The sequence below is a fragment of the Bacillus ectoiniformans genome (assembly GCF_016908875.1).
GTDB classification, from domain to species: domain Bacteria; phylum Bacillota; class Bacilli; order Bacillales; family Domibacillaceae; genus Bacillus_BX; species Bacillus_BX ectoiniformans.
Genome location: NZ_JAFBES010000002.1, coordinates 287,991 through 399,092, shown reverse-complemented (window position 1 = coordinate 399,092; position 111,102 = coordinate 287,991). Strand labels below are relative to the sequence as shown.

The 111,102-nt window shown below is 41.9% G+C and carries 118 protein-coding genes, 2 pseudogenes, 1 riboswitch and 1 other annotated feature (1 of these 122 cut by a window edge); of the genes and pseudogenes, 91 read left to right on the top strand and 29 right to left on the bottom strand.

What is annotated here, in order from left to right:
- The first annotated feature begins 264 nt into the window (after nt 1-264).
- From ahrC to JOC78_RS05200, 5 genes are all read left to right on the top strand, one after another.
- Nucleotides 265-714: a transcriptional regulator AhrC/ArgR gene (gene ahrC / locus JOC78_RS05220; protein WP_204553424.1), complete on the top strand. Its 450-nt coding sequence runs from the start codon at nt 265-267 to the stop codon at nt 712-714.
- Between the two features lie 17 nt (nt 715-731).
- Nucleotides 732-2,435, top strand: coding sequence for a DNA repair protein RecN (gene recN / locus JOC78_RS05215; RefSeq protein WP_204553423.1), 1,704 nt, complete (start codon nt 732-734; stop codon nt 2,433-2,435).
- Between the two features lie 51 nt (nt 2,436-2,486).
- Nucleotides 2,487-3,764, top strand: a complete 1,278-nt coding sequence (gene spoIVB, locus JOC78_RS05210; protein ID WP_204553422.1) for a SpoIVB peptidase — start codon at nt 2,487-2,489, stop codon at nt 3,762-3,764.
- Nucleotides 3,765-3,946: 182 nt separating this feature from the next.
- Complete coding sequence (gene spo0A / locus JOC78_RS05205) at nt 3,947-4,735, top strand: sporulation transcription factor Spo0A (protein WP_204553421.1); 789 nt, start codon at nt 3,947-3,949, stop codon at nt 4,733-4,735.
- A 188-nt stretch (nt 4,736-4,923) separates the two neighbouring features.
- The gene (locus JOC78_RS05200; protein ID WP_204553420.1) at nt 4,924-5,658 is read left to right on the top strand and encodes a glycerophosphodiester phosphodiesterase; all 735 of its coding nucleotides are present in this window, start codon (nt 4,924-4,926) and stop codon (nt 5,656-5,658) included.
- Between the two features lie 36 nt (nt 5,659-5,694).
- Here JOC78_RS05200 and JOC78_RS05195 read toward each other — a convergent pair whose 3' ends face one another.
- Complete coding sequence (locus JOC78_RS05195; protein WP_204553419.1) at nt 5,695-5,931, bottom strand: DUF2627 domain-containing protein; 237 nt, start codon at nt 5,929-5,931, stop codon at nt 5,695-5,697.
- A 129-nt stretch (nt 5,932-6,060) separates the two neighbouring features.
- Between JOC78_RS05195 and JOC78_RS05190 the strand changes: the two genes are divergently transcribed.
- The 8 genes and pseudogenes from JOC78_RS05190 to JOC78_RS05160 all read left to right on the top strand — a co-directional run.
- Nucleotides 6,061-8,121 carry a sigma-54 interaction domain-containing protein gene (locus JOC78_RS05190; protein ID WP_204553418.1) on the top strand — a complete coding sequence of 687 codons (2,061 nt, stop codon included), beginning with the start codon at nt 6,061-6,063 and terminating at the stop codon, nt 8,119-8,121.
- Nucleotides 8,122-8,265: 144 nt separating this feature from the next.
- On the top strand, nt 8,266-9,363 hold the full coding sequence (gene bcd, locus JOC78_RS05185; RefSeq protein WP_204553417.1) for a branched-chain amino acid dehydrogenase: 1,098 nt from the start codon (nt 8,266-8,268) through the stop codon (nt 9,361-9,363).
- Nucleotides 9,364-9,419: 56 nt separating this feature from the next.
- Complete coding sequence (locus JOC78_RS05180; RefSeq protein ID WP_204553416.1) at nt 9,420-9,872, top strand: hypothetical protein; 453 nt, start codon at nt 9,420-9,422, stop codon at nt 9,870-9,872.
- A gap of 47 nt (nt 9,873-9,919) precedes the next feature.
- Entirely contained in the window at nt 9,920-11,344 is a 1,425-nt protein-coding gene (lpdA, locus tag JOC78_RS05175; protein ID WP_204553415.1) for a dihydrolipoyl dehydrogenase, read from the top strand.
- A 22-nt stretch (nt 11,345-11,366) separates the two neighbouring features.
- On the top strand, nt 11,367-12,365 hold the full coding sequence (locus tag JOC78_RS05170; protein ID WP_204553414.1) for a thiamine pyrophosphate-dependent dehydrogenase E1 component subunit alpha: 999 nt from the start codon (nt 11,367-11,369) through the stop codon (nt 12,363-12,365).
- A gap of 12 nt (nt 12,366-12,377) precedes the next feature.
- The gene (locus JOC78_RS05165; protein ID WP_204553413.1) at nt 12,378-13,361 is read left to right on the top strand and encodes an alpha-ketoacid dehydrogenase subunit beta; all 984 of its coding nucleotides are present in this window, start codon (nt 12,378-12,380) and stop codon (nt 13,359-13,361) included.
- A 52-nt stretch (nt 13,362-13,413) separates the two neighbouring features.
- A pseudogene (locus tag JOC78_RS17810) lies at nt 13,414-13,560 on the top strand (biotin/lipoyl-containing protein); the annotation flags it as partial.
- A gap of 171 nt (nt 13,561-13,731) precedes the next feature.
- Nucleotides 13,732-14,706: pseudogene (locus JOC78_RS05160) on the top strand (dihydrolipoamide acetyltransferase family protein); the annotation flags it as partial.
- 45 nt (nt 14,707-14,751) lie between these two features.
- Here the strand turns inward: JOC78_RS05160 and JOC78_RS05155 are convergent.
- Entirely contained in the window at nt 14,752-15,612 is an 861-nt protein-coding gene (locus JOC78_RS05155) for a DUF1002 domain-containing protein (protein ID WP_204553411.1), read from the bottom strand.
- A 237-nt stretch (nt 15,613-15,849) separates the two neighbouring features.
- Between JOC78_RS05155 and JOC78_RS05150 the strand changes: the two genes are divergently transcribed.
- From JOC78_RS05150 to JOC78_RS05130, 5 genes are all read left to right on the top strand, one after another.
- On the top strand, nt 15,850-17,802 hold the full coding sequence (locus JOC78_RS05150) for a methylmalonyl-CoA mutase family protein (RefSeq protein ID WP_204553410.1): 1,953 nt from the start codon (nt 15,850-15,852) through the stop codon (nt 17,800-17,802).
- Complete coding sequence (gene scpA, locus JOC78_RS05145) at nt 17,795-19,999, top strand: methylmalonyl-CoA mutase (protein WP_204553409.1); 2,205 nt, start codon at nt 17,795-17,797, stop codon at nt 19,997-19,999. The genes JOC78_RS05150 and scpA overlap by 8 nt, the downstream gene beginning before the upstream one ends.
- Nucleotides 19,999-21,105, top strand: coding sequence for a methylmalonyl Co-A mutase-associated GTPase MeaB (gene meaB, locus JOC78_RS05140; RefSeq protein WP_204553408.1), 1,107 nt, complete (start codon nt 19,999-20,001; stop codon nt 21,103-21,105). The genes scpA and meaB overlap by 1 nt, the downstream gene beginning before the upstream one ends.
- A 279-nt stretch (nt 21,106-21,384) precedes the next feature.
- Nucleotides 21,385-21,822, top strand: a complete 438-nt coding sequence (locus JOC78_RS05135; protein ID WP_204553407.1) for a BrxA/BrxB family bacilliredoxin — start codon at nt 21,385-21,387, stop codon at nt 21,820-21,822.
- Between the two features lie 93 nt (nt 21,823-21,915).
- A complete protein-coding gene (locus JOC78_RS05130) occupies nt 21,916-22,899 on the top strand; it encodes an aromatic acid exporter family protein (protein ID WP_204553406.1) in 984 nt (327 codons plus the stop codon).
- Between the two features lie 25 nt (nt 22,900-22,924).
- Here JOC78_RS05130 and prli42 read toward each other — a convergent pair whose 3' ends face one another.
- Nucleotides 22,925-23,020, bottom strand: coding sequence for a stressosome-associated protein Prli42 (prli42, locus tag JOC78_RS05125; protein WP_204553405.1), 96 nt, complete (start codon nt 23,018-23,020; stop codon nt 22,925-22,927).
- A gap of 188 nt (nt 23,021-23,208) precedes the next feature.
- Between prli42 and mce the strand changes: the two genes are divergently transcribed.
- The 5 genes from mce (at nt 23,209) to JOC78_RS05100 (ending at nt 27,399) form a co-directional block, all read left to right on the top strand.
- Nucleotides 23,209-23,625 (top strand): methylmalonyl-CoA epimerase, encoded by a 417-nt coding sequence (gene mce / locus JOC78_RS05120; protein WP_204553404.1) that lies wholly within the window; start codon nt 23,209-23,211, stop codon nt 23,623-23,625.
- Between the two features lie 8 nt (nt 23,626-23,633).
- On the top strand, nt 23,634-25,190 hold the full coding sequence (locus JOC78_RS05115) for an acyl-CoA carboxylase subunit beta (protein ID WP_204553403.1): 1,557 nt from the start codon (nt 23,634-23,636) through the stop codon (nt 25,188-25,190).
- 130 nt (nt 25,191-25,320) lie between these two features.
- Nucleotides 25,321-26,445, top strand: a complete 1,125-nt coding sequence (locus tag JOC78_RS05110; protein ID WP_204553402.1) for a M20/M25/M40 family metallo-hydrolase — start codon at nt 25,321-25,323, stop codon at nt 26,443-26,445.
- Between the two features lie 118 nt (nt 26,446-26,563).
- Nucleotides 26,564-27,037, top strand: a complete 474-nt coding sequence (locus tag JOC78_RS05105) for a chemotaxis protein CheW (RefSeq protein WP_204553401.1) — start codon at nt 26,564-26,566, stop codon at nt 27,035-27,037.
- Nucleotides 27,038-27,087: 50 nt separating this feature from the next.
- Entirely contained in the window at nt 27,088-27,399 is a 312-nt protein-coding gene (locus tag JOC78_RS05100) for a DUF3870 domain-containing protein (RefSeq protein WP_204553400.1), read from the top strand.
- 54 nt (nt 27,400-27,453) lie between these two features.
- Here JOC78_RS05100 and JOC78_RS05095 read toward each other — a convergent pair whose 3' ends face one another.
- From JOC78_RS05095 to JOC78_RS05085, 3 genes are all read right to left on the bottom strand, one after another.
- A complete protein-coding gene (locus JOC78_RS05095) occupies nt 27,454-28,794 on the bottom strand; it encodes an aminotransferase family protein (RefSeq protein WP_204553399.1) in 1,341 nt (446 codons plus the stop codon).
- Between the two features lie 147 nt (nt 28,795-28,941).
- Nucleotides 28,942-30,153, bottom strand: coding sequence for an acyl-CoA dehydrogenase family protein (locus JOC78_RS05090; protein ID WP_204553398.1), 1,212 nt, complete (start codon nt 30,151-30,153; stop codon nt 28,942-28,944).
- A 14-nt stretch (nt 30,154-30,167) separates the two neighbouring features.
- Nucleotides 30,168-31,355: a CaiB/BaiF CoA transferase family protein gene (locus JOC78_RS05085; RefSeq protein ID WP_204553397.1), complete on the bottom strand. Its 1,188-nt coding sequence runs from the start codon at nt 31,353-31,355 to the stop codon at nt 30,168-30,170.
- A gap of 321 nt (nt 31,356-31,676) precedes the next feature.
- On the opposite strand from JOC78_RS05085, the gene JOC78_RS05080 reads away from it, so the two are divergent.
- Together JOC78_RS05080 and gndA are read left to right on the top strand one after the other, a co-directional pair.
- On the top strand, nt 31,677-32,954 hold the full coding sequence (locus tag JOC78_RS05080; RefSeq protein WP_204553396.1) for a DNA polymerase IV: 1,278 nt from the start codon (nt 31,677-31,679) through the stop codon (nt 32,952-32,954).
- Nucleotides 32,955-33,134: 180 nt separating this feature from the next.
- Nucleotides 33,135-34,544 (top strand): NADP-dependent phosphogluconate dehydrogenase, encoded by a 1,410-nt coding sequence (gene gndA / locus JOC78_RS05075; protein ID WP_204553395.1) that lies wholly within the window; start codon nt 33,135-33,137, stop codon nt 34,542-34,544.
- A gap of 33 nt (nt 34,545-34,577) precedes the next feature.
- Here the strand turns inward: gndA and JOC78_RS05070 are convergent, their stop codons facing one another.
- A complete protein-coding gene (locus tag JOC78_RS05070) occupies nt 34,578-35,036 on the bottom strand; it encodes a YueI family protein (RefSeq protein WP_338023168.1) in 459 nt (152 codons plus the stop codon).
- A gap of 295 nt (nt 35,037-35,331) precedes the next feature.
- On the opposite strand from JOC78_RS05070, the gene JOC78_RS05065 reads away from it, so the two are divergent.
- Nucleotides 35,332-35,715: a MerR family transcriptional regulator gene (locus tag JOC78_RS05065; RefSeq protein WP_204553393.1), complete on the top strand. Its 384-nt coding sequence runs from the start codon at nt 35,332-35,334 to the stop codon at nt 35,713-35,715.
- Nucleotides 35,712-37,388 carry an acyl-CoA dehydrogenase family protein gene (locus tag JOC78_RS05060; protein WP_204553392.1) on the top strand — a complete coding sequence of 559 codons (1,677 nt, stop codon included), beginning with the start codon at nt 35,712-35,714 and terminating at the stop codon, nt 37,386-37,388. Before JOC78_RS05065 ends, JOC78_RS05060 begins: the two co-directional genes overlap by 4 nt.
- Before the next feature lie 54 nt (nt 37,389-37,442).
- Here the strand turns inward: JOC78_RS05060 and JOC78_RS05055 are convergent, their stop codons facing one another.
- Both JOC78_RS05055 and zwf read right to left on the bottom strand, forming a co-directional pair.
- Entirely contained in the window at nt 37,443-38,063 is a 621-nt protein-coding gene (locus JOC78_RS05055) for a cyclase family protein (protein WP_204553391.1), read from the bottom strand.
- Nucleotides 38,064-38,078: 15 nt separating this feature from the next.
- A complete protein-coding gene (gene zwf / locus JOC78_RS05050; RefSeq protein WP_204553390.1) occupies nt 38,079-39,581 on the bottom strand; it encodes a glucose-6-phosphate dehydrogenase in 1,503 nt (500 codons plus the stop codon).
- Between the two features lie 187 nt (nt 39,582-39,768).
- Here zwf and rnz point away from each other — a divergent pair, with 187 nt between their 5' ends.
- The gene (gene rnz / locus JOC78_RS05045; RefSeq protein WP_204553389.1) at nt 39,769-40,701 is read left to right on the top strand and encodes a ribonuclease Z; all 933 of its coding nucleotides are present in this window, start codon (nt 39,769-39,771) and stop codon (nt 40,699-40,701) included.
- A 43-nt stretch (nt 40,702-40,744) separates the two neighbouring features.
- Here rnz and namA read toward each other — a convergent pair whose 3' ends face one another.
- Nucleotides 40,745-41,761 (bottom strand): NADPH dehydrogenase NamA, encoded by a 1,017-nt coding sequence (gene namA / locus JOC78_RS05040; protein WP_204553388.1) that lies wholly within the window; start codon nt 41,759-41,761, stop codon nt 40,745-40,747.
- Between the two features lie 81 nt (nt 41,762-41,842).
- Nucleotides 41,843-42,682: a pyrroline-5-carboxylate reductase gene (gene proC, locus JOC78_RS05035; protein WP_204553387.1), complete on the bottom strand. Its 840-nt coding sequence runs from the start codon at nt 42,680-42,682 to the stop codon at nt 41,843-41,845.
- Between the two features lie 58 nt (nt 42,683-42,740).
- Nucleotides 42,741-42,957, bottom strand: a binding site (T-box leader).
- 215 nt (nt 42,958-43,172) lie between these two features.
- On the opposite strand from proC, the gene JOC78_RS05030 reads away from it, so the two are divergent.
- The 10 genes from JOC78_RS05030 (at nt 43,173) to JOC78_RS04995 (ending at nt 49,878) form a co-directional block, all read left to right on the top strand.
- On the top strand, nt 43,173-44,144 hold the full coding sequence (locus JOC78_RS05030) for an MBL fold metallo-hydrolase (RefSeq protein WP_204553386.1): 972 nt from the start codon (nt 43,173-43,175) through the stop codon (nt 44,142-44,144).
- 12 nt (nt 44,145-44,156) lie between these two features.
- A complete protein-coding gene (locus JOC78_RS05025; RefSeq protein WP_204553385.1) occupies nt 44,157-44,951 on the top strand; it encodes an SDR family NAD(P)-dependent oxidoreductase in 795 nt (264 codons plus the stop codon).
- Between the two features lie 35 nt (nt 44,952-44,986).
- Nucleotides 44,987-45,109, top strand: a complete 123-nt coding sequence (locus tag JOC78_RS17600) for a hypothetical protein (protein ID WP_275581997.1) — start codon at nt 44,987-44,989, stop codon at nt 45,107-45,109.
- 125 nt (nt 45,110-45,234) lie between these two features.
- Complete coding sequence (locus tag JOC78_RS05020) at nt 45,235-45,471, top strand: RHS repeat-associated core domain-containing protein (protein WP_338023172.1); 237 nt, start codon at nt 45,235-45,237, stop codon at nt 45,469-45,471.
- 317 nt (nt 45,472-45,788) lie between these two features.
- Nucleotides 45,789-46,406 carry a hypothetical protein gene (locus tag JOC78_RS05015; RefSeq protein ID WP_204553384.1) on the top strand — a complete coding sequence of 206 codons (618 nt, stop codon included), beginning with the start codon at nt 45,789-45,791 and terminating at the stop codon, nt 46,404-46,406.
- A gap of 108 nt (nt 46,407-46,514) precedes the next feature.
- Nucleotides 46,515-47,474, top strand: a complete 960-nt coding sequence (locus tag JOC78_RS17440) for an SMI1/KNR4 family protein (protein WP_239586991.1) — start codon at nt 46,515-46,517, stop codon at nt 47,472-47,474.
- A 162-nt stretch (nt 47,475-47,636) separates the two neighbouring features.
- Nucleotides 47,637-48,047 (top strand): DUF4262 domain-containing protein, encoded by a 411-nt coding sequence (locus JOC78_RS05005; protein ID WP_204553383.1) that lies wholly within the window; start codon nt 47,637-47,639, stop codon nt 48,045-48,047.
- Between the two features lie 298 nt (nt 48,048-48,345).
- Complete coding sequence (locus JOC78_RS05000) at nt 48,346-48,945, top strand: hypothetical protein (protein ID WP_204553382.1); 600 nt, start codon at nt 48,346-48,348, stop codon at nt 48,943-48,945.
- A 132-nt stretch (nt 48,946-49,077) separates the two neighbouring features.
- Nucleotides 49,078-49,212 (top strand): hypothetical protein, encoded by a 135-nt coding sequence (locus tag JOC78_RS17595; RefSeq protein ID WP_275581996.1) that lies wholly within the window; start codon nt 49,078-49,080, stop codon nt 49,210-49,212.
- Between the two features lie 189 nt (nt 49,213-49,401).
- Nucleotides 49,402-49,878 carry a hypothetical protein gene (locus JOC78_RS04995; protein WP_204553381.1) on the top strand — a complete coding sequence of 159 codons (477 nt, stop codon included), beginning with the start codon at nt 49,402-49,404 and terminating at the stop codon, nt 49,876-49,878.
- Nucleotides 49,879-50,110: 232 nt separating this feature from the next.
- On the opposite strand, the gene JOC78_RS04990 is transcribed toward JOC78_RS04995, so the two are convergent.
- Complete coding sequence (locus JOC78_RS04990; RefSeq protein ID WP_204553380.1) at nt 50,111-50,656, bottom strand: hypothetical protein; 546 nt, start codon at nt 50,654-50,656, stop codon at nt 50,111-50,113.
- A gap of 111 nt (nt 50,657-50,767) precedes the next feature.
- Here JOC78_RS04990 and JOC78_RS04985 point away from each other — a divergent pair, with 111 nt between their 5' ends.
- Nucleotides 50,768-51,187, top strand: coding sequence for a hypothetical protein (locus JOC78_RS04985; protein WP_204553379.1), 420 nt, complete (start codon nt 50,768-50,770; stop codon nt 51,185-51,187).
- Nucleotides 51,188-51,289: 102 nt separating this feature from the next.
- Here JOC78_RS04985 and JOC78_RS04980 read toward each other — a convergent pair whose 3' ends face one another.
- From JOC78_RS04980 to JOC78_RS04965, 4 genes are all read right to left on the bottom strand, one after another.
- A complete protein-coding gene (locus JOC78_RS04980) occupies nt 51,290-51,706 on the bottom strand; it encodes a DUF3888 domain-containing protein (protein WP_204553378.1) in 417 nt (138 codons plus the stop codon).
- 873 nt (nt 51,707-52,579) lie between these two features.
- A complete protein-coding gene (locus JOC78_RS04975; RefSeq protein ID WP_204553377.1) occupies nt 52,580-53,191 on the bottom strand; it encodes a PIN domain-containing protein in 612 nt (203 codons plus the stop codon).
- Nucleotides 53,172-53,810, bottom strand: coding sequence for a helix-turn-helix domain-containing protein (locus JOC78_RS17710; protein ID WP_204553376.1), 639 nt, complete (start codon nt 53,808-53,810; stop codon nt 53,172-53,174). The genes JOC78_RS04975 and JOC78_RS17710 overlap by 20 nt, the downstream gene beginning before the upstream one ends.
- A 300-nt stretch (nt 53,811-54,110) precedes the next feature.
- A complete protein-coding gene (locus JOC78_RS04965) occupies nt 54,111-54,296 on the bottom strand; it encodes a YqzH family protein (protein WP_204553375.1) in 186 nt (61 codons plus the stop codon).
- 210 nt (nt 54,297-54,506) lie between these two features.
- Between JOC78_RS04965 and JOC78_RS04960 the strand changes: the two genes are divergently transcribed.
- Both JOC78_RS04960 and JOC78_RS04955 read left to right on the top strand, forming a co-directional pair.
- Nucleotides 54,507-55,718: a Y-family DNA polymerase gene (locus JOC78_RS04960; protein WP_204553454.1), complete on the top strand. Its 1,212-nt coding sequence runs from the start codon at nt 54,507-54,509 to the stop codon at nt 55,716-55,718.
- A gap of 17 nt (nt 55,719-55,735) precedes the next feature.
- Nucleotides 55,736-56,071, top strand: coding sequence for a YolD-like family protein (locus tag JOC78_RS04955; protein ID WP_204553374.1), 336 nt, complete (start codon nt 55,736-55,738; stop codon nt 56,069-56,071).
- Between the two features lie 26 nt (nt 56,072-56,097).
- Here JOC78_RS04955 and JOC78_RS04950 read toward each other — a convergent pair whose 3' ends face one another.
- The 5 genes from JOC78_RS04950 to JOC78_RS04930 form a co-directional block, all read right to left on the bottom strand.
- Nucleotides 56,098-56,313: a CDGSH iron-sulfur domain-containing protein gene (locus tag JOC78_RS04950; RefSeq protein ID WP_204553373.1), complete on the bottom strand. Its 216-nt coding sequence runs from the start codon at nt 56,311-56,313 to the stop codon at nt 56,098-56,100.
- A 152-nt stretch (nt 56,314-56,465) separates the two neighbouring features.
- Nucleotides 56,466-57,323: an AraC family transcriptional regulator gene (locus JOC78_RS04945; RefSeq protein ID WP_204553372.1), complete on the bottom strand. Its 858-nt coding sequence runs from the start codon at nt 57,321-57,323 to the stop codon at nt 56,466-56,468.
- Nucleotides 57,324-57,647: 324 nt separating this feature from the next.
- Nucleotides 57,648-58,874, bottom strand: a complete 1,227-nt coding sequence (locus JOC78_RS04940; RefSeq protein ID WP_204553371.1) for an oligosaccharide repeat unit polymerase — start codon at nt 58,872-58,874, stop codon at nt 57,648-57,650.
- Nucleotides 58,875-59,266: 392 nt separating this feature from the next.
- Nucleotides 59,267-59,443 carry a hypothetical protein gene (locus tag JOC78_RS04935; protein ID WP_204553370.1) on the bottom strand — a complete coding sequence of 59 codons (177 nt, stop codon included), beginning with the start codon at nt 59,441-59,443 and terminating at the stop codon, nt 59,267-59,269.
- Between the two features lie 22 nt (nt 59,444-59,465).
- Entirely contained in the window at nt 59,466-59,603 is a 138-nt protein-coding gene (locus JOC78_RS04930; protein ID WP_204553369.1) for a small, acid-soluble spore protein L, read from the bottom strand.
- A 154-nt stretch (nt 59,604-59,757) separates the two neighbouring features.
- Here JOC78_RS04930 and JOC78_RS04925 point away from each other — a divergent pair, with 154 nt between their 5' ends.
- Both JOC78_RS04925 and JOC78_RS04920 read left to right on the top strand, forming a co-directional pair.
- A complete protein-coding gene (locus JOC78_RS04925; protein WP_204553368.1) occupies nt 59,758-60,021 on the top strand; it encodes a YtzC family protein in 264 nt (87 codons plus the stop codon).
- Nucleotides 60,022-60,214: 193 nt separating this feature from the next.
- Nucleotides 60,215-60,532, top strand: coding sequence for an iron-sulfur cluster biosynthesis family protein (locus JOC78_RS04920; RefSeq protein WP_204553367.1), 318 nt, complete (start codon nt 60,215-60,217; stop codon nt 60,530-60,532).
- Nucleotides 60,533-60,570: 38 nt separating this feature from the next.
- Here the strand turns inward: JOC78_RS04920 and JOC78_RS04915 are convergent, their stop codons facing one another.
- Complete coding sequence (locus JOC78_RS04915) at nt 60,571-61,482, bottom strand: alpha/beta hydrolase (protein ID WP_204553366.1); 912 nt, start codon at nt 61,480-61,482, stop codon at nt 60,571-60,573.
- A 178-nt stretch (nt 61,483-61,660) separates the two neighbouring features.
- Between JOC78_RS04915 and JOC78_RS04910 the strand changes: the two genes are divergently transcribed.
- The gene (locus JOC78_RS04910; RefSeq protein ID WP_204553365.1) at nt 61,661-61,921 is read left to right on the top strand and encodes a YqkE family protein; all 261 of its coding nucleotides are present in this window, start codon (nt 61,661-61,663) and stop codon (nt 61,919-61,921) included.
- A gap of 32 nt (nt 61,922-61,953) precedes the next feature.
- On the opposite strand, the gene JOC78_RS04905 is transcribed toward JOC78_RS04910, so the two are convergent.
- Nucleotides 61,954-62,874, bottom strand: a complete 921-nt coding sequence (locus JOC78_RS04905) for an aldo/keto reductase (protein ID WP_204553364.1) — start codon at nt 62,872-62,874, stop codon at nt 61,954-61,956.
- Nucleotides 62,875-63,026: 152 nt separating this feature from the next.
- Between JOC78_RS04905 and JOC78_RS04900 the strand changes: the two genes are divergently transcribed.
- The 17 genes from JOC78_RS04900 to JOC78_RS04820 all read left to right on the top strand — a co-directional run bounded on the left by JOC78_RS04900 (nt 63,027) and on the right by JOC78_RS04820 (nt 77,482).
- The gene (locus tag JOC78_RS04900; RefSeq protein ID WP_204553363.1) at nt 63,027-63,584 is read left to right on the top strand and encodes an NUDIX hydrolase; all 558 of its coding nucleotides are present in this window, start codon (nt 63,027-63,029) and stop codon (nt 63,582-63,584) included.
- Between the two features lie 94 nt (nt 63,585-63,678).
- Complete coding sequence (gene spoIIM / locus JOC78_RS04895; RefSeq protein WP_204553362.1) at nt 63,679-64,314, top strand: stage II sporulation protein M; 636 nt, start codon at nt 63,679-63,681, stop codon at nt 64,312-64,314.
- Between the two features lie 95 nt (nt 64,315-64,409).
- The gene (fur, locus tag JOC78_RS04890; protein ID WP_204553361.1) at nt 64,410-64,886 is read left to right on the top strand and encodes a ferric iron uptake transcriptional regulator; all 477 of its coding nucleotides are present in this window, start codon (nt 64,410-64,412) and stop codon (nt 64,884-64,886) included.
- 204 nt (nt 64,887-65,090) lie between these two features.
- The gene (locus JOC78_RS04885) at nt 65,091-65,315 is read left to right on the top strand and encodes a YqzK family protein (protein WP_338023166.1); all 225 of its coding nucleotides are present in this window, start codon (nt 65,091-65,093) and stop codon (nt 65,313-65,315) included.
- Between the two features lie 6 nt (nt 65,316-65,321).
- Complete coding sequence (gene xerD / locus JOC78_RS04880; protein ID WP_204553359.1) at nt 65,322-66,215, top strand: site-specific tyrosine recombinase XerD; 894 nt, start codon at nt 65,322-65,324, stop codon at nt 66,213-66,215.
- A 213-nt stretch (nt 66,216-66,428) separates the two neighbouring features.
- A complete protein-coding gene (deoB, locus tag JOC78_RS04875; RefSeq protein WP_204553358.1) occupies nt 66,429-67,622 on the top strand; it encodes a phosphopentomutase in 1,194 nt (397 codons plus the stop codon).
- Between the two features lie 4 nt (nt 67,623-67,626).
- A complete protein-coding gene (locus tag JOC78_RS04870; RefSeq protein WP_204553357.1) occupies nt 67,627-68,442 on the top strand; it encodes a purine-nucleoside phosphorylase in 816 nt (271 codons plus the stop codon).
- A gap of 15 nt (nt 68,443-68,457) precedes the next feature.
- Nucleotides 68,458-69,762 (top strand): pyrimidine-nucleoside phosphorylase, encoded by a 1,305-nt coding sequence (locus tag JOC78_RS04865; RefSeq protein WP_204553356.1) that lies wholly within the window; start codon nt 68,458-68,460, stop codon nt 69,760-69,762.
- 140 nt (nt 69,763-69,902) lie between these two features.
- Nucleotides 69,903-71,075 (top strand): D-alanyl-D-alanine carboxypeptidase family protein, encoded by a 1,173-nt coding sequence (locus tag JOC78_RS04860; protein ID WP_204553355.1) that lies wholly within the window; start codon nt 69,903-69,905, stop codon nt 71,073-71,075.
- 113 nt (nt 71,076-71,188) lie between these two features.
- Entirely contained in the window at nt 71,189-71,545 is a 357-nt protein-coding gene (gene spoIIAA / locus JOC78_RS04855) for an anti-sigma F factor antagonist (RefSeq protein ID WP_204553354.1), read from the top strand.
- Nucleotides 71,542-71,982: an anti-sigma F factor gene (gene spoIIAB / locus JOC78_RS04850; RefSeq protein ID WP_204553353.1), complete on the top strand. Its 441-nt coding sequence runs from the start codon at nt 71,542-71,544 to the stop codon at nt 71,980-71,982. The genes spoIIAA and spoIIAB overlap by 4 nt, the downstream gene beginning before the upstream one ends.
- An 11-nt stretch (nt 71,983-71,993) precedes the next feature.
- Complete coding sequence (gene sigF / locus JOC78_RS04845; protein WP_204553352.1) at nt 71,994-72,752, top strand: RNA polymerase sporulation sigma factor SigF; 759 nt, start codon at nt 71,994-71,996, stop codon at nt 72,750-72,752.
- 136 nt (nt 72,753-72,888) lie between these two features.
- On the top strand, nt 72,889-73,512 hold the full coding sequence (locus JOC78_RS04840; RefSeq protein WP_204553351.1) for a stage V sporulation protein AA: 624 nt from the start codon (nt 72,889-72,891) through the stop codon (nt 73,510-73,512).
- Entirely contained in the window at nt 73,496-73,921 is a 426-nt protein-coding gene (locus JOC78_RS04835) for a stage V sporulation protein AB (protein WP_204553453.1), read from the top strand. Before JOC78_RS04840 ends, JOC78_RS04835 begins: the two co-directional genes overlap by 17 nt.
- Nucleotides 73,922-73,954: 33 nt before the next feature.
- Complete coding sequence (locus JOC78_RS04830) at nt 73,955-75,427, top strand: spore germination protein (protein ID WP_204553350.1); 1,473 nt, start codon at nt 73,955-73,957, stop codon at nt 75,425-75,427.
- 151 nt (nt 75,428-75,578) lie between these two features.
- Nucleotides 75,579-76,898, top strand: a complete 1,320-nt coding sequence (gene lysA, locus JOC78_RS04825; protein ID WP_204553349.1) for a diaminopimelate decarboxylase — start codon at nt 75,579-75,581, stop codon at nt 76,896-76,898.
- A 233-nt stretch (nt 76,899-77,131) separates the two neighbouring features.
- Nucleotides 77,132-77,482, top strand: coding sequence for a GNAT family N-acetyltransferase (locus JOC78_RS04820; protein WP_204553348.1), 351 nt, complete (start codon nt 77,132-77,134; stop codon nt 77,480-77,482).
- A 50-nt stretch (nt 77,483-77,532) separates the two neighbouring features.
- Here JOC78_RS04820 and JOC78_RS04815 read toward each other — a convergent pair whose 3' ends face one another.
- A complete protein-coding gene (locus JOC78_RS04815) occupies nt 77,533-78,069 on the bottom strand; it encodes a DUF309 domain-containing protein (protein ID WP_204553347.1) in 537 nt (178 codons plus the stop codon).
- A 152-nt stretch (nt 78,070-78,221) separates the two neighbouring features.
- Between JOC78_RS04815 and JOC78_RS04810 the strand changes: the two genes are divergently transcribed.
- From JOC78_RS04810 to JOC78_RS04745, 14 genes are all read left to right on the top strand, one after another.
- Nucleotides 78,222-78,968, top strand: coding sequence for a segregation/condensation protein A (locus tag JOC78_RS04810; protein WP_204553346.1), 747 nt, complete (start codon nt 78,222-78,224; stop codon nt 78,966-78,968).
- The gene (scpB, locus tag JOC78_RS04805; protein WP_204553345.1) at nt 78,965-79,549 is read left to right on the top strand and encodes an SMC-Scp complex subunit ScpB; all 585 of its coding nucleotides are present in this window, start codon (nt 78,965-78,967) and stop codon (nt 79,547-79,549) included. The genes JOC78_RS04810 and scpB overlap by 4 nt, the downstream gene beginning before the upstream one ends.
- Nucleotides 79,550-79,757: 208 nt before the next feature.
- Nucleotides 79,758-80,876: a D-alanyl-D-alanine carboxypeptidase family protein gene (locus JOC78_RS04800; protein ID WP_204553344.1), complete on the top strand. Its 1,119-nt coding sequence runs from the start codon at nt 79,758-79,760 to the stop codon at nt 80,874-80,876.
- An 18-nt stretch (nt 80,877-80,894) separates the two neighbouring features.
- Nucleotides 80,895-81,488, top strand: coding sequence for a nucleoside recognition domain-containing protein (locus JOC78_RS04795; protein WP_204553343.1), 594 nt, complete (start codon nt 80,895-80,897; stop codon nt 81,486-81,488).
- Nucleotides 81,489-82,019, top strand: coding sequence for a spore maturation protein (locus JOC78_RS04790; RefSeq protein WP_204553342.1), 531 nt, complete (start codon nt 81,489-81,491; stop codon nt 82,017-82,019). It begins immediately after the preceding gene.
- Nucleotides 82,020-82,425: 406 nt separating this feature from the next.
- On the top strand, nt 82,426-83,157 hold the full coding sequence (locus tag JOC78_RS04785) for a pseudouridine synthase (protein ID WP_204553341.1): 732 nt from the start codon (nt 82,426-82,428) through the stop codon (nt 83,155-83,157).
- 158 nt (nt 83,158-83,315) lie between these two features.
- On the top strand, nt 83,316-83,849 hold the full coding sequence (resA, locus tag JOC78_RS04780) for a thiol-disulfide oxidoreductase ResA (RefSeq protein WP_204553340.1): 534 nt from the start codon (nt 83,316-83,318) through the stop codon (nt 83,847-83,849).
- 18 nt (nt 83,850-83,867) lie between these two features.
- Nucleotides 83,868-85,478 carry a cytochrome c biogenesis protein ResB gene (resB, locus tag JOC78_RS04775; RefSeq protein ID WP_204553339.1) on the top strand — a complete coding sequence of 537 codons (1,611 nt, stop codon included), beginning with the start codon at nt 83,868-83,870 and terminating at the stop codon, nt 85,476-85,478.
- Between the two features lie 21 nt (nt 85,479-85,499).
- Nucleotides 85,500-86,690 (top strand): c-type cytochrome biogenesis protein CcsB, encoded by a 1,191-nt coding sequence (ccsB, locus tag JOC78_RS04770; RefSeq protein WP_204553338.1) that lies wholly within the window; start codon nt 85,500-85,502, stop codon nt 86,688-86,690.
- A gap of 149 nt (nt 86,691-86,839) precedes the next feature.
- Complete coding sequence (locus tag JOC78_RS04765) at nt 86,840-87,556, top strand: response regulator transcription factor (RefSeq protein WP_204553337.1); 717 nt, start codon at nt 86,840-86,842, stop codon at nt 87,554-87,556.
- Complete coding sequence (locus JOC78_RS04760) at nt 87,553-89,325, top strand: ATP-binding protein (protein WP_204553336.1); 1,773 nt, start codon at nt 87,553-87,555, stop codon at nt 89,323-89,325. The genes JOC78_RS04765 and JOC78_RS04760 overlap by 4 nt, the downstream gene beginning before the upstream one ends.
- Before the next feature lie 69 nt (nt 89,326-89,394).
- Nucleotides 89,395-89,556 (top strand): hypothetical protein, encoded by a 162-nt coding sequence (locus JOC78_RS04755; RefSeq protein WP_204553335.1) that lies wholly within the window; start codon nt 89,395-89,397, stop codon nt 89,554-89,556.
- Between the two features lie 269 nt (nt 89,557-89,825).
- A riboswitch (FMN riboswitch) is annotated at nt 89,826-89,958 on the top strand.
- A gap of 149 nt (nt 89,959-90,107) precedes the next feature.
- A complete protein-coding gene (locus tag JOC78_RS04750) occupies nt 90,108-90,689 on the top strand; it encodes an ECF transporter S component (RefSeq protein WP_275581994.1) in 582 nt (193 codons plus the stop codon).
- A gap of 205 nt (nt 90,690-90,894) precedes the next feature.
- Nucleotides 90,895-93,936 carry an efflux RND transporter permease subunit gene (locus tag JOC78_RS04745; protein ID WP_204553334.1) on the top strand — a complete coding sequence of 1,014 codons (3,042 nt, stop codon included), beginning with the start codon at nt 90,895-90,897 and terminating at the stop codon, nt 93,934-93,936.
- A 124-nt stretch (nt 93,937-94,060) separates the two neighbouring features.
- Here JOC78_RS04745 and JOC78_RS04740 read toward each other — a convergent pair whose 3' ends face one another.
- A complete protein-coding gene (locus tag JOC78_RS04740) occupies nt 94,061-94,423 on the bottom strand; it encodes a nuclear transport factor 2 family protein (protein WP_204553333.1) in 363 nt (120 codons plus the stop codon).
- A 164-nt stretch (nt 94,424-94,587) separates the two neighbouring features.
- On the bottom strand, nt 94,588-94,836 hold the full coding sequence (locus tag JOC78_RS04735) for a ferredoxin (protein ID WP_204553332.1): 249 nt from the start codon (nt 94,834-94,836) through the stop codon (nt 94,588-94,590).
- A gap of 269 nt (nt 94,837-95,105) precedes the next feature.
- Here JOC78_RS04735 and JOC78_RS04730 point away from each other — a divergent pair, with 269 nt between their 5' ends.
- From JOC78_RS04730 to JOC78_RS04715, 4 genes are read left to right on the top strand one after another with little or no spacing between them, the layout of a single operon-like run.
- Entirely contained in the window at nt 95,106-96,152 is a 1,047-nt protein-coding gene (locus JOC78_RS04730; protein WP_204553331.1) for a YpbB family protein, read from the top strand.
- Between the two features lie 5 nt (nt 96,153-96,157).
- On the top strand, nt 96,158-97,621 hold the full coding sequence (locus JOC78_RS04725) for a RecQ family ATP-dependent DNA helicase (protein WP_204553330.1): 1,464 nt from the start codon (nt 96,158-96,160) through the stop codon (nt 97,619-97,621).
- A gap of 12 nt (nt 97,622-97,633) precedes the next feature.
- Nucleotides 97,634-98,266, top strand: coding sequence for a CPBP family intramembrane glutamic endopeptidase (locus tag JOC78_RS04720; RefSeq protein ID WP_204553329.1), 633 nt, complete (start codon nt 97,634-97,636; stop codon nt 98,264-98,266).
- Complete coding sequence (locus JOC78_RS04715) at nt 98,244-98,912, top strand: LysM peptidoglycan-binding domain-containing protein (RefSeq protein ID WP_204553328.1); 669 nt, start codon at nt 98,244-98,246, stop codon at nt 98,910-98,912. Before JOC78_RS04720 ends, JOC78_RS04715 begins: the two co-directional genes overlap by 23 nt.
- A gap of 56 nt (nt 98,913-98,968) precedes the next feature.
- Here JOC78_RS04715 and JOC78_RS04710 read toward each other — a convergent pair whose 3' ends face one another.
- From JOC78_RS04710 to JOC78_RS04700, 3 genes are read right to left on the bottom strand one after another with little or no spacing between them, the layout of a single operon-like run.
- Nucleotides 98,969-99,538, bottom strand: a complete 570-nt coding sequence (locus JOC78_RS04710) for a manganese catalase family protein (protein WP_204553327.1) — start codon at nt 99,536-99,538, stop codon at nt 98,969-98,971.
- A gap of 31 nt (nt 99,539-99,569) precedes the next feature.
- On the bottom strand, nt 99,570-99,830 hold the full coding sequence (locus JOC78_RS04705) for a spore coat protein CotJB (protein ID WP_204553326.1): 261 nt from the start codon (nt 99,828-99,830) through the stop codon (nt 99,570-99,572).
- Complete coding sequence (locus JOC78_RS04700) at nt 99,811-100,059, bottom strand: spore coat associated protein CotJA (RefSeq protein WP_204553325.1); 249 nt, start codon at nt 100,057-100,059, stop codon at nt 99,811-99,813. Before JOC78_RS04700 ends, JOC78_RS04705 begins: the two co-directional genes overlap by 20 nt.
- A 135-nt stretch (nt 100,060-100,194) precedes the next feature.
- On the opposite strand from JOC78_RS04700, the gene JOC78_RS04695 reads away from it, so the two are divergent.
- From JOC78_RS04695 to rpsA, 12 genes are all read left to right on the top strand, one after another.
- Nucleotides 100,195-100,944, top strand: a complete 750-nt coding sequence (locus JOC78_RS04695; RefSeq protein WP_204553324.1) for a metallophosphoesterase — start codon at nt 100,195-100,197, stop codon at nt 100,942-100,944.
- A gap of 108 nt (nt 100,945-101,052) precedes the next feature.
- Nucleotides 101,053-101,949 (top strand): MerR family transcriptional regulator, encoded by an 897-nt coding sequence (locus JOC78_RS04690; RefSeq protein ID WP_204553323.1) that lies wholly within the window; start codon nt 101,053-101,055, stop codon nt 101,947-101,949.
- Between the two features lie 87 nt (nt 101,950-102,036).
- Nucleotides 102,037-102,621, top strand: coding sequence for an adaptor protein MecA (locus JOC78_RS04685; protein WP_204553322.1), 585 nt, complete (start codon nt 102,037-102,039; stop codon nt 102,619-102,621).
- Between the two features lie 100 nt (nt 102,622-102,721).
- Nucleotides 102,722-103,696 (top strand): YpdA family putative bacillithiol disulfide reductase, encoded by a 975-nt coding sequence (locus JOC78_RS04680; RefSeq protein WP_204553321.1) that lies wholly within the window; start codon nt 102,722-102,724, stop codon nt 103,694-103,696.
- Between the two features lie 78 nt (nt 103,697-103,774).
- Nucleotides 103,775-104,731 carry an asparaginase gene (locus JOC78_RS04675; protein ID WP_204553320.1) on the top strand — a complete coding sequence of 319 codons (957 nt, stop codon included), beginning with the start codon at nt 103,775-103,777 and terminating at the stop codon, nt 104,729-104,731.
- Between the two features lie 126 nt (nt 104,732-104,857).
- Nucleotides 104,858-105,547 carry a glutamic-type intramembrane protease PrsW gene (gene prsW / locus JOC78_RS04670; protein ID WP_204553319.1) on the top strand — a complete coding sequence of 230 codons (690 nt, stop codon included), beginning with the start codon at nt 104,858-104,860 and terminating at the stop codon, nt 105,545-105,547.
- A 163-nt stretch (nt 105,548-105,710) separates the two neighbouring features.
- Complete coding sequence (gene sleB / locus JOC78_RS04665) at nt 105,711-106,463, top strand: spore cortex-lytic enzyme (RefSeq protein WP_239587004.1); 753 nt, start codon at nt 105,711-105,713, stop codon at nt 106,461-106,463.
- Between the two features lie 15 nt (nt 106,464-106,478).
- Nucleotides 106,479-107,828: a germination protein YpeB gene (ypeB, locus tag JOC78_RS04660; protein ID WP_204553318.1), complete on the top strand. Its 1,350-nt coding sequence runs from the start codon at nt 106,479-106,481 to the stop codon at nt 107,826-107,828.
- Nucleotides 107,829-107,981: 153 nt separating this feature from the next.
- Complete coding sequence (locus JOC78_RS04655; protein ID WP_204553317.1) at nt 107,982-108,641, top strand: flagellar brake protein; 660 nt, start codon at nt 107,982-107,984, stop codon at nt 108,639-108,641.
- A gap of 193 nt (nt 108,642-108,834) precedes the next feature.
- Complete coding sequence (cmk, locus tag JOC78_RS04650; protein ID WP_204553316.1) at nt 108,835-109,515, top strand: (d)CMP kinase; 681 nt, start codon at nt 108,835-108,837, stop codon at nt 109,513-109,515.
- Nucleotides 109,512-110,093, top strand: a complete 582-nt coding sequence (locus JOC78_RS04645) for a lysophospholipid acyltransferase family protein (protein ID WP_204553315.1) — start codon at nt 109,512-109,514, stop codon at nt 110,091-110,093. Before cmk ends, JOC78_RS04645 begins: the two co-directional genes overlap by 4 nt.
- A 99-nt stretch (nt 110,094-110,192) precedes the next feature.
- On the top strand, nt 110,193-111,102 hold the 5' portion of the coding sequence (gene rpsA, locus JOC78_RS04640) for a 30S ribosomal protein S1 (protein ID WP_204553314.1). 230 nt of this gene lie beyond the right edge of the window; the window shows 910 of its 1,140 coding nt (coding positions 1-910); its start codon is at nt 110,193-110,195; the stop codon falls past the right edge of the window.

Here is a 111,102-nt window from a genome sequence, read left to right as displayed (position 1 = left end):
GGCGAAAGCAAAAGCTGAAAAGCTTATTAGATCGATACAATGATTTACGTCATACTTAAATGAACCGCCGTATACCGATCGGTACGTACGGTGGTGTGAGAGGTCGGGGGTTAGTCACCCCCTCCTACTCGATTTTGGAAAGAGCAGTTTTTCTAAAAATGCAGAGCATTTTTGCAAAGTGTGTCGTCTGTTACTATACATTAAAGTAGAAATAAGTTATCATAATGTATAATTCGTATATTTATACATTAATGAGGTGGAACAATGAATAAAGGCCAACGCCATATTAAAATTAGAGAATTAATTGCCAACAATGAGATTGAAACGCAGGATGATTTAGTCGATCGTTTGAAGAGTGCAGGCTATAATGTGACACAAGCGACGGTATCTCGTGATATTAAAGAGCTCCACTTAGTGAAAGTCCCGCTCATGGACGGCCGTTATAAATACAGCCTGCCTGCGGATCAAAGGTTTAATCCGCTCCAAAAATTAAAACGCACGCTGGTTGATTCGTTTGTCAGTATTGATTCAGCTGGTCACTTTGTGGTGATGAAAACGCTTCCCGGGAATGCTCAAGCAGTAGGTGCTTTAATTGACAACTTAGACTGGGAAGAAATTATGGGCACAATTTGCGGAGATGATACATGCTTGCTTATTTGCCGCGCGCCAGAGAATACTTCAATTATTTCAGAACGCTTTTTAGAAATGCTGTAATTTGAGGTGAGGAGAAATTGCTACAGGAACTATCCATTAGAAATTTTGCCATAATCGAAGAACTTAGCCTATCGCTCGAAAAAGGGTTAACGGTGTTAACTGGAGAGACAGGAGCCGGCAAATCCATTATTATTGATGCGGTACACTTGCTGGTGGGAGGCAGAGGTTCATCCGAATTTGTCCGCCATGGGGAGAAGAAGGCGGAAATCGAAGGAATGTTTGTCTTTGAGAATGATCAGCACCCCTGTTATGCCAAGGCAAAAGAATTCGGTATTGATATTGAAGATGAAATGATTATTATTCGCCGTGAGATCTCCCATAGCGGAAAAAGCGTGTGCCGGATCAATGGAAAGCTGGTAACGATTGCGACGTTAAGGGAAGTCGGTTCATCGCTAATTGATATTCATGGCCAGCATGAACATCAAGAATTAATGGATGACGTACAGCATCTTCGGCTCTTAGATCAATACGGCGGAACGGAAATACTACAAGCGAAAAAAAACTATATGGACATTTACCATCGTTATGAACAGACCCTTAAAGGCATAAAGCAATTGAGTGAAAACGAACAGCAAATGGCTCACAGGCTTGATTTAATTCAGTTTCAGCTGAATGAAATTCAAAAAGCGGAGCTGAAATTAAATGAAGATGAAGAACTGTTTGATGAAAAGAAAAAGCTGTCTAACTTTGAAAAGCTGTATGAGTCCATGCAAACCGGCGTGAACTCTCTAAGTGGAGAAGGTAAGGGCCTAGACTGGGTAGCGCTTGCGATGAACCAGCTTGAAACAGCCGCAGAATTAGATGATCAGTACCGCCCGATCTATGAAGCGGTCTCTAACAGCTTTTATATGCTAGAAGATGCAGCCAGACAAACAAGTTCAGAACTCGGCAATTTGGAGTTCGAGCCCAACCGGTTAAATGAAATTGAGAACCGGCTGAATGAAATCAATCAGCTGAAGAGAAAATATGGACAAACCGTTGAAGAGATCATTGAATATGGCGCAAAAATTGAAGAGGAAATTGAAACGCTCACAAACAGAGAAACCCATATCGAAAAGCTTCAAAAAGAACTGGCTTCTTATCAAAAAGATTTATTATTAGAAGGTAAGCAATTAAGCCATTTACGCTTGAAATGGGCGGAGAAATTAATAAAAGCGATTCATGGAGAATTAAAGCAATTATACATGGATAAAACGGTATTCGATATTCATTTTCACTTATCAGGAGAGAAAATGACAGAAAATGATTATCGGTTTAAAAAAGATGGAATGGATGAAGTTGAATTCTACATTTCCACCAACCCAGGCGAACCGTTAAAACCGCTTGCGAAGGTGGCATCCGGCGGAGAGCTTTCGCGGGTGATGCTCGCGATGAAGACGATTTTCTCCAAGCACCAGGGCATCACTTCCATCATTTTTGACGAAGTGGATACGGGCGTCAGCGGAAGAGTCGCACAGGCGATCGGCGAGAAAATTTATCAAGTTGCACTGCATTCACAAGTGCTTTGTATCTCTCACTTGCCGCAAGTGGCTGCGATGGCAGATACACATTTGTACATCTCTAAAGAAATGAAAGAAGGCCGTACGAAAACATTAGTCGAACCACTGGCGAATGATGAAAAGGTGAAAGAAATCGGCCGTATGATTTCAGGTGTGGAAATGACTGACTTAACAAAGCAGCATGCCAAAGAGCTGCTTCAGTTAGCTGCTTCGATGAAATAAACATGAAAAGCTATCCAATGAGGGTAGCTTTTTTCCGTAATAAATGACGGCATGAAAGGAGAAAGTATAAGTACGGCCAATACAAGTCGGGCTGGAATTGAAGCGAGGAGAGTGAATGGTTTGAGAAAGCTTTGTACACGCATAACCACTGGTGGAATTCTCCTTGTTTCAATTGCCGTTTTATGTTTGAGCTGGCACTTGATTGCAGCAGAAGCAGCTGCAAACAGCCAGCAGACGAGAATGCAGGAAAGTACGGCAGCGATCGGCGGATCTAATCTCTTCAAAAACGAAGAGCTGTTATATTTAGCTGGTTTTCCAGCCGAAAAAGAAATGTCTCCCCGCAATCACTCAATCAGGGTCATTCCAGGGGGCCAGTCAATAGGGATTAAGTTAAACTCACGCGGCGTGTTAGTGGTAGGGCATCATTTAGTGGAAACGCCTTCAGGGAAAAAATCTCCAGGCGAAACCGCAGGAATTCAAGTTGGAGATATGATTACTGAAATTAATGGGAAGAAGATCGAACAAATGCAGGAAATCGGTTCTTTTGTGGAAGCGGCAGGAGAACGCAATCAAGCGATGGATGTAGTAGTTGTCAGAGATAAAAAAACGATCCAAACAAAGCTTTTGCCTTTAAAAGATAAAAATGAACATATTTATAAGCTTGGTCTGTATATTCGTGACTCGGCAGCAGGAATCGGCACTCTCACGTTTTACGAGCCGCAATCCAAAAAGTATGGGGCGCTTGGGCATGTAATAGCTGATATGGATACGAAAAAACCAATTGTTGTGCAGGATGGAGAAATCGTGCATTCAACAGTGACATCCATTGAAAAAGGCAAGAACGGAAACCCGGGTGAAAAGTTAGCTCAGTTTAATGAAGGGCAAAAAGAAATCGGCGATATTAAAAGAAATAGCCATTATGGCATTTTTGGTCAGCTGAATGAGCAGATCTCAAATGGGATCAGTGATAAGTCTTACCCTGTCGCTTTGTCTCATGAAGTGAAAGAGGGACCAGCTAAAATTCTGACAGTTGTTCAAGGAGAAAAAGTGGAATGGTACGATATAGAAATTGTCAGCTCGATTCCGCAAAAAAGTCCGGCGACTAAAGGGATGATACTGAAGATTACCGACCCGAAACTGCTTGACCGAACGGGCGGGATTGTACAAGGAATGAGCGGAAGCCCGATTATCCAAAATGGAAAAGTGATCGGAGCTGTAACGCACGTCTTCGTTAATGATCCTACATCAGGGTATGGCGTGCATATTGAGTGGATGCTGAATGAAGCAGGCATTCCCCTTTCTCAAAACGAACATCAAAAGGCAAGTTAGCAAGCGGGTTGATTCCGCTTGTTTTTTTTAGTGGGTGAAACAAGTCGAATGAAAAAGAAAAAGAGCGAAAAATATATATATTCCAAAAAAACCTAAAAAATAAAAGGATTTCATTTCGCTTTGTCGAAAAATCCTTTAGAATAGTACTATAAGTGAGACAAGGGACGAGGAGGAACTTTATAGTGAGTCAAATAAAAGTAGCAATCGTGGATGACAATCGGGAATTAGTAAGGATGCTTGAGGAATATTTATCTTCACAAGAAGATATGAAGGTTGTCGCAACGGCTAATAACGGTCAAGAATGCTTAGAAATGCTTCCGGAAGCGAATCCAGATGTTTTGGTATTAGATATCATTATGCCCCATGTAGACGGATTAGCTGTGCTTGAGAAAATGAGAAGCACGGAGATGAAACAGAACCCCAATGTGATTATGTTAACAGCTTTTGGTCAAGAGGATGTAACGAAAAAAGCGGTTGAGCTAGGCGCTTCTTATTTTATGCTAAAGCCCTTTGATATGGACAGCCTCGTGAGTCACATCCGCCAGGTAAGCGGAAATGATCAGCCAGTTCTTCAACGGTCCTCACAATCATATTTTAACGCCTCACCTAAAAAACCGAAAAACTTGGATGCCAGTATTACAAGCATTATTCATGAAATTGGTGTTCCTGCCCATATTAAAGGCTATTTATATTTAAGGGAAGCGATTTCAATGGTTTATAACGACATTGAACTGCTTGGGTCGATTACGAAAGTGTTATACCCAGACATCGCTAAAAAATATAACACAACTGCGAGCCGCGTAGAGCGGGCGATTCGTCACGCCATTGAAGTCGCTTGGTCGAGAGGGAACATTGAGTCAATTTCGACTTTATTCGGCTACACAGTCTCTATGACAAAGGCGAAGCCGACGAATTCCGAATTTATCGCCATTGTTGCGGATAAATTGCGTTTAGAGCATAAGGCTTCTTGAAAGGAAGACTAAAATAACTAATATAAAAACACTTTTCGCTTACGGGGAAAGTGTTTTTATTTTGTTTAAATGGGACGAGTGCGTGTATATTGTGTTTAAAAGGAATAAACTTATAGTAGCAATGGAAGAAGCAGCGCAGTTTTCGATGGTAAATGTGTGATACATATTTCATGAGAGGGTGTGTAGGGATGACATTAATATTTGGACATAGAGGGTATTCGCTCATTGCCCCAGAAAATACGATGACCGCATTTATAAAGGCTGAACAAGCAGGAGCAGAAGGAATCGAACTGGACGTGCAGCTGACGAAAGATGGAGAGCTTGCGGTGATTCATGACGAAAAAGTCGATCGGACGACGAATGGCAAAGGCTATGTGAAAGATTATCTGGCACAAGATCTGCAAAAGCTAGATGCAAGCTATACGTTTAAAGGGCTAGAAGAAACGCCTCGCATCCCGCTTCTTCGAGAAGTATTTGAATGGATGAAGAACAATGAAATTATCTGTAATATAGAGCTTAAGAATAATGAATTGCCTTATGAAGGGATGGAGGAAAAAGTCATTCAGCTTATTCGTGAGTATCACTATGAGCAAAGGGTGATTATTTCTTCATTTAATCATTATTCTTTAACGCACTTTTATCAGCTCGCGCCAGATATAGAGACAGCGCCGCTGTATTCGTCAAATTTGTATATGCCCTGGACATACGCTCAGGCAATTCGAGCGAAAGCCATTCATCCAAACATCCGGACGCTCAATAACCATATTATTCAATCTTCTCTAGAAAGCGGAGTGAGCGTACGTCCTTATACAGTAAATAAGGAAAAACAAATGCGCTGGCTGATCGAACAGAAGTGTTCAGCCTTTTTCACAGATGATCCGAAAAAGGCCCTTGCTGTCAGGAAAGAGATAGTAGGAAGGTAAACAAAAAGAGTAAAGCGAGTGCCTTTGGCCGCCGCTTTACTCTTTTTTGAATTTTGTCTGAACTTTATTATTTTTGCGGTCTCGGCGAAAGATAAACCCGGCAACAAATCCTAAACCTCCAAGAAACAAGAGAAGTCCAACTACAAACTGCAGCCACAGATACGGAAAGGGAGACTGCAGCACACCAAAGAGCATATCCCTCATTAATTTTATGCCTAGACCTGCTAAAAAGCCGGGAATCACCAATACTGATAAGGCTAAGAATCGAATCATTTTATTCTCCTTCACAATCCATCATCATCAAAAATCATATCTTACTTGTTAAATTTGTCAAGTCTTGAACGCTTCTTTAAAATAGAACTATGAAGAAAATTGCAGACTGAAGGAAAGCAAGGTGGAGAAATGCAGACTGTACTTATAGTAGGGGGCGGCCAAGGGGGACTTGCTGTACTTAAGATTTTGAAAAACAGCAAAATTTTAAAAATTATTGGGTTAGCAGATGTCAACGAACAGGCGCCGGGTTTCTTATATGCAAAAGAAAAAGGCATTCCGACAGCAAATAACTGGAAGGTATTTGCTCCGCAGAAACCAGATATCATCGTTGAAGTATCGACCGATGTTACGATGTTCCAGCAATTGCGTGAACAAGCAGGAAACGCGACGATAATTCCAGGAAGTGTGGCTTATTTGCTGGCTCAGCTTCTTGAACAAAAGGAACAGTTAATTACGAAGCTTCGGCATCAATCTTATCAATATGATTTAATATTTGAATCCACCGATGAAGGCATGATCGTGATTGACCGTTCAGAACAAGTGATTCTCTTTAATAAAAGTGCCGAACGAATCACGGGTTTTCGAAAAGATGATGCAGTAGGTAAACACATCAATGAAATTATTCCAAGCAGCCGGCTGCCGGTTATTATGAATGAGAAGCGAATGGAAATCAACCAGGAACATATGCTGAGTACGGGTTTAAAAATTATTACCTCCCGTATTCCAATGATTACTAGTGAAGGGGAAGTCATTGGCGCTTTCTCCGTGTTTAAAGACATTACCGAAGTAGTAAATTTAGCCGCTGAGGTCACCAATTTAAAGGAAATCCAAACGATGCTAGAAGCGATTATCCATTCGAGTGACGATGCCATTTCTGTTGTCGATGAAGCAGGCAGAGGGATTTTGATTAACCCTGCTTACACAAGACTGACTGGGCTTAAGCAAGCTGAGGTCATTGGAAAGCCTGCCACAGCCGATATTTCTGAAGGGGAAAGCGTCCATTTACAGGTGCTTGAGACAAAACGTCCGGTCCGTGGAGTCAGAATGAGTGTTGGCCCAAAAAAGAAAGAAGTAGTGGTGAATGTCGCTCCGATTGTAGTAGATGGCCATTTAAAAGGCAGTGTTGGCGTCATTCATGATATGACAGAGATTCAATCATTAACGAAACAGCTTCATCGAGCCCGGCAGATCATTCGGACACTCGAAGCGAAATATACGTTTGAGGATATCATTGGCCGTTCAGAAGAAATGAAGCTTGCCGTTGAACAGGCAAAACTTGGGGCGAACACACCAGCGAATATATTGCTAAGGGGAGAATCTGGCACCGGCAAAGAATTATTTGCTCACGCCATCCATAATGCCAGTGACCGAAAGTTTAACCGTTTTGTCAGAGTGAATTGCGCCGCGCTTTCTGAATCTTTATTAGAAAGCGAACTGTTTGGCTATGAAGAAGGAGCTTTTTCAGGCGCTCGCCGCGGGGGGAAAAGAGGCTTATTTGAAGAAGCGAATAATGGAAGTATTCTTTTGGATGAGATTGGAGAATTAAGCGCCAATACACAAGCGAAGCTACTCAGAGTGTTGCAGGAAAATGAAATTGTCCGAGTGGGCGGGACGAAGCCGATCGCCATCAATGTCCGAGTGATTGCTGCAACGAATGTTAATTTAGAAAAGGGAATTGCAGACGGGAGTTTTCGGGAGGATTTATATTACCGGCTTAACAGGATGCCAATCCATATTCCTCCTTTAAGAAAACGGAAAGATGACATTCCTCTCTTATGTGAGCGGTTAATTGTAAAAATCAATCAGGACTATGGAAGAAATGTTGAAGGATTAACGGAAGAAGCCCTAAGAAAACTTCAAGCCTATCAGTGGCCAGGAAATGTGCGGGAGCTAGAAAATATTTTAGGGAGAGCTATGATTTTTCTCAATTACAGCGACAGAAAGATCAGTGCGGATACCCTTTTGCTTCCGGCTGAAGTGTCAGTACAAGAAACAGAAGCAAACATTTGGCAAGGAACCTCAACGGAGTTAAATGGTAAAAGCCTTCAAGAAATGATGGAAAGTCATGAAAAACAAGTGATTAAATTCGCACTAGAAGGGAACAATGGGAATAAAACTACTACTGCGAAGCAATTAGGCGTGTCTGTAAGAAATTTGTATTACAAGCTGGAAAAATATAATTTGCAATAATTTGCATGCAACATTTTGCTTACCGTGCAAAATGTTGCATTTTTAATGAGCGGAAATAAAGCGTTTTCATTGGTTTTGGTATTGGCACGCTTCTTGCAATTAGTTAAGTAAGTTCAAACTTTACGTGAACAAGGGGGATTTATAGTGGAAATTTTTAAATATATGGAAAGATATGATTATGAACAGCTGGTATTTTGCCAGGATCAAACATCGGGGTTAAAAGCTATCGTAGCAATTCATGATACAACACTTGGGCCGGCACTTGGCGGAACAAGAATGTGGACGTACGCATCAGAAGAAGAGGCCATTGAGGACGCTCTTCGTCTGGCAAAGGGAATGACATATAAAAACGCAGCTGCGGGATTAAATTTAGGCGGAGGAAAGACGGTCATAATCGGTGATCCTCGAAAAGATAAAAATGAAGAAATGTTCCGTGCGTTTGGCCGGTTTATCCAAGGGTTAAATGGGCGCTATATTACAGCAGAAGATGTGGGAACGACTGTGGAGGATATGGATTTAATTCATGAAGAAACAGATTATGTAACTGGAATTTCACCAGCGTTCGGATCTTCCGGCAACCCTTCACCAGTCACGGCATATGGCTGTTTCGTAGGGATGAAAGCTGCGGCTAAAGAAGCTTTTGGAACGGATTCTTTAGAAGGGCTGACAGTATCCGTTCAAGGAGTCGGAAATGTCGCCTATCACCTGTGCCGTCACTTGCATGAAGAAGGAGCCAACCTGATCGTCACAGATATCAATAAAGAATCGGTGCAGCGAGCAGTGGATGACTTTGGTGCGAAAGCAGTGAATCCTGATGAAATCTATGGAGTGCAAGCGGACATCTTTGCCCCGTGTGCACTTGGTGCAGTCATTAACAATACAACGATTCCTCAATTAAAAGCGAAAGTGATTGCTGGATCTGCGAACAATCAGCTGAAGGACACACAGCACGGAGATATGATTCATGAATTAGGAATAGTCTATGCTCCTGATTACGTGATTAATGCCGGCGGTGTAATTAATGTAGCTGATGAACTGCATGGCTATAACCGTGATCGTGCAATGAGAAAAGTCGAGCAAATATATAACAATATTGAAAAGGTAATTGAAATCTCTAAACGAGATCAGATTCCAACATATATGGCAGCTGACCGCATGGCAGAAGAAAGAATTGAAAAAATGCGCGGAGCACGAAGCCAGTTCCTATTAAACGGCATGCATACCTTAAGCCGTCGAAAGTAAAGAGAACAGCGGCAGTTTAAGCCGATAATGAGGGGAAGGAATCGGGAGGTGCGGAGTTGGAAACGAAAGAATATCGCTTGCTGGTGCTTTATATCAGTGAAAATGTATTAAAAGCAGGTGTGTTTGATAACCAAAAATCCGTATGTGAAAAAACATTTCCTGCAGAAATAGCGCCGGCATTTCAACCGGGGCGGTTTCATGAAGCTTCCCTTAAACTATTGGCTTCTCTGGATGAAGAAGGCATTAATATTTCTAAGCTGAATGCAGTTTGTACAGTGAATGGGCAAGGCGAAGGGATGAATGCTGAAGAAAAGTGTGTATCATTCGATCGCAAGTCTATTGAAAATGGAAAGGAACTAGCCAGGAATATAGCTGAAGGACTAAATGTTTCCTCTTTTTTTATACCCGTTCAACATCTGGAGCAAGAAAGAGCGCCGGAGGAAAACTATTTAGACGATCCTATTTTGCGATGTATGGCGGGGCAAGTTCTCAAGAAACTGAAAGACTAATACAGTATGAAAATGTAAACGGATTGTAAGTAAGGGGAGGAATCGTAATGGCTGAAGAATATGATGTAGTGGTGCTTGGAGGCGGAACGGGCGGTTATGTAGCTGCGATCCGGGCAGCACAGCTAGGTTTAAAAACAGCAATTGTAGAAAAAGGAAAGCTTGGAGGCACTTGCCTTCACAAAGGATGCATTCCAAGCAAAGCTCTATTAAGAAGCGCGGAAGTCTATTCTACAGCAAAAAACAGTGAGGAATTTGGTGTTTCAACAGAAGGTGTTTCCTTAAACTTCATGAAAGTGCAAGAGCGCAAACAAAAGATTATCGATGGCCTACACAGCGGTGTGCAGCAGCTCATGAAAAAAGGCAAGATCGATGTATTTGAAGGCTTAGGACGAATCTTAGGCCCATCCATTTTCTCTCCGATGCCCGGAACGATATCTGTGGAGATGAATAATGGAACAGATAATGAAATGCTGATTCCAAAAAATGTTGTAGTGGCTACAGGCTCACGACCAAGAACGCTCCCTGGACTGGACATTGACGGTGAATATGTCCTTTCATCCGACGAAGCGTTAGAACTAACTGAAGTGCCAAAATCGATTATTATCGTGGGCGGCGGAGTGATTGGCATTGAATGGGCTTCGATGCTTTGTGACTTCGGTTCTAAAGTGACAGTGATTGAATACGCTGACCGCATTATTCCGACTGAAGACAAAGAAGTATCGAAAGAGATGGAGCGTCTTTTGAAGAAACGCGGTGTTGAATTTGTCACTAAGGCGAAAGTGCTGGCAGAAACTGTTCAGAAAGCCGATGGAGAAGTGAGCATCAAAGCTGAAGCGGGCGGAAGCGAGCAAACATTTACAGCAGAAAAAATTCTTGTCTCTGTCGGCCGTCAGGCTAATGTAGAAGGAATTGGCCTTGAGAATACAGATATTCAAATAGAGAAAGGCTTTATTGATGTAAACGAGTTTTACCAAACAAAAGAATCTCATATATATGCCATCGGGGATGTCATTGGGGGATTGCAGCTGGCACATGTAGCTTCTCACGAAGGGATTACAGCGATAGAACATATATTTGGAGAGAACGTAGATCCGATCGATTACAACACGGTATCCAAATGCATTTACTCAAGCCCTGAAGCAGCAAGTGTCGGTTTAACAGAACAACAGGCAGTGGACCAAGGCTTTGAAGTGAAAACGGGGAAATTTTCATTCCGTGCGATTGGCAAGGCACTCGTGTACGGAGAAAGCGACGGGTTCGTCAAAATTGTCGCAGATAAACAAACAGATGATGTTCTTGGTGTCCATATGATCGGACCTCATGTGACGGATATGATTTCAGAAGCCGGTCTTGCAAAAGTATTAGATGCGGCAGCTTGGGAAATCGGGCATACGATTCACCCGCACCCGACACTAAGTGAGGCAATCGGAGAAGCGGCTTTGGCTGTTGATGGGAAAGCAATACATTCATAAGAATTGATGGGAGGAATTGAATATGGCAGAAAATCGCCACGCTGAATTAGGATTAAGCGATGAAAAAGTACTGGAAATGTATGAAACAATGCTGCTTGCCCGGCGTTTGGATGAACGGATGTGGCTTTTAAACCGCTCTGGGAAAATTCCATTTGTTATTTCATGTCAAGGCCAAGAAGCTGCGCAAGTGGGAGCTGCATTTGCCCTTGATAAGGAAAAAGATTATGTCTTCCCTTATTACCGAGACATGGGAGTGGTCTTAACATTTGGCATGACAGCGACTGACTTAATGCTGTCTGGCTTTGCGAAAGCTGAAGATCCTAACTCTGGCGGCCGTCAAATGCCCGGTCACTTTGGTCAGAAGAAAAACCGGATTGTCACAGGTTCTTCTCCGGTAACGACACAGGTTCCTCATGCGGTAGGAGTAGCATTGGGTGGGAAAATGGAGAAAAAAGATCTCGTCACGTTCGTTACGTTTGGTGAAGGCTCTTCCAATCAGGGAGATTTCCATGAAGGAGCCAACTTTGCCGGTGTGCATAAATTACCAGTCATCTTTATGTGTGAAAACAATAAATATGCCATTTCAGTTCCGGTCGAAAAGCAATTGGCTTGTGAAAATGTTTCGGATCGTGCCATCGGTTACGGTATGCCAGGATTCACAGTAGACGGCAACGACCCGATTGAAGTATATAAAGCGGTTAAAGAAGCAGCGGAGCGAGGCCGCCGCGGCGAAGGACCAACTTTAATTGAAACGGTTTCTTACAGGCTGACACCGCATTCATCGGATGATGACGATCGCAGCTACCGTTCACCGGATGAAGTGGCAAAAGCGAAATCTAATGATCCAATTATTACATTCGGAGCTTATTTAAAAGAAACGGGCTGTATGGATGACGAACTGGAAAAGACAATTAATGACCGAGTGATGAAGCTTGTGAATGAAGCGACAGATTATGCAGAAAATGCGCCGTATGCCGACGCAGAAGAAGCATTAAAATACGTGTACGCCGAAAAGCAATAAGGGGGGAAAACGATGCCAGTTATTTCATATATTGATGCGGTCACAATGGCGATTCGTGAAGAAATGGAACGGGATTCAAAAGTTTTTGTACTAGGGGAAGATGTAGGAAAAAAGGGTGGCGTGTTCAAAGCGACTCAAGGGCTGTATGATCAATTCGGAGAAGAGCGGGTCATCGATACGCCGCTTGCTGAATCTGCCATTGCCGGCGTGGGCATTGGTGCTGCGATGTATGGGATGCGTCCAATCGCTGAAATGCAATTTGCTGATTTCATCATGCCGGCAGTCAATCAGATTATCTCAGAAGCTGCACGTATCCGTTATCGTTCAAACAACGACTGGAACTGTCCGATGGTTATTCGCGCACCATATGGCGGAGGCGTACATGGTGCTCTGTATCACTCTCAATCCGTGGAAGCAGTATTCGCCAACCAGCCGGGGCTGAAAATTGTGATGCCTTCCACACCTTATGATGTCAAAGGCTTATTAAAGGCTGCCATTCGAGATGAAGATCCAGTGTTATTCTTTGAGCATAAGCGCGCCTACCGATTAATCAAGGGAGAAGTGCCGGCGGACGATTATACGCTGCCAATCGGAAAAGCAGATATTAAACGTAAAGGTGAAGACCTGACTGTTATTACGTATGGCTTATGCGTTCATTTTGCTATGCAGGCAGCTGAGAAACTGTCTAAAGACGGAATTGAAGCAGAAGTCTTGGATTTGCGTACGGTTTACCCGCTTGATAAAGAAGCGATCATGGAAGCGGCCAGCAAAACAGGCAAAGTGCTGCTTTTGACAGAGGATAATAAAGAAGGAAGCATTATGAGTGAAGTAGCAGCTATCATTGCAGAAAACTGCCTGTTTGACCTAGATGCGCCAATTATGCGTTTAGCAGGACCAGATATCCCGGCTATGCCATATGCGCCGACGATGGAGAAATACTTTATGGTGAATCCGGATAAAGTCGAAAAAGCGATGAGAGAATTAGCTGAATATTAATTGAACAAAGAGCAGGAAGGAGGAATTTTTTGTGGCTGTTGAAAAAGTAACCATGCCTCAGCTAGGGGAGAGTGTCACAGAAGGAACAATCAGCAAGTGGCTTGTGTCCGCAGGAGATCATGTCAATAAATATGATCCAATTGCAGAAGTCATGACGGATAAAGTGAATGCGGAGGTGCCGTCTTCCTTTACAGGCACCATTAAAGAATTGTCTGCGGCGGAAGGCGATACGCTAGAGGTGGGAGAAATCATTTGCCTAATGGAAGTGGATGGCGGAGCAGGAAGTGCTGAATCAGCCGAAGCTAAAAGTCCGGCAGAGTCTGCTGCAAAGACAGAAACAGACAATCAAGAGACACAGCAGCAAGGGAATAAAACACGCTACTCTCCAGCCGTTCTTAAACTGTCTCAAGAGCACAATATTGATTTAACTCAATTGAGCGGAACAGGCAAAGGCGGACGGATTACGCGTAAAGATATTCAGAAAGTGATAGATTCAGGAGAAATGCCGCAAGCGTCACAAGCGCCACAGGCTGAAACACAAAAAGCCCCGGCTATTGATCAGCAAGCGCCGATTCAAGCACCGGACTATAAGCAGCCATCAGCTCCGAAAGCAAGTGCAGCTCCAGCAGTAAAATCAATGCCTGGAGATACGAGCATTCCAGTGAGCGGTGTCAGAAAAGCCATTGCCGCAAATATGGTGCGGGCGAAGCAGGAAGTGCCGCATGCCTGGACGATGATCGAAGTGGACGTGACCAATCTAGTCGCGTACCGTGATTCATTAAAGCAGGAATTTAAGCAGCGTGAAGGCTTTAACTTAACGTATTTTGCGTTCTTCGTGAAAGCGGTAGCTCAAGCGTTAAAAGAGTTCCCTGAAATGAACTCCATGTGGGCAGGAGATCAAATCATTCAGAAGAAAGACATCAATCTTTCCATTGCCGTTGCCACAGACGATGCTTTGTTCGTTCCAGTTATCAAACAAGCGGACGAAAAAACAATTAAAGGCATCGGCCGTGAAGTCAATGAATTAGCAGGAAAAGTCCGCTCCGGTTCATTGAAAGCGGATGAAATGCAAGGTGGAACATTTACTGTAAACAACACGGGTTCTTTCGGTTCGGTTCAATCTATGGGCATTATTAATTACCCGCAAGCAGCAATTCTCCAAGTCGAATCCATTGTGAAACGTCCAGTTGTGATGAACAACGGAATGATCGCTGTTCGTGATATGGTGAATCTATGTCTGTCCCTTGACCACCGTGTGCTTGACGGTTTAGTGTGCGGCCGTTTCTTAAAGCGCGTGAAAGAAATTCTAGAGAATGTAACGAAAGAGAATACATCCGTCTATTAATAGAAAAAAGGCAGAGCTGAATCGTTCAGCATCTGCCTTTTTTCATTATTTAAACAGTCCGGCAATTCCATCCACGATGGATTGCAGAAAGTCGATAAGGGATTGAAGAATGCCTTTGCCTTCTTCTGAATTCTTGAACGTATCCCATTTTTCTTTTGCTTTATCAAGCTGATTGTTCACTTGGTCCCAATTGATATTTAAGTTTTGCATTTTATCAAATAGTGCAGCTAACTGATCAATCTGATCCTGCGTCAGCTGGATGTTTAATTCATTTGAGATATTATTGATAATCACTTGAATATCTTGAACGGTTTGCGGATTTTGAGCCGCTACTTCTTCTTTAATGCGCTGGATTAATTCAGTTGCTTCTTTTTCTCCGATTTGATCTCCGAGCTTAGCCGTTGTAACCATTTCTTCGTTAGCGACTTGTTTTTGTTCTTCAGGAATTTTTTCGCCTGTGGATGTTTCGTAAGCTTTAATTAATCCTGTTAGTGCAGCTGTGCCGGATACATCAAATGGTGCAGTGATATAAATATCCGCATCTTTCACTCCAGCAGTGGATAGAGCGTTCGTATACATTTCCTTTGATACCCAGGTGATTTTTTTCGTTTCTACATTAATGCCGTAGCCGGATTCTTTCATCGTAATTTTACTTGATGAGAGCGCTTTTGAACCAATTTGCGCTTTTGGAATATACTCGCCTAAATATTTATGTTCTTCTGCGTTCGAGACGGTGACCGTGGTGACATCACTAGGGACTCCCATTTCTTCAAGCACCTGTTCTTTTTGTGCAGGTGTCAAGTTTTCGCCAAGTGTGACAATCACATCTCCAGGCGCGCTGTCCGCGTGAGCTATTGTTCCAAAACTGAAAATCAATAACCCGATCCATGCGAAAATTCTTTTCATAATTTTCTCCCCTAAATAGTTTTTCCTCTTTTCAGAGTTAGTTTTAGCATAGCATGCCTGTAAAAATTTTTCACGAAATGAGCCAAAAATGTACAATTTTCTAACAGGCAAGGCATGCTTTTCCAAATGCAATCATTGATTGATAGAGAGTAATATAATAATATATAAATAGGTGAAATATTTTGAATGTTTGAACCTGTTATTTTGTAATCGATTACAATGAAGGAGGGATACCCTATGAAAGTTGAAGAAATGAAATCTCAAAGCTTTGCTGATGTAAGCTTCGATCAATGGAAAGAAACAGCTGAAGCTTCTTTAAAAGGCAAGCCGCTGTCTCGCTTGCATACTCAAACATATGAAAATATCACGCTTAAGCCGCTTTATCTGCCAGAAGACGTGGAGTCAAATGAGGTAGATCAGCATCCGGGTGAATTATATTTTACACGAGGATTCCATAAAGGCGGTTATTTGCAAAAGCCGTGGCGTATGGCAAACGCAGCTGTGTCGTCATCAGCTAGTGAGTTAAAAGAGAAGCTGAAAAAAGCATTGGATGCTGGTCAAGATACGCTGGCCTTTTCGGCAGATGATTTGGCTGAAGGCACTTATTCTGAAGTAGCTGACATCTTAACTAACTTAAATAATGAACAATACCCGCTATACATAAAAACGAAGGATCATTTTCTTGCAGCAGCTGCTTTCTTGCAAAAAGCAGGCCTGTCTAATGAAACAATCGGAGTGCTAGGTTCTGATGTCGTATCGAACTATGCTTCAAAAGGGATCGTGTTAAATGAAAAAGGATTAAACCTTCAATTAGAAGCGCTTGAAGAATTGAAACGGACTTACCCAAATGTAAAAACTCTTCTTGTTGATACAACTCCTTATCATTCAGCGGGCGGAAATGCCGTTCAAGAAATCGCACTGGCTTTATCAGAAGCGGTATTTTATTTAGAATGGCTGACTGATAAAGGCTGGACGGCTGATGAAGTGTCTAGTAAGCTCGTATTTCATTTTGCTGTCGGTTCGCAATTCTTTATTGAAACGGCGAAGATTAGAGCTTTCCGCAAAATTTGGACTACTCTCTGTCAAGCTTATGGCATTAGTGAAGAGGCGATGAAGGTAACAATTAGTGCAGAAACTTCTGAATTCACTCTTTCTCAGCTAGATCGTCATGTAAATATCCTTCGTACGGGCAGTCAGGCATTTTCCGCTGTTCTTGGAGGAGTCGAGTATTTACAAGTGACTCCATTTGACCGACCGACGGGAAGTGAGAGTGTGCTAGGTGCGCGAATCGCCAGAAATATTCCTATGCTTTTAAGAAGCGAATCCCATCTAGAGAAGGTTGTTGATCCTGCCGGCGGTTCATACTTCGTTGAATCGATCACTGAAGAAATCGGCAAGAATGCGTGGAGTTATTTCCTTTCTATTGAAGATAAAGGCGGCATCCTTTCTGCTTTGAAAGATGGCACGCTTCAAAATGAGTTTGCTGACATGATGAAGAAGCGAATGAACGACTTAGCCACGCGCAAAAAGTCCATGATCGGTACAAACGTGTATGCTGACCTCGGAGAAACTCTTCCTGAAGCAGATCAAGTGAATGCCGTTTCACTGGCGAATAAAGAGATCGATTCTTTTGCCAGCCTTGTCAATCAAATCACTGACGAGACAACCATTGCAAGCCTCCATGTAAAAGAAAGCGGCGAGGCGATTTCTCCGCTGCAAACGAGCCGTCTGTCTGAACCATTTGAACAGCTTCGAAAAGAGGCTAAGCGAATAGAAGCAAAAGGCGGGACATTGAAGGCCGGCTTAATTGGTTTAGGTAAATTAAAAGAATATAAACCGAGAGCGGATTTCGTAGCTGGCGTTCTTTCAACGGGAGGCATTTCTGTTGAATCAAGCGGGGACTGTCAAACTGTTGAAGAAGCGGTTCAATTCGTAAAGGAAAGCGGATTATCTTATTTCTGCATTTGTGGAAAAGATGAGGCTTATGCAGAATTTGGCCCAGAGCTGGTTGCAGAACTTAAACAGGCTTCTAAACCGATTAAAGTTGATTTAGCGGGCAGGCTTGGTGAAGAATCCGATGGCAAATGGCACGAAGCAGGACTGGATGGCCATCTATTTGCAGGACAGAATCTTTTAGAGAAGCTGTCTTCTCTGCAATCCATCTGGAAAGGAGAGGAATCTAATGAGTAAATCAGTGAGCAAACCTAATTTTCATGATCTTAAGCCATTTGCGAAGACAAGTGATCAATCTTTAGAGAAGTGGAAACAAGAGCTAGAACAAGAAGTGAAACAATCATTTGATGAATTATCTTCTGAAACAAACGAATTTATTTCTCTTAAGCCTCTATATACAAAAGAAGATACGAAAGAATTAAAACATTTAAATGATATGCCGGGTGTGGCTCCGTTTACTCGAGGACCTTATCCAACTATGTACGTAAACCGTCCGTGGACAGTCCGACAATATGCCGGATTCTCAACTGCAGAGGAAAGCAATGCCTTTTACCGCCGCAATTTGGCCATGGGTCAAAAAGGGTTATCAGTGGCCTTTGACTTGCCGACTCACCGAGGGTATGATTCTGACCATGAACGCGTAGTGGGCGATGTGGGAAAAGCGGGCGTAGCCATTGACTCGGTGGAAGACACGAAAATTTTATTTGACGGAATCCCGTTGGATCAGATGTCGGTTTCTATGACAATGAATGGGGCTGTCCTGCCGATCATGGCATTTTATATCGTGACAGCTGAAGAACAAGGCGTCCCTCAAGAAAAGCTGTCTGGGACGATTCAGAATGATATTTTAAAAGAATATATGGTTCGTAACACATATATTTATCCGCCTGAACAATCAATGAAAATCATCGCAGATATTTTTGAATATACGTCTAAATACATGCCGAAATTTAACAGCATCAGTATCTCAGGCTACCATATGCAAGAAGCTGGAGCGCCTGCTGATATCGAGCTAGCCTATACCCTGGCAGACGGGCTGGAATATGTCCGTACGGGTTTAAAAGCGGGAATTGAAGTGGATTCATTTGCTCCGCGCCTGTCCTTCTTCTGGGCGATTGGCATGAACTACTTTATGGAAGTGGCAAAAATGCGGGCGGCTCGCCGGATCTGGGCTCAGCTGATGCAGCCGTTTAACCCGAAGAATACGAAATCAATGGCGCTTAGAACACATTCGCAAACATCAGGCTGGAGCCTGACAGAGCAAGATCCATTTAACAATGTGACGCGTACGCTGATCGAAGCGCATGCGGCAGCAATGGGCCATACACAATCGCTTCACACGAATGCACTAGATGAAGCGATTGCTTTGCCGACTGACTTCTCTGCTAGAATTGCTCGTAATACACAGCTGTATTTACAAGAAGAGACAGGGATTACGAAAGTGATTGACCCATGGGCTGGTTCTTACTATGTGGAAACATTGACGAACGAACTGATGGAGCGTGCATGGGAGCATATTAAAGAGATTGAAGACCTTGGCGGGATGACGAAAGCGATTGAAACGGGGCTGCCAAAAATGCGGATCGAAGAAGCAGCTGCCAGAAGACAAGCGCAAATCGATTCTGGAAAAGAAACGATTATCGGTGTGAACCGTTACCGCCTTGACCAGGAAGACCCGATTGATATCTTGGATATTGATAATACTGCTGTTCGTTTAAAGCAGATTGAACGACTGAATCAAGTGAAAGAAACTCGCGATGAAGCACAAGTTCAAGCTGCACTCAAAGCTATTGCCGAAGCCGCAAAATCCGGAGAAGGCAATCTTTTAGAATTGGCTGTAATAGCCGCAAGAGCGCGTGCCACATTAGGTGAGATTTCTGATGCAGTCGAAGAAGCTGGAGGGAGACATAAAGCCGTGATTCGATCCATTAGCGGAGTATACAGCTCTAATTTCTCTGATGCCGAACAGATTGAAGAAGTGAAGCGCATGACAGAAGAATTCAGTGAACAGGAAGGCCGCCGTCCACGGATTCTAGTGGCGAAAATGGGGCAAGACGGACATGATCGCGGAGCGAAAGTCATTGCGACAGCCTATGCCGACTTAGGGTTTGATGTCGATATCGGACCTTTATTCCAGACGCCTGAAGAAACGGCCTTGCAAGCGGTAGAGAATGATGTGCATGCCATCGGCTTCAGTTCGCTTGCTGCCGGTCATAAGACCCTGCTTCCTGCATTGGTAGAAGAACTGAAAAAGCTTGGGCGCGAAGATATCGTCGTATTCATAGGCGGTGTCATTCCAGCACAAGATTACGAATTCCTCCGCCAAAATGGAGCCGCAGCTATTTTCGGGCCAGGTACAGTCATTCCAGTTTCCGCACAGAAGATTATTGAAGAAATCTATAAGAGCCTCGGTTACGAGGAAGTGAGCTCTTAATGGATGAAAAAAAAGATTCCAATCATGAAGAGGGCCGCCAGTCGGCTCTTCATGTAATGAAAGGAATTTCTTCTATGCATGACGGATTTGTTTCATCAAAAAAGAAGCGATTTCAAAAGAAAGAAACGGCGCTTCCGGATATGGCAGCTTTATCTGAAGGGGTAATGGCCGGAAAAAGAGGTGATTTAGCGAAAGCAATTACGTTTATTGAAAGCAATTCGCTAAATCATTACAAATACGGTCAGGAGTTATTGCAGACACTTCTTCCGCGTACTGGGAACTCGGTTCGCATAGGAATTACCGGTGTGCCGGGGGCAGGTAAGAGCACGTTCATCGAAGCGTTTGGCAAAATGCTCTGTGATGAAGGCTATAAAGTAGCTGTGCTGGCGATCGATCCGAGCTCTTCCATCAGCGGAGGAAGCATACTGGGTGATAAAACCCGGATGGAGCTATTAGCGAAGCACCCGAATGCGTTTATTCGTCCTTCACCTTCTAGCGGAACACTCGGAGGCGTTCATCGAAAAACGCGGGAAACGATGCTCCTTTGTGAAGCAGCCGGTTTTGACGTGATTCTGATCGAAACAGTGGGAGTCGGACAAAGTGAGTTTATTGTCCGCGGAATGGTTGATTTCTTTATGTTGCTCGTATTAACGGGTGCAGGTGATGAGCTGCAGGGCATGAAAAAAGGGATTATGGAGCTCGCGGATGCCATTGTGGTCAATAAAGCAGATGGAGAGAATAAGCGTTTAGCTGAAAGGACAAGAGCAGAATACAGCCAATTCCTGCATTTGCTTCAGCCATCTACAAAGGGATGGCAATCACAAGCTTATACCTGTTCTGCATTGAAAAATGAGAAAATCAGCGATCTATGGAAAGTGATTATGGAGTTTGAAACGACAACGAAAGAAACGGGCGTATTTGAAGAGCGGCGCCGGCTGCAAACGAAGGAATGGCTCCATACGCTGATTATGGAACAGCTGAAAACAAACTTTTATCAGCACCCGTATGTTCAAGCGGAGCTGAAAAATATGGAGCAGCAAGCGATGGACGGAGAAATGACTCCATCTCAAGCAGCTGAAGATTTATTTACTCAAGTGTACAAATAGATAAAAGCATATGAAAAAACGCAGCCGGCTGTGATTAGCCGGGCTGCGTTTTAGTATCTAAGGGCATAAAAAAACGGCTGATGTTCATCATCAGCCAAACGTTAGGGAGTTTAGGGGGTATGGATCTAGTTGCATTATTACTATTACCCAGAACTCTTCCTTTCAAACAAAAAATATGAAAAAAGAGCAAGAAGTTATGGTTTTAAGCAATGATTCATTTGAAAACAGCAAGCAATTATTCTATCATAGGTATACATGGTGGAAAAAGGAGAGAATTACATGAACATGGATTTTAATTTCTTAATGAACGATGTTGTTCGCCAGGCACGTGAGGAAATCACTGCGGCAGGATATACACAGCTTCAAACCGTCGAAGACGTAGAAGCGGCTTTTGCTAAACAAGGCACGACGCTTGTGATGATTAACTCAGTGTGCGGCTGTGCTGGAGGAATTGCCCGTCCGGCAGCTGCGCATGCGGTGCATTACGATCACCGTCCGGATCACTTGGTTACTGTATTTGCAGGACAGGATAAAGAAGCGACAGCTAAAGCTCGCAGCTATTTCACTGGCTATCCGCCATCCTCTCCATCTTTTGCTCTATTAAAAGACGGCAAATTATGCACGATGGTTGAGCGTCACGAAATTGAAGGGCATGACCCAATGTCTGTTGTTCAAAACCTTCAAAGCGCGTTTGATCAATACTGCGAAGAAGTTTAATACAAGAAACCTTGCCATAATCATGGCAAGGTTTTTATTAAAGATGGAAACGAAGCGGCTATATAGCCAATAACATCACGCAGGGAGTCGGTTATGTACAAGATTGGATATCGAACAATCAAAACCGCAATTGGCACTGCGCTAGCCATTATGCTGGCACAGTGGGCTGGTCTTGATAATTATGCATCAGCAGGTATTATAGCGATTCTATGTATTCAAAATACAAAGAAGAAGTCTCTAGAAGCGTCTTGGAGCCGCTTCTTTGCCTGCATCGTAGCCATGGGATTCTCAGCTGTGTTTTTTGAAGGACTTGGCTATTATCCGATTGTGATTGGGCTGCTGCTGTTATTTTTTATCCCGACCATGGTTTCTTTTAAGGCTACAGAAGGAATTGTCACGAGCAGTGTCATTATCTTACATATTTTTTCCGCAGAAGCGGTTAGTTTCGCACTGATACTTAACGAGCTTGGCATTATAACGATCGGGATTGGCATTGCCTTAATAATGAATTTATATATGCCAAGTGTGGAAAGGGACCTGTTCCGCCTTCAAGAAGACATAGAAACGAACTTTTATAAGATATTTCAAGAAGTGATTCTATTTTTGCGGGAAGGGGATCACCTGTGGGACGGCAAAGAAATTACAGAAACGTCCCGGCTGATTAAAGAAGGCAAGTCTTTGGCTTACAAAGATGTAGAGAATCATTTTCTGCGTGATGAAAGCTTGTTTTATCATTACTTCAGCATGAGAGAAAAACAATTTGAAATTATTGAACGTCTGTTAACAGTTGTGACGTCGATTTCTCATCAGGTAGAACAGGCGCACATTATCGCTGATTTCATGGAGGACTTAAGCAAGCATATTCATCCTGGAAATACTGCGATGCTGTTTTTAAAAAAATTGTACGATATGAAAGTGGATATAGAAAATATGGAATTGCCGACTTCACGAGAAGAGTTTGAAGCGCGTGCGGCTTTATTTCAATTTGTTCAGGAGATGGAAAGGTACTTGCAGATCAAGAGTTCCTTTAGAGGATTACAGAAAGAAGAATTAGAAGTCAAACAAAAAGCCAACTAATCAATAGTCAGTTGGCTTTTTTAGATTATAAAAACATAGACAGTCCAAAAAAGACCGTAGAAATTAACATCGTAAACAGCATAATATAGACGACGGTTTTTTGAATATGTTTATTTCTCATAAACGAAAAATCTCTCCTTTTATCCCGCGTATTCTTGCTATTATTCTATCTGCTTTTTAACTGAAAGACAACCGGAGGAAAAATACTTTCTATGACAATGATGAAAAGTTATTAAAAAAAGAAGGAATTTAGCGAAAATTAGCGAATATTTAAATTGTTTAAGGTCTTTTTGCAAAGGGGGAGAGAAAATGATCAAGAACGTGGATCATATTGGAATAGCGGTTAGTTCGCTTGAAGAAACGTTGCCATTTTATACAGAACAGCTTAGGTTGACCCTGTTAAAAACAGAAGAAGTTGAATCTGAAAAAGTGAGAGTAGCATTTATTGATGCCGGTAATGTTAAACTTGAGCTGCTTGAACCCATGAGTGAAGAAAGCGCGATTGCTAAATTTATTGAAAAACGCGGACAAGGCATTCATCATGTCGCATTTGGCGTCAGCGATATCGAACAGCGTATTCAAGAGATTAAAGAGAGCGGAATCCGCATGATTAATGAAACATCAAAAATCGGAGCCGGCGGTGCCAAGGTAGCTTTTATGCATCCGAAATCGACGCATGGCGTACTGCTTGAGCTTTGCGACAAGGGACATCTGAAAGGAGAATAACATACATTATGACAACACCAGACATTTTTGAAAGCATCAATGAGTTGTATGACAGACGCCGTGAAGTGGAACTTGGGGGCGGAGACGAACGTATTGACAAGCAGCATGAAAAAGGCAAGCTGACAGCAAGAGAAAGAATCGATTTATTAGTGGATCCTGGCACATTTGTAGAAGTGAATCCTTTTATCGAACATCGCTGTGTAGACTTTGGTCTTGAAGGAGCGAAGGGTCCTGGAGATGGAGTCGTTACCGGCTATGGAAAAGTAAATGGCCGTCCGATTTATTTATTTTCTCAAGACTTTACGGTGTTCGGCGGAGCGCTTGGAGAAATGCATGCCAAAAAGATTGCCAACGTGATGGATTTAGCCGCCAAAAATGGAGCGCCGTTTGTCGGTTTAAACGATTCTGGCGGAGCGCGTATCCAAGAAGGTGTCGTATCACTTGATGGGTATGGACATATTTTTTATCGAAATGCGATTTTCTCTGGCGTGATCCCTCAGATTTCTGTGATAATGGGACCGTGTGCCGGCGGAGCGGTTTACTCACCTGCAATCACTGACTTTGTCTTTATGGTTGATAAGACGAGCCAAATGTTTATCACAGGTCCGAAAGTAATCGAAACGGTCACTGGAGAGAAGATTTCTTCTGAAGATTTAGGAGGATCGAAAGTACATAACGCAATAAGCGGAAACGCTCATTTCCGTGGAAGTTCTGAGCAGGAAGTATTGGAAAATGTAAGAGCCTTGCTTAGCTATCTTCCTCAAAATAACGAAGAGAAACCGCCGCATCTGGAATATTCGATGGAAGAAGACTATCTGAAAGACATAACAGATGTCGTTCCATTTGATGGCTTGCGCCCTTATGATGTGCGCAAGGTCATTGAACAGGTAGTTGATGCAGATTCGTTCATGGAAGTACAAAAAGAATTTGCGAAGAACATTGTCGTTGGCTTTGCCCGAATCAAGGGAGAAGTCGTCGGTATGGTGTGCAATCAGCCTAAATTTATGGCGGGTGGACTAGACATTGATTCTTCTGATAAAGCTTCACGCTTCATCCGTTTCTGTGATTCGTTCAATATCCCAATCATTACGTTTGAAGATGTATCCGGTTTCTTCCCAGGGGTTAAACAAGAGCATGGGGGCATCATTCGTCACGGGGCTAAGATCTTGTATGCTTATTCCGAAGCAACCGTTCCAAAGATTACCGTCATTTTAAGAAAAGCTTATGGCGGAGCATATGTAGCTCTAAATAGTAAATCCATCGGAGCGGATTTAGTCTTCTCATGGCCAAATGCAGAGATCGCCGTAATGGGACCTCAAGGGGCAGCGAATATCATTTTTGCTAAAGAAATCGCAAATAGCGAGAACCCAGAGGAAACGCGAGCGAAGAAGATTGAAGAATACCGTGATAAATTCGCTAATCCATATGTAGCAGCCGCACGCGGCATGGTAGATGATGTCATCGATCCGAGAGAAACGCGTATTAAGCTGATCCAAGGGTTAGAAATGATGAGAACAAAGAAAGAAGAACGTCCGAAGAAAAAGCATGGAAATATTCCATTATAAATCATTTAGAGAGAGCTTTAGGCGCGAACATGCGTCTAAAGCTTTTTTTGATCCAATTCCATATTCGTTGAGAATAAGCGAGTGGAAGCGTATACTGTAATTGGGACTTTTTATTAGGAGGTACATATAAATGGTGAATAATGAACGGTTATTAAATGAATTTCTTGAGCTAGTACAGATTGATTCTGAAACAAAAAAAGAAACGGAAATTGCAAAAGTATTGACGAAGAAATTCCAAGACTTGGGTGTGACAGTCTATGAAGATGATACAACTGGCCAAACCGGTCATGGGGCAGGAAATTTAATCTGCACCCTAGACGCCACTAAAGATGGAGTGGATCCGATTTACTTTACTTCTCATATGGATACCGTCGTGCCCGGTGCCGGTATTAAACCGAGCATTAAAGATGGGTATGTCGTAACAGATGGAACGACGATTCTTGGAGCGGATGATAAGGCAGGTCTGGCTGCCATGCTTGAGATGGTTCGTGTGCTGAAGGAGCAGAATCTGCCTCATGGAATGATTCAATTTATCATTACAGCTGGTGAAGAATCTGGTTTAGTCGGAGCGAAAGCGCTGGATCCTTCATTAGTGAAAGCGAAATTCGGCTTTGCTTTAGATAGTGACGGGGCTGTGGGCAATATTATCGTAGCAGCGCCAACGCAGGCGAAAGTGACAGCTGAAATTTACGGGAAAACAGCACATGCTGGCGTGGCGCCAGAAAAAGGAGTTTCAGCGATTACGATTGCCGCTAAAGCGATTGCTAAAATGCCACTAGGACGAATTGACGAAGAAACAACGGCTAATATCGGACGTTTTGAAGGCGGAAAAGCAACGAATATTGTATGTGACCGTGTTGACATTTTAGCGGAAGCTCGTTCACTCGTTCCTGAGAAAATGGAAGAGCAAGTAGCTAAGATGAAGCAAGCGTTTGAAGAAACGGCTGAGAGCATGGGCGGGTCTTGTGACGTTCAGGTTGAAGTGATGTACCCGGGCTTTAAGTTCGGTAAAGGAGATCATGTCGTTGAAGTAGCGAAAAAAGCAGCTTCCCGAATTGGCCGTCCAACCGAGCTGTTAACAAGCGGCGGCGGAAGTGATGCCAATGTGATCGCTGGATTCGGCATTCCTACCGTCAATTTAGCTGTAGGGTATGAAGATATTCACACAACGAATGAAAGAATGCCGATTGAGGAGCTTGAGAAACTTGCTGAAATGGCTGTAGCCATCGTAGCTGAAGTGTCAGAAACTGAATAAGATTATCGAACCTGTCTGTACATCAATAAGCAGACAGGTTTATTTATTTATGGTAGTATTTTCTTATAAGAAAGACGGATACATCCGTAACATCAATGATTAGCTAGGAGGTCATGCCATGCAGCAGGTGGATAAAACAGTTGTATTTGAATCGGGTCATGAAGAATATGCGGTTCCCATTGAGTCGGTGATTTCTATAGAGAAAGTACCATCTATTCAGCCAATTCCGCATTTGCCCTTGTATATGAAAGGCGTTGTAAAAGTTAGAGATGAATTAATTCCTGTCATTGATTTTGAATATGTGCTTTACAATAAAAGTTTGTCTAACCTCGATGAAGCGCGATTGCTCGTTATTCAAACGAAATTTTTAGCTGTCGGTTTTCTTGTGAAAGATGCGAAAGAAATTATCAGTGTGCCTGAGCAAAGCTTGCGCCAAGTCGGCTTGGTTGCCTATTCAAAAACAAAATATTTTTCGGCCGTTGCTAATTTGGATAACCGACTGGTAACGATCATCGATCCCGAGGTGCTTGTTTCTTCCCTCGATGGAATGAAAGAGATCCAAGAGTTTATGATGAGTTATACAGCTGAATAATAGATTCATAGGTTAGAACAGTTCGTTATTTTGATGGATAGGTGAGACACATGTACACATATATGATCGCTGGGCATGCGAGACTGCCAGCTGGAATGGCAGCTAAAAATTTGTATGACACGTTAACGATTACGGCGGAAGTAGAAGGCAAATACGGAGTGATTGTCGAAGCTTCCTGCACGCTTGCAACAGAGCAGGGAAGACAATATATTGCTTCCTTATTAAGAGGATATAGTTTAATGGACGGCATCGAAGAACTGCTTGCCCGAATGGATCATAATTATTTCGGAAAAGCGAGTGCTGCGATCGAAAGTGCGTTAAAGGACTTATACAAACAGTATGTAACAACTGTTAATGAATGAAAGGGTGCGCCTATGCTAATGGCGCACCCTTTCATTATTTCCAATTATAGAAATTTACTTTTCCGAGGCAAATAATTGAGCCTGCACGGCTTCTATCGCTTCTTTTAAAATATCAAACATCTCTTTAATCTCTTGTTCATTTATGACAAGCGGCGGAGAAAATACGATCGTATCAGCGTTGCCAAAAGTAACTGTTCTTAAAATCAGCCCTCGTTTTCTCGCTTCTGCAATTACTTTAGGAGAGACTTTCGCAGGAAAGCGTTCATTCGTTTCCTGATCCTTCACGAGTTCGAGTGCGCCAATCAATCCTAATGAACGGATTTCGCCGACGATCTTACATTCTTGCTGCAGCTGCTGCAGATGATTTGAAAAGATGAGGCCCATTTTCTCGGCGTTTTCAATCAGCTGTTCCTCTTCTAATATCTCAATATTCTTTAAGGCAACCGCACATGCAGTCGGGTGGCCGCTGTAAGTGAATCCGTGCAGCAGAGTGCCTTCAGAATACTTAATTAAATCTTGATGAATGAATTCGCGTACAATGACCGCTCCAAGCTGAGAATATCCGCTTGAAATGCCTTTTGCGACAAGCATGACATCCGGTGTGACACCATAATGTTCACAGGCGAACCACTTGCCTGTCCGTCCAAAACCGGTGATGACTTCATCAGCAATGAAGAGAATTTGATGCTCATCGCAAATGCGTCTTACTTCCTTAAAGTAATCGTCCGGAGGAATATTTACTCCGCCTGCTCCTTGCACTGGCTCCGCGATAAAAGCCGCAATGGTGTCTGCGCCTTCTTGAATGATTAATTCTCTTAGTGCCTCTGTGCTGAATGCTTCCACGTGCAGAAACCCAGGAGCAAGAGAAGAAGTCATATGATGAAAATCCTTGATGCCCGTCGCGCTTGTTGAACCAACTGCTACGCCGTGATACCCCTTTTCACGTGAGATAATTTTCGTTTTTTGCGGCTGGCCTTTCACTTTCCAATAATGACGAACAAGCTTGTACGCTGTGTCGTTTGATTCAGAACCTCCCGATGTAAAGAAAGCCGCTTGTAAATCACCAGGCGTAAGTTCAGCTAATTTCGCTGCTAACCGAATGGCAGGTTCATTGCTGAATGTGGCGAAACAAGAGGAGAAAGCAAGCGCTTCCATTTGTTCTTGAGCGACTTTAGCGAGTTCCTTTCTTCCATACCCTACATTGACATTCCAAAGGGAAGCCATTCCTTCGATATATGTTTTCCCGTTAACATCTGTTAAGTACACACCATTGCCTTCTTTGAAGATAATAGCGGCCCCATGTTCCTGCTGTTCTTGAATAGAGGATGTTGGGTGAATAAAATGCTTTTGATCCAGTTTCGTCAGTTCTGCGGCAGTTAAATTTTGCTTGTCCATCTATTTACACTCCTTTTGTGAAAATTTATCTAGCTGTCCTATCATTATAACAGGACAGCCAGAGAGATTTGCTCTAGATTTTTTATGTTTATTTTTTAAAAGCAAAATCGCAGCTTTTAAGTACTTCAGATTGTTAAATCTACCGGTTTAATGCGACGACACGGTTTTTTCTTCAAAAGGCCAAGAGGGAAGCATATTGTTTAAAGGCTTATCTTCTCGGTATCCAAGCGCATACTCTGCTTGCATCACCGTATGGATTTCTCTCGTTCCTTCGTAAATAACAGGGGCTTTTGAATTTCTTAAATAACGCTCAACTGGATATTCATTTGAATAGCCATAGGCTCCATGAATCTGTACCGCATCATCAGCTGCCTGATTCGCAAAGTCGCATGCCTGCCATTTAGCAAGAGATGTTTCGCGCGTGTTGCGCTTCCCTTGATTTTTTAACTCTCCTGCACGGTAGACGAGGAGCCTGCTCATTTGCAGACCGGCTTCCATTTTGGCGATCATTTGCTGAACCAGCTGATGTTTGCCGATTTCTTTGCCAAATGTTTTTCGTTCATGACAATATTGAATACTCGCTTCAAGACAGGCCATGATCTGACCGCAAGCACCGGCCGCGACAGTGAAACGGCCATTATCTAAGGCTGACATCGCAATTTTAAACCCTTCGCCTTCTTGACCAAGCAAGTTCTCTTTAGGGACTTTGATTTGATCAAAAAAGATTTCACCTGTGTTTCCGGCTCGAATGCCAAGCTTGCCTTTAATGGCTTTTGAAGAAAATCCCTCCATTGTGCGTTCTACGATAAACGCGGAAATGCCGTGATGTTTTTTAGTTTTGTCCGTGTAGGCAAATACTATGAAATGATCTGCGACATCACAGAGGGAGATCCATGTTTTTTGGCCATTTAAGATATAGTAGTCACCTTCAAGCTTAGCTGTGGAATTCATGGCAGCTACGTCTGATCCTGCTCCGGGTTCCGTTAATCCAAAAGCTCCGACTTTCTCGCCTTTTGCCTGCGGAGTTAAGTATTTTTGTTTCTGCTGTTCGGTTCCCCATTGCATGAGGGTCATACTGTTTAATCCAGTGTGTACGGACACCGCTGTTCGAAAAGCTGTATCCCCGCGCTCTAGCTCTTCGCAAACGATGGCCAGAGAGTTATAATCCATGCCGCTGCCGCCATATTGTTCAGGAATGCATACGCCCATTAAGCCGAGCTCTGCCAGCCGTTTTAAAATATTTGTTTCAAAGTGTTGTGTGGCATCCCATTCTCCAATGTAGGGCATGATTTCTTTATCCGTGAATTGGCGGACGGTTTTTCTCAGCAATTCCTGTTCTTCCGAAAAGTTAAAGTTCATTTCTGGCACACTCCTTAGATAATGTTATTTTCTTTATAAAGGTCAATTTGAGCTTCTGTTAATCCCTGACTTTTTAATATGTCTATCGTATGTTCACCAGGTAATGGCGGATGCCGATCCATAACCACCGGCGTTCGGGACAGCTTAAGCGGACTGCCGATTAAGCGAATGTCACCGGCCGTTGGGTGAGGCATTGTGACAATCATGTTTCTTGCCAACACATGCGAATCTTCTGTCATCTCCTCGATATTTTGAATCGGTCCAAACGGAATCCCTTGCTCCTCGCAGCGCTTCTGCCAATAGTGTAGCGGCTGTTTAACCAGCTGCTCCTGAAGCAGAGGGAGGAGGTGCTCCTGGTTTTTTACACGCTGCGCATTGGTGGCAAACCGTTCGTCAGCAGGCAGCTCCCGGAGACTCAGCATCTCGCAAAAGGAGGCAAACTGCCGGTCATTCCCTACAGCAATCACCATTTCCGCATCAGATGCAGCAAAAGTTTGATAAGGAACGATATTTGCGTGCTTGTTTCCTAATCTATTGGGAATCTTTCCTGAAACTAAATAATTGCTGGCGATATTGACTAGCGAACTAATAGCAGAATCATATAAAGAAATGTCTATTTTCTGCCCGCGTCCGGAAGCTTCTCTCTCGAGGAGAGCTGCTTGAATGCCGATACAGGCATACAAGCCGGTTAATATATCAGTAATGGCTACACCTAATTTTTGCGGGGAAGAATCTTCTTCTCCTGTAATGCTCATCAATCCGCTCATCGCTTGAATGATAAAATCATAGCCGGGCCGGTCTTTATAAGGGCCTGTTTCGCCAAAACCGGTAATCGAACAATACACAATTCCTGGATTAATGTTAGACAGCGATTCATAACCTAATCCAAGCCGGTCCATTGTTCCTGTTTTAAAATTATTAATAACAATGTCACTTTCTTTCACGAGATCTTCAATGATGGATTTTCCTTCTTCTGTTTTCAAGTTGACGGTAAGGCTTTTTTTATTTCTGTTTGTGCACAAATAATAGGCGCTGACTCCCTCTTTAAAAGGAGGACCCCATTCTCGGGTTTCATCACTTCCGCCAGGGGCTTCAATTTTGAGGACTTCGGCGCCTAAATCACCGAGGATCATTGTACAATAGGGGCCGGCAAGGACTCTTGTGAGGTCAAGGACTTTGATTCCTCTTAATGAGCCGGTCAAAAAAACCACTCCCTTCAACATAATAAAAGCCAGTCATCCTCTATCCATGCGTGTTTGACATGGAAGTGAAAATAACTGGCTTATGCCTGCCGAAATCTTTTCTGGTAGGAAAAGCTGAGCAGACTTAACAGTATAATATCGAGTGAAGAAAATGAACCTGTTGAAGTATCATATGTAAACCCAGTTTATAATATTTCGAATAGTTTGTAAAATTTATTTTTTGTTTTTGAACTAGAGGGGATGGGTGAAAGCGCGCATTCTCTAATCATTCGAGAAGAACTGCTATAATAGTAAAAAAAGAGTTAACAGGAAGTGGAGCCAGTGAAGCAGTATTATCCTAAGCGCGGCCGTGTGATTTTGCATGTAGACATGAATAGTTTTTATGCCTCGGTGGAGACGGCTCACGACCCATCTTTAAAAGGGAAGCCGCTCGCGATCGCCGGCAACCCAAAGGAACGAAAAGGAATTGTGGTCACATGCAATTATGAAGCGAGAAAATTCGGTGTAAAAACAACGATGACTGTCTTTGAAGCCCAAAAGCTCTGTCCGCAAATACTAATCATGAGACCTAACTTTGATCGATACCGTGCCGCATCCGCTGCTATGTTTGACCTACTGAGAGATTATTCAGAATTGGTGGAGCCAGTTTCAATTGATGAAGGCTATGTAGATATTACCGGGAGTTTTTCGTTAGGGACGCCGCTTGAAATTGCTGACACTATTCAAAAGAGAGTATATAACGAACTGCATTTGCCATGCAGTATTGGGATTGCCCCGAATAAATTCTTAGCGAAAATGGCTTCCGACATGAAGAAACCCATGGGAATAACCGTATTAAGAAAACGGGACATTCCGAAGCTTCTATGGCCGCTTCCCGTCATCGAAATGCATGGAATCGGCGAGAAAACAGCAGAGAAGCTTGCAGGTTTTTCCATTCATACGATTGGCGACCTTGCCCATGCGGATGAACTGGTGCTGAAAAACCGTTTAGGCATAAACGGACTGAAGTTAAAGGAAAGAGCGAATGGGGAAGACCGCAGAAAAGTCGATCCTGATTCTGTTAATGATTTTAAAAGTGTGGGAAATTCGATGACGCTGCCGAAAGATACGACGAGACAGCTTGAGCTTCTGCAGGTGCTTCAGACTCTTTCAGATAAAGTGTCGAGCCGTCTTTACAGCAAAGATATGCTTGGCACCACGATATCTATCATGATTCGTTATAAAAATAGGCAAACCATCACCCGCAGCAAGAAATTATCAGGACCGACTCAAAATAAAGATGAAATTTTTGAAGAAGCGAAAGGCTTATTTCTGCAGCACTGGACGGGTAACGGCGTCCGGCTTTTAGGAGTCACCGCTCAGGATCTCGTAGAAAAGGAGCAAGCCGGCATACAGCTGAACTTATTTTCCTACGAGCAAGAAGCGAAGAAAGAACCTTTGTTAGATGCGATCCAAGAAATCCGCAAAAAGTTTGGGGAAAATGTGATTCAAGAAGGTATAAGGAGCCGAAAGGCATTGGCTGATCCAAGAAATGATACTAGCTTCAATAAAGATTTCTTGGCTAGGAAAAAGAGAGAAGCGGCTGATGATGAAGGATAAGGTCATGACTATAAAATCCGGATCTTATGGGGGCATAAAATTGCGAAGAAACGCTCGTTTCAGTTGCATGACTATAGATTAATTGATACATTTAATAAGCATGAAAAACATCCATGAAAAGACTGAGGCTGACAAACTACATACATGGCCTTCTGAATAAGAAAGTGAGGAATCAAAATAATGTCACAACAGCAAATAGGTGTGATTGGTTTAGCAGTGATGGGGAAGAATCTTGCTTGGAACATTGAAAGCCGCGGTTACACCGTATCCGTTTTCAACCGTTCTCGTGAGAAGACAGACGAAATGCTGGCCGAAAGTAAAGGCAAACAAATTACAGGAACATATAGCATTGAGGAGTTTGTGCAATCACTTGAAAAGCCTCGTAAAATCTTGCTGATGGTTAAAGCCGGTCAAGCAACAGATGCAACGATTGCCCAGCTGAAGCCGCTTCTTGAAAAAGGAGATATCTTAATTGACGGCGGAAATACATTCTTTAAAGATACACAGCGCCGCAATGAAGAATTGAGCGAAAGCGGCATTCATTTTATCGGCACTGGCGTTTCAGGAGGAGAAGAAGGAGCGTTAACTGGCCCTTCAATTATGCCTGGAGGCCAAAAAGAAGCCTATGAATTAGTGGCGCCGATTTTAAAAGATATTTCTGCAAAAGTGGACGGCGAAGCTTGCTGCACATATATTGGAGCAGATGGAGCGGGACATTATGTGAAAATGGTTCATAATGGCATTGAATACGGAGATATGCAGCTGATCTCAGAAGCGTATTTCATTTTGAAAAACGTACTTGGATTGTCTGCAGAAGAGCTTCACGAAGTATTCGCCGAGTGGAATAAAGGCGAGCTTGACAGCTATTTAATTGAAATCACAGCCGATATCTTTACGAAGAAAGATGAAGAAACAGGCAAGCCGTTAGTAGATGTGATTTTAGATAAAGCAGGCCAAAAAGGAACAGGTAAATGGACGAGCCAAAGCGCACTTGACCTTGGCGTTCCGCTTCCATTGATCACAGAATCCGTATTTGCCCGCTTTATTTCTGCATTAAAAGATGAGCGAGTAAAAGCAAGCAAATTGTTGAAAGGCCCAGAATCCACTCCATTTAATGGAGACCGCACTGAGTTTATTGAAGCGGTTCGCAAAGCACTGTATATGAGTAAAATCTGCTCTTATGCGCAAGGCTTTGCTCAAATGAAGTCTGCCTCTGAAGAGTATGGCTGGAATTTAAATTATGGAGAAATCGCGATGATCTTCCGCGGCGGCTGCATTATTCGTGCCCAATTCCTGCAAAAGATTAAAGAAGCGTATGATCGTGAACCAAACTTAACGAACTTGCTTCTTGACCCATACTTCAAAGACATCGTAGAAAATTATCAAGGTGCGCTTCGTGAAGTAATGGCTGCAGCTGTGAAAGCAGGTATTCCAGTACCGACTTTATCAGCAGCTCTTTCTTATTTCGACAGCTACCGTACAGCTGTGCTGCCTGCGAATTTAATTCAAGCGCAGCGTGACTACTTCGGCGCACATACGTATCAGCGTGTGGATAAAGAAGGCGTATTCCATACTGAATGGAGTAAATAATTAAAGAATGAGCGGGAGCCATTAGGTTCTCGCTCATTTTTTGTTTTTAAACAGTTTTCTTTTAATCTTCGAGAGTAACCCTTGTTTTGGAGAGGTGCTGTGTGACTTCTTTTTTTCTTTTTGGATATCGTCCAGCCCAATTTGCGGTTTGTCAACTGCATCAGCATGCGTGACTACGAGACCGATATTTGTATCTGCTTCTTGATTTTCGACAATGGTATATGGCAGGTGATGCTTGATGGCAAGCTGAATATAAGGAGATAGATAGGCGTAATCAATATCGCCATTCAACAGCATTTCGCCTTTTTTAACAGTCGTTATCCACGACTCGATTTCTTTATGGCCTTTCTTTTGATACACTTCTCCTGCTGTGAGAGCGCCTTCTACTCTTTCACGGATCGTGCCAAGAAAGCGTTTACGTTCTTCCGGTTTCAATTCTTTCGGTCCATGAATCCCCGATTGTAAGATTTCATCTACTTTATTTTTGGTCACATTCATCCTCCATTCCTGCTTTCTACTACTATATCCGCTATTCGTTATATATGTTCATATAGTTTATGAATCAAAAGAATGTAAGTGCTATTTATATCGTAGCGATGCTCGCGTAAAAAGTCGAATAATTGGTCTTTATCATGATATCGGACACTGTTTCATTTATTTGAAGAGTTCGCCTCGATCAGCGGTGAGAAAGAGAAAGAAAATTTATTCTTTTCTAAAAATTAACTTGATGTTAACGTTAACGTAAATGCTAAGCTTTTATTAGCATCAGAAATGAGGCGGTCAGAAGATGTACACGATATCTGAGTTAGCAAAAGAGTTTGCTCTGACTACGCGAACGATTCGTTACTATGAGGAACTTGGGTTATTAAAGCCGGAACGTACTTCCAATGGAAAGCGAATCTATTCGAAAAAAGAGTTTGCTGTGCTGAAATTGATTCTTCGGGGAAAACGATACGGATTTTCTCTAGAAGAAATTAAAGACATGGTTTTGCTCTTTGATAAAGACCGTACTGGCAAAGTTCAGCTGCAAAAGACAATTAAATACGGGGAAGAAAAGTTAGCGGAAGTGAACCAGCGAATGGAAGAATTAAAAGAAATGAAGGCGGAGATTGAGGACTTATTGCAGGATTTTTCACACAAACTTGATTGTTTAAGGGGAGAAGACGGATGAATTTTTATCAAGAAGATCACCAGCTTCAGTCCTTGTTAAAGGAAATGCTGGACCCTGCATTTTTTGAGTATGCGGATCAAGAATTAACCCGGTTTGGTGAAAAGTGTGCCCATGAGATTGAAGAACGGGCAAGATTTACGGACAGAGAAGGGCAGCCGCGCTTGATCAAATATGACGCTTATGGAGAAGATATTTCAGAGGTATGGGTCAATGAAGGGTACAAAAAGACAGTCGAGGAAACTTACAATACCGGTATCGTCGGATATGTACACAAAGAAATCCCTCATCTAAAAAGGAAGGGGAATTATATTTATTCCTATGCCCAAGGCTACATCTTATCTCATTCAGAAGCGGGCTTTTATTGTCCAGTTACCTTGAGCATGGCAACGGCTTATCTGCTGGATCAATATGGAGATGAGGAAGTAAGAAAACGATTTTTGCCTCATGTCCTCTCGACAGGTGAAGTACCTCATTATGAAGGCGCAACCTTTTTGACAGAAAGGCAGGGCGGGTCGGATGTTGGTGCGAATGAAACGAAAGCTGTTTTAAGCGGGGATCATTATCAGCTGTATGGGGAGAAGTATTTTGCTTCGAATGCGGGAATGTGTGGGGTAGCGATGGTGCTAGCGAGGATAGAAGGAGCTCCTGCAGGTACGAAAGGGTTAACGTTATTCGCTGTTCCGTGGAAGAGAGAGGACGGGTCATTGAACGGCATTCGGATCCGCCGTTTAAAAGATAAGCTCGGGGTGCGCGCTGTACCTTCAGCAGAAGTGGAATTCGATGGTGCTGCCGCTTATGTGGTGGGAGATGCTTCAAAGGGCTTCTATTATATGATGGAGGCGTTGAATCTATCGCGGGTGTGCAATGCGGTGGCGTCGCTTGGCATCATGAAAAGAGCTTACTTAGAAGCGAAGCAATATGCAGAAAACCGGGTAACCTTTGGCCGGAAGCTGATGGATTTTCCCATGGTCAAAAGTACATTAACTAGGCTTTGCGCCAAGCAGGAAATAGAACTTCGCACAGTATTCACCTTTCTTCCATTATTCGAACGGGTGATGAATGATCATGACAGGGTAACGAAAGAAGAAGAGGCACTTAACCGGCTGTATATTGCCCTATTAAAAAAGGAGACCGCAGAACAAGCGATTCACTTTGCGCATGAAGCCATCGAAATGCATGGGGGAAATGGATTTATTGAAGACTTTGTGACTCCGCGCCTTTTGCGCGATGCTCAAGTATTGACGGTTTGGGAAGGGACGGCGAACATTCTTGGCCTTGAAGTGCTGCGATTAATGCAGAAGTTTCAAGTGCATGAACTATTTATGCAGGCAATGAGATCACGCCTTGACAGCATACTATCTACTCCAGAGAAAGCTCTTGTGAAAAAAGGGATCGAACAATTACAGAATTTAATTCAATCGGTTAGCCAGGCTTCAAGTGATCATCAGACCTATCACTCGAAAGAAATAGCTCGGCAGATGACAAAGATTCTTGAAAGTGTCACAGCGCTTGAATATGCAGCAGAAGACAGCTCGCGTGCGGAAAAGATCATGAAGGTATTGATTGAAGAACATTGGGCGGATTCGGGCGTGTTTAATAAAAATATGTCAAGTGTGGAATATTTCGATGAAATTGTCATGAACTCAACTAGTGAAGTGAAGGTTCAGCAATAGAATGGCACAAAAAAACTATTGGCGGATTTCGCCAATAGTTTTTTTGAATATGGATTAATAAGAAAGGCCTTCAAGCAGTAATACACGCGCTGGAGAAGCGTCTGTGCCTTCGATCTTCAGCGGAGCGGCTACCATAAAGTAATCACCGGCTTCTACATCTTTCAATTGCAGGCCTTCCATAATGATCACACCTTGGCTCATAAGCGCACGGTGAGTCGGGTGACCTTCCTGTGCACGCTCAATGCCAAGCGCGTCAATGCCAACGCCTGTAATTTTTTTCTCAGCCAGGTAGTTAGCTGCATCTTCAGCCACGTAAATAAAATCAAAATTAAATTCTGTATCGAACGAGTTTTTTGTTTTAAACAAAATGAAGTCGCCTGCTTCGATGCCTGCGTTCTCAATGTCAGACTTGCTGATTTTTTCTTCTGCATCCGTCACATCAACCACTTTACACGGACGTACGAGGTTTTCTATGGCAATTGTCTCAATTGTTTCGCCGTCATTGATCATATGAAGCGGAGCATCTACATGTGTGCCTGTATGCACATCCATGGAAATGCGTGACTCTGTCACATGGGCATTCGTTTTTGTTTGAATATCAGGCTGTTTTTCTGGTTTGTTTTTGTATACAGGCATTCCTTTATAAATAGGGGCTGTGATATCATGAATTTTCATTACGTACACTCCTTTTTAATTACATACATCTACATCTAGCGTCGCCATTGGCCACCAAGAGAAACCGTCTTTTTCAAGCAGTTCATCGGCTTCTTTTGGCCCAGTCGACCCTGCAGCATAGTTAGGGAACTCGGCTTTCGTCTCTTCCCACGCATCTGAAATGACATCGACATATCTCCATGAAAGGGCAACTTCATCCCAATGAGTGAAGTTCGTCGCATCTCCTTGAAGGGCATCATGCAACAACTTTTCATACGCTTCCGGTGTATTCATTCCGTCCACACTGTTGTTTGCGTAGCTTAGTTTCACCGGCTGTGTTTGAAGCTGCTGTCCAGAACGTTTCGCATTTAAGTGCAAAGTGATTCCTTCTTCAGGTTGAATATGAATCACCAGCAAGTTTGGCGCAAGCGGCTGATCGGGCTGATAGTACAGGTTCATCGGAATGTCTTTGAACTGAACGACAATCTTCGTTGATTTCGAAGGCATTCTTTTACCGGTGCGAATATAGAAAGGAACCCCGGCCCAGCGGAAATTATCAATCATTAATTTACCCGCCACATAGGTTTCCGTATTCGATTCCGGATCAACATTCGTTTCTTCACGGTAGCCAGGAAGCTGTTCATCTTCTAGTTGACCAGGACCATATTGGCCGCGGACAAAGTATTCGCTGGCATTTTCTTTTGTGATTGGTCTCAGTGCGCGCAGCACTTTTACTTTTTCGCTGCGGATTTCCTCAGTCGAAAGTTTGATAGGCGGCTCCATCGCAAGGAGTGCGACCATTTGCATCATATGGTTTTGCACCATATCTTTTAATGCACCGCTTGTTTCATAATAACGTCCGCGTTCTTCTACGCCAAGTGTTTCGCTTGATGTGACTTGAATATTAGAAATATAGCGGCTGTTCCATAACGGCTCAAACAAAGCATTGGCAAAACGAATCGCTTCAATGTTTTGTACCATTTCTTTGCCAAGATAATGATCAATCCGGTAAATATCGCGCTCAGCGAATGCTTTTCGGATTTGGTCGTTTAATTCTTCAGCAGACGGCAAATCATGGCCGAATGGTTTTTCAATGACCAGACGGTGATAGCCGTTTGTATCAGTTAAGCCATCTGTCTTTAAATGCTCAGCGATCGTGCCAAAAAATTCCGGCGCCATCGCAAGATAGAACAATCGGTTTCCTTGCAGCTGATATTGTTCATCCAATTGGTCTGAGAGTGTTTTTAAAGCAAGATACGAGTCAGAATCAGACACATCATGGGATTGGTAATAGAAATGGGTAATAAACTCATCTAATTGCTCCACACGTTTTGTTGAAGACATAATCGACGCCTTGACATGGCTTTTAAATTCTTCATTCGTCCAGCCTCGGCGGGCAATCCCAACAACTGCAAACTTTTCAGACAGCTGGCCTTTACGGTATAGACGGTAAAGAGACGGGAATAGTTTTCTTTTCGCTAAATCTCCGGTGGCTCCAAATAGCAAAATAAGCGCTGAAGGAGTATCTGTTTGTTTCAAAGTTTTTAACCTCACTTTTTATGTAGCAATATATTCTCTATTGCATTTTTCCATAAAAGTAGTCTCTGCACAAGTAATAAATATGAAAGAAGTCATCATTTGGTGAGAGAGTGGAATATTTTTTTCGTTTGTGACAAAATGTAGAGATAATCAGGAGCGGCAGTTACTATATAAGGACGTGAAAGAGTTGGAGTTATTATTTTTAGGAACAGGAGCCGGTGTACCCGGCAAAGCAAGAAATGTCAGTTCACAAGCATTGAAGCTATTAAATGAGCGGGGAAGTGTCTGGCTGTTTGACTGCGGAGAAGCGACACAGCATCAAATTCTGCACACTTCGCTGAAGCCGCGCCGAATCGAGAAGATCTTTATCACTCATTTGCATGGTGACCATATATTTGGTCTTCCTGGACTGCTTGGCAGCCGGTCTTTTCAAGGAGGAGAGGAACCTTTAACGGTGTATGGTCCTCCTGGGATTAAGCAATACGTAGAGACAAGCCTGCGCATCAGTGAGACGAGGCTTCGCTACTCATTGACTGTCATTGAATTTAACGAGGGAACCATCTTTGAAGACGATCAATTTATGGTTGAAGTCCGTCAGCTTCAGCATGGCATTCCATCCTATGGTTTTCGGATCACTGAAAAGGATAAGCCGGGTATGCTGTTAGTTGATGAGCTAAGAGCAGATGGGATTCCGCCAGGACCGCTTTATAAAGAAATTAAAGCAGGACACACAGTTACTCTTGAAGATGGCCGGGTGATTGAGCCTGATAAATACATGGGAACGCCTCAAAAAGGAAGAGTGGTGGCGATTCTTGGGGATACACGGTCATGCGAGGCGGCGGTATTGCTTGCTTCTCAGGCGGATCTGTTAGTACACGAAGCGACTTTCTCAGCCGGCAGTGAAGATATGGCTTTTGATTACTATCATTCCACTACTGTTCAAGCGGCGGAGATTGCCAAACAAGCAGAAGCAAAAGCGCTTTGTCTGACTCATATCAGTTCCCGCTACACGAAAGAAGAAGCCGCACAATTAAAGGAAGAGGCCGAAGCCATTTTTAGCCCTGTGACGGTTGCCCGCGACTTTTTTGAACTCGAGATTTTAGCAGAGAATAAGCGATAAAGAAAAGCTGGCCAAATGCGGCCAGCTTTTTTCAGGCAGGGGATTAATTCCAGCCCCGTTTATATTGTTCTGGTGCTTCAATTTCCACACGTAAGTCTCTCGCTGCTTGTCTTGGCCAATACGGATCACGCAATAATTCACGTCCTAGGAAGATCAAATCTGCCCGGTTGTTTTGCAGAATTTCTTCTGCCTGAAGGCCTGAAGTGATCAGCCCAACCGCACCAACCGGCATGTCTGCGCCCTGTCTGATAGTCTCGGCGAATTTGACTTGGTAGCCAGGGAATATAGGAATTCTAGCCGGTACAACCGCCCCGGAGGAGACATCAATTAAATCGACGCCTTGCTCCTTCATCCAGCTGGCGATTTCGCTGTAATCTTCAGCGTCTAATCCGCCGTCGGCATAATCATTCGCTGATACGCGGACAAATAAAGGTCCATTCCATTCAGATTGTACGGCTTCAATGACTTCTTTCAAAAAGCGGTAGCGGTTTTCTTTGCTGCCGCCGTATTCATCTTCACGTTTATTTGTGAGTGGAGATAGAAATTCATTGATTAAATACCCGTGAGCGCCATGAATTTCCACAATATCAAAGCCAGCTTCCTTCACGCGGCACGCCCCGTCTTTAAAGGCTTGAATCGTTTGGGCAATATCGTCTGCTGTCATTTCTAACGGGGTTTTCATTTTTTCATCAAAAGCGATAGCGGATGGCGCGATAATATCACCTGTAACCATCGATTTACGTCCGGCATGCGCTAATTGAATGGCCGTTTTCGCTCCATGGGCTTTCACCATGGACACCACTTTAGCGAGTCCTTCGATATGCTCATCGTTCCACACACCAAGGTCATTTTCCGAGATGCGTCCCTGTGGGGTGACGGCTGTTGCTTCCACCATGATTAATCCCGCCTGCCCGACAGCCCGCGTAGGATAATGTACTAAGTGCCAATCGGTCACTTTGCCGTCATTCTCTGCTGAATACATGCACATTGGAGACATGACGATCCGGTTCTTCAATGTGACGTCTTTAATTGTATATGATTCAAATAATTTCGCTGACATGAAATTCCTCCTCAATTGCGTTCTTTAGTCAAATAAGATTATAACAATGCCGAAAGGAGAGTGGAAATAATTGAACCGGTTCTAAAGTTCGCACTTTTGTTTTGCGCTTTGCTGGTAAGGCAGCCCGAGTCGTTTCGATTGGGCTGCAGCTTCTAAAATGCAGTCAGTTAGTGCTTCTTTTACTTTTCGTTCCTCTAAAAGTCCAATGCCCGCCTCTGTCGTTCCGCCGGGACTTGTGACGGCTTTTCGCAGCTGTTCTGCTTTTCCATCTGTCACTGACAGCATTTCTGCCGCACCAAGCAATGTCTGAATAATCAGAGGCTTCGCCACCTCTTTTTCCAGGCCAAGAGCTTCAGCCGCTTTTTCCATCGCCTCAGCGACATAATAAATATAGGCCGGGCCGCTTCCTGACAGTCCCGTGACTGCATCAAGCTGTTCTTCCTGCACGACTTTTGTTAAGCCGATGGAAGAAAAAAGGGCGAGTGCTTCTGTTTTTTGTTCATTTGTGACTTGGCTGTTTAGAGCAATGGCAGTGGCGGACTTTCCAACGGCAGCGGATGTATTAGGCATTGCCCGAATGACCGCACATGGCGTATCAATTTCTCTTTCGATAAAATCAATGGTTACTCCGGCAAGCAAACTGATGATGAGGGACGAGGATGAAAGATAAGGCTGTACTTGCTCGAGCGCACGTTTGGCATCTTTGGGTTTCATTGCCAGGACGATGACTTGGCTGGCTTTAAACATCTCTTCTAAGTCATATCCTATATGTATTTGGTATTGTTCCTTCAGCTGTTCTAGTCTTGCACTGTCCGATCGGTTCGTTACATAAATATCTGTATGGCTGAGCGCGCCATTGGCAATGGATCCGGAAATCATCGCCTCTGCCATGGAACCCGCTCCAATAAACACTGTTCTCATTTGAAATGCCCCCTTTAATACGTGTGATATAAATAAAAAACACCCTTTCATCCTTCAGAAAAAGGACGAAAGGGTGTAAGCTTCCGTGGTACCACCTTTGTTTACAAGCCTGCGCCTGTACACTCAAATTCCAATAACGCTGGATTAGACGGCCGGTTTTTCCGGCAGCTCATAAGGTAGGTTCGATAAAAAATTCCGGTGATGAAGTCTTGCAGCCTGTGAACTTCATTCTCTTGCACCATTTTTTATGTACTGGTCTTATTCATCGCTTATTTATAGATTTTTTTGAATTTTTGATTAAATAATAGTTTGTATAAGTGATTATGCAAAATGGATGAGTCTCTGTCAATAGGTAAATAAAAATAATCGAGGTTTACTTTAAGATAAATTATGTGAAAATAATGACATTTTCAACATAAACATTTAAACTTAAATACTATATTCATCCATTAATATATTGAAAAAAGTTTATTTAGGCAGGTGCGAACAAATGAATGCTGAACGTTTTGGCGATATTATGAAGATTTCTTTGCCTACACCATTTCCTGTAGGCGATGTGAATGTGTATGTAATCAAGGGAGATCGGCTCACGCTTATTGACGCGGGGGTCAAAACAAAGGAGTCATGGGAAGCGTTTGTACATGGGCTGTCTCAGTTTGGGCTGACGCCGGAAGATATTGAGCAAGTCGCGCTGACTCATCACCATCCCGATCATGTCGGCATGCTTGACTTCTTGCCCGATGACATTGATGTCATTGGTCATCGATACAATGAAAAATTTTTAACGCGTGATGAGCACTTCATGAAAGAGCAAAGTCAATTCTTCGAGAGGCTGTTTCGTCAATTCGGACTGCCGAAAGAGTGGGAACCGATGCTTAAGCAAATGGGGGCGCCATTAAAATTCAGCTGTGAAGAAGGCCGATTAACAAAGCGTGTGAAAGAAGGAGATGAGCTGCCGGGACTGAATGGCTGGAGCGTTTATGAAACGCCAGGCCATGCACAAAGCCATCTCGTCTTTTTCCGTGAAAAAGACGGCACGCTGTTTGCAGGAGACCATGTGCTTGCGACGATTTCGTCCAATCCGCTGCTTGAGCCGCCGCTTCGCTTTGACATGGAACGGCCGAAGCCGCAGGTGCAGTATAATGAATCGCTGAAGAAGATGCTTCACTTGCCGATTGAAAAAGCATTTACTGGCCATGGGGGCGAAGTAACGCGCATTCATTCACTGGTTGAAAGACGGCTCGAACGCCAGCATGACCGGGCGATGTCGGTGAAAGAGATGCTGAAAGACAAGCCGCTGACAGCTCTTGAGGTGTGCATCAATCTATTTCCTGCTATTTATAAAAAAGAACTGGGTCTCACACTGTCAGAGACTGTGGGACAGCTGGATTACTTGCTCGATCTTGGGCAGATTTCGGTTCGTACTGATGAACATCAGGTTCTGCACTATGTTTCTGAGTAGGAGGAGCTGCTTGTGAACTCAAGGTTACAAGGGAAATATGTCGTGATCACCGGCGCATCCAGCGGGCTTGGGGCAGAGATTGCAAGACAGGCTGCTGCTTGCGGAGCCCATTTAGTATTAGTTGCCAGACGGGTGGACCGGCTTGAACATTTAAAGGCGGAACTTGAAAGAAAAAATGTCGAGGTGTCTATTCATGCAATCGATGTGAGCAAGCGGGAAGAGGTAGAGTGGGGGTTTGCGGCTATATTATCTTCCTGCCCGCGAATTGATGTATTGGTCAATAATGCGGGGTTCGGCGTATTTGATGAGGCGGGAGACGCGAAATGGGAAGAAACAGAAGCGATGTTTCAAGTGAACGTGCTCGGCTTAATTTCCTGCACGCAAATGGTGCTCCCTGTGATGAAGCAGCAGAGAAGCGGCCATATCATCAATGTTGCCTCGCAAGCAGGAAAAATGGCCACGCCTAAGTCAAGTGTGTATGCGGCGACGAAACACGCTGTGCTTGGCTTCACGAACAGCCTGCGGATGGAGGCGGCAAACGATGGGATCTATGTGACTTCTGTAAATCCTGGACCGATTGCGACGGAGTTTTTCGACACTGCCGATAAGACGGGCACTTATGCCAAAAGCGTCGGCGGCTGGATGCTCAAACCGGAAGAGGTAGCAAAAGCAGTGATTCAAGCCATTGGAACCAATAAAAGAGAAATTAATTTGCCAAAACTCATGAACGCCGCAAGCTTTCTCTACAGCTTGTTTCCTCGAACCGTGGAACGGCTGGGAAGGCGTGCTTTTAATAAGAAAAGCTGAAGGCGCTCGTTCAGGGGCGGCCAGCATAAGACAATTTGCCGAAATGGCGTTTTTTAGCCATGCGGCCTGAGCGTCTTATGCCCCCTATCCAGCAGCAGGAAATGCTGGTGGCGATGAAAGGGATATTAACGGATGAATTAATTTTTGTCATGGCTTAGAAAGAAACTGAACTTAATACAGGGGGTAAATAATAAAGGAGCAGAGATAATGAATCTTACGACACTTCATATGGGAAGCACTCTCTTAATAGCGGCCGCTGGCATCGGCGGCTTATTTTTGTTGTATTCCATACCGCTATGCTGGATATCGCTATAATGAGAATACTAAACTATATTATTTACTTGCCCGATACTATAATTCTGAATATGGTGTATTTCTTTCAAGAGATCCATTTTTAGGAGATTCATTTGAGCCAAGCAGTCAAAATGGGTATAACTATGCAAGTAATAATCCCATAATGTATGTAGATCCTGATGGGAAAAAATCTGTAAAAGGTAAAGTTTTACAAAGTTTAGCTTAGGTATTATTTCAGGCTGCTAAGACACTAGTTGAAAAAATACAAAAGGAATATAGTGATTATAAGGATGTGACTAAATCTAGCAGTCGTTATAAAAATAGATCAACTAATGTAAATAGATCATCTTTTGAAAAAGCTTTGGTTACTGGGGGATGGAAAAAATCCATATCAAAGGATGGGAAAACAACTATATATACGAAAAAAGGTGCTAAATATGTTCTGCATAACAGTTCTAAATTTACAGGCGCCCCAACAGCCGATTACTACGCAAAAGGCAGCAAAAAGATTAATGTAAAAATCAGATTAGGGGGGGGAAATAATTGAATATTAACGGTAAATTTGTGACAGAAATTCACGAATTTGAAGAATTAGAGAAACTCATAAAAAATGTGTTTCTAACAGAACGCGAATTACCTCAACAAGTGTTTCAAGAAGGCTTTGGGCATTATATGTTTGAAGAATTTGATTGGGCAATGACCGGTGAGTTTTGGGATAGTATTAAAACACTAGCTAAAAAAACAAATGATGAATTCATCCTTGCTGCTGTACTGGAACCAAATCCAATTGATTATTTCTTTTACGAATTTGGTTATTATAATTGGGCTAAGTTACCCGTGAGTTTATCTGAAAATGAATATTCTAATATACTTGAATTGGGTCCTGAAGAAAATTCTGCGGATGCAATGTTGTATAATTCTGATACTGTTGTTTGGCTATCTCCTTCAATGAAGTGGGCAGTATGGGGAGAGAGACACTATGGAATTTGCGTCTTGGCATTTAAGGACGATAATGATCTTGCTTTATCATCGTTATTAAAATCTTGGCAACCCCTTAATGATGTAGTAATCTCTTGGGTAGCAAACAACTTTTTAGAACAAAAAATTTCAGGGGAAATTTCCAATAAATTCCATGGAAATTATTCTGATGATTCTAAATAGAAGCATTTAAACAAAAGAGCCCGATATCTTAAATATGGTATCGGGTTTCTTTGTGTTCTCAGGGCGCAAACTAATTATCATTATAACGAAGACGGCCAAATTGCTCGTATGAAAGCAGGATACACGGTTCAGTATCTAGAATATGACGCGGAAGGACAAATAGAAAAGCAGTCGGTTTTTGCAGAAAATGACTTTTTACCATTAGGTTACACGTACTATGCGGATGGAGATATCAAAACGTACTCTGATGGGACAAACATACATGCCTATACCTATAATTTTGCCGGACGTTTAGATACTTTGAAAAAAGGGAGTACAATCATTCGGTATCTGTATGATAAATCTGGGAACTTGAAAAATCCTAACAATCATAATCTAAATTTTAACGCAGCAAATGAAGTCATCGGCTATGAATACGATGATGATGCCGATAATAAAGAATTAGTATTTGTATACTCAAAATTTATCACTAAAGGGTGTTGTAAATTGAAAAAGCTTTGGAAACAATTTGAAGATTGGTTACGATTAAATTGTCCAGATGCACTAGATACTTTGAACCCTGGTGCAAGTGAATCTGAAATTAGTAAAGTAGAAGAGGAGATAAGTCTTATATTTCCTCAAGGCTTAAAAGAATTATTGAGCATTCATAATGGTCAAAAAGATGAAGGTATTGGAGTGTTAGGTAATTACTATTTATTGTCTTTAGAAGAGATATTAGAAACTTGGAAAACTATGAGCCAATTATTAGAGAAGGGGAGTTTCTCTGACTTTGAGGCTGTAGAACCAGTTGGTCCAGTCAAAAAGGATTACTGGTGGAATCCAAAATGGATTTCCATAGCTACCAATGGATTTGGAGATGATATATGTCTTGATTTAGATCCAGATACAGGGGGTAATACAGGACAAATTATTACTTTTTGGCATGATTGGGAAGAGCGTAGAGTTATTTCAAAAAGTTTGGAAGAATGGTTTATGGATATCTTAAGCAAATTAGATGAAGGGACATATAAAATAATAGAGGAGGATGGCGAAGAAATGTTTAATAATGATGGATTTACTAGAGAGTAAGTAATTTTAATGTAGAACTGCTTTTGTGAAAATATTACTATTTGTAATAATGGATTTTAGTCTGGTAAATCTATGAAATTCATATTGCTTTTTTCTAATAGGGAGTTTGATTAATCAAAAAGTGATACCATAAAGAAATCTGTTTTGGAGGGGAATTACGTGATGAATGAGCAATGGGAGAACCAAATGTTAGAAGAATATGGCTGGTATATGGATGCAATTTATGCTGAAGAATATGACGGAGTACATGCTAACTATCATACACATGGAGTTCAAGAGAACTTTAATCATGTAGATTTTCAAATAGTATTAGATATGAACCCTAAAGTTGTTAATGACATTTTCTATACTTTAATTGATTTCATAAAAAGTGGCAGAAAGTTTGAAGAAAGCAAAGAGTATACTGACATAATAGAAGGTTTTAAAGTGGGGGTTAAGCAGTATAAAGAGATGGGACGTGACGTGTTAAGAGTTCTTTTGCCTGATGAAAATGGAACTCTTCCAACTGAAAATGACTGTAATGAATATTATAAATCTCAGCTAGATGACTATAATTTTGATAGTAATAATTAAAATTTATTAAGTTACTGTTGCGTCTAATTTATGATAACGACCGTCAATTGACGGTCATTATTTGTTCGACCATGCTGAGTGAACTCTAATGGGGTACGCACGATAAATAGCTGGCTATTTTGCACATGTGGTTTGAATGTTTTTCGACCAAGGCATGTACTAATTTAAAATGTCCGGTTGCTGATAAAGCAGGCAGCTCTATTAGCACCTTGACCAAATACTGATAAGAGATTGGCAGTATAATGCTGGCTACTATTTTAGCAATAAAAAAATTATATTTGGGTATGGTGAGTAAAAAATGAACACAGATGTTGTCTATCTTCCATTGAATGTATTGATTAATAAATTTTTTACACCACTTAATTTAGTTGTACGTGAAAATCAGCAACAACTAAAAATAGTGTCTATGGATCAAATGAATCTTTCTAATATAGATGAAAATGAAAGAATTGAAATAATTGAAAGTTTAAGCAACGTAAGTTATCCATTATATTTTTATTTTCAATTACCAGAAGTATATTTAGCAGAGTTCGAGCAGTTTTTTAAAAAAAATAAAAATGAATATATAATTATTAGCGAGATAGAATCTAATTATTTTATTTATCTGAAAATACAAAATCGTGCTAATCTAAAAATAGTCATAAAAGAATTAGCATGGTTAAACGGTAGTGGTTACAAACTATTATGGTCAGCAGATGTAAATGCTTTTAATAGTCATAAAGATGAAGATATTAAAAGTGGAACCGTACGAGTAGAAGAAGATCAAACAATTTTTTTTATTGGAGAGCCAGAGGATTTGTTAATAATTATATCAAATGAACATAGATTTAAAAGTTTTAACAAGCTGAAAGAAGTTTTACCTCCTTTTATCGAACCAACTTTCTATGACTATGATTAAGTATAATTGTAAATACTAAAAATATAGCTAAGATATTAAAAAAGTAAGCGTCAAACAACGCATATAAAATGAAAGGCACCTCCGATACGATACGATACGATAAAAATATCTAATTGAAGGAGGTGCTTTTCCATGCCGTTACAAAAACTTACTATCGTCCCCGTAACATTACACGCTGAAAAAGAAAATATCCCTTCTCCGAATGAAGCTGCACTTTCCCCTGATCCTGTTTGCACGGTTAAAACAGCCGGCATAAAGAATTTGTAGAGACCATTAGAAGAATTAAATATGATAAACAAATCCCAGATGCGGTTTCTGATTATTGGAAAGCTGAAATGACAGTTATTAAAGTAAGGTTTTTATTTTAACTGACTTTGTTCTTTGTGTTCAGGAAGTTAGTGAAAATGAGGGATCTCAGGAAGAGCTTCAATCATTTATGGATTATGGAAGGGGAGAATGGACAAGCCACTCGCCATGATCAATCATGAGGCTGAGCCTGGACAGCCTTTAAAGAATAGCTACCAGCAAATCCGCATATTGACCAAGCAAATCTTCTTTGTCGGCTATGATATTTTGCTGGCTGGCAAAGAAAGCTGGTCAACGAAAGAGCTTGATCCCCTATTAGCTCCCTCAGAACAAAAGAAATGGATTGATATGCTTGATCGCCGGGATGAAAAAGCGATCAAGGATTGGATTGAAGCCGAATTTCTCACTTTGTCTCCACCTTATCCAGATCCGGAGTTAATCCGAATCCGCCTAACTAGCGTACTTGCTCAGGTTTGGAGATATATGAAAAACCACCAACTAGAATGTCCGGCGTTCGAAGCTGCTTACCATGAAGTATTTGAACAAATTATCTATTCACCCATATTGTACCAAGTTCTAAATAAGCTTGTATCTTTTATCTCGCGCTTGTTTTTTTGGGTTGGATAAAAAGCTGAGGGAAGAGGGATCAACAATGGTACAAGAAGCACTGCAACTCATCCGCATTCACTATCCAAACCCAATGGAATTTATCAGATTGTGCAGAAGAGCTTGGAGTCAAGGTTAGTACGATGATTCGCCGTTTTGCGGTGGAGTCGGGCCGGACATTGTTCCCTTTCGTTCTCAGTCCGGTACCGTTGACAGACGCCATATTTTATTCTCTTTACTATGATTAACAGTCTTAATTAGAATTTTTAAGGTGTTCAGCTATCCTTATAAAATTTTCTTCTGTCATATTTGCATTTTCCCCTAAATGATTGGTGGATAAGACATAAGACCAATCATTTGTTTTGAATCGAAAAATGTAAAATCCATCATTTTTCATATACGAAAACAGGGTGCCATCGTTCATGGTTGATACCTGTTCTTTTTGACTTAAAGATATTCCTTTCTCAACTGGAAAAACCATGATAACAAAATTAGCAAGAGACTTCTCATTTAAATACTCTATCCGCAAATGTTGATCTTCTTTGCCTTCATATTGTCCAAACTTATGAGTCACTTTAAAGGGCAAAAGTTTATTAAAGTTGTCTGGTATGTTGAGTTTATTTTTGTGAACCTGTTCAAATTTATTTATCGCTTTAACAGGAGTAGTATATCCACTACCTTTGTATTGTTCTTCCAAAGGAACGGACTCTTTTTCCATAGCTTCAACTACATAATTGTTAATTGAAAAATAACATAATAAAAAAGTTAAACTCAGCTTTGTTATATTCGACTTAGACATTTGATTTTCTCCTTTTTTCATAAATTTTTAAAATATATAAAGGTTTTTTCTGAATATTACAGAAATTAACTATTAAATATAAAATTCAGGGGAGAACAAGGGGAAAGTCTAATGAAAAAAGCTTTTTCAGCAATTATTGTGTCCATGTTAGCATTATCATTATTCTTGAGTTTTAATGTTAATGAGGCATCTGCTGCATTTACTTGTAGTAGTACTGACGTTAAGTGTAAAGCTGCAAAAATGTACTATGGAGAACAACAATATGTTGCCTCAGGTAGTGCTTACTTTAATATAGGTGAAACTATTCTCTTTGAATGGGATAATGATAACCCTGGCATAATGCAAGTTAATTTTTCAGTACGCAATTCTGCTGGCACACGAGTTTCTAAAGAATTAGTTGCAGCCGGACGTATAGGCAGCAACTTTGGAACTTGGACAGTAACCAGCTCCGGATATTATTATTTATTTGCCGCATGCGAAGGTGGAAATGATACCAGATGTGTAGGCGGTGGAGTAATAAAGAAATTTTAATTTCTATGGTTCAAACAGTTCAAGGATTATACCAAAGAAAGAAACCTAAAAAGAAAAATAACACTCCAGTTTGGCATTATCAGTTTATAATAATCTTCTTTATTAAGCTGGATCTCTGCATTCATACTTTTCATTTTTTCTGAATTTTTTGACCTTATATTCTTGCATAACCCATTTACCTTCTGTAGATTGATCTTTTTTTACAGTAATAGTGAAAATATCTATTGGGTTGTGCGCACCTTTGTATGTTACTCCTTCCAACTTTGCTTCAATGAGCATAGAACCTGGATGCTCTAGCTTCTTAATTGAGATAATTTTTTGGCAGTAGAAACCAATATTAAAAGTAGTTCCATAATAATCTTCTATTGCTGAAGTTATTTGTGGTTGAAGAAGGTCTAATGTAGCATCCTCTAAGATATTTTCTCTCGTAGGTTTTGTTGAATTTGATGTGTTTCCATTTGCATGTACAACTGTTGTTAAAAGCATAATGTAGAGGAGAAAAAATGAAACCTTTCTCAAGTTATCACCCCCTTTAAGATAGTTTTTCCAAACCATGTCAGCTTATTCTTGTAATTTTTTTACATAGATGTATAAATTGATTTTCATTTAATCATCCAATTGGACGTGTTACATATTTAAGATTTTAAATTAATGCCTGTTTGGAGCAGGTTACATGTTACAGTTAATTATTGGATAATTACTTTTTACCGAAGCAACCATAAATAGTAGTATTTCTTTTTGGCAACAATAGGGAAAATGAGGGCTTCATCACGTTTGGATGATATGCTCACCCGCGCCCTTGAAGAAGAAAATTTCTATGCCTGCTGTTTTGACCGTGCAAACAGGATCAGGGGATAGTGCAGCTTCATTCGGAGAAGGAATAGTTTCTTTTTCGGCGTGCAAGGTTACGGGGACGATAGTAGGTGTTTGTGGCGACATGGAAAACTGAATCAACGTCATTCCCTGATCATGGGTGGGATATGATGGATTATTTTGGGAGTTGATTACTAACGAACCGAACCATGAGGATATAGAATCATGCGTTCGTGTATTATCTACAGATAAAATTCAATATCTTGCAGATGAAAGTATATAATTTTTTAAATCATTGATAAGATTTTACGCGTGGTAACTACTCAGACCATGCTGAATAGACCACGTTTTTTAGCGCAGCCAGCTCAGCTGAACGTATAGGATTCTTCTAAATCTTCTGAAAGGGCATCCAGCAAGGACAGCCTTTGCTTGTGCCTATGAGGAAAAGCTTCTCCGCTTTAAAGAATCATTTAGTGTAACATAAGAGGAACCTATTTTGATTAAAATAGCAAGGAGCCTGTCTTGAAGAGAACTTCACTTCAAGGCAGGCTCTTGTTTTATTATTAATTATGTAGAACTTTATTCATCTTCACCAATGATCATATTATAAAAATCTAAAGAATGTATACGTTGTATGTTGCCTATGCGCTCAGGAAAACGTTTAGAATTGCTGGTGACAATGAAGTCGCATTGGGTTTGAATAGCAGTAACCCATACATGGAAGTCATTTTGATCAAACTTATAGAGTGGTTCATTCATTTCCTGACTGGCAACAATATGATCGGCTTCCTCTTCAGTGCAGCCGGATAATTCCACTAATACATCACCAATTGCACGATTCTCTTTTATGATCGTTTGGATGTTATATCTACCAACGACGCTATTTACCGCCGGATTATTATCTAAAATAGGATAAATCATGCCATTTAAATATCGCTCAATTTCTGAATGACTAAAAGTTATTTTTCCTAACCCTTCCTGTGCCGTTCTCATGAATTCTAGCAGGCAAACCTTAGAGAAGACAGGTGTAAATAAGAAATTCGCTCGAGCTAACATAATGATATGGTCGTTAACCCCTTCTGGTTTCCTGAGAGATCCGCATAAAACCGTAGTATCAATAAATGCTTTTGGAATTTTAGAAGCAAAAGAAGAGGAGAGGGACCTAAATTCATTAGGTAAGGTCAAATTCATCCACCTCTCCACCGTCTAAAGCCTTTTGTCTGATGTCCTTTAAATCATACTTGATCTGTTGAGACTGTTCCTTTGTTACTTTGAAATTTTCTTTCGGAATTCGCCAATGACCGCCATCTGTTCTTACGGCTCCTGGAAATTTTCCTTTTTCACACATTCTACGGATCGTTTGATCGGATAGGCCAAGTAATTCAGCTGCCTCCTTTGTTGAATACATCTCTTTCACACTAAAAGAGACGGCTGGTTGTTCAGAAAATGAGATAAGACTAGCAATTAACTCCTTTTTTAAATGATCCGGAGCGTCTGCAAACATTTTTGATGTTAGATCCACATAATCCAGTAATGCTAACTTTGCTTGAGAAAATTCTGATCTGTTCAATGTCTCCCGAAATCTTCTATCTATTTCCTTCATTTTTTCAATTGACTCAGGCTCAAAAGGCGCTGGAGAAGGGATTAAAGAAGCAATTTGCTTGGAAAGTCCGGTAAAAGGGGTGGGGGCAATGGTGCTTTCCATGACTACTTTTATTAGCGTCCTTGCTTCTCCAAAAAACTCTTGGTGCGTTAGTGTTGAAATCGTATTCCAAAGATTTTCTTCATCATATTTAGTTAATTGATACACAGTCAAGCACCTCCTGTTACTTATCTTACTCACATTTTATCAAAAAAACTCAACAAACTCAACAAAATCAACAAAAACTTACGAATTCATCTTGACTAAGAATAAAGTTTAAATACTCTTTGTTTAACTACTGACAAATGAGTCGAACAAGAAACTTCGATGAGGATTGTGTATGATATAAGCACATATAAGTATGGTCGGGAGGAGCCAAGATCATGATTAAATTACGAGAGGCAGAAAGCTATGTCAAAGATAGAGTTGGTAAAAGTGCAAACGATATAAACTTGGTTTGGGAAGTGTTCAAATCATAAACGCATACACTTCATCTTCAATGATTTCATACACATCCTCATCATCTAACGCCAGCCGCTTTTGCACTTTTTCACAAAGTTCTTCATATATTTCTTCTTCCTCGAGCCAGCCTGGTTCATACTCATACTTTTCCATCCGCTGTTTAATCATTTTTTTCATTAATAGACGATCCAACTCTCTCACCTCGCTGTCATTATAAAATAGTTTCCACTGTTTCCGGCGCTTTTTTGGAAATTATTCATTCTGCTGGCAACTAAAATCATTTGAAAACGAACATATATTCGCTTACAATGAATATGATAATAAAAAAGAACATCAGTTCGTAAGGAGCGAATAACAGTGGATTACAGCCAATTTCCTAATAAGCAGGTGCTCTGCGTGGATATGAAAAGCTTCTATGCCAGCTGTTCAGCTGTCATGAGAGGGCTTGATCCGTTAGCTTGTTATTTAGTGGTTGCAAGTGACACAAACCGTCAAGGCAGTGTCGTGCTCGCTGCTTCTCCAAAAATGAAAAAAGAATTTGGGATTAAAACGGGATCTCGGCTGTTCGAAATCCCCAATGATCCTCGCATCATCATTACCGAGCCTCAGATGAATATGTACTTAAGAATCTCGACAGAAATTACCAAGCTGTTTAATCGCTATGTGCCGACAGAGGCGATCCATACGTACAGTGTCGATGAAAGTTTTATTCAAGTCGACGGGTCGTCAGAAATCTGGGGAGATGCCTTTTTGATCGCTGAGAAAATCAAGCAGGAAATTGAAAGAGAATTTCAGCTTCCGTGTGCGGTCGGGATTGGGCCGAATATGCTGCTGTCTAAGTTGTGTTTAGATTTGGAGGCGAAGCAAAAGGGCGTTGCTGCCTGGACGTATGAAGATGTAGAGAAGAAGCTGTGGCCGCTTTCTCCGCTCAGTAAAATGTGGGGAATTGGCCGGCAGCTGGAGCGTACGTTAAACAGAATGGGCATATTTACCGTCGGACAGCTGGCTGCTTTTGATTTAGCGGCGCTTGAAGCGAAGTTCGGCATTATGGGCAACCAGCTGTATTACCATGCCTGGGGAGTCGATCTTTCAGACATCGGGGCACCGATCATGCAGGGGCAGGTCAGCTTCGGAAAAAGCCAGATTCTTTTCCGCGATTATCGTGACAGAGAGGAGATTAAGCATGTCATCTTAGAGATGTGCGAGGAAGTGGCGAGAAGGGCGCGGTCGAGACATAAAGCCGGCCGAACGATCAGCTTCGGAATCGGCTACAGCAAAGAAGAGTTCGGAGGGGGATTCTACCGTACCAAAACCCGGCCGGAGCCGACCAATATTACGATGGATCTGTATGAGACCTGTCTTGAACTTTTTCATGAACATGATACAGGCAAAGCGGTTCGGAAAATCACCATATCCATCGGCAATATCGTATCAGATGAGAATTGCCAGCTCAGCCTGTTTGAACCCGATAAATGGAAAAAGCAGGCCATCGGCTACACGGTGGATTATATCCGCAGAAAACACGGCCATACAGCGCTTTTGCGTGCAGTTTCTTATACGCCGGCCGGGACAGCTAGACACCGGGCAACCTTAACCGGCGGACATAAAGCGTAAAGAAAGGAGGGCAAGGCATGATTAGAGACCGCGGAACGATCAAGTGGACGGCGATGATGCTTCCGGAGCACGTTCAGCTTTTGCGAGAATGGATGGAGAAGGAAGAAGAAGAGCCGCCGAAGGAACTAGATGAACAAAAGCTTGAGGAAATGAATGAAAAAGCAGCAGAAGCGATGGAATCGAATCTGGCGGTAATGGTCATTTATTACGATCATGGGCGCTATCGCCAATTAATCGGTCACATTCATTATTACCAGCCGCATAACCAAAGCTTTCGCATAGTTGATCTCTCCCATTCCCCCCATATGATTCCCATGAACCGCATCGTTGAATTGCAGATTGAACATGAATAACGGGCAGCCAGAGGCTGCCCGCACTTTTACTCTTCGTCTAATACCTTTACTGCCCGAACACAGGAATCGAACTTTCCTTTGTGACCCGCGTCACAAAAAGGCATATTCTGTGACAGCCCGCAGCGGCAAAGGGAAAAAGTTGGCTTTGTTTCAAATACATTGCCGTCCATATCCACTAATTCTACATCACCGGAGACTTTAAATGAGCCATTATCCATAACTTTAATCTGTGCTTTTGCCATCCATACCACTCCTTCAAATAATCGAACTATAATGATCGTAAAAGGAAGAAGAGGAAAAAGCAAGCAGCAAGTAAAGCTCCTTTGCTGACAAACTTCTAGCTATGGAGTTAAAGTCGGAGGTTAACCGCCTCTCCTATTCGACTTTGAGAGGATTATTTAACTGGAATCCATATTTCCGAATAGTAATCGGAAGAGGAGGCATCGCCGAATGTATAGACCTCCAGATCAGGTGTTCCGGCATGCTCGTATCCGCTTGAAGGGAACCATTCTGAAAAAATTTTCTTCCAAGCGTTTTGCATTGCGTCCGGCATGGCTCCATGAACTTCAAAGATTGCCCACTTAGAAGCGGGAATTTCTAGTTTTGATAGTTTTTCAGAAGCCTCCTCGTCAGAAGCAGCGGCTATCCAGTAATCCATCTGTTTTGCCTCACTGTCATTATCCACGCAAACACCTAAAATGCCTTTCACGGGACCGTTATTTTTGCTGATGAGTGTGTCGGAAGTTCCGTCCTGATTTGCATTGTTCCACATTTTAGGAATGCCGGCCAGGTTCTCGCCGTTTGCATAGGAAAATGCCTGTTTCATGCCAATGACTTCAAAGCTCTCTAAGTCTGCCAATTTGTATTGCATTGGATCTGCCCCTTTCAGTTTCACCTGGATTGTCAGGCGGTTATAGGATTTCAGCTTTCCGGTCAGCTTTCGCGCTTCTCTCGGGGAAATGCCGTGCTGCCTGCGAAAAGCTTTCGTGAATGCTTCGGGAGTTTCATAGCCATATTTCAGCGCAATATCAATCACTTTCCCATTGATCCTGCATAGCTCCTCGGCTGCCAGCGTAAGACGTCTCCGCCTGAGGTATTCGCCGACGGATAGATCCGTCAAAAGCGAAAACGTACGCTGAAAGTGAAAGCCCGAGGCATTTGCTTTTTTAGCAATATCATCCACTGTCATATCTTCCAGCAAATTCTCTTCCATGTAATCAATCGCCCTCTGAAGTGATTCTATCCAGCTCATGTGATCCGCTCCCTTAATTCCATCCTAACGATGAGGCCATCTGCTATCCGGTCATTTTTTGCTCTCTTTTGTCAGTATTCTTTTTAATTAGGCAATTATCGTTGGATTCCTTGTATCTTGTATAAAGATATAGAAAAAATTGAAAGCAGAATGTATTCGAGCGAGCAGTGTTGTATATTTTTACTTTGGAGCTCTTTTAATAAAGACCTGCATTACTCTACAAGAAGCATTCCATCATTTAATCTTCTAGAAAACTGCTTGAAGGTTAGCGCACGCCTTCGCCTGCCTAGGGCTAACCAATACTGCTGCTAAAACTATACTTCTTTATTCCTTGGCATTACTATCTATAACGCCAATTAAGAGTGAAATGCATAACATCAAAATGAACAGACTGTCTAACAACCCGGTGTGTATACTAATCGTCATCACAGTAAGAAAAAAAGCATATACAATTGGCCAATAAGAAGTGTTGGATGAAGTAATCACATGATTATAAATCATTCCTAGCACTAATCCCACTAATGAAAAACCGGTAATGACAAGAACATATCCACCATCAAGATAGAATTGGCCAACCAGAGTAGGAGTAGTGGTTCTTCCTTCTCTTGTCACGGGTCTTCCCGTATCGGATAAAGAGTTCACTGCATCGGTAACCAATACACGTGGAGATTTTTGTTCTCCTGGCATTAAAGTTTGAAAAATGGATAGATGCAACTTTCCAGACAGGTTTCCATTCTCATTCTCATATTCTATAATCCTGCTTAACACTATCCTTCCAGTGGCAAAAGGTTCTGTCACTCCTCTTATCCATTTAGGCGTAGAATTGACTTTTATCAATTCATTGCTTTCCTTTTTCTCTTGTTCTTTTGTTTGAGAAATTTCATGGGTATTGAATTTGATTTGTTGATCCTCTGTCATCGTTCTGTAGAAGCCAAAAAAACACAATACTGATGTAAAAAGAATAGTGATCACAAGGAATGTTTGAAATTTCAGTTTTCTAACTGTGTAGTGGAAGGTAATTAATGATACAAAACACATTATAACAATGGGAGTACGATACCCCATTAGAATAAAAGCCGCAATATTAAAAAATAACAACATAAAAAATAACCATAATCTACTTTTTTTTGTTCGTTCAACTTTCAAATGGTGAAAACCTATGTATAAGCTACTGAACCATAAAAAAGAGCTTAAAAAATACTTTTTAGGATCCAAACTTCTTCTAATCGATTCGTCTTTTAAACCGATTTCACCCGTGCTTACCATACTCAAATAAGAGATGATACCAGCGAAAAATAACAAGTAAAAAATGTAAATAAACTTAAATGTAACCTTAAATGATGGAAACCGAATACGTCTTTTGCTTGTGATAAGGGCAGCTATAATAAAGCTGCATAATCCTAATCCAACGACAGGAATAATGTTGTCCTTCAGCATAAAGAGATCAGATCTGCCAAAATCAAATACAATTCCCGCTACAAAATAACATATTAAGGTAAATGGAAACATAAAAACGGGTGAAAAAACGTCAAGATTGTTTAACCTATTCAATTTAAGTACGCCTCACTTTGCAACAGTAATAGTTCAATAGACTATATATTAACTGATAAAGCAAAAAAATACAATTTTACTAAAAATTGGTGAATATAGACTGCAACTTTTGTTCTCTAATAAAGAATCTCTAAGGGAAAACTACTTATCATTATAACGGTATACGATGCGGATGGAGTTCGAAAAATGTACCTTGATAAGACAAAAATCCACACCTGCTCCTGGCGTTTTGATGCATTGAAAAAGATGAGTTTTTTAGTAGTGTTTGTTGCGATTTATTAATTAAACGTACAACTATCCTGCTTGAACGATTCATTTTATTGAACGAATTCTAACGAAAACAGAAAAAAGCGGCTGCGAGCAATCAGCACTCGCTCCGCTCTTTTCTGCTGTTAATTCCCCCGCAATGTGTCATCCACCATAGCGTAAAGAGATTTCTCAAATAAATCTTCACTGCACACTAAATTGCTTTCGTGGGCAGTGAACCTTTCATACCCTTTGCGGTCAGTGCTTTCGAAGCTTTGCGATAACAGCTTGGCTGTATCTATTCCTTGAGTGTATGGTTTCATGGTTTATTCGCCTTTCTCGAGCTTATCGTTTAGTGGAGCTTTTTTTGGCTGCCTCTTCAAGTTTTGATTTTGGGCTTGTATCGCCGTTTCCTCCGCCTGAATAGCCTTGAGGATTTACACCGCTTACCGCATGATTGCCGCGTTTTCGATTTTGGCTCATCATCAAACACCTCCTTTTCATACTATGAGCAAAAAGAAGGCTAGATAGTATGCCAACTTTTGTCTGCGGCATCGGGATTCATAATTCGCTTTCTAATCGTCCAAACTATAAAGGATGAGGAATCATCTATCTAAGCAGCGAGGAGAGGGTTATGATGGCTACAAGACAATCCGTTAAACAATGCATAGAGCAGTGTGAAATGGCTTTAGAGATTGCCATGCATGAATATAAAGATGCCTCGGCCCAAGAGCATTATAACGATGTAGGCTTCAGTCAATCACAGTCTGTGCTTGAGGAAGCGTACAGCCAAATTGAGGATCTTGCTCGCAGTGCCAATGCCGAACAAAGAGAAGAACTGCAGCGAATGAGACGACAAATTGCACAGATGCAAAATCAGATGGTCCTGATTAAACATTAAGAATGACAAAAACTGGCTCAAAAGATCGTTAAAAAACGATTTTTTTGAGTCAGTTTTTTGTTTTGCATTTAAATGCGAATTGTTTTGTAAATGGAGCTCCTAAAGCTTTTCCTTTTCAATAAGCGGATTATTGGATAAATCCGATTAAGTTTATGTATATTGGAACAAAGAGGATCAATCAGGAGGGGTATAAATGAAGATTGCATTTAAACCGGAAGCGGCAAAAGCCATTAAAGAAAAAATGGAAGGCGGCAGCTATTACGTCAAGCTGCATTATGATACAGAAGGATGCGGCTGCGGGGTAAATGGGTTGCCAGTCATCTGGCTCGTGAAGGAAAAGGAAAGTGAAGATATGGTGGTTGAAACCAATGAATTTCCGGTGGTTGTGGAAAAATCAGCTCTTATTTACTTTGATGAACCATTAACGATCGATGTATCAGGACCGGGAATGTTTCGGTTAAGCAGCCCAAACGAAATTTTAAACGCCCGCATGCCTGTAGTGAAAAAGTAGTGTAGCCCTGCAAGAACAGATTCCTGCAGGGCCAAATTTTAATCAATGAACTGATGCGTACGCAAGAATTGTTCGATGGTGCGCTCGTATTCTTCGGGGTTCTCGTTGTAAGACTGGGCGTGAACGCCGTTTTTGGCGAGGTACAGCTGCTTGGGTCCTTGTTTCCGCTCATAAAGCTCTTGAGTCATATCGGGCAGAATGAAATCGTCTTGCTCACTGTGAATGAATAAAACAGGCTTATGGATATGTTCGACCGCTTCCAGAGGAGAGAGGCCAGATAAGCGATACCGATCCCGAAGTGCCACCGCCCATTCAGCTAAATGGACGAGCCAAGCCGGTGCAACTTTGACCTCTCGCTTCATTTGATGAATCAGCTGTCTTCTAAAATCAGAAAATGGACAGTCAGCGATATAAAAGTCAGCCCGGTCTTCAACAGATCCGGCATAAAGAATCGCGGTAGCAGCACCCATGGATTCACCATGAATGCCAAACATCACATCCTCGCCTTCCCGCTTAATCAACTCCTGTACCACCGCTTGTAAATCATATTTTTCGTAGTGGCCAAAGCTTGTCGTTAAGCCTTCTGATTCGCCGTGACGCCGGTGGTCATAGAGAACGGCATTAAAGCCGCGCTTTAAAAACAAATTCATATATTTAATGGAATTCACCTTTGTTTCCGTTACACCATGGGCGAAGATCACGAACTTCTTTCCGGAGTTTGGTGTAATGAAAACGGCTTTTAATTTATAGCCATAGGGAGAAGCTACCCACACTTCTTCTTTAGGCAGCTGTTCATAGGCAGTGGGGTCTAACCGTTTAGCTTCCACTTCGCGATTAAAGATAAGCTGTTCATCTTTTTTCCTCATATACAAAATTCGCTGAGATAAATAATAACCGGCGCCAGCTGTAACAGCAGCAGCCGCACCAAGTGCCTTGAGCCACTTCTTCATCAATCTCATCCTTCCCAAGAACGGATCTGTTCATCGTTTTTCTTTATTTTAACATTTGTATATAAAAAAGACCTATACAACAAGCCGCCATGAGGGAGGAACCTTTGAACAAACTTCAGATAAACGGTAAAATAGAGAGAACCAATAGAATTCACCATACATAAAAGGGGAAACCGCTATGAAAAAGAAAAAACAGAATTCATCAAAAAGACAGCAGCCAAACCAGGAGAAGACGGAATCATTAACATTGAAAGATGCGTTAAACGCAAGTGTGCTCGAGAAGCTGAAATTGACGCAGCAAGAGCTGAAATCACAGGAAGATCAAGCGAAGGCGGAAGAAGAAGCAAGAAAGAAAGAAGAGCGCAGACTGCGTGAGAAGAATAAAAGCTTTGAAGAATTATTAAATGAAAGCAATACAGACTGGAGAAAGTTTAAATAAATAACAGGCTGCTAGGGCAGCCTGTTATTTATTTAGCGATGATCAGCATAGCGATTCGCTTTCGTTAATTCTTGAATAAGCTGGAATTCCTCATCAGACAATGGATGTTCTTTTACTGCACGAATATTCTCTTTAACCTGTTCGACAGAGCTGGCACCTGCGACAACGGCAGCAACAGATGGATGGTGCAAATTATAGCGGAAAGCCAATCCGTTCATCGAGCGGTTATCCGAGAGACGGGCCTCAATGCTCGCTAGAAGTTCTTCCAATTCAGCTGCATTGTAATTCAGAAACCCTTTCTCTTTCACTTTTTCCATTTTGTCACGCCAATGTGGGGTTAACAATCCTTTAGACACTGGACCGCGTGTGACGGCGCTGATGCCATGCTTTTCAAGGAGAGGCAGAACCTCTTCTTCCGGACGGCGATCCAGTAAGCTGTATTGGATCATCACACTGTCAATAGAGGACTGGCTGGCAAATGTACGGATGACATTCGGACGGATGGAGGAAATGCCATACGCACGAATCAATCCTTCCGACTTTAGCTCTTCAAATGCCTCAATCGTTTCTGGAATCGGATCTTCTATTGTCCCGCCGTGGAGCTGATAGAGATCAATATGATTCAGCTGCAGACGCCTTAAACTATTCTTCACCGCTTCCTTTATGTACTTCTTCGATGGATCCCACGTCCAGCCGTCTTTCGCCTCATTCGGGCGGTTGCCTACTTTCGTCGCGATGATCACGTCTTGGCGGACAGGCTGAAGTGCTTTTCCTACGATTTCTTCATTTATCCCGAAATCATACAAATCTGCTGTATCAAAGTATGTGATTCCTTCTTCTAATGCCGCCTCTATAATAGCGCGCGCTTTCTTTTCATCTGTACCAAGCGACATACAGCCAAGTCCTAGTTCACTAATAGACAGACCGGATGTTCCTAGATTATTTTTCTTCAAAACGACACGTCCTTTCTTTCAACTCTACCGTATTACGGATTTTTTTATATCATATCCAATGACTAGTCACTTCTCAAATGGTATACCCTGATTCTTGAAACAATCACGCCTGTGTTAAACTAAAAAAGAAAAAGCATGGAGGAGAGATCAGCATGAGTAAATTTGAGGAAAAAACCATTCAGTCAGAACAAATATTTAAAGGCCGGATTATATCGCTCCAAGTAGATGAGGTAGAGATGCCAGACGGGAAGCATTCTAAGCGGGAAATTGTCAAGCATCCGGGCGCTGTGGCTGTTCTGGCCTTGACAGAGGAAGGAAAAATCATTTTGGTAGAACAGTACCGAAAAGCACTGGAGCGGACATTAATTGAAATTCCTGCCGGCAAGCTTGAGCCAGGAGAAGAAGCCGAGACCTGCGCCCGCCGGGAATTAGAAGAGGAAACCGGTTATCAATGCGGACGCATGGAACTCTTACAGTCTTTTTATACTTCACCGGGGTTTGCGGATGAATTGGTTCACCTATACATAGCAGAAGATTTAACTCGTATCGAAGATGGACTTTCGCTTGATGAGGATGAGTTCGTCGAGCTGATGGAGGTAACGCTAGAAGAAGCGGAACAGCTGCTGAAAGAAGATCGAATCTATGATGCGAAAACCGCCTATGCCATTCAATATTTACAGCTGAAACAAGCGTTAGAAAGAAGAGAATAGAAAAAACAGTAACATATACTCATACCAATGACGCCATCGCATATTTCTCCCTCTTGTTGCATACAGTGAAGTAATTGCTGAAGGGGGAGCTTATATGCGGAAAAAGTTATCGTCTATTCTAATCGGCCAGCATTTACAAGCGAATGCTTCCATTTATTTATTTGTGATGGTGCTGTTCTTTATGGGGGTCGTATTTGGCGCGATCGTTGTCAACAGCCTGTCACTGACACAAAAAGAGGATTTAGCTTATTATTTACAGCAATTTTTTGGACAAGTATCCACCGGCCAGATCGCCGACTCTGAAGATCTATTTCAGCAAAGCTTTATTCACAATCTTAAATATTTAGGCTGTATGTGGCTGTTTGGCATATCTATTATTGGCATGCCGCTCATCTTTATCTTTTTGTTTATGAAGGGCATTGTCGTTGGGTTTTCTGTGGGATTTCTCGTTCAGCAAATGAGCTGGCAAGGGTTTTTCTTAGCAGTTGCTACCGTGCTGCCGCAAAACCTAATCATTATTCCGACATTTATTTTTATTGCCTCGGTATCTGCTGCGTTCTCGATGCAGCTGATTAAAAAGATTTTTATGAAGCAGACTGTACCGTTTCATATCGGCCCTTATTTCATGCGCTACGTATTATTCTTCTTAATCGCAGCAGGAGGGGCGGCTGCGGCGGCTGGGATTGAAGCATACGTCTCTCCTGTCTTGATGAAAATGGTTATTCAATAATAATCATTATAAAGTCTACTTTGTAATTATTTTATTTTGTTTCTTTCTCCCATTTTGTTATAATAGATCACACATGGGCGAAGGAGGGACATTATATGGAAAGCCGTATTGAGCGTATAAAAAAACAATTACATTCTGCTAGCTACAAATTAACGCCGCAGCGTGAAGCGACGGTTCGGGTTCTTCTTGAACATGAAGAGGACCACTTAAGCGCTGAAGACGTTTACCTCCTCGTTAAAGAAAAATCACCTGAAATAGGCTTGGCAACCGTTTATCGGACATTGGAATTGCTGAATGAATTGAAGGTCGTTGATAAAATAAATTTTGGAGATGGTGTTTCCAGATACGATCTGCGTCAAGAAGGAGCAGCTCACTTTCACCACCATTTGGTATGCATTGAATGCGGAGCGGTCGACGAAATTCAAGATGATTTACTTGAAGATGTTGAAGCCATTGTTGAACGGGACTGGAAATTTAAAATTAAAGATCACCGTTTAACCTTTCATGGTATTTGCTGGCGCTGCCAGGAAAAAACGGAGCAGGAAGAGCAAGAAAAACAGCACGCAAAATAAAAAGGGTGACTTACATATGAAGTGTCAAAATCCCCGCATTCTAAAGGCCGATGTATACAATGGACTTTTCCTCCTTTATACATAACTTCGAAGCGGGCGGCACCATATGAGTCACTCTTTTTACATATTCAAAAAACCGTTTGTTCTAAATTTCTTCGCTTCCTTCATAGCTTGTAATAGATGAAGGAAATAGGAGGAAATAAAGTGAATCAATATAAAAAGACAATTGGGCAAATGGCGAAGATATTCTTTCTGTTTACTAGTTTCACAGTGCTGTTTTACAGCGGCATTCTGTGGGTTCAGCATGAATACGAAAAAAAGCACCGGTATGATGAACCGGAGGGTGCGGCGGTGAAAGTAAACTTGACTTTTGAAGAGGAACGCACTCATCTGGAGCGGCTGCTGCTTTTTTACTTAGACGGGGAGTAATGAGATGTGAAAGATCAACTGCAGGATTTTATACATTATATGATAGTGGAAAAAAATTTAGCTAAAAATACAATTGCTGCTTACGAAAGAGATTTAAAGCACTACTTGCTCTTTTTAGAAAAGGTAGAGCAGCTCTCATCGCTTAATCAAGTAACACGCGCGCATATTATTCAATTTCTTGGTCACTTGAAAACAGAAGGGAAGTCTTCAAGAACGGTTGCCAGGCATATCGCTTCTTTAAGATCCTTTCATCAATTTTTGCTGAGGGAAAAAGCGGCAGATCAAGATCCATCGGTTCATATTGAAACCCCTCAAATGGAAAAAACACTTCCAAAAGTTTTAAACTTAACAGAAGTTGAAGCACTGCTTGCGTCTCCCGATCCAGCCACGCCATTTGGCAAGAGGGATCAAGCCATGCTTGAGCTGCTTTATGCAACAGGGATCCGCGTAAGTGAACTGACTTCATTAAATACAGGTGACGTTCATTTGTCTATGGGGTTTGTCCGCTGCACCGGAAAAGGCAATAAAGAGCGGATCATTCCAATTGGACAAACTGCCATTCGCATACTTGAGGCATACTTGCAAGACGGGCGGCCAAGCCTGCATTCCAAAAAGAAAGCAGAGGATGCACTTTTTCTTAATCATCACGGGAATCGATTAACGAGGCAGGGGTTTTGGAAAATCTTAAAAAAGCTGGCTCAAAAATCGAATATCCAAAAAGACTTAACCCCGCATACGTTGCGCCATTCATTTGCCACGCATTTGCTTGAAAATGGGGCGGATCTCCGGGCTGTACAGGAAATGCTTGGACATGCAGATATATCCACTACACAAATTTATACGCACGTAACTAAAACACGATTAAAGGATGTCTACTCAAAATTTCATCCAAGAGCCTAACAATCAGCCGCTTTCATTCACAGGCAGATCATTACGTAATGAAAGCGGTTTAAGCTTGTCATGGAGTTCATGAATCAAGTAAAATAAAACTATAGTCTTAGATGTCAGACTTCCGACAAATTTCTATCCATACTTACTGGTTATACGAACGGGCAAAAGGGTAACATGACAATAGAAGATTGAAGGAAGAAAGCTTAAGGAGGAATCAACCACATGACCGCATTTCCATTTAAACGCATTCATCTTCTTGTAATGGATTCAGTTGGAATAGGTGAAGCGCCAGATGCAGAACGATTTGGTGACAAGGGTTCAGATACATTGGGGCATATCGCAAAACATATGAATGGGTTAAATATGCCAAATCTAGGTAAGCTGGGTTTATCGAATATTCGTGCAATTCAAGGAATTGAGACAGCAGACCAGCCGCTTGCTTATTATACGAAGATGGAAGAAGCTTCTAATGGCAAAGATACAATGACAGGCCACTGGGAGATCATGGGGCTTCATATAGAAACGCCTTTTCAAGTATTTCCTGACGGATTTCCGGATGAATTAATCAGCGAGCTTGAAGAGAAAACGGGAAGAAAGATCATAGGAAACAAGCCAGCCAGCGGAACAGAGATATTAGATGAGCTGGGCAAAGAACATATGGAAACCGGAGCATTAATTGTTTATACTTCTGCAGACTCCGTGCTGCAAATTGCTGCTCATGAAGAGGTTGTTCCAATAAAAGAGCTATATGAAATATGCGAAACAGCAAGAGCCATGACCATGAATGATCAATATATGATCGGACGTATTATCGCCCGCCCATTTGTAGGCGAACCAGGCAATTTCAAACGAACGTCTAACCGTCATGATTATGCTCTAAAGCCATTTGAGCGCACAGTGATGAATGAATTGAAAGATGGCGGATTGGATGTCATCGCCATCGGAAAAATTTCGGATATTTACGATGGAGAAGGAGTCACCGAAGCGATTCGGACGACTTCCAATATGGACGGGATGGATCAGTTCAGCCGAGTGTTCGATCAGGAATTTACAGGACTAAGTTTCGTCAACTTAGTTGATTTCGATGCGCTGTTTGGCCATCGCAGAGATCCGGAGGGCTACGGGAAGGCACTGGAAGAATTTGATGCTCGTTTGCCGGAAGTGCTGGATAAGATGAAAGAAGACGACCTGTTAATCATTACAGCTGATCACGGAAATGACCCTACTCATCATGGAACGGATCATACACGCGAATATGTGCCGCTGTTAGTGTACTCTAAGCGTTTCACGAAAGGAAAAGAGATGCCGATTCGCCAAACGTTTGCCGATATCGGAGCAACGATTGCTGAGAACTTCCAAGTGAATAGGCCTCTTCATGGCACAAGCTTTTTGGAAGAACTGAAAGAGGGAGAATAAAATGATGAACATAGAACAAATCGAACAAGCCGTCCAATATTTGAAATCAGCCTATAATAAAGATGTGAAGATCGGTTTAATACTAGGGTCAGGTCTAGGAGTGCTAGGCGATGAAATTGAAGAGGCAGTGAAAGTTCCTTATGGAGACATTCCCAATTTTCCAGTTTCAACTGTAGAAGGGCATGCTGGGCAGCTCGTTTTTGGAACCCTCTCCGGCAAAGAAGTTGTAGCGATGCAAGGCCGCTTTCATTACTATGAAGGGTATTCTTTTAATCAAGTAACCTTCCCGGTGCGCGTCATGAAAGAGCTGGGTGTTGAAACGATCATTGTCACAAATGCCGCAGGCGGCGTCAATGAAGATTTTGAGCCTGGGGATTTAATGATTATTAGCGATCACATTAACAATATGGGCGGCAATCCGCTGATCGGTCCGAATGATAACAGATTTGGCCCTCGTTTTCCTGATATGTCAGAAGCCTACAATAAAGAACTTCGTCAATTAGCAAAAACAACAGCTTCTAATATGAACCTTAAAGTGCAGGAAGGTGTCTACGTAGGCAACACAGGCCCTGTCTATGAAACACCTGCGGAAGTTCGCCTGGCAAGAGTGCTTGGCGGAGACGCAGTCGGTATGTCAACGGTTCCGGAAGTGATTGTGGCAAGGCACAGCGGGATGAAAGTCCTCGGCATCTCATGCATTTCCAATATGGCAGCAGGAATCCTGGATCAGCCGCTGGCACATGATGAAGTCATTGAAACAACAGAAAAAGTTCGGGAAAACTTTTTAGCCTATCTTAAAGAGATGATTAAATCTATATAAAAGCGGTGATATGAAATGAGAATGGTTGATTTAATTCAAAAGAAACGTGATGGTCATGAATTAACGACTGAAGAAATTAACTATATCGTACAGGGATATACAGACGGATCTGTACCGGATTATCAAGTCAGTGCCTTTTTAATGGCGACCTACTTTCAAGGAATGTCGGAAAAAGAACGAGCCGATTTAACGATGGCTATGGTGGAGTCCGGGGATCAAATCGACTTGTCTGCAATCGAGGGAGTGAAAGTCGATAAACACTCTACAGGCGGAGTCGGTGATACGACCACGCTCGTTCTTGGCCCTCTTGTAGCAGCAGCGGGTGTTCCAGTCGCTAAAATGAGCGGGCGAGGACTCGGTCATACAGGCGGCACCATTGATAAGCTAGAGGCGATTGATGGCTTTCATGTAGAAATTACGAGTGAACAGTTCATAGACTTAGTAAATAAAAATAAAATTGCGGTGATTGGCCAAAGCGGAAATTTAACGCCGGCGGATAAGAAGCTGTATGCTCTTAGAGATGTTACTGCGACAGTGAACAGTATTCCGCTGATCGCAAGCTCTATTATGAGCAAGAAGATTGCTGCCGGTGCGGACGCCATTGTATTGGACGTTAAAACCGGGGCAGGAGCCTTTATGAAAACGCTAGAGGACTCCAGAGAATTAGCGGAAGCCATGGTTCGGATCGGGAATAATGTCGGCAGAAAAACAATGGCGGTCATTTCAGATATGAGTCAGCCGCTTGGGTTTGCAATTGGCAATGCTTTAGAAGTAAAAGAAGCGATTGACACGCTAAAAGGAGAAGGCCCTGAAGATTTAACAGAGCTTTGCCTCGTGCTTGGAAGCCAAATGGTATATGCAGCAGGCGGAGCAAGCAGCCTTGAAGAAGCCCGTGAGCATCTAGTAAAAGTGATTGAAAATGGAGAAGCATTGAAAAAGTTTAAAGTGTTTTTAGAAGCTCAAGGAGGAGACGGCTCACTTGTCGATGATCCTTCGAAGCTTCCTCAGGCAAAATATAAAATAGAACTTCCGGCGAAAGAAGATGGATATGTATCAGAGATTGTGGCTGATCATGTAGGAACGGCAGCCATGTGGCTGGGCGCTGGCCGGGCGACGAAAGAATCCGAGATTGATTTAGCGGTCGGTCTCATGTTAAATAAAAAGATTGGCGACGAAGTGAAAGCAGGAGATTCGCTTGTGACCATTTACAGCAATCAAGAAAGCATCGACCAAGTGAAAGAAGAGCTGTATAGAAGCATTTTGCTTTCAAAAGATAAAGTAGATGCTCCGCCGCTCGTCCATGAAGAAATAACAGAATAAGCAAAGAATCCAAAAGGCATTTGGCCAGAAGATGAAAACTCTTCTAGTCAAATGCTTTTTTCGTTGTATAAAAATAACGCAACTGGAAAAAATGGGTGGTAAACGTATGAATATTAAGAGTAATTGGAGGTCAATTAACCATGAGCCGTATAGCTTTGTTATTTATTAGCTGCCTGTTCGCCTGGAATACTGTTTCTATGCAAGCTTTTGCCAATGAACCAGCACCAACAAGTCCGATGGCAGAAAAAACGAAATCTGCCGTACTGATAGAAAGAGATACCGGAGCGGTCTTGTTTGATAAAAACAGCAAGAAGGAGCTCCCGCCTGCATCCATGACAAAAATTATGACCATGCTATTAATCATGGAAGCCATTGATCAGAAAAAAATTAGCTGGGATGAGAAAATTCGCGCCAGTGAATATGCTGCTTCAATGGGTGGATCCCAGGTGTTTTTGGAGCCTGGTGAGGAAATGACGGTGAAAGAAATGCTTCAAGGAATCGCGGTCGGCTCAGCTAATGATGCATCGGTTGCCATGGCTGAACGAATCGGAGGCAGTGAAGAACTATTTGTGAAAATGATGAATGACAAAGCGAAAGAGCTTGGATTAAAAAATACTCACTTCAAAAATGCCACAGGACTGCCGGTAGCTGGTCACTATAGTTCTGCTTATGATATGGCGCAAATGGCAAAGGAACTGCTAAAGCATAAAGAGATTACACAATTTACAGGCACATATGAAGCCTACTTGCGTGAAAATACGGAGAAGAAATTCTGGCTTGTGAACACGAATCGCTTAGTGAAATTCTATCCAGGAGTCGATGGGCTAAAAACAGGATTTACAAACGAAGCGAAATATTGTCTGACAGCTACAGCAAAGAAAGGGAATATGCGTGTCATTGCAGTCGTATTCGGGGCTCCTACCCCTAAAGAGAGAAATGCACAAGTGACCGAGCTTTTAGATTACGGATTCAATCAATACGAGACACACCTATTGTTAAACAAAGGCAAAATGGCTGGAAAAGTGCATGTCGATAAAGGTGAACAGAGTGAAGTCGCCGTAGAAACAGGAGATAATGTGTCCATTCTAACGAAAAAAGGGGAAAAGAGAGATCAATTTAAACAGAGCATTAAATTAAAAGAAACGATAGAGGCCCCTGTCGAAAAAGGAGACAGACTTGGTGATCTGGTGATTGAAAAAGACGGGAAAGTGCTCTCTAAAACGCCTCTCTTGGCAAAAGAAACGGTCGATCGTGCAAGCTGGTGGGATTTCTATAAAAAAGTGTTTCACTTATTTACGAAAACGGCCAATTAATCCTGCCGAAAAGGCACTTCTTTTAGCGAATTCCTTCTAGTTTTGTCAGGAAGGAAGGATTGAGAAAAACGAGGTCGAATAGCTTCTTATCAATATAAAAGGGGGCTTTGAATATGGGATTAACAGTGGAAATGGAAGTGGTGGATTCCATCCTGTGTCTCCGGCTTTCGGGAGAATTGGATCATCACACGGCAGAATCACTCCGCAAAGAGGCGAGCGAAGCAATTGAAAAAGAAGGAATCCTTCATATCGTGTTAAATTTAGGGGATTTAACTTTCATGGACAGCTCAGGACTTGGCGTTATTTTAGGCAGATACAAGCATATTAAACAAAAGGGCGGAGAAATGGTTGTTTGTGCGATCTCGCCAGCTGTTAATCGTTTGTTTGAAATGTCTGGGCTGTTTAAGATCGTCCGAATGGAAGACTCTGAAGAACAGGCAATAGAGAGATTGGGGGCGCCGCTATTATGAGAAATGAGATGAATGTACAATTTAGTGCCCTCAGTCAAAATGAATCCTTTGCAAGGGTGGCTGTCGCTTCATTTATCGCCCAGCTCGACCCGACGATGGATGAATTAACAGAGATTAAAACGGTTGTTTCAGAAGCGGTGACCAATGCGATTATTCACGGGTATGAGGGAAGACCTTCTGGAATGGTGTATATTTCAGTATTACTAGATGACGGGCTAGTGGATATCGTCATCCGTGATGAAGGAATTGGCATTTCGGATGTGCAAGAAGCGAGGCAGCCATTGTTTACAACAAAGCCTGAACTGGAACGATCAGGGATGGGTTTTACGATTATGGAAAACTTTATGGACGAGATTGATATCACATCACAGCATGGGACGGGCACCACGATTCGATTAAAAAAGCAGCTTGCCAATAAAAAAGCACTCTGCAATTAAGGGGCCGTGCCATGGATGTAGAAGTGAAAAAAGAAAAGTCAACCATATTGACAGATAGCCAGCTGAAAAAACTAATAAAAGAAAGTCAGGAAGGCAGCCAAGAAGCCAGGGAAACGATTGTAGAGCGGAACATGCGGCTTGTCTGGTCTGTGGTTCAGCGGTTTCTTAATCGCGGCTATGACCCAGATGATCTATTCCAAATTGGCTGTATCGGATTGCTGAAATCAGTAGATAAATTTGATTTAAGCTATGACGTGAAATTTTCCACGTATGCCGTACCAATGATTATTGGAGAAATCCAGCGGTTTATTAGAGATGATGGCACAGTGAAAGTCAGCCGGTCATTGAAAGAAACAGGCAATAAAATTCGTCGGGCAAGAGAAGAATTATTAAAAACGTACGGACGGACGCCAACGATTCAAGAAATTGCCGAACACTTAGAGATCTCCCCCGAGGAAGTCGTCATGGCTCAGGAGGCATCGAGATCGCCTTCCTCCATTCATGAAACCGTTTATGAAAATGACGGAGACCCGATCACTTTGCTTGATCAAATGGCGGATAAAAACAGTCAAGCCTGGTTTGACCAGTTTGCCCTGAAAGAAGCGATTCGGGTGCTTGATGAACGAGAGCGGCTGATTGTTTATTTAAGGTACTACAAAGATCAAACCCAGTCTGAAGTAGCAAAGAGGCTCGGCATCTCTCAAGTCCAGGTCTCGAGGCTCGAGAAAAAGATATTATTGCAAATGAAAGAACAGATGAAGCAAAGCTAATCCTTAGTTCATATCAGCTTACCCTAGAAACTCGTCAGGTGACGGGTTTTTTTTATTGTTCTAGCTTAAGAATGAAATAAATCCTTTTGCTCATACTACTTGATAACAACCATTATCAAATAGGGTGGGAAAAGCAATGGGTGCTTCCATTTATATCAGGCTCAGCCACCGGGTGCAGCTGGGCGCAAATGATCAGGTGAGGCTGAAAGAGATCGCCCAAATCATTGCCCCGGAAGATATTCTGCCTGAGCTTATGTACACGGAAATATATACGATTAAGCCATCCGACGGACAGCTTGTGATTATTGATGCCATGACTGTGATCGATAAGCTGATGCAGAAGTGGCCGCACTCTGATCTTCAAATGGTAGGTCCTTCACAAACCATCGTTTATGCTTCTGTTGCGAAAAAGCCGGGATCGATCATTCTCTTTCTTTTTGTATGGTTTTTATTGTTTATGGGAGCGGCCTTAACGATCATGAATTTTCATGAAGATGTCAGCATGAGAGAAGTGCATATCAAGCTATATGAAATCGTCACAGGAGAAAAAACAGACTACCCGCTTATTTTTCAAATTCCGTATTCGATCGGCCTTGGAGCTGGAATGGTTTTATTTTTTAATCACTTATTTAAAAAGAGATTTAATGAAGAACCAAGCCCGCTAGAAGTCGAGATGTTTAATTATCAGCAGGATTTGGACCAGTATGCCATCATCAATGAAAACAAGACAAATAGGCAGTGCAATGGCTATCGTCCATAATGTATGGCTCGCTGTATCTGGGCTCGCTGGTGGATTGGCTGTCGGGGCAGGGTTTGTAGCGTTTATTACGGTGCTTGGTTTACTTCCAAGGCTGATGCAGCTGACGAAAACCAATCATATGATTCGCTGGTACGAGTGGGCAGTCATTACCGGCGTATTAACGGGTACGTTTTTTAGTTTATTCACAGTTACTTTTTCTGCTCATTCGTCCATTCTCATACCTGCAGGGTTTGCGAGCGGAATGTTTATTGGAATGCTGGCTGCGGCATTGACGGAAGTTCTTAATGTGTTTCCGATTTTAGCTAAGAGAATCGGAGTACACGGGAGAATTATCGCATTAATGATGGCCATTGCCCTTGGGAAAGTAGCGGGGTCGTTGTTCCATTGGCTTTACTTTGTTTATAAATAAGCGGATTGAAAAGACAGCAGGGAGGTAAGAATCATGAACGAGACACATCAGCTGATTCCGAAAGATCCTATAAAGCTGGATCAAATTTTGGAAGAGAAAGCGGGCCTTAAGAAAAGCTTTGATGTTGGGGTTCGTCAATTTAACATTCTTGATAAAAAGGTGCATGTATATTATGTAAACGGGCTTTGTGATACATCCTACATCATTGAAATTCTCATTGAGTTAACTCAAATTAATGATCATGAAAAAAGAAGAGTACATTTAGGTGAAGTCGTCAAAAACCGTCTAGTCAACCAGTCGGTAGAAGAAAGCAAGGAAGTAGATGTATTAATTGATCAAGTCCTTTCCGGATTGATCGCTGTAGTCGTTGAAGGAGAAGAGAAAGCATTTATTATCGATGTGAGGAGCTATCCTGGGCGCAATCCTGAAGAACCAGATACGGAAAAGGTGGTTCGGGGATCACGAGACGGCTACGTTGAAAATATTATCGTCAATACCGCACTCACAAGAAGAAGGATTCGTGACGGCCGCCTGCGGTTTGAAATGAACAAAGTAGGAGAGAGGTCCAAAACGGATGTAGCCATTGCCTATATCGAAGGGCTTGCTGACCCGGACCTAATCGACATTGTCAGAAAAGAGTTGCAAAATATTTGTATCGATGGAATTCCTATGGGGGATAAAACCATTGAAGAATTTTTAGTCAAACAAGGGTATAATCCGTTTCCAGTCGTCCGCTACACAGAAAGGGCAGATATTGGGTCTGTTCATCTCTTAGAAGGCCATGTGCTCTTATTTGTTGATACTTCGCCGAGTGTCATTATCTTGCCAGCTACTTACTTCCACCATATGCAGCATGCGGAAGAATACAGACAGTCGCCGGCAGTAGGCACATTTATCCGCTGGCTGCGTTTTGCAGGGTTAATTGCCTCCATCTTTCTGTTGCCGCTATGGCTGCTGTTTGCACTCGAGCCGACCATGCTGCCGGAAAGCCTGAAATTTATCGGACCTAACGAGAAAACAAATATTCCGATTGTCGCTCAATTATTTATAGCTGATATTGGCATTGAATTCTTGAGGATTGCGGCCATTCATACGCCGACCCCGCTGTCGACAGCCATGGGGTTGATCGCTGCTGTATTGATTGGACAAATTGCCATCGATGTAGGTTTATTCGTCGCAGAAGTCATTTTATATGTGGCGATTGCATCAATAGGAACATTCGCTACGCCGAGCTATGAACTGAGCATTGCCAATAAATTATCGCGGATGGTCTTATTAGTTGCGGTTGCTTTATTTAAAGTCCCTGGACTTGTGGTGGCTGCTACTGTCATAATTATCTATTTAGCAGGCATGAGAGCTTTAAATACGCCTTATTTATGGCCGCTCTTGCCATTTGACCCAAAAGCTTTTTGGCAAATATTTGTGAGAAAATCCATTCCTGCTTCTAAATTCAGGCCAAGTATTGTGAAGCCGGGGGATCGTATTAGACAGCCTATAAACGAATAACCATATTGAGACGTGTGAAAATGTATGTTATATTACTTTTAATCTAATGTTGTCAGCCTAGAGACAGTATGTGAACACACTGCTGTCTATTTTTCCGATTAAATGATTATTTATTGGTCCTGGGCGATATTTTAAGAATAGAGGCGATTGGATGCATACATATGGAACGGCTGGTGTGAATGAGCAAGGACATTTAGAAATTGGAGGGGTGGATGTCATTGAATTGACGAAGCAATATGGCACCCCTCTTTATGTTTATGATGTGGCTTTAATACGGCAGAGAGCAAGAGGATTTAAGAAAACGTTTGAAGATCTTGGCGTGACAGCCCAAGTGGCTTATGCGAGCAAAGCTTTTTCTGCTGTCGGCATGATGCAATTGGCCGATCAGGAAGGCTTGTCTTTAGATGTGGTATCTGGCGGAGAGCTTTATACGGCGGAAAGAGCAGGATTTCCTGTAGACCGCATACATTTTCATGGCAATAACAAAAGCAGAGAAGAATTAGAAATGGCAGTAAACAGCAAAATTGGCTGTGTAGTCGTGGATAATTTCTATGAATTGGATATGCTTGAATCTATTTGTCAAGAAAAACAGCAAACCATGAAAATACTACTTCGCGTAACGCCGGGGATTGAGGCCCATACGCATGATTATATTCTAACGGGCCAGGAAGATTCTAAATTTGGGTTCGACTTAAATAACGGCCAGGCAGAAGAAGCCCTTAAAATCGCAATGGCTAAGCCGAATTTACATTTACTAGGATTACATTGTCATATTGGCTCGCAAATTTTCGAAACGACCGGCTTTAAATTAGCTGCAGAAAAAATTATCGGAAAGCTTGCTGACTGGAAAGACAGATTGAGCTTTGAATCAGAAGTATTGAATCTAGGCGGCGGTTTTGGCATTCGTTATACAGAAGAAGATGACCCTCTAGAACCATCTCAATATGTAGACGAAATCATTCAAGTGGTGCAAATGAAAACGAAAGAATGTTCAATGAAAATGCCTCAAATTTGGATTGAGCCGGGACGTTCTCTTGTCGGGGATGCAGGGGTGACTTTGTACAAAATCGGTTCAGTCAAGAATGTGCCGAATGTAAGGAAATATATTGCGATTGACGGGGGAATGAGTGATAATATCCGTCCCGCTTTATATGAAGCGAAATATGAGGCAGTACTCGCGAATCGGGTAAATGATCCAATTGAAGAGACAGTGTCGATTGCCGGAAAATGCTGCGAATCAGGCGATATGCTGATTTGGGATCTTCCGCTTCCGAAGTCTTCTCATGATGATGTCTTAGCTGTTTTCTGCACAGGTGCCTATGGCTATGCCATGGCGAATAATTATAATCGCATTCCGCGTCCTCCGGTTGTATTTGTTGAGAACGGAGAGGCTGAACTTGTCATTAAACGAGAAAGCTATGAAGATCTAGTAAAGCTTGATTTGCCCTTATCTATTATTAAGAATTCGTAACAGAGCCAAGACATTTGAGGTGTTTGGATGAATAGAAATAATCTATCATTGTTTTTAATAATGCTTGTTTTAGCCGTGGCATGGGGACTTTTCTACTGGTTCATAATTGTGAAATAAGTGAAAGTTGATTAATTTTCACAATTTTAGTAACATAAGAAATGGAAAATATACAATCGGTATTTACTATTATTGAAAAAGTGTGACTGTCACACAATGTTGAAGAGGGTTGTAACATGCTTATTCGTTATAAAAAATCTTTTGAAAAAATAGCAATGGGTTTGCTGTCGTTTATGCCAAGTGAAAAGGACATTAAACAGCTGCAGCAAACGATGAAGTCTTATGAAACAGAAGATCGCTGGCAGCTGTATTTGTGGAAAGATGAAGACATCATCGGAGCTGTAGGTGTCTACATGAATGAAGATACTGTGGAAATTCAGCATATTTCTGTGAATCCATCTTACCGTCAAGAAGGCATTGGCAAAAAGATGATCAAGGAACTAAAAGACCTTCATAAAGATAAGCAAGTAATTCCTAACGCATCTACATCTAATTTCTTTCATAAGTGCGAAGAAGACTCGGAGTAAAACTCCGAGTCTTCTTTTCCAATTTTATAAGAAGGAAGCCCTTGCCGATGCTAGCGGTTTTGCAAGGCGTCCCTTTTTTCAATTCTTAATTGCAGTGCGGCTTCTCTTGCAGTAATCACGTCACTGCGGTCTCTCAGCACATGTTTATTTAAAAGAAATTCTTGCTTATGAGTAACCAGCCCAGGCAGGCAGTTGTGTAAAAAGTGAGTGTATTGTTCAACTACTTGCTGATCGCTAAACGGAATAGAGAAAGCGTCAAAGACTTCGTCGCTATCAGCAGATAAGACGGATTTGGAAAGACGGCTGATAAAAAGATCTTTATCAATTCCGAGGGCTTCAAGTTCAGCTTCCCGCTCTTTCAAGATGCTTAGTGCTTTCTTGCCCATCTTTACGGCGCCGATGACATTGCCGCGGCGGTAATGGTATAAAGAAACGGCGGTTTGGATTAAACCAACCCAAACAGAATCCCTTGTTTGATCCGTTTTTTCCTTCCAATATTCCTCCAGCACTTCGTGACATTCAAAATAATCTTGATCTTGATGAAAGTGGACCAAAAAAGTCAAATAAGCCAGTGGATAAGAATACATGTACGTCCTCCTAAGGTTAAATTGCCTTATATTTATCATAACATGCCCGAATAAGCAGATTCAAATTCGAAATTATAGTTGGATAGACGAGCGGAATCTACTATACTAAACATTGAGCTTTTTTAGAACGAAAAAAGAATTGGTGATGACCTATGGAATATAAAGTGAAAGTTGATGCGTTTGAAGGGCCATTGGATTTGCTTTTGCATTTGATTCAAAGGCTTGAAATTGATATATATGATATTCCAATGGCGGACATCACAGAGCAATACTTATTGTTTATTCATACAATGAAAGAATTGGAACTGGATGTGGCCAGCGAATATTTAGTAATGGCCGCGACGCTGCTCGCGATTAAAAGCAAAACGCTCCTGCCGAATCATGAAGAGGAGCCAGAGGATGACGACTGGTTAGAAGAAGAAGATCCCCGGGATGAACTGGTTGAACGGCTTGTGGAGTATAAAAAGTATAAAGAAGCGGCCGAAGAGCTGAAGAAGAAAGAAGAAGACCGCGGGAAGCTTTATACGAAAGCGCCAAGTGATATGACATCTATGGAACTGGATACGAAGAGCCCGTCGGAATTAAGTGTGACAGTATATGATATGCTCGGAGCTTTCCAAAAGCTTCTGAGAAGAAAGAAAATTCAGCGCCCTATTTCAGCTAGAGTGACAAGACAAGAGATTCCGATAGAGACGCGAATGGGCGAAATTCTGCATATGCTTGTACAGAATTCAAAGCCTACGAGGTTTTTTGATTTATTCCCATACGATGACCGCGAGCATATCGTTGTCAGTTTCTTAGCGGTATTGGAATTAATGAAGCGAGATAAGATTGCAGTAGAACAGCAAGAGAATTTTTCAGATTTATTTGTTGCAGCGAAGAGAGGTGCCGCGGAATGAGCGTTCAATATATGAGCATTACAGAAAGTTTGCTGTTTGCTGCCGGAGATGAAGGATTAACATTAAAGCAAATCGCCAGCGTGCTGAATATTGAAGAGTTTGAAGCAGAAGGATTGCTAAGTGAATTGAAAGAACGATATGAACAAGACGCGGAGCGGGGAATTTTATTAATTCAGCTGGCTGGAACCTATCAGCTCGCTACTAAAAAAGAGCATGCGGACTACATTAAAAAGCTAGTGGAAAACAACAGCTCTCAAACCCTGTCACAAGCCTCTTTAGAAACACTGGCGATCGTAGCCTATAAGCAGCCGATCACGAGGGCGGAAATAGAAGAGATCCGCGGAGTAAAAACGGAACGCCCGATTCAAACGCTATGTTCGAAAGCGCTGATTAAGGAAGTAGGCCGGGCAGAAGGAGCAGGACGTCCGATATTATACGGGACGACGAAGGAATTCCTTGACTGCTTTGGTTTAAAGGATATTGCTGAACTGCCGCCCCTTAACGAGTCAGAAGATCAATTCGCACAAGGAGAAGCTGATCTGTTTTTCGAACAGTTTGAAGAAGTGCTGAAAGATGAATAATATACCACGTTTGATTCTTCCTATATTAACCAGTCAAGAGATGCCCTGAATAAAGGCATCTCTTTTCGTATGGAAAAAATGATAATTCGTTGACCTTCTGGGACAATGTCCGTTACTAGGACGCGTTCATGCAGCCTTCATACAAATTCTTCTTCTACTTAGGCTTGTCTTGCATATATTTGTACAAATAAGCAAGGGAGAGAATGGGATGAAGAAAAATACGCTAGTTGCCGCCGTAATGGTATGGCTGTTCTTCTCTTTAACTGCACCCTCTGTCATGGCAGGCGGAGGTGTCAGTGCCAACAGCGCGGTCTTGATGGAGCAGCAAAGCGGCAGAGTATTGTTTGCTAAAGATCCGCACAAAAAAGCTCGGATCGCAAGCATCACAAAGATCATGACGGCAATCCTCGCCATTGAGTCGGACAAACTGAAGGAGAATGTGAAAGTGAGTCCCCGGGCAGTAGGGACAGAAGGGTCGTCACTCTATCTGAAAGAAGGTGAGAAGCTTCCGCTAGAAGATTTAGTCTATGGGCTCATGCTCCGGTCCGGCAATGATGCGGCGGTGGCTATTGCAGAACACGTCGGCGGAAGTAAAGAAGGCTTTGTGTATCTTATGAATGAGAAAGCGAAAGAGATTGGAATGAAGCACACGTATTTTGCCAATCCGCATGGTTTAGATGATCATGAAGAGCATCTGTCCACTGCTTATGACATGGCATTGCTTACTCAATATGCCATGAAGAATGAGACATATAGGAAAGTGGCCGGAACAAAGGTATATAGAGCACCAAACCCAGAAGAGAAATGGGACCGGATCTGGCACAATAAAAATCGCTTGCTGACAGAGAAATATGAGTACTGCACAGGCGGGAAAACAGGTTTTACAAAAAGAGCAAAGCGAACCCTAGTTACAACAGCGGCAAAGGGCGATATGGAGCTGATCGCTGTCACTTTAAACGCGCCGGATGATTGGAATGATCATATTTACATGTATGAGAGCAGCTTTAAAACCTATGATCCTATCATTCTTTTATCGGAAGGGTTTATTGATGCAGCTAAGGACCCCATCTACCGAAATAAGATTTATACGAAACGAGATTTATTCTACCCTTTAAAGAATAAAGAAGAAAAGGACGTATCGATTCGATTTAAGCTGATGAAACCGCAAAAGGGCTGGAAAGAGGGAGCTGTCCCCGATGTTGTCGGTGTAGCTGAAGCCTATTTAGGAAAAGAAAAGATCGATTCCACCCCTGTGTATTATAAACAGCCGCAAGAAAAAGAAGAGAAATCATTTTGGGACAAGTTGAAAGACGGGATCTTCTCATGATGGACGGCGGATATAGTGATGGTTAATTTAATATGGGTTGGTCTCACAGTCATTGGACTCGTCTTTGCCGGAGTTAACGGAACGATGAATCAAGTAAATGAAGCTTTGTTTAAATCCGCAGCAGAGGCTGTCACTATATGTATAGGGCTCATCAGTGTGCTGGTGTTTTGGCTCGGACTGATGAAGATAGCGGAAGAATCTGGTCTCCTTCACTACCTGTCCCGCTTATTTAAACCCATCATCGGAAGGCTGTTTCCGGAAGTGCCAGGCGATCATCCGGCTATGGGGTATATTCTGTCTAATATGATGGCGAACCTTTTTGGATTAGGCAATGCGGCAACGCCTTTAGGCATTAAAGCGATGGAGGAATTGAAAAAGCTAAATGGCGGCAAAAGCGAAGCGAGCCGTTCGATGATCACGTTCTTAGCGATCAATACTTCTAGTATCACCATCATTCCGACAACAGTCATTGCGATCCGGCTATCTTATGATTCGCAAGCTCCGACAGAAATTGTAGCTCCAACCTTGATGGCTACAGCTTGTTCATCATTAGCTGCGATTGCAATTGACCGGTACTTCTATTACCGGCGGAAACGAAACGGGGTGAAATAAATGGCGTGGATTACTTCAATCTCCATGTGGCTAATCCCGGCTATTATTATATTTGTCTTGTTATTCGGTACGTATAAAAAGGTGCCTGCCTACGAAACGTTTGTTGAAGGAGGAAAAGAAGGCATCCAAATTGCTGTATCCATCATTCCTTACCTTGTAGGAATGATGGTAGCGATCGGCATCTTTCGGGCATCAGGTGCTCTTGAAGGGTTAGTGGAATTTTTAAGACCGGTGCTCGAATTCATCGGACTGCCGCCAGAAGTATTCCCGCTTGTGCTGATCCGGCCGATTTCAGGAACTGCGGCACTCGGGATGACAAGTGATTTAATCGCTGCTCATGGACCCGATTCCTTTATCGGAAGACTCGCCTCTGTCATGCAGGGAAGCACGGATACAACCTTTTATGTTTTAACTGTGTACTTCGGCGCGGTCGGCATTAAGAAAATGGGCGATGCATTAAAGGTTGGCTTGCTTGCGGATCTTGCAGGGTTTATCGCGGCTTTAATGATCGTTGTTTGGCTGTATTCATGATGAAAGAGTGAGTGGGGTTAGATTGAGCCCGTTATAAATATATCCACATTTTAGTTTTCCTAAGTAATTTTATAGCTGAAAACCGAGGATCATTCCGTATAGACGGAATGATCTCTTTTTCTGGAGATTAGTTGAAACGGAAGGGGCGAGACTCCAGCGGGATCAGCGTGACAGGTGAGCTCCCGCAGGCGCTTTAGCGTTGAGGAGGCTCACCGCACGCCCCGCGGAAAGCGAAGCATCCTGAAGTGAAATCAACTAAGTAATTTTTCAGTTTCTTAATATAGCTTCGCTTCTATAAAAAAATTCTTGCCTAAAACATGTCAAAAAGTTCCTCTGCTTTTCTTATTTAGCCTGTTATGTAATAATGCAAAAGGGTACTTAACGAAAAATTAGAGGTGAATAATGAATGGAACGTTTGCAAAAAGTGATTGCACAAGCTGGCTTTGCGTCCAGGCGAAAAGCTGAACAGCTGATCATAGAAGGGAAAGTAACGGTAAATGGGAAGAAAGTCACAGAATTAGGGACGAAAGTTTCTGGTTCTGACAAAGTAGAAGTGGGCGGAATTCCTGTTGAACGTGAAAATAAGGTATATTATTTATTCTATAAACCGCGGGGGGTCATTTCAGCTGTGTCTGATGACAAAAACCGCAAAGTGGTAACAGACTATTTCCAATTTGTTGAGCAGAGAATCTTCCCTGTCGGACGCTTGGATTACGATACTTCCGGACTTTTGATCATGACCAATGACGGTGAATTTTCTAATCTATTGACTCATCCCAGATACGGAGTGGAAAAAACATATTTAGCGAGAATTAACGGGATCCCTGACCGTCAAATCCTAAAGAAACTCGCGACAGGTGTGAAGCTTGAAGATGGAATGACCGCACCGGCACGGGTGAAAGAAATATCGGCCGATAAGAAAAAACAGAGGGCGCTGATTGAAATTACCATTCATGAAGGACGCAACCGCCAAGTTCGACGCATGTTCGAAGCATTTGGTTTCCAAGTTCAAAAGCTAAGAAGAGAAAGATATGGTTTCTTGAATTTAAACGGCATGAACGCTGGTGATATCAGAGAGCTCTCAGCACATGAAGTGAAACAGCTCCGTACACTTGCCGAAACAGGTTCATTGCGCTAATACGAACTTAATAAGAACTGTCACATATCCTTCATAACCCAATTGTTATGAGGAAATTTCAAAATGATATAATGAAGATAGTTTTGATTTTTTTGTTAGCTGGGTTTATGTGAACAAATTAAATATCATCATTGAATAAGCCTCAAGGGGGTGGATGTATGAACAAAAAGAAAAAGAGAATGATCATGCGAACAGTGATCTTGACGATCTTGGCAGCGGCAGTAGGCTACACGCTGTATTCCAATTTGACGAAAGAATCAAGAGGCAGCCTGCAAGCGGGTGACGAGGCGCCTGATTTTGTCCTCACCGACTTGTCTGGCGAAAAGCATCAGCTGTCAGATTACAAAGGAAAAGGTGTGTTCTTGAACTTCTGGGGCACTTGGTGCGAACCTTGTAAAGAAGAAATGCCTCATATGGAAAAAATGTCTAAAGAGTACAAAGACAAAGGCGTCGAAGTGCTGACTGTCAATGTAGGCGAATCGGAATTCCAAGTGAATAAATTTAAAGAGCAGTACGGTCTGACATTTCCAATGACTATTGATAAAACAAAAGAAGTGCAGCAAGCCTATGGAGTCAATCCACTGCCGGCAACTTACATGATTAATGCGGATGGTGAAGTCGAGGAAATTATTATTGGCGGACTCGTGAAGGAAGAACAGGTCAGAGAGCTTTTTGAAAAGGTAAAACCATAATTATTAAGGAGTTTTAATATGGGGAAAGTAAAATGTGAATGCGGCCATGTCAATCCGCATGGAACAGTCTTGTGTGAATCCTGCGGACGGGCACTGACAGAAGGAGCGAAACAAGAATCGCTGCATGACATGCGCTATGAAGGCAGCGCCAGACGTTCACAAACATACAACAAATCCATCATTGATAAAATATGGAACTTTTTTTCTTCAGTAAAAGTCGGCATATGGCTGATTGTGCTGACGCTTGTCTCAGCATCCATCGGGACGATTTTGCCGCAAAAATTCTTTATTCCAAACAATATACCTCCGGAACAGTATTATGAAGATGTATATGGCACGTTCGGTAAATATTATTATATGCTCGGGTTCCATGATCTATATAATTCCGTATGGTTTATTGCATTAATCGCTGCGATTGGCGTATCGCTTGTCATATGCAGTTTAGACCGTGTGATTCCGCTGTATAGGGCCTTAAAAACCCAGCGAGTGGCAAGGCACGAAACGTTTTTAAAAAAGCAGCGCTTATTTACTAAACAGGAAATGGCTGTAACTGAAGCTGACATGGAGACATTGAAGAAGAATCTTCAAGCCAAAAGATACCGAGTCAGAGAAGAGGACGGGAGTATCCTGGCTGAAAAAGGCCGTTTTTCACGCTGGGGTCCTTATATTAACCATATTGGATTAATTATTTTCTTAATTGGCGCGATGCTTCGTTCAGTGAATGGTATGTATGTGGATGAACTGCTATGGATTCGTGAAGGTGAAACCAGACAAATTCCTGGAACAGAAGGACAGTATTACCTGAAAAATGAGAAGTTCATTATTGAAAATTATAGTAAAGAAGATTCGGAAGTCTTTGATGAAGCGCTTGAACGTAATGGCACTGTTGCCAAAAACTATCAGACAAACGCTGTTCTTTATGAGGATAAGAACCAAAAAGTCATTGGTCAAGACCCGGAACTGAAAAAAGTCAAAGATGAAGAAATCCGTGTAAATGAACCGCTGAAGTTTGATAACTATGCGATCTATCAAACTAGCTTCAGACAAGATGAAATGAAAGCGATGCAATTCGGGCTGACAGAAAAGAAAACGGGAAAAGAAGTTGGACAAGTGACCATCGATTTGTTTGAACAGGAAGATACATATGATGTAGGAGAGGGATACCAAATTAAGCTATTAGGCTATTATCCTGATTTTAGCGGTTTCTCTGACAGCGGAGAGCCGCAAACGAAATCTCCTGTGCCAAATAACCCTGCGTTCTTATTCAATATGGTCTCCCCTGAGCACCCGGAAGGCGAAGTGAGCTTTGTCGCTATTCGCCAAACCATTGAACCGCTTGGAGATACGGATTATAAAATGGAGTTTAAGAGTTTAGAAACACAAAATATTTCTGCCTTGACTGTTCGCAAAGATTTAACGCTTTGGATTCTTGGTATTGGCGGCATTATATTTATGATCGGTGTCATTCAAGGGTCTTATTGGAATCATCGCAGGATTTGGTTCCGAAAAATCAATGATGAGATCCATGTCGCAGCTCATACCAATAAAAACTGGCACGGGCTGAAACGTGAAATTACAACGGTCGTAGAAGGTACATCGATTCCGGAGCCTAAAGACCAGCAAAGTTAACAATCAAGGAGGGAACTAACAATGTCTGATTTAGTACAACTGAGCAGCAATCTATTATATGCGGCATTTATATTATATTTGCTTGCTACATTCTTGTTTGGCGGAGCGATTCGGCAGAAAGATAAGAAAGCAGATACGAAGAAATCAAATAGCTGGGGCAAGCTGGGCATCACAGTGACTGTATTAGGTTTTTTGGCACAGCTCGGTTATTTTATTACCCGATGGATGGCAGCAGGCCATGCACCGGTCAGCAATCTGTTTGAATTTGCTACCTTTTTCGGCATGATGCTCGTTGCCGGATTTATCATTATCTACTTTATTTATCAAGTGCCTGCTCTTGGGTTATTCGCCCTTCCTGTGGCGCTTTTAATCATTGCCTATGCAAGTATGTTTCCGACAGAAGTCAGTCCTCTGATTCCTGCTCTGCAAAGTGACTGGCTGCATATCCATGTGACGACAACAGCAGCTGGACAAGGTGTTCTTGCGATCAGCTTTATTGCAGGACTGATCTATTTAGTGAAGAATATTGACCAGACGAAATCTAGTAAACAAACGTTTTGGCTAGAAGTCATCATGTTTAGCTTAGTGGCAACGATTGGTTTCGTGATTGTCACTTCTACATTTTCTGCTATGAATTATAAGGCTTCATTCGATTATGTGAATAAAGAAGGAAATCCAGCGGTTGAAGAATTTAATGTTCCGGCACTTATCGGTCCGCACGAAGGGGTTTTGAAAACGGATGACCGTTTCGAGCCGCTTGCTAGTGTTCCGGCGCTGATCAATGCCAAGAAATTAAATACGGTGATTTGGTCCATCGGTGCAGGGTTTTTGCTGTATGCACTGATTCGATTGATTGCACGCAAACGAATTGCCGCTTTGCTGCAGCCGGCCGTTAAGAACTTGAATGACGATCTCGTAGACGAAATCGGCTATCGTTCCGTATTAATTGGTTTTCCAATCTTCACTCTGGGCGCCTTAATTTTTGCGATGATCTGGGCGCAAATTGCCTGGACAAGATTTTGGGGATGGGATCCTAAAGAAGTATGGGCGCTTATTACGTGGCTATTTTATGCGGCTTTCTTGCATCTTCGCTTATCAAAAGGCTGGCACGGCGAAAAGTCTGCATGGCTAGCGGTGATTGGTTTTGCGATTATTATGTTTAACTTTATTGCAGTAAACCTGGTCATTGCCGGCTTGCATTCTTATGCTTAACAGAAGAAAGTCTTCGTTTTGGCGAAGGCTTTTTTCTATTCTTATAGGGTATAAATTGAAAAACAGTGGATTATAGTTAATAATTAAAAAAGGACTTTATTATTATCTTAATTTAGACAATCATGTTGAATACTTAGGAGGTAGTGTACTTGGATAACGATTTGAAAATTTTAATTGTTGACGATGAAGAAAGAATCCGGCGTCTATTGCGCATGTATTTAGAGAGGGAAAATTATGTCATTGATGAAGCAGAAGATGGTGAACAAGCTTTAGAGATGGCCGTTAATGAGGAATATGATTGTATTCTTCTTGATTTGATGATGCCGGGTAAGGATGGCATAGAAGTTTGCCGGGAACTGCGTGAGAAGAAAGCGACACCTGTGATTATGCTGACGGCAAAAGGAGAAGAAGCCAACCGTGTGCAAGGCTTTGAAGTAGGAACCGACGATTATATCGTAAAACCATTTAGCCCGCGTGAAGTCGTACTGCGAGTGAAAGCGCTATTAAGAAGATCATCACCAACGACGTATTTGCAAACCGATACGAAATCCAAAGACCTGATCGTTTACCCTCATTTGACGATTGACAATGATGCACACCGAGTATTGGCAGATGGAGAAGAGGTTAATCTGACACCAAAAGAATATGAACTTTTGTATTTCCTAGCTAAAGCGCCTGATAAAGTGTTTGACCGCGAGCATTTATTGAAAGAAGTTTGGCATTATGAATTCTTTGGTGATTTACGTACGGTGGACACACATGTAAAGAGACTTCGTGAAAAATTAAATAAAGTATCTGAAAAAGCAGCAAAAATGATCGTGACGGTTTGGGGAGTAGGATATAAATTTGAGGTAGTGAATGAATGAGACTTTGGAGAAGTGTTGTCGGAAAGCTATGGATGACGATTCTTTTACTCGTATCGTTTGTCCTTTTTTTACTGACGATTTTACAGCTTGAGTTTTTTGAGAATTATCACGCCACTCAAGTTGAAAAAGAATTGTCAGAAACAGCTGTAAAAATTGCGAAGATCATTTCAGAGCATGAAGATAAAGAAACGGGTATGGAAGTGGCTTGGGAGCTAGTGGACAACCCTGTTCATGTCATTATTGCCGAGGATCAAAACCGTTTTTACTTCTCTCCTCATGACCCGGATGATTCGAAAGTGGAACAAAAACGAATCGGAAATGATCCTGCGCTTTCAAAGGTCTTTACAGAAAAGAAGGAAATAAAAACGGAACTGCCTGTCCAAGGCGGGAACCAATCGAACCGCTATGAGAATTCGATTGTGATTGCTGTTCCTCTTGAAATGAAGCCAGGTGAAGACGGGGCTGTCATTATTTATCAATCGCTTGAGGTCATTAAGGAAACGACCCAGCAGACAACGAAGCTGATCCTGCTCGCAGCAGGCATTGCGATTGTGCTGACCACAATCTTTGCTTTCTTCTTATCGACAAGGATTACCGCGCCACTTCGCAAAATGAGAGAAGCAGCCACTGAGCTGACTAAAGGAAAGTTCGATACGAAAGTGCCGATTTTAACGACAGACGAAATTGGCGCACTAGCGACTTCATTTAATCAGATGGCAAAGCAGCTGAATTATAATATTCATGCACTTAATCAAGAGAAAGAACAGCTCGCAAGTATTTTGAGCAGTATGGCTGACGGGGTCATCACGTTTAACCGGGATGGGACGATATTAATTACGAATCCCCCTGCGGAGCGTTTTCTGCAAAACTGGCATTTTCAAAAAGAAAGTGAACATCATGAGGAAGCCGTTCCGACTCTGGTCAATGGCCTTTTAACGCAAGCGGTAGAAACTGAAAAGGAACAAGTTGGAGAGCTATCTCTTCAAGGCCGTTCGTATGTAGTAATTGTCAGTCCGCTGTACAATGCTAAGTCTGTTCGCGGAGCCGTAGCTGTGGTGCGGGATATGACAGAGGAGCGCCGTCTCGATAAGCTTCGCAAAGACTTTATTGCCAATGTGTCACATGAGCTTCGTACACCTATTTCCATGCTTCAAGGGTACAGTGAAGCGATTGTGGATGATATCGCGGCTACCGAAGAAGAGAAAAGGGATATTGCGAAGATCATTCATGATGAATCATTAAGAATGGGACGATTGGTCAACGATCTCCTGGATTTAGCCCGAATGGAAGCAGGACATATCACATTAAGCATGGAAGACATGGAACTGCACCCATTTTTGAAGCGAGTGACAAATAAATTCCAGGGGATCGCTAAAGAAAAACAAATTGAATTAACCTGGAGTTTCCCTGATGAAGATTCCATCTTAAAGATAGATCCGGACCGGATTGAGCAAGTTTTAACGAACTTGATTGATAATGCCCTTCGTCATACACCTGAGCACGGGTTTGTGAAAGTCATTCATGAAGAGCAGCCTGACGGACATCATATTTGCATTGAAGATTCAGGCGCAGGGATCAGTGAAGATGATTTGCCGTTTGTATTCGAACGGTTTTATAAAGCAGATAAAGCGAGAACGAGAGGCCGGTCTGGCACAGGACTTGGCTTGTCTATTGCCAAAAATATTGTGGAAGCGCACAAAGGAAGCATTAAAGTGCAAAGTAAGCTGGGGCAGGGCACGACGTTTTCTTTCATTCTTCCAAAAAAATAAGCATATTATTTCCGTCTTTGGCGTACACCTTATAGGGTGGTAAATACCGTATGCTGGAGGCTGGTTGATTTGCTTGATTATTTGAAAAGATTTATGATTGCTTTGTTGATGGCTGTCTGCATAAGTTTACTATTTATCGGTGGAGGTGCAGCGCACTCCAATGCGAAAAAAAATGAATCTTTTCAGCCGAAAGAGGTTCCGATCAATGTCGGAACCTCTTTTTTATTTTGACGCTGTTAAAGGTAAGCTTGAAAAGCAGAGGATAAATATAAAAGTGGTTTCAGTAAGGACATTCAAGTCTTGTCCAAGTCTTTTATCATTGGAAGTAACTCATACTTTCTCTCACTCCGAAAATAGTTAGCAATATATAAACAGAACATCATATTATTGATATCTTCTGAAAATATTAAATAATGCAATAAATAATTATTTTTTTAATTGATAACTCTTCACAATTACCTAGTTCTTATGTATAATAAAGTTGTAATTAAATAAATTTAATTCATCTTCGGGGCAGGGTGCAATTCCCGACCGGCGGTATTGAAGTAATTAAGCTTCTGAGCCCGTGAGCCGAAAGGCAGATTTGGTGTGATTCCAAAGCCGACAGTACAGTCTGGATGGGAGAAGATGAAGGCCGGCCAACGTTTTAAAAGCGCAGTTTTTAACGTTTATTTGAGCATGCCTAATCTCCCCTGAGCTCGCAGCTTTAGGGGTTTTTTGTTTACTCAAGTAAGGACGGTTTTTCTTCTGATCTAGGATGAATGAGGAGAAGGAGAGAGATTATGAAGAAAATGAATATTCGCACGTTAGCTACTGTGGGGTTATTAAGCACACTGTCTTATTTACTGATGCTGCTTAATTTTCCAATCCCGCCATTCCCAAGCTTTTTAATGATCGACTTTAGTGAGATCCCTGCGCTGATCGCTGCTATTGTCTTTGGTCCAATGGCTGGAATATTGGTAGAATTTATTAAAAACGTATTAGACTTCTTTATGACAGGAAGCCCGACAGGAGTTCCTGTAGGACATTTAGCTAATTTTGTAGCAGGAGTTACTTTCATTCTGCCTGTCTACTTTGTTTATAAAAAGTTTGAATCTAAAAAAGGAATGACAGCTGGTTTAATGGCAGGGACAATTGTGATGTCCTTATTAATGAGTGTATTAAACTACTATGTCATCCTACCGGCCTATACAATGTTTTTAAATGCGCCTGCCATGAGTGCGCCGGAAGCAAAACAATTAGTGGTAAGCGGTATATTGCCATTCAATGTAGTCAAAGGAGCAATATTGGCTGTTGTGTTTATCTTAATTTATACAAAAATCCAAACATGGATGTCTAAGCAAATAGCCGCCCAAAAAGCCTAATGAGAAAAGCAGCCGCGAGCTGCTTTTTTATTTTGCCTAGAGTACACTTCAAACATAGCATAGCGAGCCCTTGTCATCATATGATAAACGGTACACATTTTGCCCATTGAAATGGATATAAAAATGCAGTTTAAAAGTGCAATTTGTTTGTAAACAGTTTATGATAGTTTTGTAACACTACACTACTGTCGAAATGAGGGTGACTATGAATTTCTTAACGAAATTTAGTTTGAAGAATGCATTTGCCGTTTTTATTATCTCGTTTTTATTTATTTTAGGCGGTTTGTACTCCTTTTCAAAATTAAAAGTGGATCTTCTGCCAAACATTGAATTTCCGCAATTAAGCATTGAGGTCATTTATCCAGGTGCTTCACCGCAAGATTTAAATGAACAAGTAACATCTAAGCTAGAAGACCAATTTAAAGCGGTTGAAGGTGTAAAGAAAGTTCAAAGTTCAACCTTTGAAACGCTGTCCATTATCAGTATGGAGTTTCCGTTTAATACAGATATCGATGAAGCGGAACAGCAAGTGAACAATTTAATTAAAGAAACGGATCTTCCATCAGAAGTAAAGACTGAAATTAACCGTTTTTCATTCGGCAGTTTCCCGATCTTTAATATCTCACTCTTTGCTAAAGAAGGTTCAGACCTGCAAAAAGTGCTGAATGAAGAAATGATTCCTGAATTAAATAAGATTAAAGGGATTAACAGTGTGTCTGTTGGAGGCCAGACTGACGAATTGCTTCAGGTGACGATCGATCCGAAAAAAGCAGCTCCTTATGGTTTCACATTGTCAGAAATAAAAGACCAAATTAATAATAAAGTACTTTCCTTCCCAGCAGGAACACTTGAAGGTGAAAATATTCAAGTGCCAGTCCGAGTGCAAGAAAAGCTGGATACTGTAGATAAACTCGAAAATCTAGTTTTGACACCTCCTTCCTTTATTCCAAATGGAAAGCCAGTGCCATTAAAGGAAATAGCTACGGTCAAAGAAGTAACAGAAAAAGCGGAAATTACCCGCTATAACCAAAAAGATGCTCTTTCAATGGCCGTTACCAAGAAACAAGATGCCAACACAGTGGAAGTGGCAGACGGAGTCATCGAAGTACTGAAGAAATATGAAGATCAAGTGGACTACGCGATTGGGTTCGATTCTGCAGAAGGCATTGAGAAATCCGTAGAGACTCTTGTAAAAGAAGGTCTTTTGGGTGCGCTATTTGCTTCCATTGCCGTTTTAATCTTTTTGCGTAACGTCAGAGCAACGATCATTGCGATTATTTCTATTCCATTGTCATTATTGGTAACGTCGATCTTCCTGCAGCAATTAGATATCTCACTGAACATAATGACGCTTGGCGGAATGGCTGTAGCGGTCGGCCGTGTGGTGGACGACAGTATTGTTGTTATTGAAAATATCTTCCGGCGGGTCCGCAAGTCCGAGGAAGGCATGAGTGATCAATTAATAATTCAATCAACGAAGGAAATCTTAAAGGCGATTACTTCTTCTACGATCACGACCGTCGTTGTGTTCCTGCCCCTAGGGTTTGTTGGCGGGATCACCGGAGAATTCTTTCTTCCATTTGCTGTAACCATTGTCATTTCGCTATTAACATCGTTGATTGTGGCTATAACGATTGTGCCGATCCTAGCGAAATTCTCATTCAAAAAAATCCCTCAGGAAGAAAAGGAAGGGAAGCTTCAGAAATGGTACGCAAGCGCAATAAAATGGTCACTTAATCACAAGATTGCTATTATTGTGCTGTCATTTGCTACATTACTGGGTTCATTCGGATTTGCTTCGAAACTAGGGTTTACTTTTATTCCTAATGAAGAGCAAAAATTGCTAGTCGCGACTTATCGCCTTCCTGCCTCTACACCGCTTGAGAGAACGAATGAAATCTCGCTTAAGCTTGAAGATTATTTTGCCGGCGCAGATGAAATTAAAGATGTCACGACAGGAATCGGTACACGCGATTTTCAGTCAGGTTTAAAAAGAGCGAATCAAGCCAATTACTTTATCTCGTTAAAAGAAGATGTAGAAGTAGCTGATTATATTAAAGAGCTTGAGAAAAAGATGGAGGATATCGTGCTTGCGGCAGACCCCAATGCCGTTCTCGGAGTTCAAGAGCAGCAGACAGGCGGCCCTCCTTCTAATAACAATGTAAATATTGATCTATACTCCAATGACCTAGATGCCTTGCAGAAGGCGGCTGTCATGGTAGAGAATTATATGCAAGAGAAAGAAGATTTAAAGTATATCTCAAACAATTTCAGTGAAAAGCAAAAGCAGCTTGTCGTAGATATTCAATCAGAAAAAGCGGCAGCCGCTGGGGTATCTGGATTTCAGATTCTTGGTGCGGTTGCAGACCAGACAGAACCGGTCTCTGTAGGAGATCTTGAACTGAGTGGAAAAGAAAGAAAAGTTCAGCTTTCTTATACGGAAAATGCAACATCCATTGAAGATATTAAAGACATTCAGCTATTTACAGCTAGAGGGCCGCTGCCGATTACTGAAGTAGCGACCATAGAAGAAACGGATGCCTTTACTTCTATACAAAAGCTTGACGGTAAAATATTTGCCCGTATTTCTGCTCAAATTAAAGGGGACGATATTCGAACTGTTTCAGAAGAAGTGATTAATGGAGTGAAAGAAGACATCGACCTTCCTAAAGGCGTGAGTTTTGAAGGAGGCGGCGGCAGTGATGAAACAGTCGAAACATTCCAGGCTCTCGGCTTGGCGATGCTCATTGCCATTGGGCTCGTGTATATCACCATGCTGATTACATTCGGTAAAGCAAGAATTCCATTAATCGTCTTATCTTCTTTAATCTTTGTGCCGATCGGTTCCTTGTTCGGACTGTTCTTGGCTCAAGAGCCGCTGTCAGTCAGCGTCATGATCGGGTTGTTAATGCTAATAGGAATTGTGACAACGAATGCGATTGTATTGGTTGACCGAATCGGGCAAAATCGTGAATTAAAAGGAATGACCATTCGGGATGCGTTAATCGAAGCTGGTAAAACAAGGCTTCGTCCAATATTGATGACAGCATTTGCAACTATCACCGCACTGATCCCATTGGCCCTTACAACTTCCTCAGGGAATTTAATTTCTAAGGGGCTGGCGATCACAGTAATTGGAGGACTAACTTCTTCAACACTATTGACATTAATTTTGCTTCCTGTGCTTTACGAAATCTTTTTCTACCGTACAGTGAAAAAAGAGAAGAAGGCTGTTAGGGAACATTAACAAAAAAACAGGCGAATCCGATTTGGGTTCGCCTGTTTTATTAAAAGGCTTTGTTAAACAAGAATGTTGATTTTTGTTCATTTTGAACAAAAGCCCCCGTTACTTAAAAAAGTTAGAACTATGATTAAGATTTAGCAACGGTTCCTTGATGAAAAAATATCTTCCATCTACCGTCAATATGTTTCCATATTGAACTTCTTAAAGTATCTTTTTTTCTCGTTTCATCTCTAACTCGGTAAGTTGTTAAAACTGCGTCGGATGACAAGGGATGAATTTCAAAGTCGTAAAGAGACAAGTCTCTTATTCCTACTCCACCTTCGCCTACACAATCTTTCTTGTATACAACAATACCTGAACTTCCATATTCAAAAAAATCATCTGCCAATAACATATCTAATTTCTCACTTGAGGTACGAATTTCAGGCTTTAAATGACTTTCCTCTAGTGCTTGCAAATGGGATTTAAGGTTTGGTTCATTCTTAGTCATCTATATTAGCCGCCTTTCCTGCAATAGATTTATGTTAATAATTCACTATAATTAGTTATTTAACCTTCTCTAATAAACCTCCACGTTAGTTCAATAAGAAATCAACATTGCACTTTAAAAGAGCCTATAAAAAAATCCCTCGTTAGAAAACGAGGGATCATAAACTATTCGAATTTCAATGCGTCGCCTTCAAATGGCTCTTCAGAAATCTTAATGGAATCTGTTGGGCAGCCTTCGAATGCATCTTGCATATCTTCTTCTAATACTTCAGGTACTTCAGCTGTTCCTTCATTGTCATCTAAAATAACGAAGGCAATCCCTTCATCATCATAATCATAAATATCAGGTGCAGCTGCTCCGCATGCGCCGCAGGCAATGCAAGTGTCTTTATCAACAATAGTATACTTTGGCATTTTTGCAACCTCCTCACGTCTCTATAGAAATCCAAATGGATTTGATCAATCAATATGATTGAAAAACTTCTACATCCCATTGTATATGTGATGAATTTACTTTTCAATAAAAAAATACGATAGCTGATTATGATAGGGCTTACATTCTTTGAAATAATGTGTCGGACGAGAAAATTTGACATTTTTCATGGTAAACTAACAATAGGCCTCTAAGGTTGAAGTATACCCTGTTTTAGGGTAATTGTTCAATGAATGAAAGGGGAATGCATATGTCTTTTTTACAGGCGGTTATCCTTTCGATCATTGAGCGTATGAATGGTGATCGGACGGTTTCTTCCGTTTTCCATTTACTAAAAGGAAAAAAATCTTCGCAAACCATTCAAGATGCCCATTTATACAAAATAGATCAGTGGTTTCAGACGGTGGGATGGATTGAAAGAAACGAGTTTGCCCATGCCGTTCAACAGCTTGTGCAAAAAGGATATATTGTCATGAATGATGAAGAAAAACCGCACATCACTTCAAACGGCAGAAAAGCGAAAGATGATTATTTAAAAGATAAACCGTCTCTTTCTGATCTGCATGGCTGGAAATATCAAAACTGCGCTCAATCATTTTGGAAGCGTCTCAGTTTTCTTGTGCAAGTGATCTCTCATCTGGCTGCCGCCACACAGAAATATTATCCGGTAACTAGAGATGACCATATTCAGAACTGGCTTAAAACATATATCAGACAGCAGCAACTACCGAAACAGCAATTGATTAACGGCTTGCATCACGAGCTGAAAGTCTTATTAAGTAAACAAGAAGCTGATGACCCGCTAATACTGGTCCTTAGGCTATCTGGTTTTAAGCGGACCGGAAAAACCACACAGCAGGCCGCAAGCACGTTAAATGTAGAAGAGACAGAATATCACTTCCGTTTTCTCAATTTGTTTCATGCGCTGATCAAGGAGATTGCATCCAACCCTTCTTCTTATCCGTTATTATATCGTGCAATGGAAGATATTTATGAGCCGCTTGTGCTTACTGCTTCTACGAAAAAGACGGCAGAGCTAATAGAAAGAGGCTATACGATTGATGCCATGGCGGCCGAAAGAAACTTGAAACAAAGCACCATAGAAGATCACATCGTGGAACTGGCCTTACAAGTGCCCGAATTTTCTATCTTGCCGTTTATCAGCGAAGCGGAGATTCAGCAGGTTCGGGAAACCGCCGCCAGGCATGCAGGGAAAAAACTAAAGCCGATAAAAGACGAGCTGAAAGAGTTATCATATTTTCAAATCAGGCTCGTGCTGGCTAAATATAGCAGGTGAATAATGTGAACGCAACACAGCTTCTTTATGAAAAGTTCGGATACACTTCTTTCCGGCCAGGCCAAGAAGAAACGATCGAATCATTGCTTTTAAACAAACATACATTATCCATGCTCCCTACAGGAACCGGTAAATCACTGTGCTATCAGCTGCCTGCCTATTTATTAAGCGGGAGTGTGCTGATCGTATCGCCCTTATTGTCATTAATGCAGGATCAAGCCGAACAAATGAAAATCCGCGGTGAGAAAAGCGTGATTGCTCTTAATTCATTTTTATCTTTTCAAGAAAAACGGCAGGCGTATAAAACGCTGCCGCAGTACCGCTTTATCTTTCTATCGCCTGAAATGCTTGCGAATCAGCAAGTCATTTCCATTTTACAATCCATGCGCATTGCCTTGTTTGTGGTGGATGAAGCGCATTGTATTTCGCAATGGGGACACGATTTCCGGCCGGATTACCGCTTGCTGGGCGAGGCAAGAGCGAAACTCGGGAATCCTCTTACGCTGGCGCTGACAGCTACAGCTGCGCCAAACGTCAGGAAAGATATTTTTAAATACTTAAATATTGAACAGGGACGGGAATTAGTCTTTTCAGTGGATCGGCCAAATATAGCGATGGCTGTATGGAATGTCATGAATATGGCAGAAAAAAAGCAAAGGCTTGCTGAATTATGCCAGCAATTAAAAAAGCCGGGCATCGTTTATTTCTCCAGCAAAAAAGGAGCTGAAGAAGGAGCGGAATATTTGAGAACAAAAGGAATGAGCCGAACCGCTTTTTATCACGGAGGCATGAATCAGGAAGATCGAATCTTAATTCAGCAGCAGTTTCAAAATGATGAACTTGATATCATCTGTGCAACGAGTGCATTTGGCATGGGAATCAACAAGAATAATATTCATTTTGTCATCCACTTCCACCTTCCGTCAGAATTCGAATCCTATCTGCAGGAAATCGGCAGAGCGGGAAGAGGAGGAGAAGACAGCCTTGCCATCCTGCTATACAGTGCAGGGGATGAAGATCTTCATTATTTGATTGCAACAAAGGAGTTTCCTTCTGACGGGCAAATTAATCGATATACAGAATTAGCTGACGACATGGTTCCAGGTGAAATCGATGTTTTGCTCCAGCTGAATGAAAGCCAGGCTAGGTTTATACGGCATTATCTGACAGAAGCGAATAAAGCGGGTTTACAGGATGCGGCGGATTTTATTAGAAAGAAACGCGATCAGCAGCTGTTAAAGAAAGAAGAGAAGCGAAAACAAATGCTGAACTGGATTCATTGTGAGGGCTGCCGGCGAGAAGCTGCGCTTGCCTATTTCGCAGAAACACTGACGGCTAGACCTGTAAAGTGCTGTGATCATTGCGGCCTTGATTTCAATTTGTATCAAAAGCGGCTAATTGAAGAAGAGAAGGAGGTAAATGAAAGTTGGGATTCTATACTGGCTTCCATTTTTTCTATCAAAGGGTGAGTCCGAAAGTCTATGAAAAAATCTAAACAAGCAGAATTGATAAGCCAAATGTCGGATGCAGAGGTGCAAAAATCCTTATATGTTACTCAATTTGCCCTATTAACCATTTCATGCCTTTTCGGTATATTTTTATTTAAGGATCTTTCGTCATTCTTCGCTATCTTTCACGCTTCCGCTTATCACTTGCTCCTTTATGGGGTGGGCGGGGGATTGGCGGTAGTATTGGTTGACCTGATCTTCATGAGGTGGCTGCCGGCAAAATATTACGACGATGGCGGCATTAATGAACGGCTGTTTGCCAATCAGTCAGTTGCTAAGATTGCGGCCATGGCTTTCATTGTAGCCGTTTCGGAGGAGATTTTCTTTAGAGGGATACTGCAGACTGCCTTTGGGCTCGCCGCTGCGAGTCTGATTTTTGCTCTTATCCATGTTAGGTATTTATCTCAATGGTTTTTAGCCATAAATGTAATTTTATTAAGCTTTTGGATTGGACTTATATACGAATGGACCAGCAGTGTGACTGTCACGATTGTCGTGCATTTTATCATCGATTTTTTACTTGGCTTGGTTATTCGTCATAAAGCGAGACAAAAAGCATTATTCAATCAAGAGGGGATTGATGATGACCATGGACCCTTATCGTGAGTTAGCCCAAAAAAATCGTAAAGAAATAGAAAAAGTATCTGTATCCAATGACGTACAAGAACCTTCTCCTTCATCAAGAATGGAAAGACGGGAAGAAAAAAAGAAAAAGAGATTCCCTGTGTTAAAAACGCTGCTTCTGTTTTTCATCGCCATGCCGCCTTTAACACTGATTCTCTATACGTATATGAATAATGATCCTGCTTCATCCACTTCTGTCAGCGCACCGAACGATCTGGCGGAAGTGTTTTACCAGCCGGAAGAAGACGAAGAAGAAAGTGAATCAGATCCATCAGCAGAAGCTGTTCCTGCGTCCACTTCCAATGCAGATGATCAGAAGGATGAAACGATACAGCCCGAAGTTAAGCCAGAACCCGTTCCTGCACCGGATCCTGTACCGGTTCCAAAACCAGAACCGAAACCAGAACCTCAGCCAGTTCCTGAGCCGGCACCGGAGCCGAAGCCAGCACCTGCGCCAGAACCAAGCGGGAAGGTGGTTTACCACACTGTTAAGCCTGAAGAAACTGTGTTTAGAATTGCGATGAATTACTATCAATCTCAAGCAGGGATTGAAAAGATCCGTCAGGCTAACCAACTAAACGGAAATGAAATACGGGTAGGACAAGTATTAAAAATACCGCTGCCATAAATTCAATCACTAAAAAGCTCCGTCCACATTCAGGACGGAGCTTTTTGCGAAGGGAATTAAAAAATCTTTTTACGGTCCCGTTCATCTTTTAGCACTTCAACCGCTTCTCGAAACCGCTGGGAGTGAATGATTTCCCGCTCTCTTAAAAAGCGCAGACTATCGTTTAAATCTGGGTCATCACTCATATCTATAATCCATTGGTAAGTCGCCCGTGCCTTTTCTTCTGCAGCAATATCTTCATATAAATCCGCAATGGGATCTCCTTTGGCTTGAATATACTGGGCCGTAAATGGCACGCCGCCCGCATTTTGATAGAATAATGCTTCCCCGTGATTAACGTAGTGTGCACCAAGGCCGGCAGCTTTCATCTGCTCAGGCGTCGCATCTTTCGTTAATTTGTAAATCATTGTTGCAATCATTTCTAAATGTCCTAATTCTTCCGTAGCAATATCCGTTAATAGTCCAACAACAGAAGGAGGGATGGTATACCGCTGATTCATATATCTTAAAGCGGCGGCAAGCTCTCCATCTGCACCGCCGTATTGCTCAATTAAGTACTTGGCAAGCGTAGGATTGCACGTACTGACTTTTACAGGGTACTGCAGCTTCTTTTCATATACCCACATGAATGGTTACCTCCGAGTTTATTTAATAGGCTCATACTTGCCATGGCCACGGGGCTTCTTTATAGTCAAATGGATGACGCGAATAACTATAGCCGAAGCTTGTCATTGCTCCGTATTTCATTTCAAATTCTTTTTTAAGCTTTTTGCTTTTTTGTACCGATGTATTATATTGTTTCACTGCTTCAAGGTCATCTGGATGTGTATGAAGATATAAAGTTAAATCCACGATCACAAAGTCTACAGCCTGAATTTCTTCAAGCTCACGATAGAATTCAGGAGTGAGGGTTTTCATTTGACTCACTCCTTTTTAATTCTTTCAAGGAAAAGTATGGATCATAGAAATATTTCCATAGTGTTCCCTTTTTTAGTGCAGCCATCGGCGGGAATTGTTCCATGCCTGGCGGCTGAAATCCAAGAAAAAGATTAGGCGGAGTCGAATATCTTTTGATCTTGATAGGCGGACAAGGATCAGTCGGACTGATGAATGGACGGTAAGTTCTATACCACTGGGGTTTAGCCATACGCTGCCTCCTTTTAACTTCTTCAAACTATCCTATGAGAACGGATTCAAACATATTATTTATTTTTAAATAAATATCTGTTATTCTGATTAATATTTTGTATTTACAAGATCTTTACGGTCGAAAGGAAAACATATGGTGTATATTGCAGTCATTTTTTTTATATCTATTTTGTCATATATGTTTAAAGAAGGTCACCGAAATGAGGTGAAAAGCGAGGAAGTCAAATTACATAGCTTTACAGAGCTGAAGCCATTTAATCTATTTTTTATTTCTGATATTCATAGGAGGCAAATCGCTCATTCTATTATAGATAAAGTTCAAGGGAAGGCAGATGTGATTGTGATAGGCGGAGACCTGACAGAAAAGGGAGTTCCTATCGATCGCATCAAACAGAATCTTGTATTATTGCAGAAGGTAGCGCCTGTATTCTTCGTTTGGGGCAACAATGATTATGAATGTCCTGATTTAAAAGACCTTCTTGAGTCTTGCAATGTAACCATCCTAAAAAATGGTTCGGCGGTTCTGAATCATGGAACTCAGCAAATATATCTGCTTGGTGTCGACGATGCTAGTGTAGGTACAATCGATAAGCCGAGCACTTTTTCTCATGTGCCTAATGAGGGCTGCAAGATCCTAATTAGCCACAATCCTGTGTTTGCCAATAGGTTAAGTGAAGGCGATAGTGTCTCCCTTTTTTTAAGCGGCCACACACATGGGGGACAGATTCGGCTCTTTCATTGGGGGTTATATCCTAACGGCGGCTGGAGTGAGCGGGCCGGTATGCGAATGCTTGTCAGCAATGGATATGGCACAAGCGGCGTTCCGCTTCGGCTCGGAGCCAAAGCAGAAACGCATTTAATCACCATTTCCAAAGAGTTGTAGCTAGAAATGTATATAAAGAGAGTTTTTAGCCTATACAAGTTTTACGGAGCGATAAAAGCATTTTATAATATAAAGAAATGGAACGGGAAGTAGAGAGGAAGAAGTGTGATGAACGAAGGCAAATACAATATTAAGGCTGTTTCTAATTTAGTTGGTATCCAACCGGGAACCCTTCGTGCGTGGGAAAGAAGATATCAAATTTTGGAGCCTGTCAGAAATGATTCAGGTCACCGTCTGTATACAGAAGATGATGTAAAAAAATTAAAATGGCTCTCTGCAAAAGTGAATCAAGGCTTTACGATCAGCCAAGCGGTTTCTCTATTGGATAAACATGAACTTGAAACAGATCAGCTGACATCGGAAGATAAAGGAGAAAATCATCAAATTCTTTTAGAAGAGCTTCTGCAGGCATTGATGCAGTTTAATGAAGTGAAAGCGCACGATTTAATTAATAAGGCCTTCTCTTTGTTTACAATTGATAAAGTGACAGTAGAAATTTTGGCTGTCTTGCTCCTTCGAGTAGGAGATATGTGGGAAAAGGGTGAGATCACAACAGCTCATGAGCATTTTGCGACCTCCATTTTAAGGTCTCGAATCGGGATGATTATGCACTCCTTTCCGCATAATGGCGTGCTGCCTAAAGTAGTGGCTGTCTGTGGTCCGAATGAATGGCATGAACTGGGACTGTTGATTTTTACTCTTTTTGTACGAAGAAGAGGGTATGAAGTGATTTATTTAGGCTCAAGCATCAAACAGGGAGATCTCGAGGTGGTGCTTGATACCGTCGATCCTAAATTCTTATTTCTTTCATGTACGCTAAAAGAAAATTTATTTAATACATTAGAATTGGTTGAAAGGCTTAGAGAGGCCTATCCCGGTCTTGAAATTGGGATGGGAGGGGCAGCTGTAAACAGTTTAGACATAGAGCTGACTGGAAAGTACGAGCAGCATATCGTAGGCCAAAGTCAGAAAAACTGGGAAGAATGGCTGAATAAACGCCTATAAAGTGCGGATTTTCCGCCAAAAAATCACGTTCTCTTATTCTTAACATAGTATGTCGTAAAAAGGTCCTTAAGCAGGGGGCAGCATACTATGAGGATTGAACGATTATCAGATAATAAGGTGATGCTTTCCGTTACCTTTGAGGAGTTGCGCAAAAAAGGGTGTTTAAAAAAGCATATCCTAGAAGACTCTTTTATTTGGCATGAAATATTTGATGATATGCTTGATGCGATAGAAGAACAGCTTGATATTGATACAGAAGGCATGATTGCGATTGAAATTCACTCAATGGCTGAGCATGAATTGGTGCTGATCTTGACCATTGAGCAGCTCGATCTGTACAGCGATTTTTCGGATTGGCCGACAGAACAGATTGAAGCCTATGAATGTGAACATACGTTTAAGTTTCAAGACATTGAGCATGTCATTGGCCTGGTGCATGATGATCAGCGGGTTAGGCAATTGTCTAGCACTCTGTATTATTTCAAGGATGCTTATTATGCTTGCTTTACCTTTGATTATGAAAGCCAGTATGACGATTTCGATCCGGTGTTAATGGAATATGGATCCTATTCCAGTTTGTCTAACGATATGCTGAATGAGTATGCTATACCTGTCATTCGCTCGGACGCTATGAGGAAAATGTTTACGTATTTTGTGAATCCGTCATCTTAAGCGCTTACAGAAGACCTATGGATTGATATTAAAGCTATTTTCTCCTATCATTTAAATATGATAGGAAATTTTTTTGTTCGGAAACTAAGGAGAGAATGATATGCAAATGGAAGATTGTATCATCGTTGGAGGAGGGCCATGCGGTTTGTCCGCGGCCATTGAATTAAAAAAAACAGGGAAAAACCCCTTGGTAATCGAGAAAGGGAATGTGGTCAATTCCATATACAATTACCCCACTCACCAAACCTTTTTTAGCTCAAGTGAAAAGCTCTCGATTGGAGATGTGCCTTTCATTATTGAAGAGCGCAAACCTAAACGCAATCAAGCATTAACTTACTACCGAGAAGTCGTTAAGCTGAAGGACGTTCGGGTGAATCGGTTTGAATTGGTGAAAAAGGTGGAAAAACAAGCTGATGGTTCGTTTATCGTCGTGACATCTAAAGCAGAATACCGGACCAGCTATGTCATTATTGCAACAGGCTATTATGATCATCCGAACATGATGGACATACCAGGCGAACAGCTTGATAAAGTGTTTCATTATTTTAAAGAAGCACACCCTTTTTTCGATACTGATGTCGCAGTGATCGGCGGAAAGAATTCTTCCGTAGATGCGGCTCTCGAACTGCATAAAGCAGGTGCGCGTGTGACGGTTCTATACCGAAACAGCGAGTATTCCAAAAGCGTCAAGCCGTGGATTCTGCCGGAGTTTGATGGTCTGGTACGCAATGGTGAAATTCAAATGGTCTTTGAAGCAGATGTGCGCGAAATTCGTTCGGACGAGTTGATATACACCGTCAACGGAGAAGACTTTACGATCAAAAATGATTTTGTGTTCGCAATGACAGGCTATCACCCCGATCATAGCTTCCTTAAAAAAATGGGTGTGGAAATTGATCAGGAAACAGGCAGGCCACACTTTAATGAAGATACAAAAGAAACCAATGTGGAAGGAATCTTTATCGCGGGCGTCATTTGTGCGGGGAACAACGCCAATGAAATATTTATAGAAAATGGACGTTTTCACGGCGGGCAAATTGCCCATGCTATTATGGAAAAGGAGCATCTTAAATAATCGTCAAAAGGAGCAGTTTCCAAGCTAGGCGGGTGCTGCTCCTTTTACATAAATGAAAATCTTTGAAAAGGGGTGTCAATGATGAAGAAAGTCGTGCTGATTACTACAGGAGGAACGATTGCCAGTAAAACCAATCAGTCTTCAGGAAAGCTTGCGTCAGGCGCTTTATCAGGAGAAGAATTGGTGTCAATGTGTAACCTGCCAGAAAACATGGAACTCATAGTAGACTCCGTTTTTCAAAAGGCGAGTGTACATATTACGTTTGAAGATCTAGTGCTTATAAAAAATAAAATCGATCACTACTTTAAAGACCCCTCTGTTTCAGGAGTGGTAGTGACACATGGTACGGATACGCTTGAGGAGACAGCCTATTTTCTGGATTTAACGATCAATGATCAACGGCCGGTGGTAGTGACGGGTTCTCAGCGTTCGCCAGAGGACCTTGGAAGTGATGTGTTCATCAATTTACGGCATGCAATCTATACTGCCTGTGCGGAAGACGTACAGGGGAGTGGAGTTGTCGTCGTCTTTAATGAACGGATCTTCCCGGCTAAATACGTGAAGAAAGAACATGCTTCTAATATTCAAGGGTTTAACGCATTTGGTTTCGGATACTTAGGGATCATTGATAATGATGAGGTGCGTATGTATCAGAAGCCAGTGAAAAGAGAGTTTTACGAAATAAAACGGGCCATTCCGCCGGTCGATATTATCATGTGCTATTTGGGTGCTGACGGTAAGTTTCTTAAGGCTGCACGAGAAAGCGGAATGAAAGGCGTTATTTTAGAAGGCGTAGGACGCGGCCAGATCTCGCCGGATATGATGGCGGAGGTAGAGGCGTGTTTAGAACAGGGAATGAAGCTGGTCGTCACAACCAGCGCGGAAGAAGGCGCGGTGTACCCGACATATGATTATAAAGGAAGCGCCTATGACCTTAGTAATAAAGGAGTCATACTCGGAAGTGATTATGATGCGAAAAAAGCCCGTATGAAGCTTGCCGTTGCACTCGCGAGCGATGATGAGGTGAATTTTTAATTCGGGCAGCGCATTTAGTGCCGGGTGAGAAAGTGTGTTTCCCCTGGTGTATTCAGCATCCGTTATTTTCATTTATTTTAATAAATGGTACGATGAATAAAACAATATGAAAAGAGGCCCTATGATATGCTGGCGATATTTTCAGCAGGAATTGCCCCGGGTTTTGCTTTGTTAAGCTACTTTTATCTTCGAGATAAATATGATACAGAGCCGGTATTCACTGTGGCAAAAGCATTTATTTATGGCGCCATCCTTACCTTTCCGACCATGTTTATTCAATATGTGCTAGAAGAAGAGGGACTGGCTCTTTCGAATGTGGCAGACGCTTTTTTTGCTGTCAGCCTTTTAGAAGAATTTGTGAAATGGTTTATATTATATTATTTAATTTATCAGCATGTTGATTTTGACGAGCCGTATGATGGAATCGTCTATGCAACGAGTGTTTCGCTCGGCTTTGCCACGATTGAAAACATTTTGTATCTATTTGCCTACGGGGTCGAACATGCCTTTGTCCGCGCGATTTTACCTGTATCGAGCCATGCGCTGTTTGGCGTCATTATGGGATTTTATTTAGGGAAAGCTAAATTTAGCCCTGAAGTTCAAAAAAGACGCTGGCTTGCCTTTTCTTTATTTCTGCCGTTTATGCTTCACGGGCTCTACGATTATATTCTCTATTTAGAATCATCATGGGTTTACTATATGGTGCCGTTTATGCTTTTTCTTTGGTGGCTTGCTTTAAAAAAAGTTAAACAGGCACATATTCTAACAGAACGCCATTATCATGCGGCAATAAACGGAAAGAGCTCTTCGTTTTAGAAGAGCTTCTTTTTTTTTGCATAAAAATGAAACAGCTGCAAAAAATACCGGTAGCATCACTACATCATGTGGAGGTAAAAAAATGATGGATAATCGGTTGACGTTCATAAAAAGTATCATCATGACTTTAGTATTTTCATTAAGTATCGGGACAGGTCTAGGAATGGAAAACCCGCGATCGGCTCATGCCTTTTCGAATCAAGTCATTCAAAAAGGAGCTTCAGGTGATGATGTACTCGAACTTCAAGCAAGGCTTCAGTATATCTCCTATTACAAGGGGAAAATCGATGGAGTATATGGCTGGGGAACCTATTGGGCAGTGAGGAATTTTCAATCTGATTTCGGTTTGCCGATCGACGGATTAGTTGGATTGACAACAAAAAAGAAGCTGGTCAATGCATCGAAATATTATGAGAGTTACGTGAAAGAACAAATTGCCAAAGGAAATTCGTTTACTCATTATGGCGGAAAGCCTTTAAGCCAGCAGACGAAAGCTAAAAAAAGCACGGCCAAAAGTCCAGCTGCAGCGAAAGCGACTGCTAAGAACATCCCGCCAGGATTCTCGCAAAATGATATCCAGCTGATGGCGAATGCCGTTCATGGAGAAGCGAGAGGCGAGCCTTATGAAGGCCAGGTAGCGGTGGCAGCAGTTATTTTAAATCGGATTGAAAGCCAAAGCTTCCCTAATTCAGTTTCAGGCGTCATTTTTGAACCAGGGGCATTTACAGCAGTAGCAGATGGCCAGATCTGGCTAGAACCCAACGAGACTTCCAAGCGTGCGGTGTTAGATGCGATCAATGGCTGGGACCCGTCTGATTCCGCATTATATTACTTCAACCCTGTCACAGCCACCAGCAAGTGGATCTGGACAAGGCCGCAAATTAAGAAAATAGGAAAACATATCTTTTGTGATTAAAAAAGGGGGTACACTATGCTTCGCATCTTCACTATTATCATACTATCGCTGGCAGCGGCTGGGACAGGCGTATGGGGCTATCAGGAACATCGTGAGAAAAATGCGATATTAATTAATGCAGAGAATAACTATCAACGGGCATTCCATGACTTAACGTTTCAAGTGGATCGGATTCATGATCAAATCGGAGCGACTCTGGCTATGAATTCCCGTAAATCTCTATCACCGGCACTTGCAGATGTCTGGAGACTCACCTCGGAAGCGCATAGCGATGTCGGTCAGCTTCCATTAACACTTTTGCCATTTAATAAAACGGAAGACTTTCTTGGAGAAATGGGTGACTTCAGTTATCGTACAGCGGTAAGAGATCTTGAAAAAGAGCCGCTATCCGATCAAGAATATAATCATTTGAAAAACTTGCATAAACAATCGGCACAGATTAAAGAAGAACTGAGAAAGGTGCAGCACTTGGTTATTAAAAATAACCTGCGCTGGATGGATGTAGAACTGGCTTTAGCTACGGGCAAGGAAAACTCTGATAATACAATTATTGACGGCTTTAAAACGGTCGAAAAACAAGCAGAAGGCTATAGCGAAACGAATGCCAGCACAGTACCGGGCCAAACGGACGCATTAAAAGACAACAGGCTGAAAAAACTCCCGGGAGACAAGGTTAGCAAAGAACAAGCGGTTGAGATTGCGAAAGAGTATTCGCAAATGAAACAACCTGAGGAAGTCAAGGTGACCAAAAGCGGAAAGGGCTCCGATTTCCCGTTTTACAGTGTGAACATGAAAGGGAAGTCCGGAAATGAAGTCAGCATGGACATCACCCAAAAAGGGGGATATCCTGTTTGGTACATCCTGAATCGCGAAGTGCAAAAGCCGAAGATTGGTTTAAATGACGCCTTTATAAAAGCTGAGTCCTTTTTAAAGAAGAATAAATATGAAGGCTTAGAGCTCTTTGACAGCGCACAATATGACTCTGTTGGCGTCTTTACTTTTGTGGCCGTTCAAGATGGAGTCAGAATTTATCCGGATGCAGTGAAGATCAAAGTAGCGCTTGATAACGGCCAAGTGATCGGAGCAGCCGCTAAAGACTATTTAGAGCATGATCAAAAGAGAACATTCGGCAAGCCGGTGTTATCAGAGACTGAAGCGGAAGCCTACATTAATAAAAATGTGAAAGTACAAGAGAAAAGGCTTGCGGTGATTAAGAACGAGCTGAACAAAGAAGTGCTCTGCTATGAGTTTTTGGGAACTCTAGGAAAAGATACGTATCGCATACTGATTAATGCGAAAGACGGAACAGAAGAACAGGTAGAAGTGTTGAAACAGGCTGAACCTGTGTATGAGGACGTACTGTAAACATGCAATAGTTCAGTGTAAACAGATAACGACAAGCACGCCGATGTAAATAAAAGATGAATTTGCAATTTTCTCAAACGAAGTCTATAATTTTCCATATAAAATCCTAATTAAGACAGGATTATGGGTATATAGAAACGGGTGAGGAATAGAATGCTTGAAGTTGGTATGTATTTGACTCTCGAACCAATGGCCATTACTGAAAAAAAAGAAGAATACCGATGCAGAATTACTGATTTGGAAGACGGAAAAATCTATATTGATTACCCGATCAACACAGAAACGAACCGCACCGTCTATCTAGTGGACGGCATGCAGCTGAGCGCTGGGTTTATTGATCCGAAATCTTCGTCGGCTATCTATATATTTCAAACAGAAATTGTAAAAAGAGAAAGAAGAAACATTCCTATGCTTGTCTTGCGTGACCCGGGAGTGAATGAATACATCCGGATTCAGCGGCGGAAATATGTCAGGGTCAGCACACCGGTTGATGTAGCTGTTTATATGGAGGGCTTGAAAGCTTTTACAGCGGCGACTGAGGATATCAGTGCGGGAGGTTTAGCCGTTGTTCCCCCATTTGATGATGAAATTAAAAAAAGGACAAGGGTTAAATTGTTCTTAACTTTGCCTATGCAATCGGGTGATTATTATTATCTGGAGCTGAATGGCTCGATTGTGCGTGTAGGAGAAGAAAAAGAAGGCCGGAAAGTGGCTTCTATTGAATTTCTAGAAATGAATGGGAATGAACAGCAAATCTTAATGAAATTCTGTTTCGAGAGGCAGCTCATGCTAAAAAGAAAAGGTTTAATATGAGTCACTAGAATAACCAGGATTATTCCGGCTACATGGAATGATCCTGGTTTTTTATCGGTTTAGAACCCTGATTGATGACAGCGGAATATATTTTTGCCCTGCGAAGATAAATCTGGTTCCGAATATTTTTACAAGAGTATATCCGTGCTGTATATGATAGAATAAAGAGAAAATTTTTTGAGAAGGTGAAGAGATGAAGAAACATATACAAATTGCGATTGATGGTCCGGCAGCGGCTGGAAAAAGCACGGTAGCGAAAATCATTGCTGAAAAATTATCCTATATTTATATCGATACAGGTGCGATGTACCGAGCACTTACTTATAAAGCGTTACGAGAAGGAATGAATCTTGAAGATGAAGCTCAATTATTAGCCCTTCTACAAAATTCCGAAGTGGAGCTGCGTTCATCAGAACAGGGACAGCGAATATTTTTAGACGGGGAAGACGTCAGTGAAGCGATTCGGACCAATGAAGTGACCAGCTCTGTTTCTTTAGTAGCGGCACATCCGCTTGTGCGCCAAGAAATGGTGAAGCGGCAGCAGGATCTATCTAAAAAGTGCGGAGTCGTCATGGATGGCCGTGATATTGGCACTCATGTTCTTCCGAAAGCGGAGCTGAAGATCTTTTTAATTGCAAGCGTGGAAGAACGTGCAAAAAGAAGGTACGAAGAAAATATTTTAAGAGGATTTCCGGCAAATTTGGAGAAGTTAAAAGAAGAGATCGCTCTGCGTGACCAATTGGATTCTGAAAGAGAAGCAGCGCCGCTGAAACAAGCAGACGATGCGCTGGCACTGGATACCACATCCATGTCAATTAATGAAGTGGTGGAGTCAATTTTGGGAATGGCAAGAGAGAGGATTGGGGCAGAATGACGTTTTATTCAATTGCTAAGGGTGTGGTTAAATCCGTTTTAATGCCTGCTTACCGGATTGAAGTGCATGGTTTAGAGCACTTTCCGAAAGAGGGCGGCGTACTGCTTTGCGCTAACCATATAGATAATCTTGATCCTCCGGTCGTCGGAATCACTGCGCCGCGGCCGGTTAAATTCATGGCGAAAGAAGAATTGTTTACTATTCCAATTTTAGGGAAGGTAGTAACTAACTTGAATGCGTTTCCAGTAAAAAGAGGGATGAGTGACCGAGAAGCTCTTCGAAAGGGTCTAGGTTTCTTAAAAGAAGGCCATGTATTAGGGCTGTTTCCTGAAGGGACAAGATCTAAAACCGGCGAAATTGGAAAAGGGCTTGCCGGAGCAGGTTTTTTTGCCCTTCGTACGGATGCAATGGTGCTTCCTTGTGCCATCATTGGTCCGTATAAATTTATGCGGAAATTAAAGGTAGTGTATGGACCGCCAATTAACATGGAAGAGATGAGGAAAAACAAAACCTCTGCCGATGATGCGACACAAGTCATCATGGACAGTATTCAGAAGTTAATTGAACAGCATAGATAAAAGCTTCATGCTTGACAAATGGCGCTAATTGTTAGAAGTTAATAGAAAGAATATTTTTTCAAATCATTGTTTGCAGTTTTGTATTAAGGAGGAGTACATATGACAGAGGATATGAACCAAGTAGAAGTCAACAATTATTCAGTGGGCGATAAAGTTCGGGCTACTGTAGTGAAAGTGGAAGAGAAGCAAGTTCAGGTGGAGATTGCTGACAGTAAAAAACACGGAATTATTCCTATCAGTGAACTATCCAGCCTGCATGTGGAAAAGGCTACCGACGCGGTGAAAGAAGGCGACGAGCTGGAGCTTCTTGTTACAAAAGAAGAAGATGATCTGTATGTTCTTTCTAAACGAAAAGCTGACGCTGAGAAAGCTTGGGAAGAAATGAACAAGCGTTTTGAAGAAGGCACAGTGTTTGATGCAGAAATTAAAGAGGTAGTGAAAGGCGGCCTTGTAGTTGACCTTGGCATTCGCGGATTCATTCCGGCTTCTTTAGTGGAAGACCATTATGTAGAAGATTTTGAAGACTATAAAGGTAAGACAATGAGCTTTAAAATTGTTGAGCTTGAGCAAGATAAAAACAGATTAATTTTATCGCATCGTGCGGTATTGGACTTGCAGAAGTCTGAAAATAAAAAGAAAGTACTATCTGAAATTCAAGCGGGAGACGTGCTTGATGGGAAAGTTCAGCGTTTGACAGACTTTGGCGCCTTTGTTGATATCGGCGGGGTAGATGGACTTGTTCATATTTCCCAGCTGTCTCATGAGCATGTGGAAAAGCCGTCTGACGTGATTCAGGAAGGCCAGGAGGTTCAGGTGAAAGTACTATCTGTAGACCGTGACAGTGAAAGAATCTCTCTTTCCATTAAAGAGACGCTTCCTGGGCCATGGTCAAACATTTCTGACAAAGCTCCTGTCGGCTCTGAATTGACAGGTCAAGTGAAACGCCTTGTTTCATACGGTGCCTTTGTTGAAGTCTTCCCGGGTGTGGAAGGATTGGTTCATATCTCTC

Excerpts from the sequence above, each read along its gene's own strand:
- ahrC (WP_204553424.1), top strand. The coding sequence starts at position 265 with ATGAATAAAGGCCAACGCCATATTAAAATTAGAGAATTAATTGCCAAC.
- spoIVB (WP_204553422.1), top strand. The coding sequence starts at position 2,487 with ATGAAAGGAGAAAGTATAAGTACGGCCAATACAAGTCGGGCTGGAATT.
- JOC78_RS05200 (WP_204553420.1), top strand. The coding sequence starts at position 4,924 with ATGACATTAATATTTGGACATAGAGGGTATTCGCTCATTGCCCCAGAA.
- JOC78_RS05195 (WP_204553419.1), bottom strand. The coding sequence starts at position 5,931 with ATGATTCGATTCTTAGCCTTATCAGTATTGGTGATTCCCGGCTTTTTA.
- JOC78_RS05190 (WP_204553418.1), top strand. The coding sequence starts at position 6,061 with ATGCAGACTGTACTTATAGTAGGGGGCGGCCAAGGGGGACTTGCTGTA.
- lpdA (WP_204553415.1), top strand. The coding sequence starts at position 9,920 with ATGGCTGAAGAATATGATGTAGTGGTGCTTGGAGGCGGAACGGGCGGT.
- JOC78_RS05170 (WP_204553414.1), top strand. The coding sequence starts at position 11,367 with ATGGCAGAAAATCGCCACGCTGAATTAGGATTAAGCGATGAAAAAGTA.
- JOC78_RS05165 (WP_204553413.1), top strand. The coding sequence starts at position 12,378 with ATGCCAGTTATTTCATATATTGATGCGGTCACAATGGCGATTCGTGAA.
- JOC78_RS05155 (WP_204553411.1), bottom strand. The coding sequence starts at position 15,612 with ATGAAAAGAATTTTCGCATGGATCGGGTTATTGATTTTCAGTTTTGGA.
- JOC78_RS05150 (WP_204553410.1), top strand. The coding sequence starts at position 15,850 with ATGAAAGTTGAAGAAATGAAATCTCAAAGCTTTGCTGATGTAAGCTTC.
- scpA (WP_204553409.1), top strand. The coding sequence starts at position 17,795 with ATGAGTAAATCAGTGAGCAAACCTAATTTTCATGATCTTAAGCCATTT.
- meaB (WP_204553408.1), top strand. The coding sequence starts at position 19,999 with ATGGATGAAAAAAAAGATTCCAATCATGAAGAGGGCCGCCAGTCGGCT.
- JOC78_RS05135 (WP_204553407.1), top strand. The coding sequence starts at position 21,385 with ATGAACATGGATTTTAATTTCTTAATGAACGATGTTGTTCGCCAGGCA.
- JOC78_RS05130 (WP_204553406.1), top strand. The coding sequence starts at position 21,916 with ATGTACAAGATTGGATATCGAACAATCAAAACCGCAATTGGCACTGCG.
- prli42 (WP_204553405.1), bottom strand. The coding sequence starts at position 23,020 with ATGAGAAATAAACATATTCAAAAAACCGTCGTCTATATTATGCTGTTT.
- mce (WP_204553404.1), top strand. The coding sequence starts at position 23,209 with ATGATCAAGAACGTGGATCATATTGGAATAGCGGTTAGTTCGCTTGAA.
- JOC78_RS05115 (WP_204553403.1), top strand. The coding sequence starts at position 23,634 with ATGACAACACCAGACATTTTTGAAAGCATCAATGAGTTGTATGACAGA.
- JOC78_RS05110 (WP_204553402.1), top strand. The coding sequence starts at position 25,321 with ATGGTGAATAATGAACGGTTATTAAATGAATTTCTTGAGCTAGTACAG.
- JOC78_RS05105 (WP_204553401.1), top strand. The coding sequence starts at position 26,564 with ATGCAGCAGGTGGATAAAACAGTTGTATTTGAATCGGGTCATGAAGAA.
- JOC78_RS05100 (WP_204553400.1), top strand. The coding sequence starts at position 27,088 with ATGTACACATATATGATCGCTGGGCATGCGAGACTGCCAGCTGGAATG.
- JOC78_RS05095 (WP_204553399.1), bottom strand. The coding sequence starts at position 28,794 with ATGGACAAGCAAAATTTAACTGCCGCAGAACTGACGAAACTGGATCAA.
- JOC78_RS05090 (WP_204553398.1), bottom strand. The coding sequence starts at position 30,153 with ATGAACTTTAACTTTTCGGAAGAACAGGAATTGCTGAGAAAAACCGTC.
- gndA (WP_204553395.1), top strand. The coding sequence starts at position 33,135 with ATGTCACAACAGCAAATAGGTGTGATTGGTTTAGCAGTGATGGGGAAG.
- JOC78_RS05065 (WP_204553393.1), top strand. The coding sequence starts at position 35,332 with ATGTACACGATATCTGAGTTAGCAAAAGAGTTTGCTCTGACTACGCGA.
- JOC78_RS05060 (WP_204553392.1), top strand. The coding sequence starts at position 35,712 with ATGAATTTTTATCAAGAAGATCACCAGCTTCAGTCCTTGTTAAAGGAA.
- JOC78_RS05055 (WP_204553391.1), bottom strand. The coding sequence starts at position 38,063 with ATGAAAATTCATGATATCACAGCCCCTATTTATAAAGGAATGCCTGTA.
- namA (WP_204553388.1), bottom strand. The coding sequence starts at position 41,761 with ATGTCAGCGAAATTATTTGAATCATATACAATTAAAGACGTCACATTG.
- proC (WP_204553387.1), bottom strand. The coding sequence starts at position 42,682 with ATGAGAACAGTGTTTATTGGAGCGGGTTCCATGGCAGAGGCGATGATT.
- JOC78_RS05030 (WP_204553386.1), top strand. The coding sequence starts at position 43,173 with ATGAATGCTGAACGTTTTGGCGATATTATGAAGATTTCTTTGCCTACA.
- JOC78_RS17440 (WP_239586991.1), top strand. The coding sequence starts at position 46,515 with ATGAAAGCAGGATACACGGTTCAGTATCTAGAATATGACGCGGAAGGA.
- JOC78_RS05005 (WP_204553383.1), top strand. The coding sequence starts at position 47,637 with ATGAATGAGCAATGGGAGAACCAAATGTTAGAAGAATATGGCTGGTAT.
- JOC78_RS05000 (WP_204553382.1), top strand. The coding sequence starts at position 48,346 with ATGAACACAGATGTTGTCTATCTTCCATTGAATGTATTGATTAATAAA.
- JOC78_RS17595 (WP_275581996.1), top strand. The coding sequence starts at position 49,078 with ATGCCGTTACAAAAACTTACTATCGTCCCCGTAACATTACACGCTGAA.
- JOC78_RS04995 (WP_204553381.1), top strand. The coding sequence starts at position 49,402 with ATGGACAAGCCACTCGCCATGATCAATCATGAGGCTGAGCCTGGACAG.
- JOC78_RS04990 (WP_204553380.1), bottom strand. The coding sequence starts at position 50,656 with ATGTCTAAGTCGAATATAACAAAGCTGAGTTTAACTTTTTTATTATGT.
- JOC78_RS04985 (WP_204553379.1), top strand. The coding sequence starts at position 50,768 with ATGAAAAAAGCTTTTTCAGCAATTATTGTGTCCATGTTAGCATTATCA.
- JOC78_RS04975 (WP_204553377.1), bottom strand. The coding sequence starts at position 53,191 with ATGAATTTGACCTTACCTAATGAATTTAGGTCCCTCTCCTCTTCTTTT.
- JOC78_RS04960 (WP_204553454.1), top strand. The coding sequence starts at position 54,507 with ATGAAAAGCTTCTATGCCAGCTGTTCAGCTGTCATGAGAGGGCTTGAT.
- JOC78_RS04955 (WP_204553374.1), top strand. The coding sequence starts at position 55,736 with ATGATTAGAGACCGCGGAACGATCAAGTGGACGGCGATGATGCTTCCG.
- JOC78_RS04950 (WP_204553373.1), bottom strand. The coding sequence starts at position 56,313 with ATGGCAAAAGCACAGATTAAAGTTATGGATAATGGCTCATTTAAAGTC.
- JOC78_RS04945 (WP_204553372.1), bottom strand. The coding sequence starts at position 57,323 with ATGAGCTGGATAGAATCACTTCAGAGGGCGATTGATTACATGGAAGAG.
- JOC78_RS04935 (WP_204553370.1), bottom strand. The coding sequence starts at position 59,443 with ATGAAACCATACACTCAAGGAATAGATACAGCCAAGCTGTTATCGCAA.
- JOC78_RS04930 (WP_204553369.1), bottom strand. The coding sequence starts at position 59,603 with ATGAGCCAAAATCGAAAACGCGGCAATCATGCGGTAAGCGGTGTAAAT.
- JOC78_RS04925 (WP_204553368.1), top strand. The coding sequence starts at position 59,758 with ATGGCTACAAGACAATCCGTTAAACAATGCATAGAGCAGTGTGAAATG.
- JOC78_RS04920 (WP_204553367.1), top strand. The coding sequence starts at position 60,215 with ATGAAGATTGCATTTAAACCGGAAGCGGCAAAAGCCATTAAAGAAAAA.
- JOC78_RS04915 (WP_204553366.1), bottom strand. The coding sequence starts at position 61,482 with ATGAAGAAGTGGCTCAAGGCACTTGGTGCGGCTGCTGCTGTTACAGCT.
- JOC78_RS04910 (WP_204553365.1), top strand. The coding sequence starts at position 61,661 with ATGAAAAAGAAAAAACAGAATTCATCAAAAAGACAGCAGCCAAACCAG.
- JOC78_RS04900 (WP_204553363.1), top strand. The coding sequence starts at position 63,027 with ATGAGTAAATTTGAGGAAAAAACCATTCAGTCAGAACAAATATTTAAA.
- spoIIM (WP_204553362.1), top strand. The coding sequence starts at position 63,679 with ATGCGGAAAAAGTTATCGTCTATTCTAATCGGCCAGCATTTACAAGCG.
- fur (WP_204553361.1), top strand. The coding sequence starts at position 64,410 with ATGGAAAGCCGTATTGAGCGTATAAAAAAACAATTACATTCTGCTAGC.
- deoB (WP_204553358.1), top strand. The coding sequence starts at position 66,429 with ATGACCGCATTTCCATTTAAACGCATTCATCTTCTTGTAATGGATTCA.
- JOC78_RS04870 (WP_204553357.1), top strand. The coding sequence starts at position 67,627 with ATGAACATAGAACAAATCGAACAAGCCGTCCAATATTTGAAATCAGCC.
- JOC78_RS04865 (WP_204553356.1), top strand. The coding sequence starts at position 68,458 with ATGAGAATGGTTGATTTAATTCAAAAGAAACGTGATGGTCATGAATTA.
- JOC78_RS04860 (WP_204553355.1), top strand. The coding sequence starts at position 69,903 with ATGAGCCGTATAGCTTTGTTATTTATTAGCTGCCTGTTCGCCTGGAAT.
- spoIIAA (WP_204553354.1), top strand. The coding sequence starts at position 71,189 with ATGGGATTAACAGTGGAAATGGAAGTGGTGGATTCCATCCTGTGTCTC.
- spoIIAB (WP_204553353.1), top strand. The coding sequence starts at position 71,542 with ATGAGAAATGAGATGAATGTACAATTTAGTGCCCTCAGTCAAAATGAA.
- sigF (WP_204553352.1), top strand. The coding sequence starts at position 71,994 with ATGGATGTAGAAGTGAAAAAAGAAAAGTCAACCATATTGACAGATAGC.
- JOC78_RS04840 (WP_204553351.1), top strand. The coding sequence starts at position 72,889 with ATGGGTGCTTCCATTTATATCAGGCTCAGCCACCGGGTGCAGCTGGGC.
- JOC78_RS04835 (WP_204553453.1), top strand. The coding sequence starts at position 73,496 with ATGGCTATCGTCCATAATGTATGGCTCGCTGTATCTGGGCTCGCTGGT.
- JOC78_RS04830 (WP_204553350.1), top strand. The coding sequence starts at position 73,955 with ATGAACGAGACACATCAGCTGATTCCGAAAGATCCTATAAAGCTGGAT.
- lysA (WP_204553349.1), top strand. The coding sequence starts at position 75,579 with ATGCATACATATGGAACGGCTGGTGTGAATGAGCAAGGACATTTAGAA.
- JOC78_RS04820 (WP_204553348.1), top strand. The coding sequence starts at position 77,132 with ATGCTTATTCGTTATAAAAAATCTTTTGAAAAAATAGCAATGGGTTTG.
- JOC78_RS04815 (WP_204553347.1), bottom strand. The coding sequence starts at position 78,069 with ATGTATTCTTATCCACTGGCTTATTTGACTTTTTTGGTCCACTTTCAT.
- JOC78_RS04810 (WP_204553346.1), top strand. The coding sequence starts at position 78,222 with ATGGAATATAAAGTGAAAGTTGATGCGTTTGAAGGGCCATTGGATTTG.
- scpB (WP_204553345.1), top strand. The coding sequence starts at position 78,965 with ATGAGCGTTCAATATATGAGCATTACAGAAAGTTTGCTGTTTGCTGCC.
- JOC78_RS04800 (WP_204553344.1), top strand. The coding sequence starts at position 79,758 with ATGAAGAAAAATACGCTAGTTGCCGCCGTAATGGTATGGCTGTTCTTC.
- JOC78_RS04795 (WP_204553343.1), top strand. The coding sequence starts at position 80,895 with ATGGTTAATTTAATATGGGTTGGTCTCACAGTCATTGGACTCGTCTTT.
- JOC78_RS04790 (WP_204553342.1), top strand. The coding sequence starts at position 81,489 with ATGGCGTGGATTACTTCAATCTCCATGTGGCTAATCCCGGCTATTATT.
- JOC78_RS04785 (WP_204553341.1), top strand. The coding sequence starts at position 82,426 with ATGGAACGTTTGCAAAAAGTGATTGCACAAGCTGGCTTTGCGTCCAGG.
- resA (WP_204553340.1), top strand. The coding sequence starts at position 83,316 with ATGAACAAAAAGAAAAAGAGAATGATCATGCGAACAGTGATCTTGACG.
- resB (WP_204553339.1), top strand. The coding sequence starts at position 83,868 with ATGGGGAAAGTAAAATGTGAATGCGGCCATGTCAATCCGCATGGAACA.
- ccsB (WP_204553338.1), top strand. The coding sequence starts at position 85,500 with ATGTCTGATTTAGTACAACTGAGCAGCAATCTATTATATGCGGCATTT.
- JOC78_RS04760 (WP_204553336.1), top strand. The coding sequence starts at position 87,553 with ATGAGACTTTGGAGAAGTGTTGTCGGAAAGCTATGGATGACGATTCTT.
- JOC78_RS04750 (WP_275581994.1), top strand. The coding sequence starts at position 90,108 with ATGAAGAAAATGAATATTCGCACGTTAGCTACTGTGGGGTTATTAAGC.
- JOC78_RS04745 (WP_204553334.1), top strand. The coding sequence starts at position 90,895 with ATGAATTTCTTAACGAAATTTAGTTTGAAGAATGCATTTGCCGTTTTT.
- JOC78_RS04740 (WP_204553333.1), bottom strand. The coding sequence starts at position 94,423 with ATGACTAAGAATGAACCAAACCTTAAATCCCATTTGCAAGCACTAGAG.
- JOC78_RS04735 (WP_204553332.1), bottom strand. The coding sequence starts at position 94,836 with ATGCCAAAGTATACTATTGTTGATAAAGACACTTGCATTGCCTGCGGC.
- JOC78_RS04730 (WP_204553331.1), top strand. The coding sequence starts at position 95,106 with ATGTCTTTTTTACAGGCGGTTATCCTTTCGATCATTGAGCGTATGAAT.
- JOC78_RS04720 (WP_204553329.1), top strand. The coding sequence starts at position 97,634 with ATGAAAAAATCTAAACAAGCAGAATTGATAAGCCAAATGTCGGATGCA.
- JOC78_RS04715 (WP_204553328.1), top strand. The coding sequence starts at position 98,244 with ATGACCATGGACCCTTATCGTGAGTTAGCCCAAAAAAATCGTAAAGAA.
- JOC78_RS04710 (WP_204553327.1), bottom strand. The coding sequence starts at position 99,538 with ATGTGGGTATATGAAAAGAAGCTGCAGTACCCTGTAAAAGTCAGTACG.
- JOC78_RS04705 (WP_204553326.1), bottom strand. The coding sequence starts at position 99,830 with ATGAAAACCCTCACTCCTGAATTCTATCGTGAGCTTGAAGAAATTCAG.
- JOC78_RS04700 (WP_204553325.1), bottom strand. The coding sequence starts at position 100,059 with ATGGCTAAACCCCAGTGGTATAGAACTTACCGTCCATTCATCAGTCCG.
- JOC78_RS04695 (WP_204553324.1), top strand. The coding sequence starts at position 100,195 with ATGGTGTATATTGCAGTCATTTTTTTTATATCTATTTTGTCATATATG.
- JOC78_RS04690 (WP_204553323.1), top strand. The coding sequence starts at position 101,053 with ATGAACGAAGGCAAATACAATATTAAGGCTGTTTCTAATTTAGTTGGT.
- JOC78_RS04685 (WP_204553322.1), top strand. The coding sequence starts at position 102,037 with ATGAGGATTGAACGATTATCAGATAATAAGGTGATGCTTTCCGTTACC.
- JOC78_RS04680 (WP_204553321.1), top strand. The coding sequence starts at position 102,722 with ATGCAAATGGAAGATTGTATCATCGTTGGAGGAGGGCCATGCGGTTTG.
- JOC78_RS04675 (WP_204553320.1), top strand. The coding sequence starts at position 103,775 with ATGATGAAGAAAGTCGTGCTGATTACTACAGGAGGAACGATTGCCAGT.
- prsW (WP_204553319.1), top strand. The coding sequence starts at position 104,858 with ATGCTGGCGATATTTTCAGCAGGAATTGCCCCGGGTTTTGCTTTGTTA.
- sleB (WP_239587004.1), top strand. The coding sequence starts at position 105,711 with ATGGAAAACCCGCGATCGGCTCATGCCTTTTCGAATCAAGTCATTCAA.
- ypeB (WP_204553318.1), top strand. The coding sequence starts at position 106,479 with ATGCTTCGCATCTTCACTATTATCATACTATCGCTGGCAGCGGCTGGG.
- JOC78_RS04655 (WP_204553317.1), top strand. The coding sequence starts at position 107,982 with ATGCTTGAAGTTGGTATGTATTTGACTCTCGAACCAATGGCCATTACT.
- cmk (WP_204553316.1), top strand. The coding sequence starts at position 108,835 with ATGAAGAAACATATACAAATTGCGATTGATGGTCCGGCAGCGGCTGGA.
- JOC78_RS04645 (WP_204553315.1), top strand. The coding sequence starts at position 109,512 with ATGACGTTTTATTCAATTGCTAAGGGTGTGGTTAAATCCGTTTTAATG.